This window comes from Hymenobacter aquaticus (assembly GCF_004765605.1).
GTDB classification, from domain to species: Bacteria; Bacteroidota; Bacteroidia; order Cytophagales; family Hymenobacteraceae; genus Hymenobacter; species Hymenobacter aquaticus.
On the sequence record NZ_SRLC01000001.1, the window covers coordinates 2,234,848 to 2,350,190 of the forward strand.

The following is a 115,343-nucleotide window of genomic DNA, read 5'->3' on the forward strand; positions in this document are numbered from 1 at the left end:
CAGGTAGCGCACCACGGTATCCGGATTGTTCGTGACCAGCTTCTTGATGGATACCATGCCGGCCAAGGGCTTACCGGGCGGGCTTCCTTTCTCGTCGAGGTTGATTTCTCCCAAGGTTTCCAGCCCCATAAACAGGGATTCCAGGGCCGCTAGGGCCTGCGTATTCTCTTTTTCAATGGCCTTCCGGTTATCGTCGACCTTGTTCAGGGCTTTCTGAAAGCCTTCCCGCATCCGCAGCCGCTTATGCTGCAGATCCTGGGCCGTCCCACTGGGGTCTTTCGGATTTTCCGTCCAGGCAAACCACGCCTGCCGGATCTTCAGCTGCTCGAAAATGTCGGCGCACTTAGCAAAGCCATTGACGTGGTCCTGGTGCTCGTGCGTGACGACCAGCAAGTCGATAACGCCTCCCTCCCACCGCTCTGGGTCGCTGGTGTTTTTACCCTCCGGCTCCGCGTCATGTTTGATCCACGTCGCCAGGTTTTCCACGTACGGGCGAAAGTCGTTGGCGTCGCCGACGCAGCTGCCGCAGTCTATCATCATGGTGAAGATGCGCTCCGGGCCGGCGTAGAATTTCAGGCCAAAACAGTCGCCGGTACCCATGCAATACATGCGAATTTCAACCCGCGTGGGCTTTTTCGGGAGCAGAATTTCTCCTTCTGCCAACTCCTGGGCCATGCGGGCGGCGGTAGCTGAATTATGAGCCATGATGCGGTACGGATTAGTGCTGGTGCAGGAAAGCAAAAGGCTCGCTGAGGCAGTGCAGCTGCTCGCCAAAGTAGAGCGAATACGCATTATGGTCGCGGCCTACCTGCCCGTATTGGTATTGATACTGGCGCACTACCCGGGCCACGTCAATTTTGAGCTCGATCTGGGGAACACGCCGGGCCATCTGGTCTTCCAGGTCCTGGCGGGCGATAAGCGGCTTCGACACGGCATACTTCAGCTTTTGCGTGTCCAGGTCGAAAATAAGGGTACAGCCGCCCCGAAACTCCATGGCCTGTATCCCGGGCGAGACATCAACCGAGGGCTTGGTCAGATCATAATAGCCCTCGATGCTGGGGGCCGCGGCCGTTCGTTGTCCGTTGCTGTCGTACGAGACCATCCGGATCAGCACCCCGCTGCGCTGGGTCAGGGAGAATACCACGTGGTTGATTTGGGTGCCGTCGGGCCCGATGCGGTTCACGAGGCGCAGGTTTTGGATCTGGAAAGACGGGCCGGTGTACCCTTCGCTGTTGGTCGTATGCACCCCCACGTCGAGGGGGTTGGCGGTGAAGACCAGGCCCGTGAGGCGGGAGAAGTGCATGGAAGCCCCAAACTTGGATTTGATGCGCGCGTGCAGGCCGGTCATCTCACTGGTTTCCATCTGCTTGGAATACGCCCCGGCAATATATTTACGGGTTACGTCGTAAATGTCGCCGCGGTCTTTCACGTACTGAATCTCGTTGGCGTAGTCGCGCAGGAAGTTGTTAATCGTGGTCAGCAGCTCGTGCGTGTCTTTGTCGACCTCGAAGGTGTGCGTGTCGCCGGTGCTGTCCATCTGCACGATTTTGCTTTCACCATTTTGGTCGGGCCGCGGCTTGTCGACTCCCAAGTTCCAGAGCTTATACTGCAGGCTTTCCACGCTCAGGGTCTTGATGCCCGTGGGGTAGATGCCGCGCCGGCGAAAAGCGTCGATAAAGGCCAAGCGGTAATCTTGCTCATCGTCGCGTACCAGGTCCACGTCGGCCGTAATGATGGCGCGTAGGTACTCCCCGAAGGTAATATCCACCGGCGGACAATAGTCCAGGGCCCGGATACACATGTTCAGCACATGGTTGGCCGACTTGGCAGCCTCATTCGCCAGGCGGTTTACCAGGTCGGGGTGCAGATTGCCCTGGGGCAGCACCCCGGTGCCGCCCGAGGCAATGCGCAGCAGGTCGGCAATGCGGTTTTTGTAGATTGAGAGGAAGGCTTCGAACACCGCCGCCACCAGGATGCTGCCCCGCGCGTGCGGCTCCTGCACCAGGCGGTAGTCGTCGCCGTTGGGCTCCTTGGGCCGCCATTTGCCGGTTTCCGGGTCCCGCTCGCCAATGGCGTCGCGCAGGCTGCCGTAGCCGCCGATGGCCGAGCCAAACTGCTGCGCCAGCTCGCCCAGCAGATTCTGCGACGATAGGTCGCCGCGGGTGCGGGCAATCTGGTGCTTGAGCACTTCGGGAAAGGTAAAGTGCTGAAACAGGGCCACGATGTCGGCAAAGGCTTCGTGAAATGCCAGCACGTCGGGGTTCGAGGCCTCGTTATAGTAGTAGTGCATGCCGTCGAGCAGGGCGTGGGTCAGCTCGTGGGCAATGATGTCGTGGCTCAGGCAGGTAAACACCAGCGAATCGGGCATGAGCATGGTTTCGTCGGCCGGCGCAGACGAGAAATAGCCAAAGAGTAAGGCTTTTTTCAAGGGGCTGTAAAAGGCATTGGCGTCGCGCAGGGCGTGCGGATACACCCGCAGCCGCCGCACAAAGCCCTCGTACTGCTTGCCGCCAATGGTGCGGCGCGCACTCCAGAGCACCTTGCGGCCCAGCGCATTTTCGAAGTTCTTGATGGTTGTCATGGCCACCGCGTACACCATCTGCTGGTGAAACTGCGGGTTGCTTTCACTGGGCTCCAGCCCATCCTGGGCCACGATGTACCGGTCGCGTAGGTCTACGGGCTTGTAGAAGCGCTTTACGGTCGGGTCGTAGTCAATCACCTCCAGGTACTCGCCTACCGGGCCGGGCTCCAGGTGCTCCCAGTCGAGCTTATAGGTGATGTTGTTGATGTCGACCGTGTCCATGCGCAACGACAGGGATGGGTCGAAGCTGTAGGCCCGCAGCTTGCGGAAGGCGGGGCGCTTGGTCAGGTTGATATGGTTGGTCGACATACAATAGAGTAGTTGAGGAAGTAGTCAGGCCAGAACCGGGGCCGGGCTGGAAACTTGGAGCAAGTGCGGGCAATAGAGCTTTACCTGCAGCTCCGTGAGGTTTTCGCCCTGCCGGATCAGCCCCTCGAGCTGAGCGTCGGTTAAGGGCGTCAGGTTGGTGGGCGTGGTGCGGGCAATGTTCCAGGCCGCGTCGGTCAGGTCGCGGGCGGCCAGCTCGGCATAGCCTATTTGCTGCTCGGTGCGCTCAATCAGCCAGGCGCGGACCTGTTCGGCCTGTCCGGGCTGGCGGTAGCGCTCCAGCACTTCCTGCCACCCTTGTGAGTCGAAGCCGTGGGCTAGCAGCACCTCGGGCAGCACGTCGCCCCGCAGGCAGTTATCCACGAAGCCCGGGATGCAGTTGGCCAGCCGCCAGCCCAACGACAGGAAGGCAATCGGCCGGTCGGCCAGCTCCACGTTGCGGTAGAGGTTGACGCTCATCTGCACGTTCTTGATGCGGTTCATGAACAAATCCACGGTGCGGACCAGCACCCCGATGGTGTTGGTGTAGGCCTCGTCGTCGGGCAGTCCGGCCCCGGCGTCGGAGCTGATAACGGTGCGGCACTCGTAGCCGCTGCCGGGCTGGGTTATCTTCTGAATTCCCTGGTTATCATACACGCCGCCGTCGATGAGCTGGGGCACCACCTCGGAATTCCGCGTCGGCTGCTGGAAAAAGGTTCGGGCGATGCGTACTGGGGTAAAGGCAAACGGGACGCAGGAAGAAGCCATAACGGCCCGGGCCACCGGAAACCCGGTGGTCACGAAGCGCACCGGCGGCAGGCCATAGTGGTAAGTGTGGCTGCGCACTGCCGTGTAGGCCGAGTCGCCCATGCGCGTTTGCGAAAACGTGAAGGGCCGCCCCGTCTGCAGATTCGACGAGCCAATGGCCATCAAAGGCCGCGCGGGCAGCTGGGCCAAGGTGGCGCCCTGAAAAAAGAACTGGTCGTAGGCCCGCTCGATTTCCTGGCTGATCGGGAACAGCGCGAACTGGTAGCGGAGCAGCACGGCCACTAAGCCCGCCAGCACCAGCACCGCCCAGGGTGCGTACCGACTAAACAGCAGCCACCCCGCCGCCACCAGAAAAGCGGCGACGACGGCCAAGCCGCGGATAAACCAGGCCGAGCGTAGCACGTACCCAATCACGCTTTTCTGCCGGAGGGCGGCGTGCATCCGCGCGTGAAACGCGGGGTAATCGGTTTGGCCATTCAGGCAGTAAGCCGCCCCCGTGATGGAGCCGCCGGAAATGGTCGACAGCACCTCTACGTGCGGCAGAATGCCCAGCTCGTGCAACTTGCGGAGGGTGCCCAGGTGGAAAGCGGCCGCCCGGTAGCCGCCCCCCGACAGGGCCAGCCCCAGGGCATGAGGGTAGTTGGAGGTAGTCGTCATACGAGCGGAAATGAACCTGTGACGGAGGCTGACTTCGGACAAGATCCGGAGGCTAATTTGCGTATCCTGCTGCTAGTAAACATCAGTACTACCACTGTATTACCCGGCAAATGCCCGCCCAGAGCACGCAACGGCCACCGGGCGCGGAAAACTGGCGTTGAAACAGCAGAAAGGGTTTCCCGCTTCCGCCGGGTAGCCGTATATTTGAAGGATATAGCCTCTTGAATTTTTGCTTTTTGGCGGCAGGAGGAGCTAGTCTGTTATCCTGCTTTCTTGTTTACATCTGTGTGCTTACCCATTTCGTGACCCATTCCGTCGTCACAGCCACCGCTGCTGCTTCGCCTTTGCGTATTGCGTTTGTTAGTTCCTGCTCCGGCGAATGGGGAGGCAGTGAAGAACTGTGGTCCGGCACGGCGCTGCTGCTGGCCCGGGCAGGCCATACGGTGCGGGCCTTCAAAACCAATGTGAATGCCAACCACCCTCGCCTGGTAGCCCTGCGCGTGGCCGGCTGCCCCATTACCGACCTTACGCCGGCCGTGACGCTACGCAAGCGCATCACCAACCGGCTGCTGCCCTACCGCCGGCAGTATACCTGGCGCAAAATCAGCCAGCAGCTGCTCACGCGGGGCCTGCGCGCCCTGGAGCCCCAGCTCACCGTTATTTCGCAGGGCTCCAACTACGACGGGTTTGTGCTGGCCGACGTGTGCCGCAGCATGGGCCTGCCCTACGTGCTGTTGTCGCAGAAAGCCATTGACTTTTTTCTACCCCCCGACCTGGAACGGGGCCTGGTGCAGGAAATCTACCGGCTGGCCCAGCGGTGCTACTTCGTGTCGCGCCACAACCTGGAGCTGACGGAGCTGCAGCTGGGTATGCGGCTGCCGGAGGCGGAGGTGGTCTGGAACCCCTACAACGTACCCTTCGCGGGAGAACTGGCGTGGCCCGCTCCTACTGCTACCGAGGTGGTGCAGCTGGCATGCGTGGCCCGCCTGCACGTGCCCGACAAAGGCCAGGATCTGCTTTTGCAGGTGCTGGCGCAGCCGAAGTGGCGGCAACGGGCCGTGCACGTTACCCTGTTCGGGGATGGCCCGGATGAGGCCGCTATTCAGGAGATGATTGCCTTTCTGAACTTGCAGGACAAGGTGAGCTTCGGCGGCCATACCTCCGACGTGGCGGGCATCTGGCGCAGCCACCACGCGCTGATATTGCCCTCCCGCCACGAGGGCCTGCCCCTGGCTTTGGTCGAGGCCATGCTGTCGGGGCGGCCCACTATTGCGGCCAATGCCGGCGGCATCGCCGAGCTGCTGACCGACGAAGTAACCGGGTTTCTGGCCGCCGCCGCTACCGTGCCGGCCCTCGATGAAGCCCTGGAGCGGGCCTGGGCAGCCCGGGCAGCTTGGCCGCAGCTCGGAGCCGAGGCCGCCCGGCAGGCCCGGGCCTCTGTGCCGATAGATGCCCCGCGGCTGCTGGCGCAGAAACTGCTGAATCTGGTGGCCGTTAGCGCCAGCTAGGCCAGGCGGCTCATTACTTTGCGCACAACCAGCGAGCCGGCCCAACCAAAGAGGTACACGGTTTGCCAGAAGCGCAGACCGAATAGCAGCAGGTGCAAGGCCAGCACCCACCCATCGATGGGGTGGCGCAGGCTCAGGACCAGCACGAAGGCCAGGGGGTAGAACACCTCGTAGTACTCGCCCAGCAGGATGCGGGAATTGGGCTGGAGCACCCGGGGCGGACTGCTCCAGAGGCGCCACTTAAAGGCTTCCATGGCGGCATACACGCCCAGCAGCAGCACCGGCCAGATCTGCTGGCTCAGCACCAGCATGGTGCCAAAGGCCAGCACTTCAATTGGAAACACCACGTATTGCCCGAAACGCTGGGCAAAGCGGGTGCCACGCAAGCTCACCCAGGTACTGACGCCGGCCTGCGCATCGGCCTCCACGTCGTCGAGCTGGTGCAGCAAGATGTTCCGGATGCCGCAGGCCAGGGCCCACACGCCCACGGCGGCATACCACAGGCCCGGCAGCGGATGGCTGGTCCAGGCCGAAACCAGGGAAACGGTGAGCAGCTGGGGAAACAGGTGGGAGCCCGAGGCATCGGACAGAACCCCGGCCAGGCCCCGCTTTTTCAGCCGGATGGGGGGCAGGGAATAACAGGAAAACGCCACCCACGAGCCCAGGTACAGCATGCCACTGAGCGGGCTGGTGTGCCAGAAGTACACGCCCAGCACCAAGCCCGTGCCCAGGCAGAGCACCAGCAGCGCCATCGGGAAAACGGTGGGCTTGTTGGCCACCCGGTTGTATTTACCGCCGGCCTGGTCGTCGGCCTGGTCAGTCCAGTCGTTGATGACGCTGACGTAGGTGGCCCCCACCGTGAGACTCAGCAGCAGCAGCAGCAGCTTGGGCAGCAAAGGCCACACCGTTACGCCGGCCAGGCAGGCAGAAGCGTAAAACGTAGCCAGAACCGGCGAAAACTTGCAACTCCACCAATCCTGCACCCGGGCTATTTCAGCTAACTGACCACTGAAACCCAAGGCAGCCGGAGCTTGTACTCGTGCCATTGTACTAAATTGTAGCTAAGATAAGAATGACGGACCGTTGCCGATAAGCCGCAGCTCTTTATTTTGTACAAAGTAAAGAAATAATTTACAATTATCGGCCACAACTCGACACTCTCACTTTAATTCTTCCTAAAATAATACGTAAGATTGCGCCCTGTATTTGTAGAGCACAATACTTCTGGCAGAAGTTCAAAACGCCTTAGCCCCCTGTTTCGCCCGCCTACCGGCTAAGCTGCTTTTCTTATCTATTGTGCCTGATATCCGTCTCCGTTTTCTTAGTTCTTCCCTGCCGTATCATGCAACCTGAACCGCTTCCCTTGGCCCCCGTCGCTTCCGCGCCCTCCGACCTCAACCCGGCTATTGAGCGGGCTCTGACCTATCTGCACCGGCGCCAGCTGGCCGACGGGCAGTTTGCCGTGTATTGCGCCCTCGAGCTGCCCATGCAGGGCTGGCGCTACGCCGACAGCGCCGTGTTTCCCACGGCCCTGGTGGCGCATTGCCTGCTGCACGCCGAAAAGCAAAGCGCCCTGGCGGATGAAATGCTGAGCCAGGCCACCGAGTTTATGCGCAACCAGATGAACCACGGCGGCCTGTGGAATCATTTTACCAACCTGCACCACCTGCGCCACCTCTGCCCGCTCGACATCGACGACACGGCCTGCGTGTCGGCGGTGCTGCGGGCGCGGGGCGTTGCCTGCCCGGTCCCGACCAACGTGCCGCTGATTTTGGCCAACCGCAACGACGAGGGGCTGTTTTACTCCTGGTTTCTGCTGCGCCTGCGCTGGGTGCCCAACCGCACGTTCTGGCGGGTGGCGGCCCGCGAGCTGCTGCACCCGGTGAAAAGCCTGCTGTTCTGGCGCGGGGTGGAAGCCAGCCGCAACGACGTGGATGGCGTGGTCAACGCCAATGCCCTGTATTACCTGGGCGACATTCCCGAGACGCAGCCGGTTATTGCCTTCCTGCTGCGCATCATTGCCCAAAAGCAGGAAGGCACCTGCGACCTGTGGTACCTCGACCCGTTTTTCGTGTACTACTCGTTCACGCGCTGCTACCACGCCGGCATCACGCAGCTGGAGCCCATGCGCCAGCCCATCATCGACCGGATTCTGGCCCAGGCCAAACCCGACGGCCGCCTGGGCGAAACCCTGGCCGATACCGCCTGGGCCGTGTGCAGCCTGCTGAACCTGGGCAGCTACCCGGCCGAGCTGGTCCCGGCCGTGCGCTACATTCAGCAAACCCAGGGCGAGCATGGCGAGTGGCCCCGCTGGCTGCTCTACTACGGCGGCCCCAAGCGCCTGCTGGGCTGGGGCTCGGAGGAACTCACTACGGCCTTCTGCCTCGAAGCCCTGGTGCGCTACCAGGCGCTGGCCGGCGGAACTAACGAACCGAAATAGAGTTACGCCACCACGAATTTACCCATAGAAAAGCCCCCGCACCGAGCTGGCGCGGGGGCTTTTTTATGGAGAATAGTTGAGCCTGTCTACTCCGGGAAGTCCGCTGAGTCGCCGATGCTGGCGACGCTTTCCAGCTCTTTTACCAGGGCGGCAAATTTCTCGCGGGCGCCTTTCACGGCGGCTTTGCCCAGGGGCAAATGCAGGGGCGGATTTTCCTGGCGCACCACGTCGTACATAATCTGAGCGGCGCGCTGCGGGTCGCCGGGCTGGCGGCCACTGTAGCCCTGAATGCCCTTCAGGTTTTCGCCCACGGTGCTGCGGTAGTCCTCGATGCTGGTGTCGGCGTAGGTGGCCGAGCTGCCGGCCCACTCGGTGCGGAAGCCGCTGGGCTCAATGTTCGTCACCTTGATGCCGAGCGGCGCCACCTGCTGGGCCAGGCTTTCGCCAATGGCTTCGAGGGCAAACTTGCTGGCGTTGTAAACGCCCACGCCGGGGAAGGTTTTCAGGCCCCCGATGCTGGTGATGTTGAGCACGTGGCCGCTGCGCCGCTCGCGCAGGTGGGGCAGCACGGCCCGCAGCACGTGTAGTGGCCCGAATACGTTCACCTCGAACTGGCGCTGCACCTCGGCCGCGTCGATTTCCTCGATGCTGCCCAGTGAGCCGTAGCCCGCGTTGTTGACGATAACGTCGAGGTGGCCGAAGTGCTGGATGGCATCGGCAATTCCCTGCTTCACCTGAGCCTCGTCGGTTACTTCCACCACGAAGCCGCGGCCGTTAGCGCCGGCTTTTTGGGTGAAGGCCTCGGCCTGCTCCGGCTTGCGGAAGGTAGCCGCTACTTTGTCGCCTTTCTCGAGCAGCAACTCGGCCAGCGCCGCACCGAAGCCAGTGCTGACGCCGGTAATAAACCAGTGTTTGGGGGTAGTAGCCATGTCGGAAGGATATGGGGAGAATAGAAAGTCATGCCGGCTGGTGCCGGCTGGCTGTTTCAACCGGCAGCCGGCCCCGCAGGTTTGCCCCCGGCCGAAATTACTTAGCAGAATCAGCGCCTGACGCGCCGGCGAATTATTATCAACCCCTGATTTACAATACTTTCACCTTCATGCCAGGAATTTCTTTTCCGTCTCGGTTTCCCGGTGAAAGCCCAAACGAAAGCAGCCGCCCTGGTCGGGGCGGCTGCCAAAAAATCCAGCGCTGCGGGCTACACCCGGAAGGTGAGCACCGGGGGCGCGGCGTGCACGGCCACGTTTTCGGCCACGTTGTGGTGCAGGTAGTGGCTCAGGCCGGTGTGGGCGTGGGTCGGCATCACGACCAGGTCGGCGTGGGCCTGCTGGGCAAACAGCGGAATGCCCACGCTGACGTCGGCCGCGTCGATAACCTCCGCCTCGCAGTGCGCCAGGTGGTGGCGCTCGGCAAACGACTGGATGCGGGCCATAGCCTCCGAGTACTGGTCGATGTCGGGCACGACTTTGAGCAGGTGCAGGGTGGCATCGGGGAAAACCGCCTGAATGCGCTGCAAATCGGGTACGGCCCGGTCGGCTTCGGCCGAGAAGTCGGACGGAAACACGATGTGCTGCACGTTGAACTGCATTTCCGGGTGCTTCACGGTGAGCACCGGGCAGGGTGCCGTGCGCACCAGCCGCTCGGTGTTGGAGCCGGCAAAAAAGTGCTGCCAGGCGCTGTGCTTCTGTGCCCCCATCACCACCAGGTCGATGTTGCGCTCGGCAATGACGTCGAGCACCGACTGCACCAGCGTCGAGGTCCGCAGCACGTCCTGCACGGGCACTTCGGGTACCAGGCGCTGGCCCTCGGCCATGAGCTCGTGCATCTGGTGCTTGATCTTTTGCAGCAGCTTAATCATGAACACGTCTTCGATGGTGCTGCCGCCAATGCGCCCGCCCGACGAGCTGAAGCGGGGCGTGTCGTGCTGCTCTTCCACGTGCAGCAGCGTGATGCTGCCGCCCGTGCGCTGCGCCAGCCGCAACGCCACTTCGAAGGCATTGTGGGCGGCGGGGGAAAAATCGGTGGGTACCAGGAGGTTTTTCATACGAATGGAACCTGAGTGAGCAACTGGGTTTGGGAACAGCGCCTCGAAAGGCCGGCCATCCTGCCCCGCGCACGGGTATCTGGCAGCGTCGGTGGGTGATAAGCTGGGCTTTCAACCTGGATAATATATTCATTATTTATGATTATTACAAGCAAACCCTCTTGACATTTACCTGGCCTCGTATGGGTTGCGGCTTTTTACCCCGGATACCTTCCGAAGCGCGCTACCGAGGCTTCGCCACCGGTGAGCGGGCCGCACCACTCGTAGTATTGTTTCCCGGTATCTTCACGCCCCGGCTGGCCGTGCTATGCGGCCGGTTATTGTCCTCCCTAAAGCATCGGTTTCGGCCAGCCCGACGGGCTGGGACTGCTGCTGTGCTCTGCCATGAAAAAACTCACCTCCAACCTCACCTTTCAGGTCCTGACGGCCATTGCCCTGGGCATCGTGGTCGGGGCGCTGTTTCCCGCGTTCGGGGCGGCCCTCAAGCCCATCGGCGACACGTTCATCAACCTGATTAAGATGCTCATCGCGCCCATCATTTTCCTGACGGTGGTGCTGGGCATCGGGGGCATGGGCGACCTGAAAAAAGTGGGCCGCGTGGGCGGCAAGGCGCTGCTGTACTTCGAAATCGTGACGACCCTGGCCCTGATTATCGGCATCACGGCAGCCAACCTGAGCAAGCCCGGCGTGGGCATCGACGCCCGGGCCTCGGTGGCCACCCAGACGGCCGCGCAAGCCGCCGAAGCCTCCAAATACACGGCCCAGGCCGGAGAAATGAACTGGGTGGAGTTTTTTACCCACGTGGTGCCGCACAGCGTGGTGGGCGCCTTTGCCGAGGGCGACGTGCTACAGGTTCTGCTCTTCGCGGTGCTGTTTGGCATGGCGCTGGGCCGCATTTCGCCCACCTACAGCCAGCCCCTGATTGCCACGTTTGAGCGGTTGTCGCACGCCATGTTTGCCGTGCTGGGGCTGGTCATGAAGCTGGCCCCGCTGGGCGCGTTTGGGGGCATGGCCTTCACCATCGGCAAGTACGGCCTGGCCACGCTGCTGCCGCTGGGCCAGCTGATGCTGGTGGTGTACGCCACCATGTTTCTGTTCATTTTCGGGGTGCTGAACGCCATTATGCGCTACTACGGCCTGAGCTTGTGGCGCTTCCTGGGCTTTATCAAGGAAGAAATCCTGCTGGTGCTGGGCACGTCCTCGTCCGAGTCGGCGCTGCCACGCATGATCGACAAGCTGGAACGCTACGGCTGCTCCCGCTCGGTGGCCGGCCTGGTCATCCCGACGGGCTACTCCTTCAACCTCGACGGCACCTCTATTTACCTCAGTATTGCCGCTATTTTCCTGGCCCAGGCCTTCGGCATCGAGCTTTCCTTAACCCAGGAGCTGACGCTCATCGGGATTCTGATGCTGACCAGCAAAGGCGCGGCCGGCGTCACGGGCTCGGGCTTCATCGTGCTGGCTTCCACGCTGGCCGCCACCAAAATTATTCCGGTGGAAGGCGTGGCCCTGCTGCTGGGCGTCGACCGGTTTATGAGCGAGGCCCGGGCCATTACCAACGTCATCGGCAACGGCGTGGCCACGCTGGTCATTGCCAAGAGCGAGGGCGAGTTTGACGAAGCCCGGCACCAGCTGGCCCTGGCCGGCGTAGTTTCCGCCGCCGAGTCGGATGAGGTGAACGTATAGCCGGCAGCCGGGGGCCGCCAGAAAAACCCTTTCGCCGGTTAAAAACCCTATTTTTGTCTTTCCGCCCCGCCTTCACCCAGCGGACCTTTCTGCTTATGCCCCACCCTTGGCTCCGAGCCGGCCTGCTGCACCTGGGCGTGCTCGGCGCGCTGCTGTCTGCCCCCGGCCACGCCCAATCCCAGTCGCCCGCCGCGGCCCCGACCACGATTCTGTTCGTGGGCAACAGCTTTTTCCACGGCCGCTACGAGCCGGCGTTCAGCTACAACGCGGCCACCATCACGGTGGAGAAAGTCGGGCAGCAGAAAATCGGGCCCTGGGGCGGCATCCCGGCTATTTTCAAAACCCTGACCGAACAGGCCGGCCTGCGCTACGACGTTCATTTTGAGTGCATCAACGGCGAGTCGCTGAAGATGCACTACGACAGCGCCCGGGCCATTATCGGGCAGCCGCGCTGGAACACGGTGGTGCTGCAGGAGCACAGCCTGTGGCCCCTGCCCGCCCGGCGCAGCGGCCGGCCCGAGGTATTCCGCGACTACGCCACCCGGCTGGAGCAAGTGGTGCACAAGGCCAACCCCCAGGCCCGGCTGTACTTCTACCAGACCTGGGCCCGCGCCGACCAGACCTACGCGCCCGACAAAGCATATTCCGGGCTGCCCATCGACTCGATGACCCTGGACTTGCACCGCGGCTACTACCTGGCCGCCCGGCAAAACGGCCATTTCGCGGGCGTGGCCCCGGCCGGCGACGCCTGGCTGCGCGCCATGCGGGCCGGCGTGGCCGTGCGCAACCCCTTCGCCCCGGAAGCCGGCCAGCTGAACCTGTGGGGCGAGGACAACTACCATCCCAGCCAGTGGGGCGCCTACCTGAATGCCTGCGTGCTGCTGGCCGAAATTACGGGCTACGACCCGCGCCGGCTGGGCGCGCAGGAGGCGGCGGCGGCGGCGCTGGGCATCACGCCGGCCCAGGCCGTGAGCCTGCAGCGCATTGCCGCCGAGCAGGTGCTGGCGGCCCGCCCCGGCGCTTTTACGCCGGGCGCGGCTGCGAAGTCGGCCCCGAAAAGCAGCCCCCGCCAGGTCAAACTCAAGGCAGCGGCCCCGGGGAAATAGCGCCGGACTGCTGGTCGACTGCTGCCCGCCGGAACCTCCGGCGGGCTTTGTTGTTTACAGAGCATCCGGCGGCACCAGCGGCAGCTGGCCGGGTGAGGCTGCCAGCCGGTGGATTTGTAACTATCCACTTTGCGGCCTTACCTTCGCCGGGTCAATTCTTTCTGACCAAAGGATTGTTTTTATACAGAGGCGTGGAGAGACAGGCTCGACGAAACGCCGGCAACCACCCGCAGCAGCGGAACGGTGCCAATTCCTGCCCATATAAAAACAAGTTGCCGTGGACGCTGCCAACAACTTTTTCGCCCTTTCCGCTGCTTTCGTAGCCCAGCCCCAGTCTGCCCCGGTTGCAGGCTGTTGTTGGCCGCTGGCTGCGGCTGGCTGTTGTTGCTAGTCCCCTTCCTCCTTCCTGCCGGTATCCGCTGACCGCCCTGCATTTCCTGCCGGGCCGGGTTGGCTTTGCGGCGGCGTATGGCCCGGCCGCGCCCCTGCCCGTCTGATGTTAACTCCCTAAACAGCTCCCCGCTGCGGCGGGGTGCGTCTGCGGGCTTCGGCCAGGGTTTTGCGCGCTTTCCAGCCCCGCGCGGCAGCTTCGTTTCCTGCTTCCTGCTTTTTCTCCGGCCCCTGCGTTGCCGCAGTTGGCTGCTGTCGTTTGTCCCCTTTCCTTCTTCATTTATTCTAGTCTCATGGCCCAGCCTCAGAAGCCGATTGGCATTTATTACGAACACCCCGAATGGTTTAAGCCCCTGTTTGCCGAGCTGGACCGCCGGGGCCTGCCCTACGAAAAGATTGACGCCGCCCACCACCTCTTCGACCCGGCCGAAACCGAGAGCCGCTACTCCCTGGTGGTAAACCGGATGAGCTCCTCGGCTTACCTGCGCGGCCACGGCCAGGGCATTTTCCACACCGCCGGCTTTGCTACCCACCTGGAGCGCATCGGCACCCGCATCATCAACGGCTCGGCGGCCACCAGCATCGAAACCAACAAGGCCCGGCAACTCTCGCTGTTTGCCTCCTTGGGCTTGAAATACCCGAAGTCCTTCGTGGTCAACCACGCCTCGCGCATTGCCGACGCGGCCCGGCAGCTCCAATTCCCGATTGTGGTGAAAGTCAACATCGGCGGAAGCGGGGCGGGCATCATCCGCTTCGACACGCTGGAGGGCGTGGAGGCCGCCGTAGCCGCCAATCAGATTGATCTGGGCATCGACCAGACGGCCCTGGTGCAGGAATACGTGACGCCCCGCGGCGGCAACATTCACCGGGTGGAAACCCTCGACGGCAAGTTTCTCTACGCCATGAAGGTGTTTACGACCGGGGAAAGCTTCAACCTCTGCCCGGCCGAAATCTGCCAGATACCGGAGGAGCCGGCGGCCGAGTTCTGCCTGACCGAAGCGCCCAAGAAAGGCATTCAGGTGGAAGCCTTTACGCCCCCGGCCGAGGTGATTGAAGCCGTGGAGCGCATCGTGGCCGCCGCCAAAATCGACGTGGGCGGCATCGAGTACCTGATTGACGACCAAACCGGCGACGTTCTCTTCTACGACGTCAACGCCCTGTCCAACTTCGTGGCCGATGCCGTGAACGTCGTCGGTTTCGACCCCTACGCCCGCTTCGTGGACTACCTCGAAAGCCAGCTGCCCGCCCCGGCAGCCGCCAAGGCACCTGTCGCCGAAGCCGCAGTAGCCTCAGTCACGGAGTAGCTGAGTGAGTGCGCGAGTAATGATTTAGCACATTATTCACATTCGCCACATCAGCACATTAATCTCACATTCACCACATTAGCACATTAAGAAAATGCGTTACGGATATTGGATGCCCGTTTTTGGCGGGTGGCTGCGCAACGTCGAAGACGAGAACATGCGCGCCGACTGGGACTACGTCAAAACGCTGGCCCAGCGCAGTGAGGAGCTGGGCTACGACCTCTCGCTCATTGCCGAGCTGAACCTGAACGACATCAAGGGCGAGGAAGCTCCCAGCCTGGATGCCTGGAGCACAGCCGCCGCCCTGGCCGCCGTGACCAAGAAAATCGAGCTGATGGTGGCCGTGCGGCCCACGTTTCACTCCCCGGCCCTGCTGGCCAAGCAGGCCGCCAACATCGACCACATCAGCGGCGGCCGGTTGTCCTTGAACGTGGTGTCGTCGTGGTGGCAGGACGAGGCCAAGAAGTACGGGGTGCACTTCGAGCAGCACGACGACCGCTACGCCCGCACCGCCGAGTGGCTGCACGTGGTGGATAATATGTGGAAGCAGGACCACTTCACCTTCGAGGGCAAGTTCTACCAGGTCACCGACTCGATTCTGCAGCCCAAGCCCGTGTCGCGCCCCCGGCCGTTTCTCTATGCCGGCGGCGAGTCGGAGGCGGCCAAAAACCTCATTGCCGCCCAGTGCGACGGCTACGTGATGCACGGCGACGACCCGGCGGCCATCGGCCGCCGCATTCAGGATCTGAGCCAGCGCCGCGACAAGCTGGGCTTGCCGCCCATGAAGTTTGGGGTGGCGGCTTACTCGGTGGTGCGCAACACTGAAGCCGAGGTAAAAAAGGAGCTGGCGCGCATTACCAACGTGCAGGGCTCGGCGGCGGGCTACAAAAACTACCAGCAGTGGCTGGCCGGCACCCAGCTCGAAAACCAGGTTTCGTTGCAGGACTACTCGGTATCGAACCGCGGCCTGCGCTCGGGCCTCACCGGCACGCCCGACCAGGTAGCCGAGCAAGTGGCCGCCTTCGAGGCCGTGGGCGTAGATTTGTTCCTGCTCCAGTGCAGCCCCCAGCTGGAGGAAATGGAGCGGTTCTCGGAAGCCGTTATTCAGGTGCTGGCCTAGGCTGGGTTTCCGGAGCGGTTTACAGCACGGTCACCCCAGAACGTCATGTCGAGCAGCGCGAGACATCTCGCGTGCAATGGTAATTTGATTACTGTTGCGGGAGAGATGCTTCGGCTGTGCTCGGCATGACGTTCTGTTTTGTGTAGTTCTGGCCCCAACAACGACCGCACGCGAGATGTCTCGCGCTGCTCGACATGACGTTCTGATTTACCCCCTTCTATGAAGCTCGATATTCTGATGATTGCGGCCCACCCCGACGACGCGGAAGTCGGCTGCGCGGGCACCTTGATGAAGCACATTGCCAAGGGCCGCCGCGTGGGCGTGGTCGACCTCACGCGCGGGGAGCTGGGCACGCGGGGCTCGGCCGAGCTGCGCGGCCAGGAAGCCGCCGACGCGGCCCGCATCCTGGGGCTGCACGTGCGCGAAAACCTGGGCATGCGCGACGGGTTCTTTCTCAACGACGAAGCCCATCAGCTGCGGGTAATCGAGGTGATTCGCCGCTTCCGGCCGTCTATTATTCTGACCAACCCCAACGTGGACCGCCACCCCGACCACGGCCGGGCCGCCAACCTGGTGCACGACGCGGCGTTTCTGGCGGGCTTGCCCAAAATCGAAACCCGGTACCAGGGCCAGGCGCAGCCCGCCTGGCGGCCCGACCTGATGCTGCAAGTCATCCACAACACCTACGTCAAGCCCGACATCGTGGTGGATATCAGCGAGTACTGGGAGCGGAAGCTGGCGGCCGTAACGGCGTTCAAAAGCCAGTTTTACCACCCCGACTACGAAGACCCGACCTCGACCTACATTTCCTCGCCCGACTTTCTGAAGATTCTCGAAGGCCAGGCCCGCGACTGTGGCAAGTACATCAACGTGCCCTTTGCCGAGGGCTTTACCTGCCGCCGCCTGCTGGGCGTCGACGACTTATTTCAGCTGCGGTAGTTGGGCATGTGGGCGGGCCTGCGTATGTTTGAAACTGTCGCGCTACCACTTTTAGGCCTGATAGTTACTGAATGCAGCTGTATACTCCCGGGCTTCACATCCTGGCCACGTTCCGCGCGCCGGCCGCCCGCCTGACCGATGCCACCGCCTGCCGGGCCTTTTTCGATGAGCAAATCAGCCGGCTGGGGCTGGTGAAGGTGGGTCAGGTGTACCACTCGTTTCCCAACCAGAGCTTCACGGCGGTGGTGGGCCTGACCGAGTCGCACCTGAGCATTCACACCTGGCCCGAGTTCGGGCAGGCCACCTTCGACGTGTTTTTGTCGAACTATCAGCGCGACAACTCGGCCACGGTGCGCCGGCTCTACGCCGAAACCCTGCGCTTTTTCGAGGCCACGGAGCTGTCCAAAACCGAGGTAGCCCGATGAGCGAGCTGGCAACGACCCTGGAAGCCCACCTCAGCTGCCCTTCCTGCGCCAAGCTGCTGACCTACTACGACGCGGTAAACAGCACCCATTTCGCCTGCCCGCAGTGCCACACCTTGTTTGCCCAAACCGCGAAGGGCGCCACCGAGAAAGTCCGGCAGTTTCAGGATGTGCCGCGCCTGGCGCCCTGCCTGCCGCTGGGCAGCATCGGCACCCTGCCCGACGGCCTGCTCTACCGCGTGACGGGCTACATGCTGCGCAAGGAAAAAAGCACGCCGGCCCGCTGGCAGGAGTTTATGCTCTTCAACCCCACGGCCGGCTACGCCCAGCTTTCCCTCTACGAAGGCCACTGGATGTTTATCCGGCCGACCCAGGAAGAATACAAGGGCCTGTCGGGCCGCTCGGGCAACCACCGCGTGGTGTTGGACGGCGACACCACGTTTTCTATCTACAACAAGTACCAGCCCCAGATTCTGTACGCCACCGGCGAGTTCGACTGGAACATCCTGGACGACGAGCGGCTCACCATCACCGAGTTTGTGGCCCCGCCCCGGATGCTGATTGAGGAAAAAGCCAAGGGCCGGGCCGTGGAGTGGTACCGGGCCGAGCACATCGAGCCCGGCGCGGTGGCCCGGGCGTTTGCCGTGCCCATGTCGCGCATCCCGTTCCGCACGGGCGTGGGCGCGGTGCAGCCGGCCCCCGGCGGCGACTCCTGGCCGGCCCTCAAGCAGTTCACCATTTTGCTGCTGCTGCTGGTGCTGGTCACGGAAATGGTGTTTGGTATGATCCGGCCCCACCGGCAGCTGCTGCGCGAGAGTTTCGCCAGCGGCCCCACCCAGTCGCTGGTTTTGCCCGCGCCGGCCGCGGCGGCGGCCACTGCCACGACCGAGAAGGTGCTGGTGTCGATGCCGTTTGAGGTGCCCGACAGCACTACCAGTCTGCAAGTCGAGGTGCGGGCCGACCTCGACAACAGCTGGCTGGAGCTGCCGGTGAGCCTGGTGAACGAGCAAACCGGCCGGGGCTTCGAGTTTACCAAGAACATCGAGTACTACCACGGCTACGAAAGCGGGGAAAGCTGGTCGGAAGGCAGCGTGGAGGCCGACGCCCTGCTGACCCGCATTCCCGCCGGCCGCTACCACCTGAACCTGTACCCGGCCTCGGAAAACAACCGCCCCGTGAGCTTTACCGTCACGGTGACGGAAAATCCCTGGCTGCCGTCCAACCTGCTGCTGCTCGTGCTGGGCCTGCTGCTCTACCCCGGCATTCTGATCTATCGGCGCCAACAGCACGAGCAGAGCCGCTGGGAGCAAAGTGACTATACACCCTAATTCCCCACTCCCACGCGCTATGGAATTGCCCGACCTATCTAAGATAAAAGTGTACGCCGCGCTGGCCCTGCTGGCCTACGGCAGCTACGTGTGGGCCTCGCTGCACGGCATCCGCCTCCTGGGCGACGACAACGAAACCACCGAAAACATCAACGGCACCGGCAGCCACTCCAGCGGCCACGCCGGCCGCTCCAGCTTCTACCACAAATAGGTGAGATGGTGAATGAGTGAATGAGCTGTTCTGCTCCTATCCGCTCAACCCTACTACTTCACTCATTCACTCATTCACTCATTCACTACCTCACCGCATGGAATACCTCAACTTCAAGCTCATTACCGCCTCCGTCGTTTACTCGGTTATCGGTATTCTGATTCTGGTCGTCAGCTTCGTTATCATCGACAAGCTCACGCCCAAGACGCTCTGGAAGGAAATCGTGGACGAGCACAACACGGCCCTGGCCATCGTGGCGGCCGCCTTTATGCTGTCGGTGGCCCTGATTATCAGCGCGGCAATTCATGGCTAACGGCCCCGTGCTGAGTCCGCCCGCCTTGGGCCGCCGGGCCCCGGCCGCCGACCACCTGCCGGCCCTGCTGCTGGGCTCGGTGTTCGTCATTGCCACCTGCGGCCTGATCTACGAGCTGATTGCCGGCACGCTGGCCAGCTACCTGCTCGGCGACTCGGTCACGCAGTTTTCCACCATCATCGGGGCCTACCTGTTTTCGATGGGCATCGGCTCGTGGCTGTCGCGCTACCTCGACGGGGCCCTGCTGAAGTGGTTTATCCGCCTCGAAATCCTGGTGGGGCTGGTGGGGGGCTTTTCCGCGCCGCTGCTGTTCGTGCTCTTCGAATACGTGGCCTCCTTCCGCCTGATTCTCTACTCGCTGGTCGGCCTCACCGGCATTCTGGTCGGGCTGGAAATTCCGCTGCTGATGCGGATTCTGGAGAACCGCTACGAGTTCAAGGACCTGGTTTCGCGCGTGTTCACCTTCGACTACATCGGGGCCCTGCTGGCGTCGCTCATCTTCCCGCTGGTGCTGGTGCCCCAGCTCGGCCTGATTCGCACGTCCCTGTTTTTTGGGGCCCTGAACGTGGTGGTGGCCGCCGTGGCCCTGTACCGCTTCCCCGAAACCCGCCCCTACCGCCGCAGCTTCACGGGCCTCATGGCCGGGGCGCTGCTGCTGCTGGCCCTGGGCTTTGGCTACGCCGAGCGCATCATGACCTACACCGAAACCCTGGCGTTTCAGGACCAGGTTATCTACAGCAAAAGCACGGTCTACCAGCGCATTGTGCTCACGCGCAACAACCGGGAGCTGCGCCTGTTCCTCAACGGCAACCTGCAATTCAGCTCGGCCGACGAGTACCGCTACCACGAAGCCCTGGTGCACCCGGCCATGCAGGCCCTGCCCCGGGCCCGGCGGGTGCTGGTGCTGGGCGGCGGCGACGGGCTGGCCGTGCGCGAGCTGCTGAAGTACCCCCAGCTCCAGCATATCCGCCTCGTCGACCTCGACGCGGGCATGACGGAGCTTTTTCAGCACAACCCGCTGCTGCTGGCCCTCAACCAGGGCGCCCTGAACAACCCGAAAGTGCAGGTCGTCAACGGCGACGCCTACCAGTGGGTGCGCCACGACACCACCCGCTACGACCTGCTGGTCATCGACTTTCCTGACCCGTCCAACTACTCCATCGGCAAGCTGTACAGCACCTCCTTCTACGCCGAGCTGCACAAGCTGCTGGCCCCCGGCGGGCTGATGGTGGTGCAAAGCACCTCGCCCTACGTGGCCCGGCAGTCGTTTTGGTGCATCAGCCACACCCTGCAGGCGGCCGGCTTCCACACCATTCCCTACCACACCTACGTGCCGTCGTTCGGCGAGTGGGGCTACGTGCTGGCCGGCCGCAACGGCCACTGGCGCGGCGACGGGAAGCTGCCCGCCGGCCTGCGCTACCTCACGCCCGGCACCCTGAAAGAAATGCTGCACTTCCCCCCCGACATGGCCGAAGTGCCCACCGACGTCAACCAGCTCAACAACCAGGTGCTCGTGCGCTACTTCGAAGACGACTGGGCCCCTTACACCCACTAGCGGCCGTAGCACCGGCCGCCCGGCTCGCCCGAAGCGCCGGCAAGGATGATTGAAGCACTAAAAAGAACGGCCGAAGCACCGGCAAGAACATCCGAAGCGCTGGCAAGGCAGCCTGAAGCTTTGGAAAGAATGACCGAAGCCCCGGCAAGGACGGTCGAAGGCTTGAAAAGAACGACCGAAGCAATAAAAAGAGCTATTTCCACTTCTTAGGTCGTCCTTTCTAACGCGGGCCGCCCTCTTTCCGCCTTTTCTTTCCCTCTCTTATGCCCTCTCCCAATGCTTCCCAGTGCCCCTTCCTGCCCGGCCGCCGCGAGTTTCTCGGCCGCACGGGGCTGGGTCTGGCCGGGCTGCTGCTGAGCCCCGCGCTGCTGCACTCCTGCGCGCCCGGCTCGGAGCGGGCCCACATCCGGGGCACGCTGCGCGGGGCCAACCACGCCACGGGCCACCGGCTGCGGCAGCCAAACCAGCTGCCCGCGCCCAGCCGCACGCTGCGCACCGACGTGGTTATCATCGGCGGCGGGGTGGCGGGCCTCTCGGCCAAGCGCTGGCTGCACCGCCACGGCCAGCCGGAAGTGCTGCTGCTGGAGCTCGACGCGCAGGTGGGCGGCAACTCGGCCGCGGGCCACAATGCCACCTCGGCCTATCCCTGGGGGGCGCACTACCTGCCCCTGCCCGACCCGCGCAACCATGAGCTGCTGGCGTTTCTGCGCGAGGCGGGCACCATCACCGGCTTTGCCCCCGGCGGCCTGCCCATCTACAACGAGTACCACCTCTGCCACGACCCCGAGGAGCGCCTGCACGTGCAGGGCCACTGGCAAACCGGCCTGGTGCCCGAGCTGGGCGTGCCCGCCCCCGACCGCGCCCAAACCGCCCGTTTCTTCGCCCTGATTGAGGAACTGCGCCGGGCCAAAGGCCAGGACGGGCGCGACGCCTTCGCCATTCCGCTGGATCAGTCGTCGGCCGATGCGCGGTTCCGGCAGCTCGACACCGTTTCCTTTGCCGACTACCTCACCCGCCAGGGCTTCACGGCCCCGGCCCTGCGCTGGTACCTCGACTACTGCTGCAAAGACGACTACGGCACCACGGCGGCTTACACCTCGGCCTGGGCCGGCCTGCACTACTTCGCCTCCCGCAAGGGCCAGGCCCACAATGCTACCAGCGCCGACGTGCTGACCTGGCCCCAGGGCAACGGCTTTCTGGTGGAGGCGCTCCGCCAACAGGCCCCCGCCGGCATCGTCCCCCAGACGCTGGCCTACGCCGTGGAGGAAACCGCCACCGGCGTGCAAGTGCTGGCCTACGACGCGGCCCGGCACGAAACCATCCGGGTGGAGGCCCGGCAGGCCTTGCTGGCGACGCCCCAGTTCGTCACCCAGCGCCTGCTCCGGGGCTTTGCGGGCGCGCCCCCACCCCGGCCGCCGCTGCACCGCGCCCCCTGGGTGGTGGCCAACCTGACCGTGGACGGCCTGCCCCAGGGCCCCGGCGCGCCCCTGAGCTGGGACAACGTGCTCTACGGCAGCGCCTCGGTGGGCTACGTGAATGCCAACCAGCAGGACCTGGCCCTGGGCACCCAGCAGAAAGTCATTACCTACTACTGGCCCCTGACCGACGAAGCCCCCGACGCGGCCCGCCGCCGGGCCTACGCCACCACCTACGACCAGTGGCTGCAACCCATTCTGGCCGACCTGGAAAAAGCCCACACCGGCATTACGGCCCGCGTGCGGCAGGCCGATATCTGGGTGTGGGGCCACGGCATGGTAGCCCCCACGCCCGGCGCGCTGTGGCACGCGGGGCGGCAAGAAGCGGCCCGGCCCCTGCGCGGCAAGCTGTTCTTTGCCCACACCGACCTGAGCGGCATGTCGATTTTTGAGGAAGGCTTTTACCAGGGCATCCGGGCGGCCCGCGAAATGCTGGGCAGCGCATGAGCCAGCCTACGCCCCAACCCTGGATTCGCTCGGCCTGGTTTGATGGCCTGTGGCTGCTGGCGCCGCCGTTTCTGGCGCTGCTGGTCGTGCTGGCCCTGCCCGCCGAGTTTCGGGCCTCCACCCACATGCCGCTACTGGGCTGGGTGGTGCTGGTGGTTTTTATCGATGTAGCTCACGTATACAGCACGCTGTTCCGCACCTACTTCGATGCCCCGCGCCGCCGACAGCACCGGCAGCTGCTGTGGGTTGCGCCGCTGGGCTGCTACGCGGTGGGCGTGGCCCTGCACCAAGTGGGCGGCCTCGTGTTCTGGCGGGTGCTGGCTTATCTGGCGGTGTTCCACTTTATCCGGCAGCAATACGGCTTTCTGCGCCTCTACGCCCGGCACGAGCCCGCCTCGGCCCCCAGCCGCCGCCTCGATACCGCCCTAGTGTATTACGCTACCCTCTACCCGCTGCTGTACTGGCACTTTTCCCCCGGCCGCAACTTCACCTGGTTCGTGGAAGGCGACTTCCTGCAACTCGACTGGCCCGCCGGGCGCTACGCGGCCACGGTGCTGTACGTGGCCTTGCTGGGACTCTACGGGGCCAAAGAGCTGCGCCAGTGGCTGTTTTACCGCACCTTCAACCTGCCCCGCAACCTGCTGCTGCTGGGCACGCTGCTGTCCTGGTACTTCGGCATCGTGTACTTCAACGGCGACCTGGCCTTTACCCTGCTCAACGTCGTGTCGCACGGCATTCCCTACCTGGCCCTGGTCTGGATTAGTCGGGAGCCGGCCGGGCCGCCCGTGGCCGGGCAGCGGCCCGGCTGGTGGCAGAATTATGCCGTGCTGGGCTTCCTGGGGTTTCTGCTGGCGCTGGCCTATCTGGAAGAAGGTATTTGGGATGGGCTGGTATGGCGGGAGCACGCCTCGGTGTTTGGCTGGTTTCAACAGCTGCCCGCCGTACAAAACCCGGCGCTGCTGGCCTGGCTGGTGCCGCTGCTGGCCTTGCCGCAGGCTACGCACTACGTGCTGGATGGCTTTATCTGGCGCCGCCCGAAAAAGGCCCGGGCCTGATGAGCACCTAATGCTACTTCGGCGACCAGCTGGTGCACGGCCGTGCGCGAAGAGCGGGGCAAGTGTATCCGGGGCCGCAACGGCTCAATGCTGGTGGTGTTTACCACCGGCCGGGCCATACCGGGCAGCTCCGCAAAACGCCGCCGGAATCCGGCCATCTTCTGTACGTTGCTTACGCTAAGCCTAGCTAAGATTCAGCTCTACTACTACGGCCGTGGAGCCACCCGCGTCGTCGTCCGTTACCAGCAGGGCTTCGTAGCGGGCGGCACTCAGGGCGCGGCGCACGACCACACTTTCCACTTTGCCCCGGTAAGGCCGGCCATCGGGCAGCACCAGGTGGGCCATTCGCAGCGGAGCCTGCTGCTCGGCCGGCAAAAGCCCCACGAAGCTGCCCAGCACCTCCCCATCGGCCACGGCATCCATAGTATCCTCTACTGAAGCGGTGATAAACACGGTGTTGTCGAAGGTGCAGGCGCCGGAGAAGCCCGCGGGCTTGCCCTGTAGCGTGGGCAGTTCGTAGTGCTGCTGCCGCACGGCCGGCACCGGACCCTGGTGGCGCAGGCAATTCAGGGCCGGCAGCAGCGGCAGCCGGTACACGATGTTGCCGGCCGTGGCGCCCACGGTCCGCTGAAACAGCAGCAGCTCGGTGGCCGTAGCCGCCGCCGCTTCCAGGTTCAGCACGATACCAGCCGGCAGCGTCTGCCGCAACGTGGCGTACAGGCGGCTCAGCGACACGGGCTGCACCGTGGCCGAGCCCGGCCCGGCGGGCAGCGCCACCCAGAAACCCTGCTCCCGGGCCGCCGTGGCCCCCGAGCCCAGCACCAGCAGGCCGGTTTCGCCCCCGGCATCGGTAATGGCCGTCAGGCTTTCCAGGTCGGGCTTGCGGTCCTTCGGAATGCGGCCGGAGCTGAAGTGGGCCGTTTCGAACAGCATCAGACTGTGGCCCGCCACCAACGACTGCGCCGCGAAGCTGTACAGGTACGGCGAGTCGTCGCCGATGATGTAGGCCGTGTCGCCGACTATTTCAATTCCCGAGGCCGAGGGTAGCTTGGGCAGGTCAATCTGGCGGAGAATGGTAGCTTTCATAGCAGAAGAAGGGCAAAGCCGGGCCGCGCGGGCAAGCATCCGACAACCAAATACTAGCCTCTATTCGCAGCGGGCTACTGTTTGGTTATCGTAAACTCGACCCGGCGGTTCAGCTTGCGGGTTTCTTCCTTGGCGTTGCTGGCCCGGGGCTTGCTGCCGCCGTAGCCAATGGTGCTGATGCGGGCCTCACTGATGCCCCGCGTCACCAGGTAGCGCTTCACCTCCTGCACGCGGTCCTCGGAGAGCTGCTGGTTTAGGTCGGCCCGGCCCTGGTTGTCGGTGTGGCCCTCCAGCCGAATGGCCACGGTGGGGTTGTCGGTCAGGGTGCGGGCCAGCCGGTTCAGCTCGGCGTAAGACGCCGGCAGCAGGGTGTATTTGCCCTGCGCAAAAATCAGGGTGGGCAACTCGAGCTTGGCCCCGACCTCGGCCGGCACCACCAGCAGCTCCCGGGTAAGGGCGGCCGTCATGCGCACGGTGTCGGTGCTGGCCAGGAAGCCCGGGCTGGCCGCCGACAGCCGGTAGCGCCCGGCCGGCAGCGAAAACTGAAATACCCCGCTGGCATCGGTGCGCAGCGTGGCGTTGAAGGCAATGTCGTTGTCCAGCCGGATGGCTTTCACCTCGGCCTTTACCGGCGTGCGAGTCTTGGCATCCAGCACTTTGCCGGTCAGCATCATGCGCTGTGCCACAGTGGGGGCGGCCGTCCGCACGGTGTCGGCGGGCGCTACCCCGCTGGCCGCCGTCCGAAACAGGTCGGCCGGACCGTTGGGGGTGCGCGACGAGGCATAGTAGGCCTGCTTGCCGTCGGCACTGAGCATGAAGTAAGCGTCGAAGCCCGGGCCGTTGAGGGTGGGCCCCAGGTTGCGGGGCTCACTCCACTTGCTCCAGCTGTCATCCAGGCGGGTACTCACGAAAATATCGGCGCTGCCGTAGCCGGCATGCCCATACGAGGCAAAGTAGAGGGTGCGGCCATCGGGCGCCAGCCAGGGCGCAAACTCAAAGCCGGGCGAGTTGAGCACTCCGCCCAGGCTCTGTGGTTCGCTCCACGAGCCATCGGTCAGCGCCCGGCTCACGTAAATATCATTGCCCCCGAACGAGTCGCCGCGCTCCAGCGACAGCAGCAGCAGCTTCTGGTCGGCCGACATGAAAAAGGTCGTCGCCGCGCCGGCCGAGTAGTAGTTCGCAATGTCCAGCACGGCGGGCCGGGTGGCTTTGGCCTTCATACCTCCGTCGCGGGGCACCAGCGAGGCGCCCTCATCCAGAAAGCTGCCGTCGCGCCCGTAGCTGCCCCGCACCAGCAGCAGGTCGCCCTGCGGCCCCACCACCGACATTACGCCGTTGTTTTGCCGCGTGTTCAGGGCATCCAGCCGTACGGCCGGGGCCCAGCTTTGCCCGTCGGCCGACTGGCTTACCCAGATATCTCCCGAGTCGGTGTTGCCTTCCAGGTTGCCCGCGTACTTGGTGCGGGCCAGGTACAGGGTTTTGCCGTCCGGCGTCAATACCGGGTGCAGCTCGTTGCCCGGCGTGTTCAGGCTGGTCAGGGGCTGGGCGGCGCCAAACCCGGGCTGGCTGGGGTCCAGGTTGAGGCGGAGCTTAAACAGCCGCCATTGCTGCGTGGCCCGGTTAGCCGAGCGCTGCGCGACAATGGGCGTGCCGTTAAACTTATCGGAGGAAGCAACCGCCGCGCATTTGTCATTGCCCCGGCTCACGAGCTCATAGCTCCCGATGGGCCCGGCCGGCACGAGCTTCCACTGCTGATAAAAGCTGCCCGACCAGGGCCGTTGGACCAGAGCCGCGTTTTCATCGGGCTTCTCGACGGTCAGGCACTTAGTGCTGTGCTTGGCTTCCAGCCGGAAATACTCGCCGCCCGGCGTGATGCGCACAAACCGCCACTGCTGGCTAGAGGCGTGCGTAAATTCCCATTGCACTACTCCGGCCCCGGCCTCCGTCGATGCCCCGGCAATATCCAGGGAGCGGCCACTACCGCGGGCTACTACGCCGTACCAGGCGTTTTCATCGGGAACAAAAGCGGCTGACTGCGCCACCGTTCCGGTAGCATGCAGCAGCAAGGGCAAGAGGAAAAAGCTAAACAGGAAACGACGCATGCACGCAAAACGGATGGACTGGCGCGCAAGTTAGGGTTAAATCTGAGCGGGCGGGGCTCCTGGGCCAAGCCAGCCGGCAGCAGTAGCAACCGGCCGGCTTGGCCCGGAAGGAGCAAACGGGCCACCCGGCACAGCCCTAATCGTTGTGGATGTACTTGAAGCGTACAAACCGCTCGTTTTCGTAGATGGCGGTAAAATGTCCACCCGACCCCTGCGTCTCCGACTTACGTTCGGCAGCCGCCCGGCTAGGCTTGGCGGGCATGGCGGAGGAGGTGGGAAATGCGCCGGGCATCATTGCGGGCACGTGGCAAATAAAGGATAGAATTTTGGACGCCATGATGTGTTGTGTTAGGTGGTAAGAAAAAAGAGAAGTTCAACTACTTACAAGGAAACCAAGTGAAAGAAAATATTTGAATAGTTCACTTACATCCCTTCCTAACAAATATAAAGATATTATTATTCGATTGAATGATGCTAAGGTATATTTTTTATTAAAATAATCTACTCCGTAGCAACCCGCAATTATTTCTCCGTACCAGTACGGATGTAGCGGTCCACATTCGCTGTTTGCGGGTCATGAGGCCGCTTTTCCTGCCGGCTTACGGAATGAGCTTGTTGCGTAGCGCGTACCGGATCAAGCCAATCACCGACTTCGACTTGGTTTTGGTTAGCATGTTTTTGCGGTGCGACTCCACGGTTCTTTCGCTGATGAAGAGCTGCTCGGCAATATGCTGGTTGGAATGCTCCTGCGCGATGAGTTGCAGGATTTCAGCCTCGCGGCTCGTCAGCTCCACGACGGGCGGTGAGCTTCGGGTGGCATGACTGGCCTGAATCTCCATATTCTGCACCATAGTGGCCGTTACTTCCTGCCCAAAATAGCGCTGCCCGGCCGCCACCGCCCGAATGGCGGCGCTTAGCTCCTGCGGGCTGGTACTTTTCAGCAGGTACCCCGAGCCGCCGGCTTCCAGCACGTCGGCCACGGAAGCATGATCCTGAAACGTGCTCAGAATCAGAATCTGCACCTGGGAATAACGCTGGCGAACGGCCCGAATAAGCTCCACGCCGCTCATGTGCGGCATGTTCAGATCGAGCAGGGCCACGGTGATTTCGGGGTGTTGCGCCAGCAGCGCCAGGGCCTCACTGCCGCTGTTAGCCACCGCCGCAATCCGGATATCCTCTTCCTTCCGCAACAGCGTGCTGATACCAGCAACGACCAGTGGATGGTCGTCTACGACCAGCACTGCGATATTGGAAACGTCGGTACTTAATTTCTCCATGACCAGAAGCTTCACTCACAACAGGCACTCAATCTGGCAGCCGCGCCTACCCTTCAACCTCTTCACTTTCCGCGCTTGATCAGCTGTTATCCCAACTGCGGATCAATCGTAAGTGAAACTTAGGCAAATACTTACAACTTTCCAAAAATCATTCTTATTGGCATATTACATTTTATAACTACTTAATTTACATATAAATACCCCTATATACACCCCTAAAAGCGGGGCACTTAAACGTTTTATAGGCTACTGAAGAACCGCTAAATGCCAATAAGTTGTACGTTAGGCCCAAAGGCCTGCCAGCCCCGGTCCGGACGTAAAAAAGCCCCTGCTTGGGGTAAGCAGGGGCTTTCGTTGGGATGAGCAGGCAACTAGTTCTTCATGCCGTACTTGGCCCGAAACTTCTGGTTCAGGTAGGTTTGCTTGTTGGTCATGCTGAACGCGCGGCCGTCGATAAAGGCGTGGGTCACGTTGTTGGTGCGCATGTCCAGCAAGTCGCCGCTGCTGACCACGAGCGTGGCACTTTTCCCGGCTTCGAGGCTGCCGTAGTCCTTATCGAGACCCATGATGCGGGCCGGGCTGAGCGTCACGGCCGTCAGGGCCTGCTCCTTGGTGAGGCCGTGGCCGGCGGCGGTGCCAGCAATAAAGGCCAGATTGCGCGAGCCGGCCGTTTCCTGGTCGCCCTCGTAGTCGAGGCAGAACCGCACGCCGGCTTGCTGCAACAGGCTGGGTAGCTTGTAGGGCAGGTCGTAATCGTCGCCGGCCCGGCGGGGCAGGGCGTGAATGCGGGACAGAATTACGGCCACGTCGTTCTGCTTCAGGAAGTCGAGCATCATCCAGGCGTCGCGGGCCCCGATGACGGTGACTTTCTGCACGCCCAGGCGCTTGGCAAACCGCACGCCCTCAATGATTTCCTTACCGTAGTCGGCGTGAATAAACAGGGTTTTAGAACCGTCGAAGAGGCCGGCCAGGGACGAGAGGCGCAGGTTTTCCCGGCGGCCGGCGGGCAGGGCGCGGTAGGCCGAGGCTTCGGAGAGCAGTTGCTCCAGGTCGCGGAGCTGCTGTTGCCGGGCCTTGTCGCGCTTTTCCACGGCCATCGGGTCTTCGGTCGGGTTGAGCTTGATGACCATCGGCGGCCAGTTCAGGTGCAGACCGTCGTCGGCTTTTACGGCCGCGTCCTGCCAGTTCCAGGCGTCGAGCTGCACCACGCTGCTCTGGCCCGAGAGCATGCCGCCGCGGGGCGTCACCTGGGCCAGCAGCACGCCGTTGGTGCGCACCGTCGGGATGATGTCGGAATCGGTGTTGTAGGCAATCAGGGCCCGCACGTTGGGGTTGAGCAGGCCCACTTCCCGCTCGTCGACGGTGGCCCGGATGGCTTCTACTTCGGTCAGGCCCAGAGTCGTATTGGGCAGAATCAGGCCGGGGTAGATTTCCTGGCCTTTCACGTCGACTACCTCGTAGACCGCTTTGTCCTGGCTGAAGCCCGCCTGGGTTCCGGCGTAGAGGATGCGGCCCTTGTCGAAGGCCACGGCGGCGTCGGGCACTACGGTGCCGTTGCCCACGTGCAGGGTGCCGCCCACGAGCAGCACGGGCTTGCTCTGGGCGGGCGCCGGGGCGGGCACCTGGGCCAGCAGCGGCGCGGCCGTGAGCAGGGTTAGGGAAAGAAATAATGCGGAAAAACGCATGAGAGTGCAGTTATGTAAGGTTAAAGCAGCTGGCTTTTCTTGGGAGAAAATGGTGGCCGGCTTAGTTGTCCAGTTCCTTGTCTTCGCCCATCGTGTCGCAGTGGAAGTGCTTGTTGGCCTTGGCCGTGGCCCCCTGCGTGGGCGCGCCGGCTTTCTTGGCGTCCAGCATTTTCTGCACGATGCGCAGCCGCTCCTTTTCCACTTCCTGGCGCATCCGGGCGTCCGATTCCACGTCGAACATCTGGCGGCCATCCACGAAAGTGCGCTCGGGGTGGGCGTAGATACTCAGCGGGTGGTCGGTCCAGAGCACCACGTCGGCGTCCTTACCTTCCTTGATGCTACCCATGTTCTTGTCCAAGTGCAGCATTTTGGCCGGGTTGATGGTCACCAGCTTCAGGGCTTCCTCTTCCGAGAGGCCGCCGTACTTCACCGTTTTGGCCGCTTCCTGGTTGAGGCGGCGGCTCATTTCGGCGTCGTCCGAGTTGATGGCCACGTTCAGGCCCGCGTCGTGCATGATGGCCGCGTTGTAGGGAATTGCGTCGCGCACCTCGTTTTTGTAGGCCCACCAGTCGGAGAAGGTACTGGCATTCACGCCGTGGGCCTTCATCTTGTCGGCCACCTTGTAGCCTTCCAGAATGTGGGTCAGGGTGTTGACCTTGAAGCCCATCCGGTCGGCCACGTTCAGCAGCATGTTGATTTCGCTCTGCACGTAGCTGTGGCAGGTGATGAAGCGCTGCTGGTTGAGGATTTCAACCAGGGCTTCGAGTTCCAGGTCGCGGCGCGGAGCCTCCCCTTTCTTCTGCTTGCCCTTGCCGAGCTTGTTCCAGGCTTTCCACTCCTGCTCGTACTCCTTGGCCCGGGTGAAAGCATCCACGAACACCTGCTCCACGCCCATGCGGGTCTGGGGGAAGCGCAGCACGTTCATCTCGCCCCAGTTGCTTTGCTTCACGTTTTCGCCCAGGGCAAACTTGATGAAGCCCGGCGCGCCCTCGATTTTCATCTGCTCGGCCGTCATGCCCCAGCGCATCTTGATCAGGGCCGACTGCCCGCCGATGGGGTTGGCCGAGCCGTGCAGCAGCTGGGCAGCCACCACGCCGCCGGCCAGGTCGCGGTACACGTCCACGTCCTCGGCATCGACCACGTCGCCGATGCGTACTTCGCTGGTCACGGCCTGGGTGCCTTCGTTCACGCCCTCACTGATGGCCAGGTGGGAGTGCTCGTCGATGATGCCGGGCGTGAGGTGCTTGCCGGTCCCGTCGATGCTGCGGCCCCCGCTGGGCACGCTCAGGTTTTTGCCGATCTTCTGGATTTTGCCGTTTTGCAGCAGCACGTCGGTGTTTTCGAGCTTGCCGGCGGCCTCACTGGTCCACACGGTGGCATTCTTGATGAGCACCGTTTCCTGCTGGGGCACCTGGGCGCGGCCGAAAGCCACAAAGGGAAACAACGCCTGCCCGATCTGCACGGGCTCGGGCGCTTTGATCGAGTCGCGGCGGGCGGCGCGGGTGGCTTCCTCCTGGCGCTGGGCGCTCCACTTCACGCTTGTGGCGTCGGCGAGCTGCCCGTCGCCCTGAAACAGGCGGGTTTCGGGCGTGTAGAAGCCACTCAGGCGCACGGCCGCGCCCTTGGTTTTGGGCGTGGGGTTATACACAATCGTGGCCAGCTCCCCATTCACCGACAGCGCGCCGCGCACGGTGTCCTTGGGGGCCAGCACGAGGCGCATTTCGGGGGCGTCGGGCTTGCCGGCCACCAGCATTTTCAGCTCGGGCTGGCTGCCGATTTTAAGCGTGTACACGCCGCGGTAGTCGCTGGGCACGGTGCTGAGCTGGTAGCGCTGGCCCTGCACCCAGTTGTCGAGCAGCACGTTGTCGTCGGCAAAGAGGCGGTTAGAGCACACCAGGAAGTTGGCCACCATGCCCGCTTTAAGGCTGCCCACCTGGTTCTGCAGTTGAAGCAGCTCGGCTGGCGTGGCGGTAAGGGCGCGCAGGGCCTGCTCCTCGGTCAGGCCGTACTGAATGGCCTTGCGCAGGTTGGGCAAGAACTTCTTCTTGTCCTTCAAGTCGGCGGCCGACAGGGCAAAAGGCACGCCCGCTTTGGCCAGCATGGCCGCGTTGGCCGGGGCCATTTCCCAGTGCTTGAGCTCCTCCAGGGAAATGCGCGACGCGTCGTAGAGGTCATCTACATTATAGGCGTCGGGGAAGTTGAGGCTGACGATGAGCGGGGCCTTGGTAGCCTGCACGTCGGAGAGGCGCTGGTACTCGTCGCCGCGGCCTTTGAGAATGTACTGCACCCCAAACTCGTCACCGACCTTATCGGCCCGCAACGCCGACTGCTTGTCGCGCACGTCGAAAATCTGCGGGAGCTGGCGCTGCTGGTTGAAGGCCCTGAGCGACAGGTTTTGCTCCTTGGCCGGGTTGCGCTGGTTCCAGTCGGCGTCGAGGTAAGTTTGGCGCAGCAGGGCGATGCTGCCCATCAGGGAGCTGGGGTAGTCCTGGGTGCTGGTGCCTTTGTCAAAGGAAAAGGCGGCGGCGGCGCGGTCGGCCAGCACTACTTCCTGCTCCTTGCGGTTGGTATTGAGCGTGACCAGGGCGGCGGTACCGCGGGCTATGCCGTCGGCCTGCTGGGTGAGCACCGCCCCGAAGCCCAGACGGCGGTAAGCGTCGGCCTGGTCGTCGTTGACTTTGAACAGCTCGGCGGCGCTGGTTTCGGGATGAATGGCCTGATTCCAGTCGTAGGCCCCGGCTTTCTGGCTTTCAAACTGCGGCCCACTGCGGCGGCCCTGGCGCTCGGGCGCCTTCACCTCGGGCAGGCCGTAGCTGGCGTACAGATCCACGAAGCCGGGGTAGATGTAGCGGCCTTTGAGGTCGGTAACTACCGCGCCGGCCGGAATCTTCACGCCCGTTCCCACTGCCTCTACCCTACCATCCCGGATAACGAGCGTGGCGTCGGTGAGGCGGGTTTTGTAGTCGGTGAAGATGGTGGCGTGGGTAAAGGCGTAGAGCCCGGGCCGCTGGTCGTACACGCCGTTGCGCGGGTAGGTGCTGGGCTGGGCCTGGGCGGCCACCGCCGTGCTGAGCAGCAGGCCGCCCGCCAGACCTAGCTGGCGTAGAAATAGGGACATGGAAAAACGGTGGAAGGTGATGGATAAGGCATCGGACTGGAAAGGTAGCGGCACCGTTGCACTTTCCGGCCGTTTTTCCGGAAAAATCCGCACTACCACCGGCTTTTATAGCATCCGTCAACCTTTCCGGTTCATCAATAGTAGTTACCGTATTATCTGCTCCAAACCCTATCCCACCATGCGCAAAGGCACCCAAGTAAGCTGGAAATACGGCACCGGCACGGCCACCGGCAAAATCGAAGAAACCCACAAAGAGTCCGTCACCCGCAAGCTGCAGGGCGCCGAAATTACCCGCCACGGCACCCCCGATAACCCCGCATTCGTCATCGTGCAGGAAAACGGCGACCGGGTGCTCAAGCTCCAAAGCGAAGTGAAGGCACGCCTCACCCCCGGCCCCTCTCCCAAGGAGAGGAGAGCCTGACGACGCAGAATCGTCGGCTTTCGCCTCCGGTTCTGCCCCCGCCGGTTTATTAAGCCGCTAAATTCAGAAGTCGTTAAACGCAACTGCCTCCGCTGAAAAGCGGAGGCAGTTGTTCGTTGGCACCGTCAGGCTCCCCTCTCCTCGGGAGAGGGGCCGGGGGTGAGGTTTAGCGGTTGTGTACGTCGGGCTCGATGAAGGCCTGCTCTTCCATTTCGGTGGGCACCACCACGATGCCCTTCTGGAGCATGGAGTTGCGCTTGCCGTAGAGGAAGTACACGATGAAGCCCAGCAGCATCCAGCCCATAGCCACCTTCAGGGTGAAGGCATCCAGGGCCAGAATCATCAGCGTGCACACCAGAATGCCCATAATAGGCACGAAGGGGAACGAGGGCGACGACAGCGGCGCGCGGAACGGGCGGTGCTGCCCGGGGTCGGAGCGGCGCATGATCCAGACGCCGGCCGATACCAGCACGAAGGCCAGCAGCGTCCCGAACGAGGTCAGGTCGCCGGCCAGGGAGCCGGGCACGAAGGCGGCAAACGCGCCCACAAACACCAGCAGGGCCAGGTTCGACTTATAAGGCGTGCCGAAGCGGGGATGCAGCTCGGAAAAGGCTTTAGGCATCAGGCCGTCTTTGGCCATCGAGAAAAACACGCGGCTCTGTCCCATCAGCATCACCAGGATTACCGACGAGAAACCCAGCAGAATAGCCATGGTCACGGCCGTACCGAGCCACTCGTAGCCGGGCATGTGCGCCTTGATGGCGTAGGTTACGGAAGCCTCGCCGCCCAAAGCCGGGTCGGCAAATTCGCGCCAGCTGGCAACGCCCGTCAGCACGTGGCCAAACAGGATGTAGAGCACGGTGCACACGGCCAGCGAGCCGAGGATACCGATGGGCATGTCGCGCTTGGGGTTCTTGGCTTCCTGGGCCGCAGTGCTCACGGCATCGAACCCGATGAAGGCGAAGAACACAATGGCCGCACCGCCCAGGATACCGCCCCAGCCGTGCTTGTTCCACTCCGTGTACTCGCGCACGACGGTGCCGGCCGCGTTTTTCACGGGCTCCGCGTTTTCGGGAATCAGGTAGGGCGTGTGGTTGGCGGGGTTGATGAACTGCCAGCCCACGGCAATGAATACCAGCACGATGGCCACTTTCAGGAACACCACCACGGCGTTGAACAGCGCCGATTCCTGGGTGCCTTTAATCAGCAGCAGGCTCAGGGCCACGATAATCAGCAGGGCGGGCAGGTTGATAATGCCGCTGTGCATCACCCCGTTGATGGCGGCGCTTTCGAAGGGTGAGTGGCTAAGCTCATAGGATATCGGCGCCATATGAAACGCCTCCAAGAGCTTGTTCAGGTATTCGCTCCAGGCAATAGACACCGTGGCGGCCCCCAGGGCGTATTCCATAATCAGGGCCCAGCCGATAATCCAGGCCACAAACTCGCCCATCGTGGTGTAGGCGTAGGTGTAGGCCGAGCCGGCAATGGGAATCATGGCGGCAAACTCGGCGTAGCACAGGCCCGCGAATACGCAGCCGATGGCCGCTACCACAAACGCCAGCGTCACGCCCGGACCCGAGGCCTGGGCCGCGGCGGCGGCCGTGCGCACAAACAGGCCCGCGCCAATAATGGCGCCCACGCCCAGCGCGACCAGGTTGCCGGCGCCCAGCGTGCGCTTCAGCGTGCCATGCCCGGTGGAGTTAGCCTCGCCCAGTAGCTGAGCCAGTGGTTTTTTGGCGAAAATGTTTGCCATACAATCGAAAAGAGAGAAGAAGAAAGGTGAGAAAGGATAGAGAATGAGGTGCGAATTGGCTTCGCCTGGCCCGAATATAGGCGATAATCAGCACTCTTCCGGCAAAGAGCGACGCTCCACGCATTAGTTGCACCGACGGCAAAACCACCGGTCTGGAGCCAGTCAGCCCCAATCTTGGCTGGTCGGCAACCCGGCCCCGAAAACAAACTCAACCTTTCGGGGACGACTCCGCCATATGGTCGTACTTCCTTTACCTCATATTCTTTCTTGGCACTATTTTGAATAATACCTTAAAATAATATAACAAAACATCTTCCAGACTACTCCTCTTTTCGTTTAATAGTCACTTAAACCCTGGCCGCCTGGGCCGCTACTTTCGCACTAAACACCGCTCCTTCTTAAGCCGCCGTATCGGCCGCTACCGCGTTTGTGCAGGGCGAGCGGACTCCCACTAAAGAGGCTTCGGCCATCGTAACGCGCTTCGAGCAGGCCTTCGGTGGCCTCAACAACGGCCAGCGCGACGCTATCCGCCAGGGTGCCGAAACCTACGTGCGCGACCGTACCACGGCCCAGCAAACCAACAACGCGCAGCTATTGGCCGGCGCTATCGCTCAGTTCGACAATCTGGTAAAGCAGCAGCTCACGGCCGAGCAGTTTGCTACCTACCAGAACAACCGCGACTTCTACCTCAATGGGCGCGGTGGTGGCCAGGGCCGCTTGGTGAAGCCCGGTATGCGCCGGGGCCAGCGGTAAGCTTTCCGTAGCAATACGCACCACTAAAAAAGGGCAGCCCGCGGGCTGCCCTTTTTTAGTGGTGCGGGCATGGCTTTGCACCGTTCGTTGCGCCGGCGGATTAAACTTTTGCCGGCTTTGGGCCTCTAACCTTGGTACTCACACTTCCCTGTTCAATGAAAACGTTCTTCCTGCTTCTGACTGCTTTCTCGCTTTCGGCTGGTGTAGCCAGCGCCCAAACCCAGCCCGCGCAACGGCCCGGGGGCCGCATGGCCCAGACCACGCCCGAGCAGCGCGCCGAGATGATGACCAAGCGCTTAACCCAGCAGCTTAGCCTCACGGCCGAGCAAACCGAGAAAGTACGGCAACTGGCCCTACAGGAAACCCAGCAACTGGAAGCGGTACGCGCCAAATACGCCGGAGCCAACGACCGCAAAGGTATGGGCCAGGAGCTGAAAGCCCTCAAAGCCCAGAACGACACCCAGCTTCAGCAAATCCTGACGGCCGAGCAGTTCAGCAAGTACGGCCAGCTGCAGGCTGACCGCCAAGAGCAGCGCAAAGCCCGCATGGGCAACCGCAGAACCGCCGGTGATTTGTAGCCCGCAACATCTTCTTGGTCCAATGAACGAGCCCCGGGCCCACGGCCCGGGGCTTTTTATTTGCATAGAGGCCGGCAGGGCTGGTTGCGGCTTATCTTCCGGCCGCCAACTGAATTGATACCGGACCGGAGTGAGCCCGACAACTATTTACCGGTGACCGAACCCATGTTTCCCGGCACCGTTTGTTATATTTGACCTATCCGCCTGCTTTCCGAAGGCCGGCGCCCACCAACTATACACCCCATGAGTCCGCTTCCCAGTAGTACCGCGTCGGTACAGATTCAGCAATTCTACGACAAGGGCCTGGCCCACGCCAGCTACGCCATCCGCTGCGGCCGGCAGGTGGCCATCATCGACCCGGCCCGCGACCCGCAGCAGTACTACGATTTCGCCGACGAGCACGAGGCCGACATCGTAGCCGTTATCGAGACGCACCCGCACGCTGACTTTGTGTCGTCGCACCTGGAAATAGCACAGGAAACCGACGCTGTTATCTATTGCAGCAAGCTGGTGAAGGCCAGCTACCCCCACCGCCCGTTCGACGACGGCGACCGTATCACGCTGGGCAGCGTGGAGCTGCACGCCCTCAACACGCCCGGCCACTCCCCCGACAGCATCTCCATCCTGCTCATCGACGACCTGGCCCAGACCCGGGCCGTGTTCACCGGCGACACGCTGTTTGTGGGTGACGTCGGCCGCCCCGACCTGCGCGAGAGTGAGCTGGTTGGCGGCCACAAGCGCGAGGAGCTGGCCGCCCAGATGTACCACAGCACCCGCACCAAGCTGATGACTTTGCCCGCCACCACGCGGGTATACCCGGCCCACGGCCCCGGCAGCCTCTGCGGCAAAACCACCAGCACCGACCTGGACAGCACCATCGGCAAGGAGCTGAAAACCAACTACGCCCTGCAGCCCATGAGCGAGCAGGAATTCGTGAAAGTGCTGCTGGAAGACCAGCCCTTCGTGCCCAAGTATTTCGGCCACGACGTGCAGCTCAACAAAGCCGGCGCCCTGCCCTTCGAAGACAGCATCCGGGCCGTGCCGCGCGTGCAGCCCGACGCGGCCCTGCAAAACGGCGTGGTTATCATCGACACCCGCCCCCAGGCCGATTTCAAGCGGGGCCACCTGCCCGGCGCTATCAACCTGCAGGACGGCGGCAAGTTTGAAACCTGGCTGGGCTCGGTGGTGGGCCCCAACGAGCCGTTCTACCTCATTGCCGACTCCCAGATTGCCCTGGATACGGTGATTCGCAAAACGGCCAAAATCGGCTACGAAAGCAACATCAAAGGGGCCCTGCTGACGCCCTCGGTGCTGCCCGCCACCAGCCCCGTGGCCGACGTGGAGCACGTGCGCGAGCATCCCGAGGACTTTACCATCGTCGACATCCGCAACTATACCGAGGCCAAGCAGCCCGTCTTTGCCGACGCCCTGGTGATTCCCTTGCCCGAGCTGCGGGAGCGGGCCCACGAGGTGCCAACCGATAAGCCGATTATGGTGCACTGCGCGGGCGGCTACCGCTCGGCCGCGGGCAGCAGCATCCTGGAAGCGGCCCTGCCCGGCGCCCAGATTTATGATCTGAGCGACGCAATATCACAGATGACGCCGATTTTACACTGATTTCGCTGATTCCAATGGTAGCTGCTTTGTAGGCTTTTGGAGTTACCTTATAGTAAGAATACGGTGGTGCCCGTGCGCCACCGTATTTTTTATTTATACCTTATCCTACCTTAATTACTTAGTATATAGACTATCAGAACCATGACCCAATCTTATAAATTTCAAGAACTTACTCATACAATTATTGGCTGCGCCATGCGGGTACATAGCACGTTGGGCAGTGGGTTTCCGGAAGTCATTTATCAGCGCAGCTTGGCTCAAGAATTATCGAAAGCCGGCGTTGCTTTTCAACGCGAAGTTAGTCTTCCCATTTACTACGAGCAGGAAATAGTAGGCCACCGGCGGGTTGATTTTCTGGCGGCAGAACAAGTATTGGTTGAGTTAAAAGCAACATCCGAGCTTACGAATATTCATTTCAACCAAATTCTCAACTACTTAACTGCTTACCGGCTTGAAATAGGTTTACTGATTAATTTTGGTGAACCAAGCCTCCGATTTCGGCGGTTTATCAAGACAAAAAGGCAGCCTTAGCTTCACTCTCAGGGAGCAAAAACTTTGGTAGAAGCTTGCGTCAACGTCGCCTGAATCTGCGTCATCTGCCCAAAATCAGCGTAAATCTGTGATAGTACTACACACCGCCGACTGGCACCTGGGCCAGCGTTTTATCAGCGGCCACGAACGGACCGATGAGCACCGCTACTTCCTGGAGTGGCTGGTGGCGGTAGTGCGCGCGCAGCGGGTGGAAGTGCTGATCATTGCCGGCGACGTTTTTGATACCGGCTCGCCGTCCAATCAGGCCCTGGAGCTGTATTACTCCTTTCTGCTGAACATGCGCGGCACCGGCTGCCGCGACATTGTGGTGGTGGGCGGCAACCATGACTCCCCGGCCACGCTCAACGCCCCGGCCCGGCTGCTGCGCCACCTGCGCGTGCACGTGGTAGGCTGCGTGCCCGAGTGTTTCGACGACCAGGTGCTGGTGCTCGACGATGCTGACGGCAAACCCGGCCTGGTGGTGTGCGCCGTGCCGTTTCTGCGCGACCGGGACGTGCGCCTCTCGGTGCCGGGCGAGTCGGCGGAGGAGCGCGAGGCCCGCATCAAGCAGGGCATTGCCGACCACTACGCCCGGGTTGCGGAAATCGAGCGGGTGTGGCAGCTCAAGGATCTGGGGCTGCCGGTGCTGGCTACCGGCCACCTCTACGCCGCCGGGGCCGCCCCTTCCGACTCGGAGCGCACCATTCACGTGGGCAACCTGGGCCAGGTCACGGCCGACCATTTCCCCACCATTTTCGACTACGTGGCCCTGGGGCATTTGCACCGGCCGCAGCGCGTGGGCGGGCGGGAGCATATCCGCTACAGCGGCTCGCCCATTCCGCTGTCGTTTTCCGAAGTCGACCATCCCAAGGAAATCCTGCTGCTCGACTTTGCCGCCGGCAAGCTCCACGGCATTGAGGCGCTGCCCGTGCCCGGCACGCGCCGGCTGGCCCGCTTTCATGGGGCGCTGGACGAAGTGCTGGCCAGCCTGACGAGCTACGACAACGCGGGCTTTCTGCTGCCCGCCTGGGTGGATGTGGAGGTGCGCTCGGAGCTGACCCAGCTGGAAGTAGCCGAGCAGCTGCTCAAAACCATCGAGCAGCTCGACCGCCAGCACATTGAGGTGCTGGCCCGCCGCCACTTCCGGCTCGTGACGCTGCGGGCCCTGGGCGAAGAGGCCACCGACGAGCCGCTTACCCCCAGCCTCGACGATTTCACGGAGCGGGAAGTGTTTGAGCGCCGCCTGGCGGACGAGCCCGAAGCCAGCCGCCCGGAGCTGCTGGGCGCCTTCGACGAGCTGCTGGAGTGGATGCGCGACGAGCGTTCCTGACTTCCCTACTCCTGATTCCGCTTTATCTTTACTAGCCCGCGGGCCGGTAGCATTCTTAAGAACAGCGCCTTACCGGCCTGTCAGAGGTATTTTGGCATGAAGATTCTCCGCGTCCGTTTTTACAACCTGAACTCCCTGCGCGGGCAGCACGAAGTCGACTTTGCGGCCTCTCCCCTGTCCGATGCGGGCTTGTTTGCCATTACCGGCCCCACCGGCGCGGGCAAAACCACCATTCTGGACGCCATTACGCTGGCCCTCTACGGCCAGGTGCCCCGCCACGACGGTAGCGGCCCCGAGCAGGTGATGAGCCACGGCACCGGGGAAAGCTGGGCCGAAGTCGAGTTTCAGGTCAACGACAAGCACTACCGCTCGAAGTGGGGCCAGTACCGGGCACGCAAGCAGCCGGGCGGCAATCTGCAACCCCCCAAAATGGAGCTGAGCGAGCGGCAGATAGCCGCCGACGGCCAGGAAACGTGGCCGTTTCTGGAAACCTACAAGATGAAGGTGCCGGTGCGCGTAGCCGAGCTCAGCGGCCTGGAATACCGGCAGTTTCTGCGCTCGGTGCTGCTGGCCCAGGGCGAGTTTACCCGGTTTTTGAAGTCGAGCCCCGGGGAGCGGGCCCAGCTGCTGGAGAAGATTACCGACACGCGCAAGTATTCCGACATCTCGAAAGCGGCCTTCGAGAAAGCCAAGCAGGAAGCCCAGCAGGTCGACGTACTGCGGGCCGGCCTGGCGGGCGTCACGCTGCTCAGCGCTGAGGAAGTAGCGTTTCTGGAAGCCGAAGCAGCCGACTACCAGCGCCAGATTACGACGGCCACGGCCGAGCAGCAGCGCCTGAGTGAGGCCCAAACCTGGCTGCTGCGCCTGCAGGAGCTCACCGCCCGGCAGCAGCACGGCCAGCAGCGGCTCTTGTCATTGGCCCAGGAAGCGGAGGCATTATCGCCGGTTCGGCGGCGCGTGAGTCAGCACGAGCAGGCCCTGCCCTTCCGCACGCCCTGGGCTTTGTTGCAGCAGGCCGACCGGCAACTGCACGCCTTACATCAGGAAGCCGATATGTTGCGCCAGCGGCTGCCGGGGCTCCAGCAGCAGCGGGCCGGCGCGAAGGTGGCCCAAGCTGCCGCCCACCAGGCATACGAAACGGCCGCCGTGGCCCGGGAAACCCGGGAGCCTCAGCTTCGGGCCGCCGAGCAACTCGACCAAGCCATTGCCCAGCACACCCAGCAGCTCGAGGAGAAGCGCCACGCTTACGAGCAGCAAAACAGTGAGTGTAAGCGCCTGACCGAGGAGTTGCGCACCACGGAAGACCGCACCCGGCAGGCTCGCGAAGTGCTTGCCACTACCACTAAATGGTTGCAGCAAAACGCGCACCGGGCCGAGATGGTAGACGTATTCGCCGCTTTCACGGGTTTGGTGCAGGACTGGGACCGGCTGCATACGGAAAAGGGTGAAGCGGATAGACGGGTGGCGCTGCTAGCCCAGCGCCTGACCACGCTGCAGCAGGAAGAGCAGCAGGCCGCCGATGCGGCCCACACCGCTCGCCAGCAGCAAGCCTCCTGGCAACAGCAGCTGCAGCTGGCCGCCGCCGCCCGCGACGAGCGACTGCGCCAGCTCCACCATCATGTCCAGAACTTACGCCGGGAGCTGGCCGAGAAGGAAACCCACCGCGAAACTCAGCGCCAGCTGGTACAGGCCCAACAGCTGATTCTGAGCCACGAAGAGGCCCGCCAACAGTTGCGCCCCCACGAGCCCTGCCCACTCTGCGGGGCCTTGGAACATCCGTATGCGGTTGGGGTACTAGGCTTTACAAACGAAGGCCTGGCCCGGGAACAAGCCAAAGCTGAGTTTCTTACGCAAGAGGCCCATGCCCTGAATGCCCGCGTGAATCATCTCAACACCTTCCTCAACCTGCTCGAAAATGCCGGTGGCAATCTGCTCCAATCAGCGCCCGAGGCTCCGCTTCACCTGCTGACCCCGGCGCTGGAAGAAGCCATTCCAGCGGAAAGCCGCAGCCTGGTGCGCCAGCTGAAGGAGCTGGAGCAGCAGCAGGCCGCCGGCGAAAAGCAGCTGGCCCAGGCCGTGGCTGAGCAGCAGGCAGCGGTGAAGGCCCAGGTCACCGTACGTCACGATTTGCGGGAGGCCCAGCTGCAGCTCAAAGATGTACACGAGCAGCTGCCAACTGTAGAAAGCCAGCTAAAAAGCCTGTTGAGCAACTTTGAGCTGACTTTTACAGGGGAAAACGGCGCTGCTATGCAAGCCCAGCTGCGCCAACTGGAAACTGAGTATAAAACGCGGCAGGCGGAATTCAACAAAGCCAGCGAACAGGTCGAAGTGGGCCTGGCGCTGGTGGCAAAGCTGACTCAGAACGAGCAAGCAGTGCGGGCCTGGCTTAAAGAAAACAAGCAGGACGTCATCGACCGTTACCAAGCCATTGAGCGGCAGAAAGCCGAGCGGCAGGCTTTGCTGCAGGATTCTGAGGTGGCCGCGGTGCGGCGGCAGCTGGAGCAGGCCACGCGCGCGGCCGACCAGCTTCGCCAGCAGGCCGATCAGCATTTTCTGGCCTCCGAAACGGCGTTGCAGGTAGCCACCGAGAGCCTGCGCAAGAGCGAGCAGGAAGCCGCCCGCCAGCGCCGGGAGCACGAGCAGCAGCACGCGGCCCTGATTGCCGACCTGCAAACCGCCGGCCTGGCTCCCGACCCCGCCGCCCTGGCCAGCCTGCTGCTGCCCGATACGGAAGTGCGCCGCCTCGCCGACCAGCTCCAGGCCCACGAGCAGGCCGTGGCCATTACCCAGCAGAACCTGGCCGAAGCCGCCCAGCAGTTTCAGCAGGAGCAAACCCGCAACCTGACCACCGAGCCGGCCGAAACGGTGGGCTTTCAGCTGCGCGCTACCAACGAGCTGCTGGCCCAGCTCAACCAGCAGCTCGGGCAGCGGCAGCAGCGCCTGCTCGACCACCACCAGGGCCTGGAGCGCCACGCCACCCTGGCCCAGCAGCTGGAAAAGCAGCAGCAGCAGGCCCGGCGCTGGCGGCAGTTGGCCGACCTTATCGGCTCGGCCGACGGCAAGAAGTTCAGCGAGTTTGCCCAGGGCCTTACTCTGGCCCGGCTCGTGGAGCTGGCCAACCGTCACCTGCACCGCCTCACCGACCGGTACCGCATCACGCGCAACCCCGATGAGCACCTGGAGCTGCTGATTGTGGACGAGTACCAGGCCGGCAACAGCCGCACGATGAACTCCCTGTCGGGCGGGGAAAGCTTCCTGGTGAGCCTGGCCCTAGCCCTGGGCCTGTCGGAGCTGGCGGGCCGCAAAACCCAGATTGACACGCTCTTTATCGACGAGGGCTTCGGCACGCTCGACCCCGACACGCTCGAAGTGGCGCTGTCGGCGCTGGAAACGCTGCAGGGCACGGGCAAAACCATCGGCATTATCTCCCACGTCGAGGCCCTAAAGGAGCGCGTCACGACCCAGATCAACGTGCGCAAGGGCGCCGGTGGCGTCAGTTCGTTGCGCGTCGTGGGGTTTGGCACCGAGGTGGAGTAGCGGCTTAGCGCGTGGGTAGCAACTGCCCGGCGGCCTTTATTTCGGGCCACGTCCAGTAGCGGCGGGGCTGCATGGCGGCGTAGCCCTGCTCAAAGAATTGCACGACGGTCTGCTCCAACACTTCGGGCGAGATGCTGGAGGCGTGGATGGGCCGCTGGTCGGGGTCGGCGTAGCGCTGCGGCTTGGTCAGGCGTTTGCCCTCCAGGCGCAGCAGCGGCCCGGTGTCGGTGATGCCGTCGAACGTCCAGCGGCGCGGGCTGTGCTCCTGGGCGTTCAGCCGGGCGGCCAATGCATTCAGGGGCAGGCGCGGCAGCGTGGGCCGCGACTCCAGGTCAATCCAGGTGGTGTATTTGTATTCCAGCTCGTAGCGCTGCCCGTCGTAGATGCTCAGCACGATGTCGGACCCGGTGGTGGGGCCAAACAGCGCGTAATACGGCAGCGGCTCGGGCGTGCGCACCACCACGAGGCCAATTTCGGGGTAGCGCGTGAGCGTAGTGGCCGGGCTTCGCATCACGGCCGTGGCCTGCCGCACCCGTGCGTATTCCGGTTCCCAGGCCGCCTTTCCGCTTTCGGGCCGCCGCACCACGTCGGCGAAGCGGGGCAGAAACCAGTCGAACTTCTCCGCGCTGGCCTCGTCCTCGCGGCGGCGCAGCACCGGGGCTCCGAAGGGTGGGTAAAACAGCTCCTTTTCCTTGGCGTTCAGCCAGCAGACCAGTTGCAGCGCCTGTTCGGCCAGCGGATCAGCCCAGGGCAGCTCCCGAAAGTCGCCGAGCAGGGCCGTGAGCCGCAGCAGGGCCTCGTGGTGCAGAGCCAGCGCGGGGTGCAGCAAACTCCAGACGCCCACGAAGCCGTCGACATCGAAGTGATTGGCCGTCACGGCCCGGGCGGCCAGGCCGGGCGTGGCCGGCGCGTGCAGCGCCCGCAACACCGAGCCGGCGCTGGTATCGTCGCGGAGCGGGGCGGGCGTGGGCGCCCCGCGCCAGTGGGCCAGCACCAGGGCGGCCCCATTGGCGGTACTGTCGACCACGATAGTAGGCTGCTGGCGCAGCTGCTGAAACGGCACGAACTGGTAGGACATACGGCGGCGGGCAAGAAAAATAAAACGGACGATGCCCGGCAAAGCTAGCAGCCGGCCGCTCTAGTCCCGGCGCCGCCGATTGGAAATACGCTCGACGCGGCTGCGCCGCACCCAGTGCAGATACTTCTGCAGCTCGGGGGCCGCCTGCAGGGCCTCAACCGTGGAATAGCGGCGGGCCAGCTCCCGGTTGGAAAACATCAGGTGCACGGTGCTGTGGCAAGGCTGGCACAACGCCACCGTGGGGCCGTACCGGCCGCCTTCTTCCCGGGGTACCAAATGGTGGCGCGATACCGACCCTACCTCCCGCAGGCACAGCTCACAGCAGGGTTCCGCCGGTTTTTTTTCTGGCCCGGGGCCGGGTAGCACTAGCCGCCGGTTACGCCGCCGCGCCATAATACAAAGAAAGGCAATACGTTGGAGGGCAAATCTCTGGCACGCTTTTTATAAACGGACAACGACGAGAAATAAAAAAAGATGTTGCATCTGCATTCAATTTAATTCTATATTTGATTGCGGGTATGGAGTAAATACCCTTCAGCGCTGACATTTACTCGCTTTAAGGACTTCTACGGCAAGGGGTGCTTTTCCGCCTTTTATCGTTAAAGTCCTATTCAAGACCTTTTTCGTTCTGCACATTAACCCTTTTTCCATACACACATGCGTGACTTTACTCCCAGTTCTTCACTTCGCCTTTCGCACCTGCTGCGCGCCGCCGGCCTGGTGTTAGCCTTGTTGGTACTGACGCCAACGACTTCGCGCGCCCAAACCTGGCTGGTTTCAACCGACGGCTACATCAAGATGGGCGTTATGGATAAGTTCGGCCAGTTGGGAGCGTACACCGCGCGCTTCGTGGTGACGAGCCAGACGACCGGCAAGGCCTATATCCTGGTCAAGCAGATTGCCAAAGGCCAGAACGGCATCGACGTGGTATTCCCCTCCGAGCCTTCCGACCCGGATTATTTCCAGACCGAATCGGGGGAAGCCGCCAAGGGCACGCCCGGGCGCTACACCTGGGAATGCCAGGTAGCCGGCAAGAAAGTAGTGGGGGGGCGGTTCAACTTCCCCGAAGTAGGCAACGACGTAACCGTGGTGGACAAGCGGTAAAGCGCTTGACCAGTTCCGAGTTTTCTGCAAAGCCCGCCCTGCTACCCGCAGCGGCGGGCTTTTTCTTGTCTGGCAGCCGCGCCCTTGCCACCCGGCTTTGCGTATACTGGCTACCGACCGGGCCCAGCCGGGCTCCCCGCCTTCCTTTTCCTCACTGCTTAACCCGTAGCAGCCATGCCTAAGAAATCATTCAGCGAGCTTATCAACAGTCCGGGCATGCCGGTGCTGGTCGACTTTTACGCCGACTGGTGCGGGCCCTGCAAAACCATGGCCCCGATTCTGGAGCAGGTGGCTTCCCAGCACCAGGGCAAGCTCAAAGTCATTAAGATTGACGTGGACAAGAACCCGGCCGTGGCCCAGCAGTTTCGGGTGCAGGGCATTCCCACCCTGATTCTGTTCCACAAGGGCCAGCCGGTGTGGCGGCAGTCGGGGGTGGTGCCGGCCCAGCAGCTCAGCCAAACGGTGCAGACTTACCTGTAGCAGGCAACCTTTCCCGCCTTCTCCGACTCTATTCCGGAGTGCCGCTTCTAGCCCGCTGCCCCAGCGGGGCCGGGCCGGGTGCGGTAATTCACTCATCAACAGGTAGTAGTCGTAAACTATCCGCTTTTAATCGGGGTTGGGCAGGCTAAGCTGACTACCTTTGTGTTAGCTCGTTCTGTTTGCCCCAATGCGTTTATACTTTACGTCTCTCCGATTTGGCTTATTCCTTTTACTCAGCAGTTTGCCCCTGGGCCTGCACGCCCAGCAGCGTTATACCCTAACCGGCTACGTCCGCTCCGGGGCCGACCGGAGCGTGCTGCCGGGCGCTTCGGTGGCCGTGCCTTCCCTGGGAACGGGCGTTACGGCCGATGCGGAGGGCTTCTATACCCTGACCCTGCCCGAGGGCCGCTACCAGCTGGTGATTTCCTTTATCGGCTACCAGACCCAGACCCGCGACCTGAACGTGAACCGCTCGGCCCGCTTGTCGTTCAGCTTGCCCGAAGCCAGCAACCAGCTGGGCGAAGTCGTCATCGAGGGCACGGGCACGCTGGAGCAGAAGCTGCAAACCACCCAGATGAGCGTGGAACACCTCAACGCCCGCGACGCCAAGCTGCTGCCGGCCCTGTTCGGGGAAGTGGATTTGCTCAAAACCCTGCAACTCAAGCCGGGCGTGCAAAACGGCGGCGAAGGCACCAGCGGCCTGTTTGTGCGCGGCGGCTCGGCCGACCAAAACCTGTTTCTGCTCGACGACGCGGTGGTGTACAACCCCTCGCACCTGTTCGGCCTGTTTTCGGTGTTCAACGCCGACGCCGTGCAGAGCGTGGACCTGTACAAAGGTGGCTTCCCGGCCCAGTACGGCGGGCGGTTGTCGTCGGTGGTGGATGTGAAGACGCGGGAAGGCAACCCGGAAAAGTATAGCGTGAGCGGGGGTCTGGGCCTGATTTCGTCGCGCCTGACGGTGGAAGGCCCCATCGTGAAAGACAAGGGCGCGTTTTCCCTGTCGGGGCGGCGCACCTACTTCGACGTGTTTACGCGCCAGATCAACAAGCTCAACAAGAACAAGGAAGACTACAGCCCCATTCCGGACTACTATTTCTACGACTTCAACGCCAAAGCCAACTACAAGCTCGGCGAGAAGGACCAGATTTTCCTGACCGGCTACTACGGGCGCGACGTGTTCGGCTTCAACAGCACCGGGGGCTTCAACTTCGACTTCACCTGGGGCAATACCGTGGGCGTGGCGCGCTGGAACCACGTGTTTACGCCCAAACTGTTTCTGAATACCTCGTTCTCGCGCACGTCCTACCAGTACCAGATTGCCAACCGCCTCGACCAGTTCGGCTTCAGCCTGTCGTCGGAAATCCAGGACTACGCCGTGCGCTCCGACCTCGATTATATCGCCAACGACCGGCACACGCTCAAGCTGGGCCTGAGCGCCACGGCGCACCGCTTCAACGTGGGCCGGCTCTCGGCCAGCAGCACCGACGGCAGCCTGAACATTGGCTCCGAAACCGGGTACCGGGGCCAGGAAGCCTCGGTGTATGGCTCCGACAACTTCAAGGCCAGCGACAAACTCCAGCTCGATTACGGCCTGCGCCTGACCGGCTTCCAGAGCGGCACCGACCGGTTTGCGGCCCTTGAGCCCCGGGGCGCGGCACGCTACTCGCTCACGCCCAAAACCTCGCTCAAGGCCAGCTACGCCATGATGTACCAGTACGTGCACCTGGTCAGCAACTCGGGCGCCTCGCTGCCCACCGACATCTGGTACCCCTCGCGCCTGAACGTGAAGCCCCAACGCTCCCAGCAGGTAGCCGCCGGGGTGAGCTTCTTGCTGGGCCAGGGCAAGTACCTGCTCACCAACGAGGTGTACTACAAATGGGCCCAGAACCAGGTGGATTTCCGCGACGGAGCCCAGCTGTTTGCCAACGAAGACTTGGACGCCGAATTTCTGTTCGGTAAGGGCTGGGCCTACGGCAACGAGCTGTATCTGGAAAAGAAAACCGGCCGCACCACGGGCTGGGTGGGCTACTCCCTGGCCTGGACCAAGCGGCAGTTTCCGGCCCAGCGCGGCACCAGCGGCATCAACAACGGCAAGGTGTTTTACCCCACCTACGACCGGCGCCACAACCTGACGGTGGTGGTACTGCACCAGCTCAACGAGCGGATCAACCTCACCGGCTCGTTCGTGTTTACCTCGGGGGCGCCCACTACCCTGCCCCAGGGCCGGTTTCTGCTCCAGGATATTTTCGGCGACGACGTGACGGCCGTGCCGATTTACCCCGACCGCAACACCTACCGCATGGCCCCCTACAACCGCCTCGACCTGGGCATGGTGTACAAGCTGCGGCCCAAGCGCGGCGAGTCGGACCTGACGTTTTCGGTGTACAACGCCTACAACCGGCGCAACCCCTACTTCATCTACTTCGAGCAGGTGCGCAACAAGGAAACCGGCGACGTAACCAACTTCCGCGCCCGGCAGGTGTCCCTGTTCCCGGTTATCCCGTCGGTGACGTATAACTTCAAATTCTAAGCAATACCGTTAGCTCCGCGCTGTTTGTAGCTGTATCCAACTCAATGACTTCTTTCCTTCGCCTGCTTCATCCATCTTTGTTTACCCGCGCCGGGCAGCACCTGCGGCGGAGCGTAGCGGCCCTCGGGGTGGCGCTGGCCGTTGCCGGCTGCAACCTGCAGAAGGACATTGACGTGGACATACCGGCCGGCCCCTCCCAGCTGGTGGTGGAGTGCTACCTGGAGCCGGGCGTGGTGCCCCGCCTCACCGTCAGCGAAACGGTGCCCTACCTGAGCAGCCCCACGCCCACCCTGCTCACCGACGTAGCGGTGGTGCTCACCCATCCCTCGGGCCAGAAAGAGGCGTTTCGCTTCACGCCCGGCCTCGACACACTCACGCAGAAGCTGTTCACCCACAAGGGCAAAAACCCCTTAATAGCCCGGCCCGGCGACACGTTTAAGCTGGAAGTGTACGACACCCAGGGCCGGCGCGTGACGGCCACGGCCACCATGCCCGCGCGCGTCCCCCTCGACACGGTGCAGTGGAAATTCAACGATAAGTCGGCCGAGGAGCGCCGGGCCTACCTGCTGGTGAAGTTCCGGGACCCGGGGGCCACGGCCGACTTCTACCGCCTGCAGATCCACAAGGACAGCATTTCCAACGACCCCAACCGCGACTTTGAGCTGGATGACCGCCTGACCAACGGCCAGCTCGTGACGCTGGGCACCAGCTACCGATACTCGACCAACGACACGCTGCTGGTCACGCTCTACCACATCGACCAGCCCTACTACCGCTTCCTGCAGTCGGTGCGCGATGCGCAGAATGCCAACGGCAACCCCTTCGCCCAGCCCGCCGCCGTGCGCTCCACGGTCGAAGGCGGCGTGGGCATCTTCACCATTCTGAGCTACGACCGGCGCCGGGTGATTGTGCGGTAGGTTATTCGGTCGTTGTTCGTTGTTAGGACTGTCATCCTGAGCTTGCGAAGGACCTTCCTCACCTGCCCCACTGACGTTTCTGCAACGTGAAAAAGCCCTTTACCACCGGCGTGGTAAAGGGCTTTTTCACGTTGAATCAGGCTTGTCACTTATCAGAGGAAGGTCCTTCGCAAGCTCAGGATGACAGCCCTAACAACCAACAACTGACAACGACCAACGAACAACTAACAACCAGCCAGCACCGCTTTGAGCAGGGCCGTCAGGCGGGGCTCGGCGTCGGCGGCTACGCGCAGGATGTCGGCCAGCTCGACGCGCTTGAGCTTGCCGGGGGAGCACAGGTCGGTGATGACGGACACGGCCAGCACGGGCAGGCCCATGTGCACGGCGGCAATAACCTCGGGCACGGTGCTCATGCCCACCGCGTCGGCCCCGATGGTGCGCAGGTAGCGGTACTCGGCCGGGGTTTCGAGCATGGGGCCGGGCAGGCTGGCGTACACGCCGCGCCGCACCTTCTCGCCGAAGCCCAGCTGCTGGGCCGCATCCCGGGCCTGGGTCAGCAGGGCGTGGTCGTAGGGCTCCAGCATGTCGGGGAAGCGGGCACCCAGCTCGTCGAGGTTGCGGCCCACCAGCGGGTTGGTCGGCTGCAGGTTGATGTGGTCCTCGATGAGCATCAGGTCGCCGTAGTTGTAGTCGGGGTTGAGGCCGCCGCTGGCGTTGCTCACAAACAGCTTCCGGATGCCCAGCAGCTTCATTACCCGCACCGGAAACACCACCTGCGGCATCGAGTAGCCTTCGTAGTAGTGGAAGCGCCCCTGCATAACCAGCACCCGGCGGCCGGCCAGCGTACCGGCCAGCAGGTTGCCCGAGTGGCTTTCCACCGTCGAAACCGGGAAGTGCGGCAGGCGGGCGTAGGGCAGCGTGAAGGCAATGTCGATATCGTGCACCAAGGCCCCCAGCCCGGTGCCGAGGATGATGCCAAATTCGGGTTGAAAGTCGCCAATCTGCTGGCGGATGTAGTCGGCGGCTTCGCGCAAGTCTTGCATAAAAGGTCGGTGGTTGGGGAGGCAAGGTACAACGCTGACGGCGACGCGCATAACGTAGCCAACGAAAGGGGGGTACACTTTTGCCTGTAACAGTTTAAAGTGTTACAGGCAAAAGTGTACCCCCCTTTCAAAAGCGGCCAGCAGGTTGCCCGTAGGGTACCCCGCCGGGGTTGCTGTCTGCGCTGCGCTACTGAATGTTCAGCTCGAAGGGCAGGCGGGCCTGCACGCCGGTCATGGTCGAGAGCTTCTTGTACTGCTCGTACATGGGGTACAGCGGGCCCATTTCCTGCTGCACCAGCTTCAGGCGGATTTCCTCGCTGGTGGTGCTGAACATGGTTTCCACCATGTTTTTCTGGCGGGGCAGGCGCTGAATGCGGTAGTCGTTTTCCTTCAGGTTGGCGCGGCGGGCGGCAATGCGCATGGCGTCCTCGAACGAGCCCAGCACGTCGACCAGCCCGCGGGCCTTGGCTTCGGTGCCCGACCACACCCGGCCCGAGGCCAGGCGGCGCAGACGCTCCACGGGCATGTGGCGGCCCTGGGCGGCCTTGGTGGTGAAGTCGGCGTAGATGCGGTTTACTTCCTGTTGCAGCTGCTGCTGCTCAAACGCGGTGAGCGGGCGGGTGATGGTGGGCAAATCCGAGAACTTGCCGGTCGTGACCCGGTCGGTGGTGATGCCGAGCTTGTCGCGCAGCAGGGGCTGAATGTTGGGCAGCACCCCAAACACGCCGATGCTGCCGGTAATGGTGTTGGGGTGGGCCACGATGGTGTCGCAGGCCATGGCAATGAAGTAGCCGCCCGAAGCCGCCACGTCCGACATCGAGCAGACGATGGGCTTCACTTTTTTGGTCAGGATAACTTCGCGGTAGATGATGTCGGAAGCCAGCGAGGAGCCGCCGGGCGAGTTCACGCGCAGCACCACGGCCTTCACGTTGTCGTCGAGGCGGGCCTTGCGGATGGCTTCGGCGAAGCGGGTGCTGCCGATGTTGTCGTTGCCGCCCTTGCCGGTCACGATGTCGCCGTCGGCGTAAATCACGGCAATGCGGTTGCCGCTGGTGCTGCCTTCGTCGTCCTTGTCGTCGGCGTCCTGGTAGTCGCCGAGGCTGATGAGGCTGAGCTTTTTCTTCTGCTCCAGCCCGATTTTACCCTTCATGTAGTCCAGGGCCTGGTCGTAGTAGCCCAGGTTGGTCACCAGCCCGAGGCGCTTGGCGTCGTCGGCGTTGTGCACCAGCATGGAGTCAGAAATCAGCTTGAGGCGCGAAGTTTCGATGCCGCGGGCCTTGGCCACGTTCTGCAGCATGAAGTCGTTGATGGAGTTCAGGAACGAGGACGTCTGCAACCGGGCCGAATCCGACATGGAGTCGCGGAAGAACGGCTCCACGGCGCTCTTGAACGAGCCCACCCGGAAGATGTAGGGCTCGATGCCGGCCTTGGCGAACAGGTTTTTGTAGTAGTAAGTCTCCGAGCTCAGGCCGTTGAATTCGAGCGTGCCCTGGGGGTTGAGGTAGAGCTTATCGGCCACCGAGGTCAGGTAGTAGCTTTTCTCGGAGGCAATGTCGTTGTAGGCCACGATGAACTTGCCCGACTTCTTGAAGTCCAGCAGCTCGTTGCGGATTTCCTCCAGCGAGGCCATGCCGGCCTGCACCAGCTCCACGTTCAGGAAAATACCCTTGATGTCGTCGTCCTTTTTGGCCCGCCGGATGGCCAGCTTGAGCTGCTCCAGCCCGATGTTATCGGCCTGGGAGCTAAACAAAGCGGCAAACGACTCCCGGCTTTCGCGCTCGGCCACCGGGCGGTCCAGCTTCAGCTCCAGCACCGAGTCCTGGGCCACCGTCACGGAGCCCTCGCCGCTGACGGCCGAGAAGATCAGGCCCAGGCCGATGAGAAAGGCCACCAGCCCAAACAGCGCCAGCCCGGTAAGCGTGGCCAGCACGTACTTCAAAAATTGTCTCATGGAAAAAGAAAGGAATAGCGGGTTGGTTAGTAGGCAAATGTAGAAGCCTTTCGGCACTCCTGCATAGAGACGCGAAAGTCCGGAAGCGTTGCTTCTACAGTAGGCTGACGAAAGTAGTCGGCGGATACTTTTGGGCCGCTTGGTAACATGCGGGTAGAAGAACGTCATTCCGAGCGGAGCCGAGGAATCTCGCGTGCAATGGTAATATGTCATGCTGAGCGGAGTCGAAGCATCTTTACCGCTTCGTTGCAATTCCAATCAGTCACCATTGCGGTAGAGATGCTTCAACTCCGCTCAGCATGACGTTCTTTCCCAACACCGTCAGCACGCGAGATTCCTCGGCTCCGCTCGGAATGACGTTCTTTATAATTCGTTCTAATACCCGTACTTCTCGCCCCACCACTGGCGCAGGCGCTCCTGCATCTTGTGCTCGGCGGGGTTGTGGCCGGGCTGGTAGAACACCCGGCCGCTGAGGCCGGCGGGCATGAACTCCTGGTAGGCGAAGTTGCCCGCGTAGTCGTGGGAGTACTGGTACTGGTCGCCGTAGCCCAGCTCCTTCATCAGCTTGGTGGGGGCGTTGCGCAGCGGGATGGGCACGGCCTGCACGCCCTGCTGCCGCACCAGGGCCCGGGCTTCGCGAATGGCCTTGTAGCTGGCGTTGCTCTTGGGCGAGGTGGCCAGATACACCACCGTCTGCCCCAGGATGATGTCGGACTCGGGCATGCCGATGACCGTGACGGCCTGGAAGCAGCTCTGGGCCAGCATCAGGGCGTTGGGGTTGGCGTTGCCCACGTCTTCGGAGGCCAGAATCAGCAGGCGGCGGGCAATGAACTTGGCATCCTCGCCGCCTTCCAGCATCACGGCCAGCCAGTAGAGGGCCGCGTTGGGGTCGGAGCCGCGGATGCTCTTGATAAAGGCCGAAATAACGTCGTAGTGCATTTCGCCGCCCTTGTCGTAGCGGGCCAGGTTCTGCTGGGCCAGCTGCTGCACTACCGCGTCGGTAATGACGATTTCGCCGGTTTTGGCATCGGGCCGGCTCGACTCCACCACGATTTCGAGCAGGTTGAGCAGCTTGCGCGCGTCGCCGCCCGAAATCATGAGCAGGGCTCCGTACTCGGCCACCCGCACCTTCTTCTGCTTGAGAATCTCGTCTTCGGCCAGGGCCTTATCCACCAGCTCGGTCAGCACGTCCTTGCTCAAAGGCTCCAGCACGTAGACCTGGGCCCGGCTGAGCACGGCCGGAATCACCTCGAACGACGGATTCTCGGTCGTGGCCCCGATGAGCGTGACGATGCCCTGCTCCACGGCGCCCAGCAAGGCATCCTGCTGCGACTTGCTGAAGCGGTGAATCTCGTCGATAAACAGCACCGTGCCGCGCTGCCGCCGGGCTTTCTCGATGACGTCGCGCACGTCTTTCACCCCGGCATTTACGGCGCTGAGGGCGGCAAAGGGCTGGCCCAGGGCCTCGGCCAGCAGGTGGGCCAGGGTGGTTTTGCCCACGCCGGGCGGACCCCACAAAATCAGGGAGGGCAGGCGCTTGGCCGTGAGGTAGCGCCGCAGCACGCCCTCAGGGCCCACCAGGTGCTGCTGCCCGGCGTACTCGTCGAGGGTGCGGGGGCGGCGGCGCTCGGCCAGCGGGGCATTGGCCGCCACGGGTGGGCGCACGGGGGCCGCGGAGGAAGGTTCGGAATCGAAGAGGGAGCCGGTAGCCATAGAAAAGGAATAAGCCCTAAAGGTACGGCGGCCGGCGGCGGCATGGTTACCCACGGGCCGCCGGGCGAAAACTACCGGTCGGCGGCGCGGTTGTTGGGCTTCCGAACCGCCGACCCCGGCGTACCTTTGCCGACAATGAAAAATTCTCTCCGCGTGCACGCGGCTTTATTCGTGGTGGCCGTCATCTACGCGGCCAACTATAGCTTGTCGAAAGATGTGATGCCGCACTACATGGGCCCCTTCGGCATCGTGACGCTGCGCATTCTGGGAGCGGCCCTGTTCTTTGCCCTCGTCAGCCGCCTAATAGCGCCCCACGACCGGATACAGGGCCGCGCCGACACCGTGCGGTCCATTCTGTGCGGCATTATCGGCATTGGGGGCAACCAGCTGCTGTTTTTCTCGGGCCTGAACTTCACCTCGCCCATCAACGCCTCCCTGCTGCAAACCATTGCCCCGATTGTGGTGGTCGTTGCCTCGGCCATTCTGCTCAGCGAGAAGATAACCCTGCTGCGGGTGCTGGGCATCGTGCTGGGCGGTATCGGGGCGGCCACGGTTATTCTGAGCCGGGAGGCGGGCACTGTCGTGTACCCCAACGCCACGCTGGGCAACCTGTTCATTCTGCTCAACGCCACGGCCTTTGGCGTGTACCTGGTTATCGTGACGCCCCTGATGCGCAAGTACCACCCGTTCACGGTGCTGGCCCGCATTTTCCTGGTGGGCGCTTTCGTGGCCGTGCCCTTCGGCTGGCGCGGCGTGCTTTCGGCCGACTACGGCAGCTTCCCGCTTTACATCTGGGCCGAAATCGTGTACATGATTGTCTGCCTGACCATTCTGGCGTATTTGCTCAACAACTGGGCCCTGAAGTACGCCTCCCCCGCCCTGCTGGGCGTGTACATCTACCTGCAGCCCATTCTGGCCGTGCTCATTGCCGTGGCCCTGGGCAAAGACCACTTCACCCCCGCCCGCGCCCTGCAGGCAGCGTTGATTTTCGGAGGTGTATTCCTGGTGAGCCGCAAGCCGAAAAACACGGCAGCACCAGCCCCGGACGACGCCATTCCGCTGGAGCCGGTGCAGGATTAGAGCGGTAGGGTGCGAAACTCGTCTTACTAAGTAAGAACGTCATTCCGAGCCGGCGAGGAATCTCGCGTGCTTGACGTTGCCAGAGTAATTATCTTATTTGGTTTCCTTATAGTGGCAAAAAGCAAGAACTCATCCCGCTTCCTTGGCAGAAAGTTGAGCTCAGCACCCAATCACCCTAACTCAACTACCTATGGCGGCTTACGAGTTAAAGCATTTCGATCGTGAGGATATCGAGGCTGTACTGGCCCAGGCAGAGCGGTCCTTCAACATCCGGTTCGTGAGCAATGAGCTGACTCACCTGAGCACCTTTGGTGAGCTATGCGACTATATCACCACCAAGATTCCGCTCGACCACAGCGGCAACTGTACCAGCCAACAAGCTTTCTACAAGCTACGCCAGGCGCTAGCCAATACGCTCCCCACTGCGACTAGCGTTATTGCGCCCTCTACACTTCTTACGGACCTGCTGCCCCCAAAGGGCCGCCGACAGACAGTACAGCAAATTGAACGCAGCCTGGGTTTCCAAATCAACTTGTTGAGTCCTCCGGTTTGGCTGTTAGCTATTTTATTCTTTAGCGCCTTGGCTTCCTTAGTAAGCCTTCCTTTCAGTGGGCAGGTGGGTTTGGCGGGATTTATCTTGTCCGCGCTTGGCTTCCGGCTGGCGTATCGGTTTGCCAGCAACACGCTCCAGTTGCAAACCGTAGCGCAAGTGGCCGAACAAATGACGCGGGAGCATTACCTGCATTCCAGACGAAACCCGAGCACCTTCAACCGAGCGGAGGTAACCAAGGTGCTCACCGATTTATTTGCCACCGAGCTAGAGTTGGACAAAGCTCTTCTAACCCGGGAAACGCGGTTTGTGTAAAAAAAAAGGCCCGCTGCAGTACTGCAGCGGGCCTTTTTAACATCTAAACTCCAAAAACCTTACAGGTGAATCACCTCGCCGTAAGCGGCGGCGGCGGCTTCCATCACGGCTTCGCTCATCGTGGGATGCGGGTGCACGGCCTTAATGATTTCGTGGCCGGTGGTTTCGAGCTTGCGGGCGACGACCACCTCGGCAATCATTTCCGTGACGTTGGCCCCAATCATGTGGGCACCGAGCCACTCGCCGTACTTCTTGTCGAAGATAACCTTCACGAAGCCGTCCTTGGCACCGGCGGCCGAAGCCTTGCCCGAGGCCGAGAAGGGGAACTTGCCCACCAGCACGTCGAAGCCTTTGTCGCGGGCCTCTTTCTCGGTGAGGCCGACGCTGGCAATTTCGGGCTGGGCGTAGGTGCAGCCGGGAATGTTCTGGTAGTTGAGCGGCTCGGGGTGGTGGCCGGTAATCTGCTCGACGCAGATGATGCCCTCGGCCGAGGCTACGTGGGCCAGCGCGGGGCCGGGCACGATGTCGCCGATGGCGTAGATGCCGGGCACGCTGGTCTGGTAGTAGTCGTCCACGATGACGCGGCCTTTCTCCACCTTGATGCCCAGCTCTTCCAGACCCAGGTTTTCGAGGTTGGTCACCACGCCGGCGGCGCTGAGCACGATGTCGCAGGCAATCTGCTGGTCGCCCTTGGCCGTTTTCACGGTGACGTTGCAGCCCGCGCCGCTGGTATCCACCTTCGTTACCTCGGCCGAAGTCATGACCTCAATGCCGATTTTCTTGAAGGATTTCTCCATCTGCCGGCTCACTTCCTCGTCTTCCACGGGCACGATGCGGGGCAGGTATTCCACCACCGTTACCTCGGTGCCCATCGTGCGGTAGAAGTAGGCAAACTCGACGCCGATGGCGCCCGAACCCACCACAACCATCTTCTTGGGCAGGGCGGGCAGGGTCATGGCCTGGCGGTAGCCGATGATTTTCTTGCCGTCAATCGGCAGGGCGGGCAGCTCGCGCGAGCGGGCCCCGGTGGCCAGAATGATGTGCTTGGCCTCCACGGTTTCCTTCGAGCCGTCTTCTTTGGTCACCTCCACCTTGCCGGGGGCCAGCAGCTTGCCCACGCCCGATACGGTTTCGATTTTATTCTTTTTGAACAGGAAGTTGATGCCCTTGCTCATGCCGTCGGCCACGCCGCGGCTGCGCTTGATGACGGCCTCGAAGTCGAAGCCCGTCTCCCCTACTTTCAGACCGTAGTCCTGGGCGTGCTGGAGGTACTCATACACCTGCGCCGTTTTGAGCAGGGCTTTGGTCGGGATGCAGCCCCAGTTGAGGCAGATACCGCCGAGCGACTCCCGCTCCACCACGCCTACTTTCAAGCCGAGCTGAGAAGCCCGAATAGCAGCTACGTAGCCTCCGGGGCCGCTGCCGATAACGACCAGGTCGTATTGCAATGCCATATTCATTTGGGTTTTATAAAGATTTGCTTTATCCTTACCAGGAAAACACCTCTTTGTGGTAACGAAAGAACCTGCCATCGGGCCTGCAACAGCTCGGGATGGTGCGGTAAAGATAAGGAGCGAATCCGTCTTCCCGCACTCGGCTTTGGGTTCGGGGCGGTAGGTTCGGGAAGTTGCCGCAGAATCGTTTTTTCGCCGTTTCCATCCCGACCTTCTTTCCACTAATACCCGATGAAACACTTTTCCGCGCTACTTTTTCTCGGCGCCCTGGCGCTGCCCGCCGCCCACGCCCAGCAGGCCCTGACGGCCACGGCCACCCCGGCCCCTACGGCTACTGCCCCGACCACCGCCCCGGCCCCCGCCAGGCGCCTGTCGAACGGCGAGTACAAAGCCCAGATCAAGGCGGCCGACGCCACGCTCAAAACCAAGCCCAAGGACGTGGACGCCCGCCTGAGCCGGGCCGCTGCTCACCTCGAGCTGAAAGATTATGAGGAAGCCGTGGCCGACTACACGGCCCTGCTGCGCACCCAGCCCGCCAACGCGGACTGGCTCTACCAGCGCGGCACGGCTTACCTGCGCGCCGAGAAGTTTCAGCCGGCCATCAACGACTTCTCCAAGATTCTGAAAGCCGACCCCAAGAACACGCCCAGCCTGCTGTACCGGGGTGTGGCCAAGATGAAGATGCTCAACTTCAAAGGAGCCATTCCGGACTTCGGGGCCATTATTGAGCAGGAGCCCGAAAATGCCGAGGCCCTGGAGTACCGGGGTGTGTGCTACTCGCACGCGGGCCAGGACGACCTAGCCATGCAGGACCTGGAAAAAGCCGCGGCGTTGAACCCCGCCGCCGCCAAAACCCTGAAGCGCTACCGCCCCAGCAAGTAGACAACCCCCGCGTTGGAAGCTACAGCGCCCTGGCCGGTTGGTCGGGGCGCTTTTTTTGGGCGAAACGGCAACCTCTCCCCGGTCTTCACGTCTACACGCTGGATGAGCCCGGCGGCGGGGGAAAGCTCCAGCTGAAGCCCGCCGCTGCCTCCTGCTTACTTTTGATTATCTGCCGCTTGCAACATGAAAAACGGGTTACTCTACTTGGTAGCGGGTGCCGCTACGGTTCTGCTTACCACCCAGTGCGCCTCCACCGCTGAAAACGACACGCCGGGTGCGCGGCGCGCGGTTTCGACCGAAACCTCGGCCCCGCGCCTGCCCACGGCCTCGGCCATAACCAACGCGGCGGCGGCTCCGGCTACCTCGCCCACCCCGGCCCTGACGGCCAGCACGGCCGCCACTCCCACCGTGGTGGAGCCGGCGGCCCGCAAAAACAACGCGGACTACAAAGCCGACATCCGGGCGGCCGACGCGGCGCTGAAGGCCAAGCCCAAAGACGCGGAAGCTCTGCTGCTGCGAGCCAAGGCCAAAAGCCACCTGAAAGACTACCGCGAGGCCGTGACGGACTACAACACGGTGCTGCGCCTGAAGCCCACCAACGCCGAGGCCTACTACAACCGGGGCCTGACGCGCCTCAAGCTCAAGGAATACACGCCCGCCATCAGCGACTTTTCCAAAGCCCTGAAGTACCGCCCCGACGACAAAGAGGCGTTTTTCGGGCGCGGCGCGGCCAAAATGCAGCTCTTCAACTTCAAGGCCGCCATTCCGGATTTCACCAAGGCCATCAGCCTCGACAGCGCCTACGCCGACGCCTGGGAATACCGGGGCATCAGCTACTCGTCCATCAACAAGCCCAAAGAAGCCAAAGCCGACCTGGAAAAAGCCGCGGCCATCAATCCGGAAGCCGCCAAAAGCCTACGCCGCTACGCCGGCAAGGAGTAGTTTTTTAGTTGGTAGTTGCTCGTTGTCAGCTATTAGGTCGTCTGTCATCCTGAGCAGAGCGAAGGACCTTCCTCACCTACCCCAACAGCAGTTCGTACCAACGTGACAAAGCCCTTTACCGCGCCGGTGGTAAAGGGCTTTGTCACGTCGGATCAGCTTTGTCACTCATCAGAGGAAGGTCCTTCGCTCTGCTCAGGATGACAGACGACCTAATAACGGACAACGAGCAACGAACAACTAAAAGCCTACTTTCCGCCGAACAGCAGCTTGACGTAAAAGCTGGGCTGGCGCAGCCGCTCCCGCAGATTCAAATCCAGGAACATGCTGGACAGGGTTTCGGCCAGGGTGGCATTGTTGGCGGCGCGGTTGGCCACGAAGTTGAACAAAGCCGGAAACTGGAGCAGCCGTTGCAACCAGTGGCTCAGGCGCAGCTCCTGGCCCAGCCGCCGGTACACGGCCGCATCGTACTGCCTGAGAAAAGCGGCGCTGGTATCCTGGGCGGCCAGGGCCCGCCCGGCCCAGTCGGCCGCGTGCCGCCCGCTGACCATAGCGTGGCTGATGCCTTCCCCCGTGAATGGGTCGATAAGGGAAGCCGCGTCGCCGAGCAGCAGGTAGCCGTTGCCGGAAATCGGGCGGCGCTTCGAGCCCAGCGGCAGGCCAAAGCCCCGCACCGGCCCCAGCCGCCGCGCCGCCCGGAACCGCTCCCGCAGGGCGGGGTGGGTGTCGAGCATTTCGGCCAGCTTTTCGCGCAGATTCACTTTTTGGGCCGATATGGCCTGGGTCAGCATGCCCACGCCCACGTTGGCCTGGCCGTTGGGCAAGGGAAACACCCAGAGGTAGCCGGGCAGGAAGTCTTTGATGAAGTGCAGCTCGATAAAGTTGTCGGCACTCAGGCCCTGCACTCCGTCGTAGTAGGCTCGCACGCCGGCGCAGTGGTGGGCGGGCTCCAGGGCGTGGCCCGCAACGTGGCGCGCAAAGACTGACTGCGCCCCGTTGGCCACCAGCAGGATGCGCGCCGAAACCAGGGCCTCACCCTCGGCAGTGCGCAGCAGCCAGCGGCCGTCGGCCGTGCGTTCGTGCTGGGCAACGTCCACGCCTTCCAGCAGCTCAATTTCGGGCCGCTGGCGCACCTCCCGCACCAGAAAATCGTCGAAGTCGAGGCGCTTGATAACGTGGCCGGCCGGCGCATCGGTGGCCGGGTTGTAGCGCGGCTTGAACGGCACCGACAAGCGGCGGCCGTTGGGGGCGAAAAAGTCGATGCCCCAGGAAGGCACCTGCGCGGCCGACGCCGAAAGGCGGCTGAGTACCTCGGGCCCCAGGCGCCGCAGCTCACTGATAACCTTGCCGCTGAGCCCATCACCGCAGATTTTGTCGCGGGGAAACACGGCTTTGTCAATGAGCAGTACTTTGTGGCCCGCCGCGGCCAGGTGAAGCGCGGCCGTTGCGCCGCCCGGTCCGGCTCCCAGAATACAAATATCGACGTGGCGCATTCAGTTGGTTGTTGGTTGTTAGTTGTTGGTTGCTGAACTGTTCAACGCCACCAACGAGAGACGAAGATGGGGACTTAATCCTGGTTTTAAGCGCTACCGTGCTCTGGCTCCATGCTCAACATTATGGTACCACCGGCCTGATTGGGGCAAAAACCAACAATCAACAGTCAACAACTACCAACCAGAACCCTATCTTCGCCGCATGACGAAACTGCTCGACGGAAAAGTGGCCCTTATTACGGGTGCTTCCAAAGGAATTGGCCGCGCCATTGCGGTGTATTTCGCCCAGCTTGGGGCTAATGTGGCATTTACTTACCTCTCCAGCGTGGAGAAAGGCCAGCAGCTGGAACAGGAGCTGGCGGCCCACGGCACCAAAATCAAAGGCTTCCGCTCCGACGCCTCCGACTACGCCCAGGCCGAAAAGCTGGTGGAAGACGTGGTGGCCGAGTTCGGCAAGCTCGACATTCTGGTCAACAACGCCGGTATTACGATGGACGGCCTGCTGATGCGCATGAGCGAGCAGCAGTGGGACCAGGTGCTGGCCGTGAACCTCAAGTCGGTGTTCAACCTGACCAAAGCCGCTACCAAGCCCATGATGCGCGCCAAAGCCGGCAGCATCATCAACATGACCTCGGTCGTGGGCATCAAAGGCAACGCCGGCCAGGCCAACTACGCGGCCAGCAAAGCCGGCATCATCGGCTTCACCAAGTCGGTGGCCCTGGAGCTGGGCTCGCGCAACATCCGCTGCAACGCCATTGCCCCCGGCTTCATCGAAACCGAAATGACTGGGGAGCTGGACCAGAAAGTGGTGGAAGAGTGGCGCAAAGCCATTCCGCTCAAGCGCGGCGGCACCCCCGAAGACGTGGCCAAAGCCACCGCCTTCCTGGCCTCCGACGACAGCAGCTACATCAGCGGCCAGGTGTTGCAGGTAGATGGCGGCATGCTAACCTAGTTTTTTTACAGTTTAGAATACTAGTTCCCCTCCTTAGATAAGGAGGGGTTAGGGGTGGTTGATTACGTTAGAACATCTTTTTAGAGCTAGTTCTAAAAGTCGTTCTACCGTTTCAACCACCCCTAGCCCCTCCTCATCTGAGGAGGGGAACTAGCTTTTTTAGCTTTAGCCTAACTTCTTATGAAGCTCCGCCTCCTGCTGTTGCTGCTGCCGCTGTTGCTGCTGGCATTTCTGGCCTACCCGCGGCTCTCCCGCCGCCTGAACCGCTACCAGGCCAGCCGCCACGCCGAAACGGCAGTTGCGGAGGCTGCGCCCCGGCTCCACGACGGCGACCTTATTTTCCAGACCTCCCAATCGGCGCAGAGCCGGGCCATTCAGCTGGCGACCAAGTCGGAGTACAGCCACTGTGGCATCCTGTTTCGGCGCAATGGCGAGTGGCGGGTATTCGAGGCCGTGCAGCCCGTGAGTGAAACCTCATTGGCCAAATGGGTGGCGCGGGGCAAGGAGGGCAAGTTTGTGGTCAAGCGCCTACGCGACGCGGAAACCGTACTGACGCCCGCGGCCTTGCAGCGTCTCAAAAAGGCCGGGGAGCAGTACCAGGGCAAAAACTACGACCTCTACTTCGGCTGGAGCGACGAGCGAATCTACTGCTCGGAGCTGCTCTGGAAGATGTACCAAACCGCTACCGGCCGCGAAATCGGCCAGCTCCAGACCCTGCGCGAGTTCGACCTAAGCCACCCGGCCGTGCAGGCCAAGCTGCGGGAGCGGTACGGCAAGCACATTCCGCTGGATGAGAAGGTTATTTCCCCGGTCCGGATGCTGGAGAGCGAGGAGCTGGTAACGGTGCGGTAACAGCGGCCCCGCCCTACTGTAATAGGAGCAAGCAATAAAAGTCACAGGGCTTCCCGTGCTTTTTACCGGCGCGGCCAACCGGCCCGAACTCAGTGGGGGCGTTATTCCCGAAACCAACCCAGGCTCCGGCGGCCTTGGCTTATTCTACCTTTCTATACCTGCCTTCGCCGGGTGCGGCGGCCGGCGGCTATCTTGCAAGCAACTTCCCGGCTATCTTCGGGGTTCTTAGTGCTCAATCCTTCGCTCTGCCTTTGCTGTCCACCGCTGCTTCTCCCTGGTTAATCTTGCTGTGCCTGGCCGTGGGCGCGGGTTACGCGGCTCTTCTCTACTCGGCCAAGGCTCCCTGGAGCAAGCCGGTGAACTACGCCCTGGCCGCCCTGCGCTTCGTGGTCGTCAGCTTTCTGTGCTTTCTGCTGCTTTCGCCCTTTATCAAGACCACGACCACGACCAAGGAGCAGCCCACCATCGTGTTGGCCGTGGATAACTCTCAGTCGGTGGGCCTGTTTACGCCGCCGCCGGTACTGAATCAGGCCACCACGGGTCTTACCCAGCTGGCCGCCACGCTGCGCGGCAAAGGCTTTCAGGTGGAAACCCGCACGCTCGGCACCGGAGCCCGTCCGGCCCGGCCCGATTCGTTGCGCTTCCAGGCTCCGGCCTCCGACCTCGACGGCCTGCTCTCGGGCATCGGGGAAAGCTACGACGGGCGCAACCTGGCCGGCGTGGTGCTCCTCTCCGACGGCATCGTGAACCAGGGCCGCTCCCCGGTGTACTCCGAGTTCAACTTCCCGATTTACAGCGTAGCCGTGGGCGACACCCTGCCCAAAAAGGACGTGCGCCTGGCCCAGCTGACCTACAACCGCGTGGCCTTCAGCGGCAACCGGTTCCCGATTGAGGCCGAAATCGACTACAGCGGCTTCACTGGCGGCGAGGCCTCGGTGCAGCTGCGCGAGAATGGCCGGGTGCTCGAAACCCGCCGCGTGCCGCTCACGGGCAGTCGGCGCAGCCAGAAAACGACCTTCCTGCTCACGGCCGGGGCCCCCGGCAAGCACCGCTACGAAGTACTGGTGCAGCCCCTGGCCGGCGAGTTTACCACCCTCAACAACCGCAAAAGCGCCTACCTGGAAGTGGTGAAGGGCAAGCTGCGCGTGCTGCTGGCCGGGGCCGCCCCCCACCCCGACCTGAAAGCCCTGCGCGCCGCCATTCAGCAAAACGACAATTTCGCCCTGACGACTTACCTGCCCGGCATCACGCCCCTGCCGGCCCAGAACTACGACGTGGCCATTCTGCACCAGCTACCCGCCCGGGGCGGCGTGGGGGCCGACGTGCTGGCCGCCGTCAAAAGCCGCCGGGTGCCGACGCTCTACATCGTGGGGGCTCAGTCCGATTTCAACGCCTACAACGCCTTTGGGACCGGCCTAACCATCACGCCCCGCGGCTCGCAGACCGACGAGGTAACGCCCGTGCTGAACCCGGCTTTTTCGCGCTTTACCTTCGAGGAAGATGCCCTGCGGCGCTTCGCGGCGTATCCGCCGGCGGCCGTGCCCTTCGGGGATTTGCGGGTGAACAGCGGGGCCGAAGTGGCGCTGTACCAGCAGGTGGGCCGCCTCAAAACCCAGAAGCCGCTGCTGGTGCTCGGGGGCACGCCGGCCCAGCGCCAGGCCACGCTGCTCACCGATGGCAGCTGGCAGTGGCGCCTGCAGGAAGCCGCCGACCACGCCGACCGGCCCGAAGCCTACGACCGGCTCATCGTCCGGACCTTGCAGCTGCTCACGGCCAACGCCAACAAGAAGCGCCTCGACGTGTATCCCACCCAGGATGCCTTCAGCACCGCCGACGACGTGACGTTCGGGGCCGAAACCTACAACGCCATTTTCGAGCGGATCTACGGCCAGCAGATTCGCCTGACCCTGACCGACGAGCGGAACCGCACCCGCATCTTCAGCTTTACGAACAGTGAGGATGGCGCGCCCCTGCACTTGGGGTTGCTGCCCGGCGGCCTCTATCGCTACGCGGCCACGGCCACGCTCGGCGGGCAGCCGCAGCAAGATCGGGGCGAGCTGCTGGTGCAGGAGCAGCAGCTCGAAACCCTGGAAGCCCGCGCCGACCACAACCTGCTGTATCAGCTGGCCCGGCGCAGCGGCTCCCGCCTGTATTATCCCAGCCAGTTTGCCCAGCTTGGCCAGGACATTCAGAAAGCCAACGCCAAGCCCATTCTCTACAGCCAGGAAGATTTGCAGGACCTGATCAACCTGAAGTGGCTGTTTTTCCTGCTGCTGACCCTGATTACCGCCGAGTGGGCCACCCGCAAATACTCGGGCGGCATCTAACTTCGTAACGCGCAGTTCCACCCTGCGGCCCGTTGCCCGATGGTTGTTCTGGCGACAAGTCCGACAGCAATGATTCGTGAGGGGAAACTTCGCGTCACCTCCTTCTTTTGCTTTTTCCGATGAAACACGGCTTCCTTCTTCTGCTGGCCCCTGCCCTGCTGGCCGGCTGCAACAACTCGCCCGAAAAGCGGGCCGAATCGGCGGTGGCCGAATACGTCGGCAACCGCATGGGCGACCCGGCCAGCTACCGGGCCGGCAAGTTTGACACCAGGCCCTATACCCGCCAGGATTCGGTGGCCTACGTGGCCAGCCTGGCCCGGCTGAACGCCGACAGCGCGACAAAACCGACGGTTTCACCGAAAGTAGCAAACGGCGCGGCGCGGATTGGTACCTTTGTGCGCCACGACTACCGCGAGCAAACCAAAGCCGGCGACGTGAGTCGCGACAGTGGCGAGTTTGTGGTGTACCCCAACGGCGACGTGGTACAGCTGATTCCGGGCTACCGCCGCGGGCAGCGCTAGGGCCGCCGCCTTGTTTTGATTTCCCTTACCCCAAGTTTTTTTAGCTGATGCGCTACGTTCTCGTCAACAAACCCTTCGAAGTTCTCACCCAATTCACCGATGAGAACGGCCGCGCCACGCTCAAAGACTTCGTGCCCGTGCCCGGCGTGTATCCCGTGGGCCGCCTCGACTACGACAGTGAAGGTCTGGTGCTGCTCACCGACGACAAGGGCCTGCAGCACCGCCTCTCCGAGCCGCGCTACAAAGTACCCAAAACCTACCTGGCCCAGGTAGAAGGCGTGCCAACCGAGGAAGCCCTGGCCCAGCTGCGCCGCGGCGTCGACATCAAAACCAGCTACACCGCCCCCGCCCAGGCCGAACTGCTGCCCGAGCCGCCCGCCGACCTCTGGGAGCGGAGCAAGCCCATCCGCTTCCGGGCCGCTATTCCGACGTCCTGGCTGAAAATCACGATTTCGCAGGGCATGAACCGGCAGGTGCGCAAGATGACGGCCGCCGTGGGCTTCCCCACCCTGCGCCTGATCCGCACCCAGATTGCCCACCTGCCCGTGGCCGGCCTGAAACCGGGCCAGTGGCGCGAGCTGACCGAGGCCGAAGCCGCCAAGCTGCGCTCGGCCTACTCGGCCACCAAAATGCCCGGCGAGCGGGCCGTAGCGCCGAAAAGCACACCCGGCTCGACCAACGAGGATGAGTCGGCCAAGCCGGCGGGGGCGGGCCGGACGGCCGGTGCCAAGCCCTACGCCGGCCGCCCGGCCGCCGGTGGCAAATCGGCAGGCGCGGGCGGCCGCCCGGCCGCCGCGGGCAAGCCGGGCCGCTCCACGGATTTCGATAAGCCCAAGGGCAAAGGTGGTTTCAAGCCCGGGGCGGGCGGCGCAGGCCGTAGCGCCGGCGGCCGTTCGGGCGGGGGCCGCAGCTCGGGCCGCAGCTCGGGCCGCTAGTGAAACGCCGGCTGCTGTGGGGGCTGCTGCTGGGGTTTCTGGCGCTGAATGGCGTAGCGTTTCTGCATGCCTGGCGCTTTACTCATTTCACCGCCGAGCCCGGCCGCCACACGGGGAATCCCGAGCAGCTTTCGGCCCTGGACAAAGCCTGGGTGCTGCTGACCGGCATCAAAAACCCCAAGCCCCGCAACCTCGGCACGCCGGCCTTTGCCTTCCGCACCGTGACCATCCCGAGTGCCAGTGGCCGGCTGGAAGCGTGGTACAGCCCGGTGGAAAACGCCAAAGGCCGCGTGGCCCTGTTTCACGGCTACACCAGCAACAAGTCGAAGCTGCTGACGGAGGCCGCCGTGTTTCGGCAGCTGGGCTACTCCGTGCTGCTGGTCGACTTTGCCGGCAACGGGGGCTCGGAAGGCTTACAGACCACCGTCGGCTTCCGCGAATCGGCCGACGTGGCGGCGGCTTATGCTTTCTTGCTCCGGCAGGATTCCGTGGCCCCCGTTATCCTCTACGGCGCTTCGATGGGCGCGGTGGCCATTCTGCGGGCCGAAAGTGAGCTGGGCATCAGGCCCGCGGCCAATATTGTGGAGTGTCCCTACGGCAGCATGCTGCAGACGGCCCAAAACCGCTTTAGCGCCATGCACGTCCCGGCTTTCCCGATGGCCAACCTGCTCGTATTCTGGGGCGGGGTGCAAAACGGCTTCTGGGCCTTCGACCTCGACGCCACCACGTTTGCCCGGCACGTAACGGCCCCTACCCTGCTGATGTGGGGCGAGGCCGATCCGCGCGTCACCCGCCCGGAAACCGACGCCATCTACGCCGCGCTACGGGGCCCCAAGCAGCGCCGCGACTTCCCCAAAGCCGGCCACGAGCCGTACTGGCGCAAGTACCCGCAGCAGTGGCAAACGACGATTGCGGGGTTTCTGAAGCATGTGTAGCAGCACTTCGCCCATTGGCTTGGCCTTGCCCCTGCCCAGCTGGCAGGAAATCCCGGCGGCAATTTCCCCGTAAAAGTCAGTCCGTCGTAAATCCTGCCTCGGGAGCCGGCTAAAATGACAATGTGTCACAGAAAAACCCCGTTTTGCGGGCTGGTACGCTGCTTGTCATTAGTCCGACGCGAGTAAGTCGCAACGAACAATCAGACACCCAACTCATAAAATACAACCAATCAAATGGGAAAAATAATCGGTATTGACCTCGGCACCACCAACTCGTGCGTGGCCGTTATGGAAGGCAACGAGCCGGTGGTGATTCCGAATAGCGAAGGCCGCCGCACGACTCCCTCGATTGTGGCGTTCCTCGACAACGGTAAAGGCGAGCGGAAAGTCGGTGATCCGGCTAAGCGTCAAGCCATTACCAACCCCCAGAACACGATCCAATCGATTAAGCGCTTTATGGGCCGCGGCTTCTCGGAAGTAACCGAAGAGTCGAAGCACGTATCGTACCAGCTGGTGAGCGGCTCGAACAATACGGTAGCCGTCAAAATTGGCGACCGGCAGTATACACCCCAGGAAATTTCGGCTATGGTGCTTCAGAAAATGAAGCAGACGGCTGAGGAATATCTGGGCACCACGGTAACGGAAGCCGTTATTACGGTTCCCGCCTACTTCAACGACGCCCAGCGCCAGGCTACCAAAGAAGCCGGTGCCATTGCCGGCCTCGACGTGAAACGCATCATCAACGAGCCCACGGCGGCGGCCCTGGCCTACGGCCTCGACAAGAAGCACAAAGACCAGAAAATTGCCGTGTACGACCTCGGTGGTGGTACCTTCGACATCTCGATTCTGGAGCTCGGCGACGGCGTATTCGAAGTACTGAGCACCAACGGTGACACCCACCTCGGCGGCGACGACTTCGACCAGGTAATCATCAACTTCCTGGCCGACCAGTTTGCCAGCGAAAATGAAGGCCTCGACCTGCGCAAAGACCCCATGGCCCTGCAGCGCTTGAAAGAAGCCGCTGAAAAGGCCAAGGTGGAGCTGTCGAGCTCGTCGGAAACCGAAATCAACCTGCCCTACGTTACGGCTACCGCTTCGGGCCCCAAGCACCTGGTAGTAAAGCTGAGCCGCGCCAAGTTTGAGCAGCTCGCCGACGCCCTGGTGCGCCGCTCGATGGAGCCCTGCAAAAAGGCCCTGCAAGACGCTGGCCTGAGCACCTCCGACATCGACGAGGTAATCTTGGTGGGTGGTTCGACCCGTATTCCCCGCATTCAGGAGGAAGTAGAGAAGTTCTTCGGCAAGAAGCCTTCGAAGGGTGTAAACCCCGACGAAGTAGTAGCCATCGGCGCGGCCATTCAGGGCGGCGTCCTGACCGGCGAAGTGAAGGACGTGCTGCTGCTGGACGTGACGCCCCTGAGCCTCGGTATCGAGACGATGGGCGGCGTGATGACCAAGCTCATCGAAAGCAACACGACCATCCCGACCAAAAAGTCGGAAACCTTCTCCACGGCTTCGGATTCGCAGCCTTCGGTTGAAATCCACGTGTTGCAGGGCGAGCGTCCGTTGGCTTCGCAAAACCGCACCATCGGCCGCTTCCACCTCGACTCGATTCCGCCAGCACCCCGCGGCGTACCGCAGATCGAAGTAACCTTCGACATCGACGCCAACGGCATCCTGCACGTGTCGGCCAAGGACAAAGGCACCGGCAAAGAGCAGAAAATCCGCATTGAAGCCTCGTCGGGCCTCACCGACGCCGACATCGAGCGGATGCGCAGCGAAGCTGCGGCTAACGCCGAAGCCGACAAAGCCGAAACCGAGCGTATCGTGAAGGTAAACGCCGCCGACTCAATGATTTTCCAGACGGAAAAGCAGCTGAAAGAGTACGGCGACAAGCTGAGCGCCGGCAACAAGACGGCCGTAGAAAATGCCCTTGCCGACCTGAAAAAGGCCCACGAGAGCAAAGACCTCGGCCAGATTGACACCGCTATGGAGGCTATCAACGCCGCCTGGCAGGCTGCTTCGCAGGAAATGTACGCCCAGGGTGGTGAAGGTCAGCCCCAGGGCTACCCCGGTGCCGACGGCGCGGCCCCCGGTGGCAACGGCCAGCAAGGTCAGCCCCACGACAACGTGACCGACGTAGACTACGAAGAAGTAGACGGCAGCAAGTAATTGCTGACCCCGAGTGAATAAAAAGGCCGGAAGCAGATGCTTCCGGCCTTTTTATGTTTTAGGACTTTGTTCCAAGCCAGCAAACACTTCCTTTGGAGCATGCGGGGAAGATTCGGTAACCTATACCGGCAGCTGCGCCAGCCACTGGGTGGCGTCAGCTTCGTTGTCGAAGAGCCGGTACGTCAGGGCCGACTCCTGGGCTTCACTCATCACCAAGCTCAAGGATAAGCGGGCAAAAACGTCCTGCGGCAGGATAACGGCCCCGTAGATGGTGCTGCCCGCGGCCGTGCGCGATACCCAGAAGTCCTTGATCCAGGCCCGCTCGTCGTCGGTGAAAGGCGACATCAGGTGCTGGTCGCCGAGCATTTTGCGCCACCCACGGCTCTGGAGCAGCTGACTGGCGTGGGTCAGGAAAGCCTGCATGTCGCTTAGCTTGCGGGTGCCGGCGTTGTACTCGACGATGGCATAACCAGTGGGGTGCTCGAGTAAGCGGCCCACCGGATTCTCAAAATACAGCCGGGGGGTAGTTTGTTCAGACATGTGATTTGAAAAGCAATGGCGAATAAACCAAGCGGTAATTCATACGCTGAGCTGACAGAGAAAGATGCCCGAGTTCAAAGCTCAACCACGTAATTTACGGGTTGAATGGCTTATATACGCCGTTGAATCCTTACTATTGACCTTCCTGGCGCCCCGGTGCCCACGCCCTGACCCTGTTGCAACAGCACTAGTGTTCCTATCCTATGGCTTCTTTTCTGATTATCGGCGCGGGCATCGGTGGCCTGACTACGGCGCACGCGCTGCTGCGCCAGGGCCACCTCGTGACGGTGTACGAAGCCGCGGCGCAGCTCCGGGAAGTGGGCGCCGGGGTAGTATTGGGCGCCAATGCCGTGCGCAGCTTAGCGACCCTGCACCTTGAGGCCGCCGTACAGGCCCACGGGACTCCTATTACGCGCCTGGCGTTGGCCGACCAGCGCGGCCGAATTTTGCAAACCACGGACCCGACCTATTTTGCCCGGAAAATCGGGTACGACAACCTGGGAATACACCGGGCGGCGCTGCAACGGGCGCTGCTGGCCGGGCTACCGGCCAACACCGTGCGGCTCGGGTGCCGGTTCGAGCGGTTTGAGGCTACAGCCACGGGAGTCACGGCCTATTTCACGGATGGCAGCCCGGCCCGGGCCGACGCCCTCATTGGGGCCGATGGGCTACACTCGCCGGTGCGGCGGCAGCTGCTGCCTGACAGCCAGCCACGCTACGCGGGCTACACCTGCTGGCGCGCCGTGGTGGAAGCCAGCCACCTGCAACTGCCGGTGGGCAGCTCCATGGAAATCTGGGGAGACGCCGGCCGACGCATTGGCTACGTGCCCGTGGGCCAGGGCCAGGTGTACTGGTTTGCCTGCCTGAACAGTGCCCAGCCCCGCAATCCGCAGTTCGCGGCCTTTCGCGTGGCCGACCTGCAACGCACCTTCGCCGACTTTCCGGTCCCCATTCCGGCCCTGCTGGCGGCTACCACCGACGAGCAGCTGCTGTGGAACGACATTATGGACTTGCCGCCGCTGTCGGCGCTGGCTTACGGCCGGGTACTGCTGCTCGGCGACGCGGGCCATGCCACCACGCCCAATATGGGGCAGGGTGCCGGGCAGGCCGTGGAAGATGCCACGGTGCTGGCCGAGTGTCTGGCTGCCGCCCCGGATGTGGCGGCGGCTTTTCAGGCCTTTGAGCGGCGGCGCTTGCCCCGCACCACGCGCATCGTGACGACCTCCTGGCAGCTCGGGCAACTGGCGCAGCTGGAAAACCCGTTGCTGGTACGCCTGCGCAACGTGCTGCTGCGGGCTATACCACAGGCGGTCAGCCGGCGGCAGCTGGCCTGGCTTTACGAAGTATAAAGTGCTTAGGTAGTCAGCTCTTTTTCCGGCTTCTGCCCTTGAGCTTCCTCTACTTCTTCTTCTACCTCCTCCTCAAACCCCTCTTTTATCTTTTCATTGGCCTCCTCGTGGTCTTCCACATCGGCCTGCTCGCAGTTTTCTTCCTGCTCGGCCTTGTCCTGGGGCTCGTAGCTGAGCTTGAGGTAGATGGGAAAATGGTCGGACCCCACGTAGGGCAGGCGCTGAATGTCGTCGACCTTGAAGTCGGGCGACACGAAGACGTGGTCCAGGGGCCAGCGTAGCAGCATGTATTCGGCGTGGAAGGTGGGCAGCAGGCCCCGGCCCACGCGCGGGTCGAGCAGGCCGCTGATGCGCCGGAACAGCTCGGAAGTGTGGGACCAGGCCACGTCGTTCATGTCGCCAAACACGATGGTAGGCTCCTCCCGCTCCCCGATGGCCTTGCCGACCAGCAATAGTTCGGCGTCGCGCTTGGTGCTGGTTTTCGACTCGGCGGGTGCCGGGGGCTTGGGATGCAGGCCAAAGATGCGCACCCAGGTTTTGCCGTCGGGCAGCTGCACGTGCCCGTGCAGGGAAGGCACGTCGTCGTCGAGCAGGTACTTGATTTCGCAGTTTTGCAGGGGCAGCCGCGAGAAAAACAGCAGGCCGTACGTGTTGTCGAGGGGCTCGTGGCAGGTGTAGGGGTGAGTGGCTTCCAGGGGCTTCAGCTGCTCGTACCACCACTGGTCGGTTTCGACGGCCATAATCAGGTCGGGGTCGGTTTCCTGGAGCACGGCCAGGGCCCGGGCGCCTTGCTTGTTGTATTGCAGCACGTTCATCACGGCCAGGCTCAGGTGGCGCGAGCCGTCGGCGCGGGTGCTGTCGGCAATCTGCTTGCTGGCCACCGGGGTGTAGGGCACAATGCGGAACGACTGGTAGAGCACCGCCGCCACCAGGGCGGCCAGGGCGCCCAGCCCCCAGTAGCCGGGCAGTTGGTGCCAGCCCAGCATAAAGCCCCCGCCGATGGTAATAATGGCCACGGCGACAATCTGCAGGCGCGGGAAGTCGAAGATGCGGATCCACCAGGCGGTTTCGCGCAGCAGCGGCAGCAGCGTGGCCACCAGCGCAGCTACGGTAAGCAGCAGCGTCAGGCCGTGGGCAATTAACAGCCAAAGGGGAGCGTCTAGATCAGGCACTTAGGGCGAATGAGTGAATGAGTGAATGAGTGAATGGGCAAAAGAGTGAATGAGCAAATGAGTGAATGAGTGAGTCTGATGTTTTAACTGCGCCGATAGGGTCAATTGAACGAAAATTCACTCATTCACTCATTTACTCATTCGCCTACTCATCACTGAAGCCTCCTTTGCGGAGCTCCTCAATGGTGCGCATCACTTTGTCTTTGAGAGCAGTACGGTACTTTTCCAATACGTCGGCCAGCCGGGCGTTGCTCAGGGCCAGCATCTGGGTGGCCAGCACGGCGGCGTTGGCGGCCCCGTCGATGGCCACGGTAGCCACGGGCACGCCGGCGGGCATCTGCAGCATGGAAAGTACCGAGTCGAGGCCGTGCACGGAGGTGGCCGAGTTGATGGGCACCCCGATAACGGGCAGCGTGGTAAAGGCGGCCAGCATGCCGGGCAAGTGGGCGGCCCCACCTCCACCGGCAATAATGACCCGCATGCCGCGCTTGCGGGCCGTTTCACCGTACTCGATGAGGCGGTAGGGCGTGCGGTGCGGCGACACCAGGGTGATTTCGTGCGGCACCCCAAACTGGCGCAGCAGCTCGGCGGCGGCCCGCATAACCGTCAGGTCGGACTGGCTCCCCATCACGATGCCAACGAGCGGAGTGTCGCGGTAGTCGTCGGTGGCGGGAGCGGCGGCGGAGGCAGTAGTCATACAAATAGGATGAAAAAAAGGCGGGCAGCCGGCCTTCTAAGCGCTTGTACGCGCCAGGTATGCTACGGTTGGCTTTCCAAACATACCATTTTAACCTGTTTGCTGATACCCAATCCCTCGTACCTTTACCCGCCTTCCACTTCCCTGCCTCGGTACATGGAAATACTACTCGCCACCTTCACTACCCTGTTTTCCGTCGTAAACCCCTTCGGCGCCATGCCGGTATTCCTGACCCTGACGGAGGAAGACTCGCCCAGCCACCGCGCCCAGATCGGGCTGCGGGCCTGTATTTACATGGTGGGCGTGCTGTCGGTATCGTTTTTCGCGGGGCAGTACGTGCTGAACTTCTTCGGTATCAACATTCACCACCTGCGCATTGCCGGCGGCATCCTGCTCATGCGCTCGGCCTTCGATCTGCTGACGCCGGGCGGCAACCGGGCCAAGGTTTCGGAGGCGACGCTGGAGGAAAGCATGCACAAGGAGGACATTTCGTTTACCCCGCTGGCCATGCCCATGCTGTCGGGCCCCGGCTCCATGGCCGTGTGCATCGGCCTGTTTACCAAGAAGCTTACCTACCTGGACATGGGCCTGATTTTTTTCGGCTTCGTGCTGGTAGCTTTGGCCAGCTATATTATCCTGATGTCGTCGTTGCGCCTGACGCGCTTTCTGGGCCGGCCCGGCATGGCGGCTCTGGCCCGCATCATGGGCTTTCTGACCCTGGCCATCGGCGTCAACTTCCTGGCCACGGCCATCAAGGCCCTGTTTCAGGAGTAGTGGAGCAGGTAACGGAACGTATTTTCTGAACGTCATGCAGAGCGCAGCGAAGCATCTCGCCTGGCCTCGTCCGATTAGTAAGCCAACGTCAGCACGCGAGATGCTTCGCTGCGCTCTGCATGACGTTCTTCGTAACTATTTTGCTTCTTTCTAAGCTCTCCATCTACCTCCCGTCATGGCCGTCTTCGATACTACCGAGCACTCGCACCGCCGCTACAACCCCCTGACCGGCGAATGGCTGCTGGTGTCGCCGCACCGCTCGAAGCGGCCCTGGCAGGGCCAGCAGGAAGAGCCCGAAGCCGAAACCCGCCCCGCCTACGACCCGACCTGCTACCTCTGCCCCGGCAACACCCGCGCGGGCGGGGCCGTGAACCCCAGCTACGACAGCACCTTCGTGTTCGACAACGACTTTGCCGCCTTGCAGGCCGACGTGCCCCAGGGGACGGTGAACGTGGGCGGCCTGCTGCGGGCCGAGGCCGAATCGGGGGTGGCCCGGGTTATCTGCTTTTCGCCCCGCCACGATCTGACTCTGCCCGAAATGGAGCCGGCCGCCATCCGGCGCGTGGTGGACGTGTGGGTGGAGCAGTACCAGGAGCTGGGCGCCCGCCCCGACATCAACTACGTGCAGATTTTCGAGAACAAGGGCTTCATGATGGGCTGCTCGAACCCGCACCCGCACGGGCAGATCTGGGCCCAGCGCACCGTGCCCGCCGACCCGGCCAAGGAAACGGTGCAGCAGGCCGCCTACTTCCAGGAGCACGGCCGCAGCCTCTTGCTCGACTACGTGGCGCTGGAGCTGCAAGAGCAAACCCGCCTGGTGTATCAGAACGAGCATTTCGTGACCCTGGTGCCCTACTGGGCCACCTGGCCCTTCGAAACCCTGCTGCTGCCGCGCCGCCACGTCACGTCCATCGAGCAGCTGACCGACGCCGAAAAGGACAGCTTTGCCGCCGCCCTGCACGACCTGACCATCCGCTACGACAACCTGTTCCGGATTTCCTTCCCCTACTCGGCCGGCCTGCACCAGCGCCCCACCGACGGGCAGGCGCACGAAAGCTGGCACCTGCACCTGCACTTCTACCCGCCCCTGCTGCGCTCGGCCACGGTGCGCAAGTTTATGGTGGGCTACGAAATGCTGGCCAACCCCCAGCGCGACATCACGCCCGAGTGGGCCGCCGAACGGCTGCGCGGTCTGCCCACGGTGCACTATAAGCAGGCAGCAGCAACGGAGTAGCTTTTTTCCCGCCTGTCATCCTGAGCAAAGCGAAGGACCTTCCTCACCTACCCCACCCTAGCTTCTGCCAATGCGAAAAAGCCCTTTATTCCGGTTGGAATAAAGGGCTTTTCACGTTGAAGAACGGTTGTCACTCAGGGCAGGAAGGTCCTTCACTCCGCTGCGCTGCGTTCAGGATGACAGCCGGCGCAGGACAGACGAAATAAACCCTGCTTGCAAGCATTGCTGCCCGGTAGCGCGTAACTTGCGGCCGATTTCCGGCTTCCCTGCCTTTTTCTATGCTCAAGAACGACCTCCTGCTCCGCGCCGCCCGTGGCGAAGAAACCGAACGTACTCCCGTGTGGCTCATGCGCCAGGCGGGCCGTATTTTGCCCGAATACCGTGCCCTGCGCGGCCGCCTGAGCGGCTTCAAGGAGCTGGTCGAAACGCCGGAGCTGGCGGCGGAAGTCACCATTCAGCCCGTGGACGCCCTGGACGTGGACGCGGCCATCATCTTCTCCGACATCCTGGTGGTGCCCGAGGCCATGGGCCTGACCTACGAAATGGTGGAAGCCCGCGGCCCGCTGTTTCCCGAAACCATCAAAACGGCCCAGGACGTAGCCCGCATGCGCGTGGCCGACCCCGAGGAGCACCTGGGCTACGTGCTCGAAGCCATCCGGGTGACTAAGCGCGCCCTGAACGGCCGGGTGCCGCTCATCGGCTTTGCCGGCGCGCCCTGGACGATTCTGGCCTACATGGTGGAAGGCCACGGCTCCAAGACCTTCAGTAAGGCGCGGCGCATGCTCTACACCAACCCCGCGCTGGCCCACGAGCTGCTCGACAAAATCACGCGCACGACCATTACCTACCTGCAGGCCCAAGTGGAGGCCGGGGCCAACATTGTGCAGGTGTTCGACTCGTGGGCCGGTATCCTGCCCCCCGACCACTACCGCGAGTTCTCGGCCCGCTACATTGCCGCCATCTGCGACGCCATGCCCGAGGGCGTGCCCGTGACGGTGTTTGCCAAAGGCGCCTGGTTTGCCGTGTCGGACTTCGCCCACTTCAACTGCCGCACCATCGGCCTCGACTGGAACGAGGACCCGCGCCTGGTGCGCGCCGCCATCGGCTACGACAAAACCCTGCAAGGCAACCTGGACCCCTGCGCCCTCTACGGCAGCCGGGAGCAGGTCCAGACGGCCACTATCGAGATGCTGCGCCGCTTCGGACCCCAGCGCCACATTGCCAACCTGGGCCACGGCGTCTACCCCGACACCGACCCGGACAACGTGCGCGTGTTCATCAATACCGTCAAGGAGTTCAGCACCCTGGCCCGCCAAGGCGCTATTTAGGCCCCCAGGGCATTGTGAGGCGCAACGAAGCCCTGCGTCCTCGGCGCGGTATGTAATGACCTTTACCCAGCAAGCCCTTTATTCCAGCCGGAATAAAGGGCTTGCTGCCGTAACGCGAAGTTCCACTTCGCGACGCGTTGAACGATAAGCGTGCACAGTAAACAACGACTCGCGAAGTGAAACTTCGCGTTACTTGGCTACTTGCTCGTGTGGAAAAAAGGGCATGTAGTGGACCGAGGCTGCATTAATGGCGGCGTCTCGCAAGGACACGAACATTAGCACCTCAGCACATTCCTCACATTAGCACATTAGCTGCCATAGCTTCAGCCAGCAGGCGCTGCTTCTCGATGGGCACCACGCCGACCTGCTCACAGACCAGGCCGCCGCCGAGGTTGGCCAGGGCGGCCATTACGGGCGGCTCCAGACCCAGGGCCACGCACAGGGCGGCAATGCTGATAACCGTGTCACCGGCCCCGGATACATCGGAAATCATGCGCAGGTGGGCCGGAATGTAGCTGCGGCCACTCTGCCGCGACTCGCTGAACACGCCCCGCTCCGAGAGGGTAACGAGTACGATTTCGGGCATCAGCACTTCGCGCAGGCGCTCCACGGCGGCTTCGAACTGGGGCCGGTCGGCATCGGTGTCGCCAAATTCCAGCTTCAGGCCCTCACGCAGCTCCTTTAGGTTGGGCTTGAACAGGGTGCAGTGCTGATAGGCCAGAAAGTTCTTCTTCTTGGGGTCGACGACGGTGGGAATGCCTTTCTGCCGGGCCAGCCCGATGAAGTGCGCAATGCTGCCCGCGCTGAGCACGCCCTTGTCGTAGTCTTCGAAAATCACCACGTCGGCCCGGTCGAGCAGGACTTCGTAGCGGGCTTGCAGCAGCGCGGCTTCCTCGGGATTCAGGTCAGTTTCCACCTCCGAGTCGATGCGCAGCAGGTGCTGCCCGGCGGCCAGGATGCGCTGCTTGACGGTAGTGGGCCGGTGGGCGCTGCGCACGATGCCTTGGGCCGACAGCTCCTTGTCGCGCAGCAGCTCCAGCAGCTGCGTGCCGCCGGTATCTTCCCCAATAACGGCGCACAGCAGCGGTGTCGCACCCAGGGCCTGCACGTTCAGGGCCACGTTGGCCGCCCCGCCCAGGCGCTGCTCGGTGCGGCTCACGTTTACCACCGGCACCGGCGCTTCGGGCGAGAGGCGGCCGGCTTTGCCCCACACGTAGGCGTCCATCATCACGTCGCCCACGATGAGCACGGTCAGGCGGTTGAAGGCGGCAAATACGGCGGGCAACGAAGTAAGCGGAGCGGCAGTCGACATCAGAGCGTTTCAAAGGGAAGCCGCAAAGGTAAACAGGCGCGGCGGAATGAGTTGTTGGTTGGTAGTTGGTAGTTGTTGGTTGTTGATTGTTAGAACTGTCATCCTGAGCAACGCGAAGGACCTTCCTCGCCTACCCCACTACAGCTTGTGCCAACGCACCAAGCCCTTTACTCCGGCTGGAGTAAAGGGCTTGGCGGGGAAAGCGCGTGACTACCTGCGCAGCGGACGGATTAGCTACGCTGTCCTTCGGGTGCTGCGGCGGCGCCTCGCAATGACACGAATGCCGCCTTAGCACATTCAACCACATTAGCACCTCAGCACATTAGCCTAGCTTATCCAGGCTTACTTTGATGCGGCGGAAGGCTTCGCGCAGCTTATCATCGGCGGCGGCGGTGCTGAAGCGGATGCAGTTGGGCGCGCCGAACGCCTCGCCCGTCACGGCCGCCACGTGGCCGTCGTTGAGCATGTACATGGCCAGGTCGGTAGCCGTATTGATAACCGTACCATCGGGGGCGGTGCGGCCGAAATAGGCGCTGACGTCGGGGAAGATGTAGAAGGCCCCGCTGGGGGTGGGCGTTTTGAAGCCCGCAATTTCCTTCACCTGCTCCAGTACCATGTCGCGGCGGCGGCGGTAGGCTTCCACCATCGTATCGGCCGAGGAGCGGCCCCCGAGCAGCGCGGCCAGGGCGGCGCGCTGGGCCACCGAGCAGGTGCCGGAGGTAATCTGGCTCTGCATTTTCTCGCAGGCGGCGGCAATCTGCTTGGTAGCGGCCAGGTAGCCCACGCGCCAGCCCGTCATGGCGTAGCCCTTCGAGAAGCCGTTGACAGTGATGACGCGGTCCTTGATGTCGTCGAACTGGGCCAGGCTGGCGTGCTCGCCCACGAAGTTGATGTACTCGTAAATCTCGTCGGCCAGCACGTGCACCTGGGGGTGGCGGGCCACTACCTCGGCAATAGCAGCCAGCTCCTCGCGCGAAAACACCGAGCCGGTCGGGTTGCAGGGCGACGAGTACATAATCAGCTTGGTGCGGGGCGTAATGGCGGCTTCGAGCTGGGCGGCCGTCACCTTGTAGTCGTTTTCCAGGGTACCCAGCAGCGGCCGGCTCACGCCCTCGGCCAGGCGCACCATTTCCTCGTAGCTCACCCAGTAGGGCGCAAACACGATAACCTCGTCGCCGGGGTTCACCAGGCTCATCACGGCGTTGGCCAGAGCCTGCTTGGCGCCGGTGCTCACCACGATATTCTCGGCCTGGTACTCCAGCCGGTTTTCGCGCCGGAGCTTGTCGGCAATGGCCTGGCGCAGATCCAGGTAGCCGGGCACGGGCATGTATTTGGTGTAGCCCTCGTCCATAGCCTTTTTGGCGGCCTCCCGGATGTATTCCGGCGTCTCGAAGTCCGGCTCGCCGAAGCTCAGGTTAATCACGTCGATACCCTGGGCCATCAGCTCCCGGGCCTTTTTGGCCATGGCAATGGTTTGGGATTCCTGCAACGCGCTGATACGGTCGGACAGGACAGAAGCAGGTAGTACGGTGGCGCTAGTAGCCATAGAAAACAGGTTGGGATGGGAGGGCGCAAAAGTAAGGATTTACCCACGGACTGGCAGTCCGGACCAAAACACCAAGTCTGGCAAAGGGGGTACACTTTTGTCTGTAACACTTTAAAGTGTTACAGACAAAAGTGTACCCCCTTTGCTTCGCGGCCTTTCTACCCCTGCCGGCCCAGCTCGCGCAGGCAGTGCAGCACGATGCTCACGTCGGTGGAGGGCTCGTAGTCCTTGGCGTAGAGCAGCTCCAGGCGGCGGCGGGTGGCCTCGGTCAGGGCGGCGTGGGTGTGGGCGGCGTCGGCGGGCGAGAGGATGGCGCGGGCCGAGCGGCGCGGGGGCGCGGCGTGGCGCAGGCCCACCCAGGTGCAGCGCCCGGCCAGCACCCGCAGGCAGTTGCGCACGAAGCCGGCCTTGTCTTTTTGCAGCCACACCAGCAGCGGAGCACCCAGCAGCAGCCCCAGACTCAGGAAAATATCGAGCAGGCGCTTGTTGCGGGCCTGCTGGGGCTGGTAAAGGTTCAGGGCAATGTCGAGGGCGTAGTAGTCGCCGGGCGCGTCTTTCGAAGAGCTGCCGATGATGTACTCACTGTCTTCGGGCAGGATCTTGTAGGCCACCGGGGGCTGCTGGGGCAGCTCCACCATCAGGGCAATAATCTGGCTGGCCGACAAGTCCTTACCGCAGAAAATCAGCTCGTCCAGGGCGTAGATGCGGATGATTTCGTCGAGCTGCCGCACTTCGCCCAGGGGGTCGTCTGCCGGGGTATGAGGGTGTGAGGGTATGGGGGTTTGAGGGTCGGGCGCAACTAATTCGGGGGTTACGTAGCCGATGATGCGGGCTTGCACGGCGGCGGTTTCCAGCAGCTGCCGCACCCGGCGGCTTTCCTGGGCCGAGCCCACGATGGCCACGTTTTTCTGCCGCCGCTCATTCAGGCGCAGGTCGTGGTAGCGGTAGAAGTGGAAGGCCAGGCGGCGGCCCACCAGCGCGGCCACGCTCCAGACCCCGCCCAGAATGATGAGGGCCTTGGAGAAGCGGTAGGCGTCGAAAAAGTTGGAAACGGCCGAAATCAGCACCGTGCCCAGGAAAATACCGCGCACGATGCGGGCCGTCTTGGTGGGCTGGTCGTAGGCCCCGCTGAAGTACGCCGACGTGAGCCACACCACAATGTAGGCGGGCACGGCCAGCAGCATAAACTCGGGCGGGTAGTCGGTGCGCACGTACTTGTGGTTCTGCTCCCAGTAGGTTTTCAGAAAGTACATGCCCCCGTAGATCAGGCCCGCGTCGAGCAGCACGGGCGCGGCCTGCACCAGCAGGCGCTGGCCCACCGCCAGCCCGGCCCGCAGCCAGATAGCCAGGTTGATGAGCAGGGAAAACAGGCCCGCCCGCTGGGGGGCGAAGTGCTTGCGGGCAAAAATCACCATGGCCCGGTAAAACACAAACACGTAGTTGACGCTGGTGCGCTTCGTGCTTTCGCCCTTGTAGTGAATGATGCGGGTACCGGGGAAGTAGTAGTTTTTCCAGCCGCCCCGCGTCAGGCGGTACGAGAGGTCAATGTCCTCCCCGTACATGAAGTAGTCTTCGTCGAGCAGGCCCACCTGGTCGAGGGCGGCGCGGCGCATGAGCATAAAGGCCCCGCTGAGCACCTCTATTTCGTGGGGCTGGTCTTTGTCGAGGTAGCCCAGGTGGTAGCGCCCAAACGTGCGCGACTTCGGAAACAAACTGGCCAGCCCGAAGATTTTGTAGAAGGCCACGGCCGGCGTGGGCAGGCCCCGCTTGCTTTCGGGCAGAAACTTGCCCTGCCCGTCGAGCATTTTCACGCCCAGGCCGCCGCCGTCGGGGTGAGCATCCATGAAGGCGCAGCAGCTGCGGAAGGTATCTTCCTCCACCACCGTGTCAGGGTTGAGCAGCAGCACGTACTCGCCCTGGGCCACGCGCATAGCCTGGTTGTTGGCCTTCGAAAAGCCCGGATTGTCCTTGTTTTCAATCAGGATGACTTCCGGGAAGCGGGCCCGCACCATAGCCACGGAGCCGTCCACGGAGTTGTTATCGACGACGAACACCTCGGCCGGGGCCCCGAGCTTTTCCACCGCCCGCCGCACCGACAACAGGGCCTGCTCCAGGAAATAGCAGACGTTGTAGTTGACGATAATGACGGAAAGCTTCACGGGATAGGGCCGACAAAAAGTGGCGGGAAGATAGGCAATCAGCACTACATACCTACTTCCGGGGCATTGGTAACGCCTTTGAGCCTGTGTGTACCACGGGGCCGGCACAGGGTTGGCGAAGTCATTTCTACCCTGCTTCTTTACAGCCTAAACTACCCTACTATCCATTCACTATTTCACTGATTGTATGATGCTTAAAAACATGCTAAACTCGGCCTCCCCGGCCGTACTGGGCTTGCTGCTGGGCGGCACGGCCTTGCTGGGCAGCTGCGCCAAAGAAGACCAGGCTGGTCCGGCCCCCGCCGTTTCGGCCACCAAAACCGACCACCATACCGGGGAAGAGCTCTACCGGGGCATCTTTTTCTTCGAGGGAGAAGTGGCCGCCAAGATTCCGGCTTTCGATTCGTACCGGGCCAGTATCAACAAGGGCCTGGCTCAAAACCCGGCTTTCCCGGCCGCTCGCCGCCGCAACATCGACGCCATCGTTGGCGCGGTTCGGGCCCTGGACCCCACGTACTTCGACCGGCTGCAGCAGGCCATTCAGTCCCGGGACTTTCAGCGGGTGAAGGCCGCTCTGAAGCAGGGCACCCTGCTGAACGAGGCCGTGACGCTGAGCGCCCTGCCCTCACCCGGCCAGAAGCAGGCCTACCTGCAGCGCAAGCAGGTTCTGCGGGGGCTGGACATGACGCGCTACGACTTCAGCCGGGAGCAGGACATTGCCCGCTACGTGCAGGATGCCCGCGCCGCCCTGACGGCCAGCGGCCAGCTCGCGCCTTCCGCTCAGATTCAGGACGAAGCAGCCATGATTATGGTGTACCAGAGCGGCGACTACGTGGCCTACCAAAGCGTTTCGGTTTTCATTGCCGAAGTAGCGCATGCCTTCTTTGAGAAGCTGCAGGAAGAATCTACCGCTAATCAGCTCACGTTCGACCTGGTTATCCGGCAGATTGCCCTGAACCTCTGATAGGGCCCCGGCTACACCGGTGACCTCCTTTATTTCTCACTATTCTTACCTAACACGTTATGACTTCTACTTTATTCCGCACCACCCTGGCACTGCTGACCACGGGCCTCTCGGTACTGACCAGCTGCAGCAAAGACCAGGCAATTCCTTCGGCCCCGGCCACCCCGGCCGCTACGGCTACCGCGGCAGCCAACTACAGCGGCGAGGCCCTGTTTCAGGGCATTTTCCTGCTACAGGGTCCGGCGGCAGCCGATATTCCGTATTTCGACGTGCAGCGCTCGGCAATAGCGAAAGACAACCAGCAGCACCCCCGCCACGCCCAGGAGCGGCAGGCGGCAGCGCGGCACATGACGGCGCTGGTGCGCCTCCTGGACCCGGGCTACTTCCAGGAGCTGCAAACGGCCATTGCTTCGCAGAATTTTGCCTCGATTGAAGCGGCTCTGCGCAAGGGAGCGGCCCTGCACTACTCGGCGGTTCGGCAGGTGGTACCGGCCGCAGCTCTGGTGGCTTCCGGGCAGCACCAGCAGGCCGCAGGCCAGAAGCTGGACCTGACCCGCTATGATTTCACGAAACAGACGGAGCTGGAGCGCTACATCAGCGACGCGGCCCACACCGGAAGCCGCGAGGTGGCGGCCGAGCTGGAGCAGCCCCTGTTGCTGGACGGCTACGTAATCGTGCACGCCGCCATGCAGTATCCCGGCTCCAACGTTATTGACTACTTCGTTACGGAACAGAACCGCCCCGGCGGCAGCGAGCTGGCCAAGGCCATGCGGCAGCGCGCGACCCTGGAAACCGACAAGCTGGTTCGGGACCTGGCTTTCCTGAGCCGCCGCGGGTAGTCGGCCGCCGTGCCGGGCCCCAAGCCGCCGGCCGGGGGTAGTGCCCAGCGGCCGGCCCGACACGCACTGCTGGCGTAGCCCAGAAGTACACAAACGCCCTGTTTATGTTGATAAACAGGGCGTTTGTGTAATAAAATTTCCCGGCTTCGGCGGGCCACCTACTTTTTCGCTACCACTCCTGCTTAGTCGGCTCGGCCGCGTGCTGCGCCCCGGCACCCGGTTCTTTTTCGTTTTCATCTTATTCCTCGCGCTAATTATGAAAGCCAAACGGTTTGTCTTTTACCTCACGCTCATCATCCTGGGCTTTGTGCTGGTGGCCAAGGCCGGCCAGGCCTCGGTGGGCACCAACGCCACCGAAACCTCTTTTCAGGAGCGCTATATGTTCAGCGTGTTGCTGCCCGAGGGCTGGGGTTTTTTCACTAAGAATCCGCGGGACGCCAAAACAGTGCTGTATACAGTCGGGCCCGATAAAACCCTGGCGCTGGCCACCTACAAAAACGCCGCCGCCCAGAACCTGTGCGGGTTGTCGCGCCGCAGCCGCCGCCTCAATCTCGAGTTTAGCCGGGTAATGGCTCAGGTGCAGGAAAAAGACTGGACCCGGCAGCAGGCCTACTCCCTGACCGAGCTCCTGCACGCCGATACTATTGCGGCGGTAGTTATTCCCTACTCTACCCGGCACTTTACCCAGTTGGCCAAAGGCGACTACGTGGTTAAGCGCTTCAACGTGGTGCCTTGGGCCTGGGCACAGTATCCGGAGCACTTCACTAACCCCGAGCAATACCTGAAACTCACCATTAAGTAAGTCTGGCTATGTACACGAAGATCCTCCGCGCCCTGGATTCCTACGCGGCCGTCAACCCGTTTACCTGGGTGTATGGCCTGGGCCGCAGCCTGCTGGCGCTGGGCACCATCATTACGCTGACGTTCAGCCCGCCCGACATCCTGTTCGACGCGCAGCTGTTTGGCAAGATGAGCCTGAGCCCCTCGTTCGAAAGCTTCAATATTTTCTTTCTGCTGGGCTTCGAGCAGCTACCCTACGCCTACGCTGCCAGCTTGGGGGTACTGCTGCTGGTAGTGTCCGGCGTGTTTCCGCGCTACACGGGCGTGCTGCACTGGCTGGTGACGTATGGGCTTTTTCAGTCGGCCAGCCTGGTGGAAGGCGGCGACCAGATCGGCTCCATCCTCACGATGCTGCTGGTGCCAGTGACGCTGCTGGACAACCGTCGCAACCACTGGGTGAACGAGCCCCAGGCCCAGCCCAGCTACTACCGCAACTTCGTGGCCCGCGGCGCCCTCACCCTGATTGCCCTGCAGATGGCGGTGCTCTACTTCCACGCCGGGGTCGAGAAAATGTATAAGTTGGAGGAGTGGAAAAACGGGACGGCGGTATACTACTTCTTCAACGATCCGCTGTTCGGCTACCCCGACTGGATGCAGGGCCTGCTGGCGGAGGCTCTGACTAACGCCTACGTGGTTACGACGCTGACCTGGGGCACCATTGTTTTAGAAATAGCCTTGTTTGGCGCCCTGTTTATGAGCCCGCAGCGCCGGTATCAGCTGCTGTGGCCGGCCATTGGCTTTCACCTGGGTATAGCCCTGGTGTTTGGCCTGGTCAGCTTTCTGCTGGCCATGGCCGGTGGCCTGGTACTGTATATGGTGCCGCCGCAGGCAGCCGGGCCAGGCCGAAAAAAGAGGAAGACCCTGGGGGAGTCTTCCTCTTCAACAACGGCCGCTTCGGTGTATGCCCTGGCCCAGGCGGCAGCAGCCTGAGCGCTTTACGCCTTCGCTTGGCGGGTGCGCTCCACGATGGAGCGGCCCAGGGTAATTTCGTCGGCGTACTCCAGCTCGCCGCCCATCGGGATGCCGCGGGCAATGGTGCTGATGTGCACGTCGGGAAACTCGCGCAGCTTGCGCGAGAGGAAAAACGCGGTGGTGTCGCCTTCCATCGTGGGGCTGATGGCCAGGATAATTTCCTTGATTTCCGACTCTGGAATGCGGGTCAGCAGCGTGTCGATGTGCAGATCGGAAGGGCCGATGCCCTCGATGGGCGAAATCACGCCGCCCAGCACGTGGTAGACGCCCTGGTACTGGCCGGTGTTTTCAATGGCAATAACGTCGCGGATGTCGGACACGACGCAGACCATGCTATGGTCGCGCAGCTTGTTGGCGCAGATGCTGCACTCCTCCGTGTCGGAGATGTTGTGGCAAGTCTGGCAGTAGGTAATTTCGAAGCGCATCTTGGCCAGGGCCTCGGCCAGGGCGCTGGTGGCTTCGGTTTCGGCCTTGAGCAGGTGCAGCGTGAGGCGCAGCGCGGTTTTGCGGCCGATGCCCGGCAGCTTCGCCAACTCCCCTACTGCGTTTTCTATAAGCTTGGAAGGAAACTCCATTCAGGTTAATGTGCTAATGATTAATGTGCTGAGGTGCTAATGGAAAGTAATATGCTTAGAAGCCAAGGTGCGGAATGCGCGAATGGTCGAATAAGCTACCGGAGCACACTCTGGACTCGCACTTCAACTCATTTACCACATCCAGAACACATTAGCACCTCAGCACATTAATCATTAGCACATTAGAATTAGAGTACGTCGGCGGAGATGCCCCGGTCGTGGATGGCGGTGCACATGTCGGCCAGCTCCTCGTAGGCCCCGTGCTTGACGGTGCACTGCCCTTTGTGGTGAATCAGCAGAGTGCACTGCTCGGCTTGTTCCGGCTCGTGGCCGCACACGTCGATCAGGGTTCGGATGACGTGCTCGAAGGTGTTCACGTCGTCGTTGTACACGATTAGGTCGCGCACTTCGGTGGTTTCCTCCAGCAGCAGTACATCCTCGTCGTAGTCGATTTGCGGTTTGGTGTTCATGGCACAAAAGTACGGAAAATCGAGTAGAAAAGCGTATTTACCGGGCCTTGCCGGCGTAGTATAACCAGCTTACTGCCAGAATCGTTTCCCGGCTTCCCGACAATAATCAGGGCGCGCTACGGCCCCGGCCGCGGGCAAAAACAACGGGGCCGGGCTGCGGGGTTCTTCGCAAATCCGGCGTAATTTCCAGCTTTCAATTTCTCGCCCATTTCCCGCTTTATGCATTATCTACCGTCGCGCCTGGCTTTGCTGTTCGTGCTGGCGCTGGTGGGGCAGCTGCCGGCCCGTGCCCAGCAGAAGCTGCTCACCATGGAAGACGCCTTCCTCAACCGCAGCCTGCAACCCCAGAACCTGCGGCAGCTCACCTGGATTCCGGGCTCAAACGATGAATACAGCTACGTGCGCGCCACCGGCGGCCAGGACGAGTTGGTACGCGGCGCCGCTACCACCAGTCAGCCCACCGCCGTGGTGCCGCTGACCAGGCTCAGCGCGGCCCTACAGGCGGCCGGCGGTGCCGAAGTCAAGGCCTTTCCGGCCGTGCAGTGGCTGAATGGCGCGGCCTTCGTGCTGACCAGCAACGGCCAGGTGTACCGCTACGACGTGGGCAGCGGGCAGGCCAGCAAGCTGGTGCGCTACGCCGCCGACGCGGAAAACGTGGACGCCGACGCCTCCCGCACCCGCGTGGCTTATACCAAAGACCAGAACCTGTTTGTTTCCCTGACGGGCCGCGAAAATGAGGCCGTTACCCAGGAATCCAACCCGGCCATCGTGAACGGGCAGGCGGCCCACCGCTCGGAGTTCGGCATCACCAAAGGCACGTTCTGGAGCCCCCAGGGCCAGAAGCTGGCCTTCTACCGCATGGATCAGACGATGGTGACGGACTACCCCATCGTGACGGTGCTGCCCACCCCGGCCCAGGCCGTGCCCATCAAGTACCCGATGGCCGGCGACAAAAGCCACGAGGTAACGGTGGGCGTGTACGACGTGGCTTCGCGCAAAACCGTGTTTCTGCAAACCGGGGAGACCCGGGAGCAGTACCTGACCAACCTGAGCTGGAGCCCCGACGAGAAGTTTATCTACGTGGCCGTGCTCAACCGCGCCCAGAACCACATGCAGCTCAAGCAGTTCGATGCTGCTTCGGGGGCTTTCGTCAACACGCTGTTCGAGGAAAAAGACGAGAAGTACGTGGAGCCCCAGCACCCGCTGCTGTTCGTGCCCGGCCACCCCGACCAGTTCGTCTGGCAGAGTCAGCGCGACGGGTACAACCACCTCTACCTCTACTCCACCAGCGGCAAGCTGCTGCGCCAACTCACCAAGGGCGCTTTTGTGGTAACCGACGTGCTGGGCTTTGATGCCAAGGGCAAAGAGCTGCTGTTCACGGCCACGGCCCACGACGGGCTGGACCGCCAGGTGCAGGCCGTGAGTTTGAGCGGCAAGCTGCGCCGCATTTCCCAGGCCGCCGGCACCCACGCGGGCACGCTCAGCCCCTCGGGCAAGTACGTGCTCGACAACTTCAGCAGCGCCACCACGCCCCGCCTGATTCAGACCCTGCGCGTGGCCGACGGCCAGGTGGGCGCCACCTTGCTGACCGCGCCCAACCCGGTGGAAGGCTACGCCCTGGGCCAAACCAAGCTGGTGACGGTGCAGGCCGCCGACGGGCAGACCACGCTGAATGCCCGCCTGATTACGCCGCCCAACTTCGACCCCGCCAAGAAATATCCGACGGTAGTGTACCTCTACGGCGGCCCCCACGTGCAGCTGGTCACCAACAGCTGGCTCGGCGGCGCCAACCTCTGGATGCAGCTCATGGCCCAGAAAGGCTACGTGGTGTTTACCATCGACTCGCGGGGCTCGGGCAACCGGGGCCGGGCCTTTGAGCAGGCCACTTTCCGCCAGCTCGGCACCCAGGAAATGCAGGACCAGCTCCGGGGCGTGGAATATCTGAAAAGCCTGCCCTACGTGGACGCCGCCCGCATCGGCATTCACGGCTGGAGCTTCGGCGGCTTTATGACGACGACCATGATGACGCGCAGCCCCGGCACGTTCAAGGTCGGCATCGGCGGCGGGCCGGTTATCGACTGGCGCCTGTACGAGGTGATGTACACGGAGCGCTACATGGACACGCCCCAGGAAAACCCCGAGGGCTACGCCAAAGCCAACCTGCTCAACTACGTGGACCAGCTGCGGGGCCGGCTGCTGCTCATCCACGGCACCGTGGACGACGTGGTGGTGTGGCAGCACAGCCTCGACTACCTGAAAACGGCCGTGGATAAGGGCATGCAGCTCGACTACTTCGTGTACCCCGGCCACCCGCACAACGTGGGCGGCAAAGACCGGGTGCACCTCTACCACAAGATTACCCAGTACTTCGACGAGCACCTGTAGCCCCGCGGCCCCTCGGTCTGGCTTTCTGTTCTGCCCTTCTCCCGAACTCCTCCACCCCGCATGAAACTCCCGCTTCTCTCCGGCCTGCTGCTGGGCCTGCTCCCGGCGGCGCTGTGCCAGGCCCAGACCGCGCCCCGGCCCGATACGGTGCCCATCAGCCGCTTCGACAGCCGCACCAAGGCCGTAACGACGGTGGAGGTTGATTCGCTGGACTTTATCAAGGCCACTGCCATCAACGAGGCTATTTTCAAGAACTTCGGGGGGCAGGTTTTCTTCGGCCTGGGCTATGCCCGGGCCAACTACGACGGGCTGAACGGCGTGCTGCGCCAGGCCGGCTACCCCGTCGTGGATGAGGGGCAGTTTGCCTACGGCGGCGGGGGCAGCTTCCGGTTTCGGCATGTGGTGCTGGGTTTAGAGGCCGTAGCCTATGAGTTCAAGAAGGAAGACCAGGACCGCAAAACCCTGCTGACTTCCTCCAACGTGACCAACTACCTGGGCTACGCCTGGCTGAATGCCAACCAGAGTCAGTGCTTCACCCCCACGCTGGGCGTCACCTACGGCGCGGCCGACATCACCCTCACCGACCAGAGCCTGAGCGGCAGCACCACGGCCCTGGGGCTGCTCACCAGTCCGGCCTACAGCCGCACGCTGCACTACCGCAGCACGGCCCTGGCCCTGGGCGCCCACTACGAGTTTTACCCCTTCGACGCGGCCGTGCTCAAGCGCTGCGTGGTGGGTTTGCACGTTACTTACTCGGCCCGCCTCGGCCGGGGCCGCTACTACGCCGACGACTACAAGCAGAAAATCGAGGGGCCCGACCTGAACCCGGCGTGGCTCTCGGCCCGTGCCGTGTTTGGGTTTGTGCTGTAGTACTCGCCCGAGCCCGTTTTATGGCCGCGCATGGCAACATCCGCGGCTAATCCGTATGCCAAGGCACGTTTTGCGCCACCAGCCTTTTTTGCCCCTATGCCCGTTCCGTCCTCCGAGTTCAAGAAAGCCCTCAAACGCCTGCCCGATGCCGACAAGGAAAAGCTGCTGCTGAGGGCCGTGCGCCGCGACGCGGAGCTCTACGAAACCCTGGTCTTTGAGCTGCTGCCCGACGTGACGACCGAGCAGGTGTATGAGCAAACCGCCGACCGGATTCACGAGCTGTTCAACGTGGCCGTGACGGGCCGCCTGCTCAACCGCAGCCTGAACAAGGCCCTGGGCAAAGCCGTGAAGGAAAGCGCCCGGGCCCGCCGCATCACCAAGGATAAGCGCCTGGAAATCGACCTGAACCTGTACGCGCTCCGCCTGATTTTCGACAACTACACCGGGCAGTTCGACTCGCCCTACAACGGCTTCTACGTCAGCACGGCCCGCCTCACGGCCCGTACCGCCCAGCTGATTCTGGCCAACCTGCACGAAGACCTGTGGCTGGAATACAAGCCCGAGCTCGACGACTTCCTGCAGCAGCTGCACGGCCGCAGCAAAAGCCGCAACCTGCGCTTCGAGCTGCCCCGGGAGCTGGTGCTGCCGGATTAGCCGACGCCCGCCCGATTCGCACAAAAAAGCCCCGCCACATTCTTTGTGGCGGGGCTTTTTCATTGCTTCCAGGCAGCACGGCAGGCAAAATGCGCCCTGCTACGCCGGATTATTGCTTGGCAATAACGTTGAAGCTCAGGGTGAAGTCGTTGTCAATGGCTTTGTCGCCGATGCTTTCGAAGAACGACTTCGAGCCGTATTTGATGTCGAACTGGGTCCGGTCGATGGTGGCGGTGCCGGAAGCGGCAGCTACCCCGTTTTTCACGCCGATTTTAGCGGGGAAGCTAATCGGCTTGGTGATGCCCTTGATGGTCAGGTTGCCGGTTACGGTAGCGTTGTTGGCATCGGCCGCCGCGCCTTTGATGGGCGTAATCTTGGTGATTTTGAAGGTCGAAGTCGGGTTCTTCTCGATGCTGAAGAAGTCGTCGGAGCGCAGGTGGCCCACCAGTTTGCCGGCGTACTCGGCATCCTTCAGGTCTTCCACTTTCAGCGAGTTCATGTCGATTAGGAAAGTGCCGCCGGTGATTTGGTTGCCTTTCACTTCCACGTCGCCGCTCTTGAACTGAATGGTGCCGTTGTGCTGGCCCGTAACTTTTTTACCGACCCAGCCCAGGGTGCTGAGCTGCGGCTGCACTTTGTACACTGCGGCGGCTTTGGTGCTGGTAGCAGCCTTCGGAGCCGAGGGGTCTTTGGCTACGGCCGGCGCGGCCAGGATAGAAGCAACGAACAGGGCGGAAAGAGCGAATTTTTTCATGACTGAGGTAGAATGAAGGAAAAACGAAGGGAATGACTGAAAAACGTCAGTCGCGGATTTTATCGAGTAGGCGGTTGAACTGCGCGGCCTCGTCGGCCGTCAGGTTTTGCAGGCCGTGGTGCTGCTTCATCACGCCCTCGTCCATGCGGTGCAGCAGGTCGAGGCCGGTGTCGGTGATGCGGATGTCGACGGCCCGGCGGTTGCTGGGGCACACGGTGCGCGTCACCAGATGCTTGGCTTCGAGCTTGTCGACGATGCGCGAGGCGTTGCTGGTTTTGTCCAGCATCCGCTCGATGAGCAGGTTCACGGTAGCGGGCTTGGGGTGCTGGCCCCGCAGAATGCGCAGAATGTTGAATTGCGGCAGCGTGATGTCAAATTCGCGAAAGGCGCAGGCCTGCTGCTGCTGCAGCCAGCCGGCCGTGTACACCAGATTGATGTAGCCTTTCTGGTAGTCGTCCTTGAACACCGGCTGCTTGATTTCGTCTTCAATTCTCATAGTCTGCATTCAGCGGGGCTGGATTACGTTGCAAATATATGTACATACATTTAATGTCGCAACACAGTTCCGTAATTTCTTTTTTATTTCCGGACGAAGCCGGGTAAAACTGAATCGGGGCAAACCCGTACGTTCAGCTACCAACCAAACTCCACGCCATGATTCGCGCCCTCTCCTCCGCCGTTCTTTTTTTGGCTTTGGCGGCCCCCCTCAGCACCCAGGCCCAGACCAAGCCCGCCCGCCCCGCCGGCGCGGTAGAAGCCAGCGGCACCGACCAGTTTCTGATGCGCGACGGGGAAGTAGTATTGCGCCAGGGCAGCACCACCAAGCCCCTGACCCAGAACGTGGTACTCAGCAACGGCACGAAAGTAAACTACAAGAGCGGCATCGTGGAGCTGCCCGGCGGCAAGAAAACCACCCTGAAGGAAGGCGACTACGTGACCATGCAGGGCGACATTGTGTTTGCCACGCCCGGCAGCGCGGCGGCCTCGCGTGGCACCACGGCCCCGGCCAGCGGCCAGTTTGAGCAGTACGTGGACCGCAACTCGGCGCCCACTACCGCCGACATGGAAACCCGCCTGAGCAGCCTCAACAGCCGCATTACGCTCATGGCCCAGAAAATCCAGCTGCTCAACGACAAAATCAGCCTGCTGAGCGCCGGCACCCAGCGCCCCGCCGACACCAGCCAGCTCGATCAGCAGATTAAAGCCCTGGACGAGCAGCTGCGCCAGGTAAAGTAGCCGCATTTCTCTAGCCGGGCGGTGCTTTAGCTTACCACTGGCCGCAGGTGGTTCCAGCACACGGGCAGGGCGGTCAGCAGGCCGTGCTGCTCGCGCACCAGGCCGAAGGGCTCGTCGCGCAGAATCAGCAGGCCGTCGAGGTCGCACACGTCGGCCAGGTGGCTGATCTGCAGGGCCGACCAGATGCCCAGGGAGGTTTCGACCATGCAGCCCAGCATTGTTTGCAGGCCGTGGGCGCGGGTTTGCTGCAAGATCCGGATGCCGTTGAGGTAGCCGCCGGCCTTCATCAGCTTCATATTCACGCCGTGGAACTGCTGGGCAATGTCCCGGAAATCCGCCTTGTCCGTCACCGACTCGTCGGCAAAAACCGGCCAGGGCGAGCGGCTGCGCAGGTAGCGGTAGTCGGTGGGGCAGCTGGCGGGCATGGGCTGCTCCAGCAGGCGCACCCGCAGGCCGGGCAGGGCGCGGGCCTTTTCCAGAAAGCCCAGCAGCGCGTCGGCATCGGTCCAGGCTTCGTTGCCGTCGATAATCAGCTCCCGGCCCGGCAGCACTTGGGTCAGGGCGCGCAGCAGGTCGTAGCCGCCTTCCTGGTTGACTTTGATTTTGAGCAGGGAAAAGCGGCTCATTTGCTGCGCGGCCACGAAACCGGCCACTTCGCCGGGCTCCATGATGGGCAGCGTGAAGGCCGTGGGCACCTGACTGCCCGGGGCGGGCACGCCCAGCCACCCCGACACCGACTGGCCCACCAACGCCGCTTCCCGGTGCACGAAGGCCGATTCGAGGGCGAAACGCAGGGCGTGGGACGGGCCGAAAGCAGCCAGCAGCTCTTCCAGCTCGTGCAGCCGGGTAATTTCGCCGAGCCCCACCCGCAGCAGGGCCTCAAATTCGGTCGTGAGCTTTTCCGGCGTTTCGCCGTAGCGCACGTTGGGCGCCGCCTCGCCCCAGCCCGTGGCCCCGCTGCCGCCTACCCGCACCACGAGGTTGGTTTTGACTACGGAAGCATTGCGGGAGATTTTCCAGGTGTAGCGCAGGGGCAGCTCGTGAGCGGCCAAAGTCCAGGTAAGGGGCACGGGCTGAATCAGCTAAAGGGAATACGCTACAGAGATACGCAAAACAAGATTGAAACGAGCAATCCGCGACGAAACGCAAAAACCTATCTTTGCTGAGTTTCCCGCCGATTATCCTCTCCGTTTTTTTCTCTGCATGAAGTTCTCCCGCCTCGTCCCCGTGGTGCTGCTGCTGTTTGTGGTAGCCGTGGTTCTCACCGTTTTGCACGCCTACAACCTCGGCGGCCTGCCCGACGCGGTGCCCACCGCGGCCCGCTGGCTGGCCCTGGCCGCCATGACGGCCTACGCCACGCAGCGCCGCTCCCTCACCTTCTGGATTGTGGTGAGCATGTTCGTGGGAGCCGAGGCCGGCGCTGATTTCCCCGAGGAGGCCCAGAGCCTGAAGGTGCTCAGTGACGTGTTTCTGCGCCTGGTCAAAACCATCATTGCCCCGCTGGTATTCGCCACGCTGGTAGTGGGCATTGCCGGCCACGCCGACCTGAAAAAAGTGGGCCGCATGGGCGTCAAGGCCCTGGTGTACTTCGAAATCGTCACCACGTTTGCCCTCTTCATCGGGCTGGCGGCCATCAACCTGACCAAGGCTGGCAAGCTCGACCCGGCCGTGCTGGCCGCCGCCCAGGCCAGCAACAACGTGCAGGAAACCATTGCGGCGGCCCCCAAGCAAAGCGCGGCCGACATCATCACCCACATTTTTCCCGAAAACATTGCCAAGTCGATTGCCGAAGGGCAGGTGCTGCAGGTGGTGGTGTTTGCCATCATCTTCGCCATTGGCCTGGCGATGGTGCACGCCAAGCACCGCCGCCCGATGGTGGAGTGGGCCGAAAGCCTGTCGGAGGTGATGTTTAAGTTTACCAACGTGGTTATGTTTTTCGCCCCGCTGGGCGTGGGCGGCGCCATTGCCTACACCGTGGGCAAGATGGGCTTCGGGCCGCTGGTGAATGCCGTGCAGCTGCTGCTGACCCTGTACGCGGCCCTGATTGCCTTTATCATTCTGGTGCTGGTGCCGGTGGCGCTTATTGCGCGCATTCCCATCAAACGATTCGTGCAGGCCATTGCCGAGCCCGTCAGCATTGCCTTTGCTACCACCAGCTCGGAAGCGGCCCTGCCCCGGGCCATGGAAGCTATGGAAAGCATTGGGGTGCCGCGCCGGGTGGTGGCCTTCGTGATGCCGACCGGCTACTCCTTCAACCTCGACGGCACCACGCTCTACCTGTCGTTGGCGGCCATCTTCGTGGCCCAGGCGGCCGGCGTCGAGCTGACTTTCGGCCAGCAGCTGGTGATGGTGTTTACCCTGATGCTGACCAGCAAGGGCGTGGCCGGCGTGCCCCGGGCGTCCCTGGTAATCCTGCTGGCCACGGTGGCCTCGTTCAACCTGCCGACCTGGCCGGTGTTCATCATCCTGGGTATCGACGCGCTGATGGACATGGCCCGCACCGCCGTCAACGTTATCGGCAACTGCCTGGCCTCGGCCGTGGTGGCCCGCTGGGAAGGCGAGTTTATCGACAACTACGTGGCCCCGCCCCTCGACGAGCTGGCCGAAGCCGACAGCAGCCTGGCCCACCAGGTGCACTAAGCTGCCGCTGTTTTCCGTTTTTATTCCTCATCGGCAGGCCCTCGCAGCCTGCCGGTGCTGTTTTGAACCGTGACAACAGAAAGTAGTACGCATAGAATAGCCGCGCAGCCAAAGCAAACGTCTGCGCGTAATTCGCGTTGGAAGCGGCTAAGCCGCCGGCGCATTATCACTTAATCTCATCTGCATGAAGCGTTTCGCACTGATTTCCCTGTTCAGCGTCTTGCTCGTCACGCTGGACGGCTGCCGCTCGCTCGACAAAGCCCTGTTTACCGTGCCCACGGCCGCGCTCAATACCCGCCTACCGGTGCTGGAAACCAACGTGGAGGCCAGCGCCTTGAGCCGCTCCACGGGTGCCACCGCCGACGACGCCCAGAAGCTGTTCCGCCTGGAGCTGGACCGCAACCTGATGGACGACAAGGACACGACGACTTACGGCACCATCCGGCTCAACGTCAGCAAGGTAGCTACCCAGCGCACGGGCCGCGGCCTGCACATTTTCCAGCTGGCCACGCTGCTCACGCCTTCTTTGCTGGGCATTCCCATCGAGTGGTTTGAAACCCAGCTCCAGGCCGAAGTGCAGGTGGTGGACGTGAAAGACAACGTGCTGGCCACCTACAAGGGCAAGGGCAGCTCCAAAATCCGGGTGGCGGCCTACCACGGCTACTCCCAGAAAGGCGCGCCCCGCCTGGCCGACGTGGAAGCCCTGCGCCAGGCCCTGAACGAAATCCGGCCGAAGCTGGCCGCCGACGCTAAGTACCTGCGCGAGCAGCTGATTCTGGCCAAAACCGCCGGCGTGGTTACCATCAGCGACGTGCCCGGCTTCAGCACCGGCGAGCCGGCCGACTCCACGGCGCAGCCCGCCCCGGCCGGCTCCAAGCCCGAGTAACCCGGCAACCCTTATCTATTACCGGCGGCCCGGCGGCTCCCTTGCGGGGGCCGCCGGGCTTTGTTTTGGGGCCTGGCAGGTCAGAATTCGATACGGGAATTTCCGGGCGAATGTGCAACCTTTAACCCGGCAACCCTTCCTTTGGCGCGTGACGCGCCCGGGGGCGCGGTCCACTCATATCAACCTCCTTTCACCCCGTATGAAACACTCTGTACAGGCCTGGCTGCTGGCGGCGGGCCTTCTGGTGGCACCCGTGGCCCAGGCGCAAAAAAAAGCCCCAGCCACGGCGGCTACGCCCGCCTCGGCCCAGGCTTTCCCCTACCCCATTCAGCAGAAGCAGCTGGCCAACGGCCTGAACGTCGTGACCGTGCCCTTCGACTCGCCGGGCCTGGCCTCGTTCTTTTTGGTGGTGCGCGCCGGCTCGCGCGACGAAGTGGAGCCCGGCCATACCGGCTTTGCCCACTTCTTTGAGCACGTGATGTTCCGGGGCACGGAAAAATATTCGAAAGACCAGTACAACGAAGTGCTGAAAAGCCTGGGAGCCTCGGCTAACGCCAACACCTCCCTCGACCGGACCGTGTACCACATGACCGGCAACGCGACGATGCTGGAGAAGATGTTTGAGGTGGAAGCCGACCGGTTTCAGCACCTGAAATACCCTGAGCACGACTTCAAGGCCGAAGCCGGGGCCGTGAAGGGCGAGTACACTAAGAACTCGGCCTCGCTCTACACCCAGCTCAACGAGAAGGTAGCCGACGCGGCCTTCGACAAGCACACGTACGAGCACACCACCATGGGCTTTTTCAAGGACGTGGTAGACATGCCCAACCAGTACCAGTACTCCCTGCAGTTCTTCGACCGGTTTTACCGCCCCGAGTACACCACCCTGCTGGTGGTCGGCGACGTGAAGCCCGAGCAGGTAAACCAGCTGGCCGACAAGTACTTCAGCACGTGGCAGCGCGGCAGCTACAAGCCCACCATTGCCCCCGAGCCCGAGCAGACGGCCCCGCGCTACGTGCACATCCAGAACGCCAACTTCCCGCCCCTGGTGAGCCTTAGCTACCGCGGCCCGGCCTTCTCCGACCAGAACAAGGACCTGCCCGCCCTGGATATTCTGACCACGATGCTGTTTTCCGACAACTCACCGCTGTACGAGAAGCTGGTGGTGAAAGAGCAGAAAGTGCGCTTCGTGGGCGGCGCGCCCAACTACACCCGCGACCCGTACCTGACCTCCATCCGGGCTTCGGTGGTGAAGGCGGCCGACATGGCCTACGTGAAAGACGAAATTACCAAGGCCCTGGAAGAGCTGAAAACCAAGCCCGTGGACGCCAAGCGCCTGGCCGATACCAAGTCGGCGCTGAAGTACGGCTTCCTGATGGGCCTCGACTCGCCCGACCAGATTGCCAACGGCGTGGCCGAGTTTATCTGGCTGACCGGCAACCCGCAGAGCCTCAACAACTACTACGCCCTCTACGACCAGGTAACGCCGGCCGACATCCAGGCTGCGGCCCAGAAATACTTCGTGCCCGAGCACCTCACCGTGGGCACCATCGGGCCCAACACCACGGGCGGCGTGCAGTAGCGTTTTCTTGTTGATTGTTGATTGATAGTTGTTGATTGTTGTCAGGTCATTTTCTATGAATAACAATCAACTATTAACAATCAACAACCACCCAACCCTTCCCTCGATTCTTCTCTAATGAAACATACTTTTTCCCGCTTGCTGCTGGCGGCGGCCCTGCTGGGCCCGGCCGGTGCTTTTTCTACGCAGGCCGCCGACGTGGTGGAGCTGCGCCAGCCCAACTCCTCGAAAGTGGTGGTGAAGCTGCAGTTCCGCAACGGCTCCTCCTCCGACCCCGTGGGCAAGGAAGGCTTGACTTTCCTGACGAGCCAGCTCGTGACCGAAGGCGGCACCAAGGCCATGACGGCCGCCCAGCTCAAGGACTTCCTCTACCCGATGGCCACGCGCTACTACGCCACCACCGACAAGGAAGTCACGACCTTTACCTTCGAGTTTCACCGCGACTTTATCGACAAGTTTTACCCCGTGCTGCAAGGCCTAGTGCTGACCCCGACCTTCACGGAGGAAGACTTCGGCCGGGTGAAGTCCAACCTGCAGAACTACGTGGAGCAGGTAATCCGGGCCTCCTCGGATGAGGACTACAGCAAGTTTGCCCTCGAAGACCAGCTTTTCCGCGGCACCCGCTTCCAGCACATGACGCGCGGCACGGCCGCCGGGGTCAAGAATATCACCCTGGACGACGTAAAAAAGCACTACGCCGCCGCCTTCGGCAAAGACAACCTGACCATCGGCATTGCCGGCAACTACCCCGAGTCGTTTGCCAAAAAGCTGCAGGCCGACCTCGACAAGCTGCCCAAGAGCACCGCTAAAGCCGTGGTACCCACCGTGGCGGCTCCCAAAGGCATCCACGTCGAAATCATCAGCAAGACCGACGCCCTAGGCTCGGCCATCTATGCCGGCTTCCCCATCCAGACCACCCGCGCCAACGACGACTTCGCGGCCCTGATGGTGGCCAACTCGTACCTGGGTGAGCACCGCAAAAGCTACGGCAAGCTCTACGACAAGATCCGGACGACCCGCTCGATGAACTACGGCGACTACAGCTACATCGAGTGGTACGAAAACGGCGGCCAGAACATGCTGCCCGTGCCCGGCGTGCCCCGCCACGCCAACTACGCCAGCCTGTGGCTGCGCCCCGTGCAGATTGCCGAGGGCCTGCGCAAGCAGTATCCTACCGAGCTGGGCGGCCTCACCGTGGGCCACGCCCCGTTTGCCCTGCGCATGGCCGTGCGCGAAATGGACAACATCGTGAAGAACGGCCTGAGCAAAGCCGACTTCGAGCTGACGCGCACCTTCCTGCGCTCCTACGTGAAGCTCTACGGCACCACGCCGTCCAAGCAGCTGGGCTTTTTGCTCGACTCGAAGTTTTACGGCCGCAAGGATTATCTCAAGGAGCTGGACGGGCAGCTGGCCAAGCTGACCCTGGACGACGTGAACAAGGCCATCCGCAAGCACTGGCAGACCCAAAACATGTACGTGACCATCGTCACGGACGACAGCGAGGCCCAGCCCCTGGCCGACGTGCTGAAGCAGAACACGCCCTCGCCCATGAGCTACGCCAAAGTGGTGAGCGAAGGGTTGCCGAAGGACGTAGTGGCCGAAGACGCGCAGGTAGCCACCTACAAGCTGAACGTGACGGAAGTGAAAGTAATTGACACGAAAGACACGTTTAAGTAAGCAGAATACCAGGTTCTGAATATAGTAAAACCGCTTCAGCATACGCTGGAGCGGTTTTTTTTCGTTTGCCGATTAAACGTTGCCGCCCTTCGCGCCTCTATGGCCCGAAGATTCGCAACAACTCCTGCCTCTACCTGCCTTAGCCTTATGAAAGCAACCCTGCTCAAAACCATTATTCTGCTGCTGGCCGTGCTGCTGAGCGCCCCCGCCACCTTCGCTAAGGGCCGCCGCGACGAAAAGCCCGGCCGCCGGGAAGTGAAAGCCTATTACGAGGCCAACGTGCTGCCCGTAGTGCGGCAGCAGCGCCTGAAGCTGGACGCCCAGCTCTCGGCCGACGACAAAGCCCAGCTGGCCACGTACCGCCAACAGCTCCAGCAGCTGCGCCAGCGCGGCAAAAGTCTGCTCGAAACCCTGCCGCCCGGCGCCGCCCGCCCCGCCCTGACCGACGCCCAGCAGCAGCAGGTGCAGCAGCTGCGCTCCGAAAGCCGGGAAATCATGGTGAAAGTGGGCTTGCTGGCCAAGAAGTACGAGGCCCCGATGACGCAGCTCAGCCAGGAAATCCAGCCCCAGAAGGAGAAGTGGAGCACGGATCTGAAAGCCCTTACGGCCAAGTACGCCACGCCCGGGCAGCTGGAAAAGCGCCGGGATTCTGGCCACGCCGCCGGTAAGCTCAACCACTTCTTCCGCCCCGCCCGCTTTCTGCTGCTCGACCCCGCCGCCCCGGCTCCCCAGCCCGCCGCCGGCCCGGCAACTGGCCTGAGCGTGTACCCCAACCCCGCGGTGGGCAGCAACCAGCTGGAATACGCGGTGAAGAAAGCCGGGCCCGTCACGATTGAAATCCTGGATGGCCGCGGCAACACCCTGCGCCCCCTGGTGCAGAACCAGCCGCAGGAAAAAGGCAGCCACACGCTCAGCACCGACCTCTCGGATTTGCCCGGCGGCACCTACTTCTACAAAATCACAACCCGCACCGGCACCGAAACCAAGCGCTTCGTCAAGCAATAAGCACCCCGGTTCCTACGTATACAAAGCCAGCCCCCGGGGGCTGGCTTTTTTGTTTTTGCGCCGATTTGCCGCTCCGCCGCCGCCCGATACCGGAATCCTGCGGCCGGGGCGCTACCTTTACCCCTGTTATGCTACGCTCCCTGCTCACCTGGTTTCTTCTGCTCGGCTCGGCCCTGGCTATTTCGGCCTGCTGCGTCAACAATACCTGCCTTTGCCAGGACGCCTACGACGACGACGTGTTTCTGCGCTTCAACCTCGACGTGGCCAACGGGGGCTTCAAGCCCACCGAGGTCGATACCCTGGTGCTGGTGCGGCGGATTAAAGACCCCAAAAGCTCGACCCGGCCCGATACCGTCGTCATTGGCCGGGCCCTGGCCAACGTGGCCCAGCCGTTTTCCATTGGCCCCAGCCGCCCCTTCACCCGGTCGGGAGTGCGCTTCACGCAGTTTATCTATACCGTGGCGCTGCTGCACTCCGAGCGCCGCTTCGTGGTCGACCCCATCGAGGTGGAAAGCCGCTTCGTGGATGAAAGCGCCTGCTGCACCTGCTCCCGCAACCGGAAAAAAACCGTGGTGGTCAACAACGTGCAGTACGACGCCCACGACCCGACGGACCAGGATCAGCCGGTGTACATCACGCTCAGCAAGCAGTAGGCCGGGGCCGCGCGGGCAGTTTCTTTGCCGGCGGCAAGCCAGAGGGCCAGCTCGTCCGTATAGGATAAAAACCAGGCCTTGGCGGGAGTGAATCAATCTGCGGGGCCTCGCTGTTATACCGGCACTTATGCTACGAGAACCCACCGCCCGCCCTGTTGCTACCTCCCCGGCTTTTCCGTTCAAGACGACGCTGAGCCTGGAGCCGATTATTGCCTACTGGCGGGCCCGCGAAACCGACCCCAACCCCGGCGTGGCCCTGCTGGCCCGCTCCATCGGCGAGCAGGTAGCCGAGGCGCCCTGGTGCCGCGGCACCATTACCGACCTGAGCGTGCTCGACTGCAGCTGCGACCTGGTCGAGACGCTGATGATGGCCGTGTTTCCGCCCGCCTCCTTCGCCACCGACATCAGCGGGGCCGTGCCGCCGTTTCAGCGGCTGAGCTTCTACCACACGCCCCGGTTTGCCGACGTGCTGCTGAACGCCAACAAAACGGTGAAGCAGCCCCTGAACTTCGACACCCGCACCATGGACATCTACATGGCCCGCATGGTGTACCAGCTGATTCTGGACAAGGTGTACGGCGTGTACCTGCCCCTGCAAGGCACGATTATCTTCACCGTCCCGGACTATAACATCGGCTCCTACCGGCACTACGGCGTGGGTTACAACTCCACCTTCGTGGATGTGCGCGTGGTGGGCGAAAAACCCGAATTGACGCCCGAGCAGATTGAGCACCTGAGCCACAACCTGCACCGCGCCGACCTCTGGCACGAGCTGCTGCCGCCCGAGCGGTTCGAGCTGGAAGGCTTCAACATCCTGCACCTGGTCGACGTGACCGAGCAGGAAATTCTTTCTGAGCTGAAATACGACCTGCTGGAGCGTGACGTGCTCCAGGCCTCCGACCGGCTCGAACAGATTCAGGAGAAGCTGCGCGTGCTCTTTGGCCGGCCGTTTCTGCAGCTCGGCATTGCGGCCTACGACGAGAAAAAGCAGGCTTTCGTGGACTTTGGCCGCAAAATCAACCATAGCTTCCTCACCAAGCAGCTCAACAATCAGGACGCCAGCTCGGGCTTCCGCCGCATCTACAACCAGCTCTTGCAGGACCGCCAGCCGCTGGTGCTCCAGAACGTAGAGCAGGCCGATATTCCCGAAGATCTGCGCCAGCAGATTCTGGGCATCGGCATCAAGAGCACCATCCTGGCTTTGCTGCCCTACGGCGACGATACGGTGGGGCTGCTGGAGCTGGGCTCGCCCAACATCGGCGACCTGGACGAGTTCTGCATCGAGCAGGTCACGCAGTTCGTGCCCTTGTTTGCGGTGGCCGTCAAGCGCAATTCCGAGGAAATCCAGACCCGGGTGCAGGCCATTATCAAGGAGAAGTTCACGGCCATTCACCCCACGATGGAGTGGCGCTTTACCGATGCGGCCCTGAACCTGCTCAACAAGATTGAGGACGGCAACAAAAACGCCGAAATGGAGGACATCGTCTTCCACGAGGTCTACCCGCTGCACGGCGCCAGCGACATTCGCGGCAGCAGCACGGCCCGCAACGAAGCCATTCAGGGCGACCTGATTGAGCACCTGACCCTGGCCAACAAGGTCCTGAAAAAAGCCTCCGACTTCCAGCAGCTCCCGATTCTGGACGAGTTGAAGTTCTACGTCAACAAAAACCTGCGCCGCCTGCGCCAGGGCATCCTCACGGGCGACGAGGTCAGCATTTTCGAGTCGCTGAAGACGGAAGTGGAGCCGCTGTTCGAATATCTGGCTACCAATACGCCCGAGCTGCGGCCCGTTATTGCGCAGTACTGGAACAACATGGACCCCGAGCTGGGCATCCTCTACAAGCGCCGCAAGGACTTCGAGCAGAGCGTGACCCTGCTCAACGACACGGTGAGCGACTACCTCGACGAGGAAGAAGCCAAGGCCCAGGAGATGTTTCCGCACTACTTCCAGCGCTTCAAAACCGACGGCGTGGAGCACAACATCTACGTGGGCGCGTCGCTGGTCGAAAACAAGCCGTTTGACCTGGTATTCCTGAAAAACCTGCGCCTCTGGCAATTGCTGGTGACGGTGGAAATCACGCGCCGCACCGCCGCCCTCAAGGCTAAGCTGGCCGTGCCCCTGGAAACCACCCAGCTCATCCTGATTCACGGCCAGCCCCTGAGCATCCGCTTCCGCCAGGACGAGCGGCAGTTCGACGTGGACGGGGCCTACAACATCCGCTACGAAATCATCAAGAAGCGCGTGGACAAGGCCACCGTGCTGGGCACCGGCGAGCGGCTCACCCAGCCCGGTAAAATAGCCTTGGTTTACGCCCAGCTTCGCGAAGCCGCCGAGTACATGGAGTACATCGACTACCTGCAAGACCGCGGCCTGCTCACACCCGAAGTAGAAGAGCTGGAGCTGGAAGAGCTGCAAGGCGTAAAAGGCCTGCTGGCCCTGCGGGTCACGGTGAAAATTTAATGTGCTCAGGTGCTAATGTGGGAAATGTGCTAAGGCCAACCTCGTGTCATTACGAGCAACGCGAAGCAATCCGAAGGACAGCGTAGCTAATCCGTCCTCTGCAAGTGATAAACACTCTTTTACCAGAAAGCCCTTTATTCCAGTGGGAATAAAGGGCTTTTCACGTTAGAAGGCTGAGCACATTTCAGAGGACGGGTTAGCTAGGCTGTCCTTCGGATTGCTTCGGCTTGTGCCTCGCAATGACACGTCTTTTCATTTTGCACATTCTACCACATTAGCACATCAGCACATTTTCCACATTAGCACATTAGCGTCTCCACCAGAGCTGTAGGCCGGAGCGCAACAGAACCAGCCAGCCCAGGCCGGCGGCGAAGCCGGCCAGCACGTCGGTAGCGTAGTGCACGTGCAGGTAGATGCGCGTCAGGCCGATGAGTACGGCCCAAAGCACCAAGCCCAGGCCCAGCAGCGGGTGCCGGCCGTGGCGCCAGAGCAGCCAGGCCACGCAGCCGTAGAGCGCCGTGCCAATCATGGCGTGGCCGCTGGGGAAGCTCAGGCCCACTTGCGGAAACAGGGCCGTATCGGGGCGCAGGCGGTGAAAGTGGGTTTTGAACAGCTGGTTGAGCAGGGCGCTGCCCGCCACGGCCAGAAAAACTTCCAGGGCCTCGCGCCGCCGCTTGCGCCACGCCAGCCCCAGCGGAACTATCACGCCGGCCGCTACCAGAAACGGTGCCGAGGCAAAGAAGGTAACGCCTACCACCCAGGGCGTGAGGGCCGGGGCGGCGGCCCGCAGCTGGTCTACGTAGTCGAAAGCCGCTTGGTCCAGCAGCATGGAGCGCTGCTCGAACACGACCCGGGTGAGGTAGTAAAAGGCGGTCAGCGTCGTCAGAAACACCAGCAGCAGCACGCCTACTTCCACGGCCAGAAAGGTCAGCAGGGTAAGCAGGCGGGTATAAAGCTTTTGCATGGCAGCCGGGAAGCGGGGAATGAACCAGGAAAAGAAACAACCGGAACGGGCCGAAAACAAAAAAGCCGACCCTTTCGGATCGGCTTTTCGTGGTGCGCTCGGAGAGACTCGAACTCTCACACCTTGCGGAACTGCCGCCTGAAGACAGCGCGTCTACCAATTTCGCCACAAGCGCATCTTGGTGTTAATCAACTGGCCGCCCTACCGGGGGTGTCTTTCAACGATGCAAAGATACAGCGGCCCGATTCATTTTATCAAGCCTTGAGCAAAAAAAATCGTGAAAAATCTTTGTCTAAATGCTATTCAGGCTGTTTTTCAGCTAATTGCGGTGCGTATTTAAATCGATTTTTTACTGTTTTCTCGATTTGCTGGAGCAGCGGAATGGCAATCAGCAGCCAAACCAGGCCGGCGGCGAAGCCCGCCAGCACGTCGGAGGCGTAGTGCACCCGCAGATACACGCGCGTCAGGCCAATGAGCAGAATCAGCGCGGCTAACAGGGCCACCAGCACCCGGCGCAGCACCGGGTGTCGGCGCACGTGCGTTAGCACCAGGTAAATCAGCAGGCCGTAGAACGAGGCGCTGATCATGGCGTGGCCGCTGGGAAAGCTCAGCCCCGAGGCCGACACCAGCGGCAGCAGGGGCCGGGGCCGCTGGTAGGTGTTTTTCAGCAGCAGGTTCAACGAGATGCTGCCCAGGGCCACGACCGGCACCAGCAGGGTGTACCAGCGGTGCCGCCGCACGAACAGAAAGTAGCCGATCAGCAGCAGCGCCAGGGCCGTAATGAAGTTGCGCGAGGCCAGAAACGTTATTTCCTCTACCCACCCGCTCTGGTTGTCGCCGAGCAGGTGCCGGGTCCAGTGAAACGCCCGGGCGTCGAAAACGGCGGCATCCTGATTCAGCACCTGGCGGCCCAGCGCCAGAAACCCGGCCACGCCCAGCACCCCGATCAGCAGGGTCAGGGCAAACTCGGCCGTGAACAGCATAAAGCCCGCGAGCAGCCGGCGGAAGTAGTTGGTCATTGCGGCGTATAAAAAGTACGACTAGCTTGCATACGACGGCGGCGGGCTTGCGGCTGCTGTTATTGCCTTGCTTCGGCGGCCGGCCCCAGCTGACCGCGCTATTTTTCCGTGTGTAATGTCTCTCGCCGATGCCGGTTTCGACCGGGTAGCTGCTTTCTACGATCCGCTGGCCCGCCTCGTGTTTGGCGACGCCCTGCGGCGCGCCCAGCAGTGGGCCCTGCAAGCTCTGCCGGCCGGCCGGCCCCGGGTGCTCATTATCGGGGGCGGCACGGGCTGGGTGCTGGGCGAAGTGCTGCAACGCCAGCCCGAGGCCCGGGTGCTGTACCTGGAAGCCTCGGCCGTGATGCTGGCCAAGTCGCGCGAGACGCTGCTGCGCCAGCACCCGCAGCGGGCCGGGCAGGTCGAGTTCCGGCTGGGCACCGAGCAGGCTTTGCAGGCCACCGAGTCGTTCGACGCCATCATCACCTTCTTTTTCCTGGATCTGTTTGCCCCCGAGCGGCTACGGGCCATCCTGAGCCGGCTCAACCAGGCGCGGCGGCCCGCCGCGCCCTGGCTGGTCGCCGATTTCCGACCGGCCCGCCCCCTCTGGCAACGGGGGCTGCTGGCGGCCATGTACGGCTTTTTTCGCCTTACCACCGGCATCAGCGGCCGGCAGATGCCCGACCTGGGGCGGGAACTGGCCGCTTTTGGGTTACGGCGGCAGCAACAGCAGCTGTTTTTCCGGGGCATGGTCGAAGGCGCGGTATTCGGCTGAATCGGCCCGCGGCCGGGGGTATTCTGCGCTGGATGCGGAAAATCTATTGGGCCGTAGGCGCCTAACTAGCCCCAGCCGCCCTATTTTTAGGCATCCATCCTTGCTTACTCCTTCCTGAATCTATGCGGAAATCTGCCGCCACTCTCCTGCTGGCCCTGGCTTTGCCCGTCGCGGCCCTGGCCCAGGCCCCCGTTCACTACAGCGTCGCGTTTCCAAATGCGGTACACCACGAAGCCCAGGTAACGGTCGTGTTTTCGGAGCTGCCCAGTGGCCCCTTGCAGGTGCGCATGGCCCGCAGCTCGCCGGGCCGCTACGCCCTGCACGAGTTTGCCAAAAACGTGTACGACGTGAAAGCCACCGACTCGAAAGGCAAAGCCCTGGCCATCAGCCGGCCCGACCCCTACGGCTGGGACGTGAGCGGCCACGACGGCACCGTGCGCTTCACCTACACCCTGTTTGGCGACCGGACCGACGGCACCTACGCCGGCATCGACCAGGTGCACGCCCACCTGAACATGCCCGCCACGCTGGCCTACGGCAAAGGCCAGGAACAGCGGCCGGCGGAGGTGAAGTTTGAGCTGCCGGCCGGCTGGCAGGCCGCCACCCAGCTGCGCCCCGATGCCGCCAAGGGTACCTACTACGCGCCCAACATGCAGTACCTGATGGACAGCCCGACCTCGCTGGGGCCGCAGAAAGTGCGCACCTGGCAGCAGCAGGGCCGCACCATCGAAATGGCGGTGCTGCACGAGGGCACCGATGCCGAGCTGGACGCCTACGTGGAGCAAACCAAGAAAATCGTGCGGGAGGCCGCCGCCGTCTTCGGCGAGCTGCCCGCCTACGACTTCGGCCGCTACACCTTCGTGGCCAACTACCTGCCCCAAACCAGCGGCGACGGGATGGAACACCGCAACTCGACCTCGCTGACCAGCAACCGCCCCCTGCGCGGCCCCGGCGCGCTGGACAACCTGGGCACCGTGTCGCACGAGTTTTTCCACGCCTGGAACGTGGAGCGCATCCGCCCCCGCGACCTGGAGCCCTTCGACTTCGACCGGGCCAACATGAGCAACTCGCTCTGGTTTGCCGAGGGCTTCACCCAGTACTACGGCGAGCTGCTGCTGCGCCGGGCTGGCATCTACTCCGACGAGCAGTACTGCCAGGAGGCGCTGTCGGGGCTGGTTAGCGCCCTGCTGACCGCGCCGGGAGCCGCCCGCTACTCGCCGGTGCAGATGAGCCAGCAGGCCCCCTTCGTGGATGCCGCCGCCGCCATCGACCCCAACAACCGCAGCAACACGTATCTGTCGTACTATTACATCGGCGGGGCCAATGCCCTGGCTTTGGACCTGCTGCTGCGCCAGAACCACAAAACCACGCTCGATGCCTACATGCGGGCCATGTGGGAGCAGCACGGCAAGGAGCAGCAGAACTACGCCCCGGCCAAGCCCTACACCCTGGCCGATTTGCAGCGGGTGCTGGGCCAGGTAAGCAAGGACACGGCCTTCGCCGGGCAGTTTTTCCGCCAGCACATCCTGGGCCACGAGCTGCCGAAGTTTGACGAGCTGCTGGCCCCGGCCGGCCTGCTAGTGCGCCGCGCCCGCGCCGGGCAGGTGGCATTGGGCAGCCGCCTGAGCTTCAACTCCGCCGACAGCACCGCCTCCATCGGCACGCCGTTTCTGGGCAGCCCCCTCTACCAGGCCGGACTCGACCGGGAAGACGTGCTGCGCACAATCGACGGGCAGCGCCTGAGCAGCCCCAAAGCCGTGCAGGAGCTGCTGGCGGCCCGCAAGCCCGGCGACGTGGTGGCCGTGGAATACCGCACCCGGGGCGGCCTGCGCACCGCTCAGCTCACCCTGACCGAGGACCCGACCTTGGAAGTAGTACCCTACGAAACGGTGCAGCGGCCCGTAACCAAAGCCATGAAGAAGTTCCGGGCCGACTGGCTGAACGGCAAAGCCAGGTAGCCGCTGCTTAGCCTGAAGAAGGGACGCCAGATGCTGGCGTCCCTTCTTTATTAGCGTATTTGCTCTCCGGGCTTCCGCCTGCCTGTACGATTTTCCCGTTTTCGTCCCCCACTCCATGCCCCGCGACTCCCGCCTGCGGCTGCTCTACGCCATTATCCTGCTGGATGTCATTGTGGGAGCGGCCATTGGGCCGATTATGCCGGAGTTTGTGCGCGGACTGCCCCAACCGCAGCTGTGGCTGTCGGTGGGCACGGCGCTGTTTCTGGGCGTGCAGCTGTTTTCGGCCCCGGTGCTGGGCAAGCTCTCCGACGGCTTTGGGCGGCGGCCCATTCTGATTGTGGCGGCCCTGGGCACATTGCTGGCCAACTGCCTGCTGCTGCCGGTGCGGGCCGGGCTTTACTTCACTAACCGCCTGAGCGACGGACTCACCAACGGCATGTACGCCACCGTCCGCTCGGCCATTACCGACGTTTCGGCCAAGGAGGACCTGTTCAAAAACCTGGGCATCGAGGGCGCCATTATTTCCCTGGGCTTCGTGCTGGGCCCGATGGCGGCCGGCGTGCTGCTTACCACGCTGGCCGTGCCCCCGGGCCGGCAGGCCAGCGTCGTGGTAGGGTTGGCCGTGGCCCTGGCCGCCCTGAACGTGCTGCTCAGTCTGGCCCTGCGCGAAACCCACACGCAGCGCACCGGTGTGCGCGGGGCCGAGCTGCGCGCCGAGCTGAGCCGCTCAGTCAACGTGCTGACCATCTGGAGCCGCCTGCAGGCCAAGGACACGTCCGGCCGGGGCCTGCGGGCCATTGTATGGATGCAGGTGGCTCTGACGATGAGCACGGGCTATTATTTCTACTTCGTACCCTTTGCCAGCCTGGGGCCGCAGCGCATGGACGCGCAGGCGCTGTCGTACTTTTTCATGTTTTTCGGTAGCCTCAGCATTGCCATCAACTACATCTTCTACACGTATTTCGCCGACCGGATCAACCAGCGCAAAGCCATTTTCCGGCTGGCCCTGGTGAGCGTACCGGTGCTGGCGGCCTACGGGCTGGTAGGCGCTTCCCGGCCCCTGCTCTACCTCATTATCACCCTCGACTGCCTGACGCTGTCCTTGATTCAGGGCTTGCTGGAGGGGCTGCTGGCCCAGCGCACTACGGAGGAAGACCGGGGCGAGATTTTCGGGCTGAACCAGGCGGTGCAGGGCCTGGCCAGCTTTGCTACTATTCTGGTGTGCGGCGGGCTGTCGGTGGTGCGCCTGGAGCTGCCCTTTGCCTGGTTTGCCGCCTGCATGGCCGCCGTAGCCTGGCAGGCGTGGCGCAGCCTGCGGCCGGCGGCTTAGTCGGGAAAGTAAATCCGGAAGCAGATCAGCACCAGCACCATAATAGCGCCCAGGACCATGATGCGCAGGCCGTGGGCCCGGTCGGGGGCGGTGAAGGCGTGGACCTTGCGGCCGTCGGGCAGGGTTTTGCGGTGCGTGTGCAGGTGCCAGCCGATGAAGAAGGCAAACAGCCCACCCAGCAGGGCCGTGACGTAGCCCCAGGCAATCCAGGCTTTCTGCGACGGTTCGGGCCGGGCCAGGTCGGCGTTGCGCTGCTGGCGCAGCAGCCGGGCCGCTTCCGGGCTGATGACGTTGCCCCGCTCCTGCAGAATCTGGCGGGCCAGCGTCACGTCGAAGCTGTTCCACTCGTCGGGCTTGAGCAGCACGTCCATCAGCTCGGCGTCGGTGAAGGCGAACAGGTAGTGGTCGGGGGCCACCTGGGCGGTGAGCTGCTGGTTCTGGGCCTCCTCCAGGGCCCGGGCCTGCTCAAAATCCCCGGGATGCAACTTTACCACGAAATGGGTGCTCGTAGCGTTGTTGGCGAAGCTGGGGTCGAAGGCGGGCCGGTCGAAGCTGGTTTCGAATGCCACCGCGTGCTGCCGCAGCAGCTCGAGCAGCGGGGCGGCAACTTCCGGGTTGGGAAACTGTTGGTAGAAAACGAATTCGGTCATGCGCAGCCAAATGGAAAGGGTGCTAGATACCGTAATTTTGCCAGCCGGCCCACGCCGGGCATTCTTTTTCCTGCGCCGGGGTTTCGTATCTTGGTCAGCCGCTTATTTGTTACTTCCTCATTGCTTTTCCGCTATGCTCCGTTCTACGCTCCCTGTTCTGGCCCTGCTAACCTTCCCGGCCGGCGCGGCCCGGGCCCAAACTACCGCGCTGCCCACCACGCCCGTACCCGTGTCGGCAGAAGCCCCCAAGCTGGGCCTGACGGGGCCGCGCACGTCGTATAGCCTGAACGCGGGCTTTATTACGGCGGGCCGGTTTGGCTCGGCCTCCTACCTCACGCCCCTGGCTTCTTACCAGCTGACCAAGCGGTTTTCGGTGTTTGCGGGCCTGACCTACATGCACATCGTGCCGGGCATCGGCATGCTGACGCCCGAAGGCTCGCGCACCATCGGGCTGGCCGGCCTGAACCGCTACGTGGTGCAGGGCGGCGGCGCTTACGCCCTTTCGCCGCGCGTTACGTTGGTAGGCTCGGCCTGGAAAGACCTGACGCCGGCCACGCTGGGCCGCGGCGTAAACCCCTACGCGGGCTTCAATAACATGGGCTCGGGCGTAAACATGCGGGCCGACTTCAAAATCACGGAACACATGACCGTCTCGGGCGGGGTGCGGGTTTCCAACGGCGCGGCCCCCGGCTACTCGCCCTACTCGGTCGGCCCGTTCGGGTACTAATTCCAGCTTTTTCACGCGCAGCATACGCCGGCCCCGGGAAGTTTCCGGGGCTTTGCTGTTTCTTTGGCTCCCGATTTTTCCTTCCTGACCACTGCCCGCATGGCCGCCCGTATTACGTATCTGCGCAACGAGACGCTGCGCACCGTCAAGCCCGACTACCCCGGCAACAAGCTGTTCGGCAGCCAGTTTGCCAACGGCGAGGCACTATACACGCCGCAGTTCAGCAACGTGTTCCGCTGGAAATTCCTGACCGAAAACCCGCAGAAAGAGGAGAAGAAAGCCGATACCTGGACCCCGGACGTAGTGAACTGCTCGGAGTTTCTGGCCGGCCAGGACGACGGGCTCGTGTGGCTGGGCCACGCCACCTTCGTGCTGCGTACGGAGAACACCACCCTGCTCTTCGACCCACTGCTCTTCGATTCCGCGTTTCTGAAGCGCCGCCACCCCCTGCCCTGCCGTCCCGAGGAGCTTACCAACATCGACCTGCTGCTGCTCAGCCACGGCCACCGCGACCATCTGGATGAGGCCTCGATTAAGCTCGTGGCCCGGCAGAACCCTGGGCTACAGGTGCTGACCTCGTTGCGCATGACCCCGCTGCTGCGCGGCATGGCCGCCGGGCTGCAAGTGCAGGAGGCGGGCTGGTGGCAGCAGTACGACCTGGGCCCCGAAGCTCCCCTGGAAATCTACTACCTGCCCGCCGCCCACTGGCACCGCCGCGGCCTGAACGACTTGAACCAGGTGCTCTGGGGCAGCTTTCTGATCCGGACCCAGGACAAGCTGATTTACTTCGGCGGCGACTCGGCCTACGCCGACCACTTCGAGGACATCGAGCGGCAGTTCGGGCCCATCGACATCTGCCTGCTGGGCATCGGGGCCTACAAGCCGGCCTTTATGATGCAGCTCAGCCACACCAACCCCCACGAGGCGGCCAAGGCGGCCAACGTGCTGCGCGCCGGCCACCTGGTGCCCATGCACCACGGCACCTTCGACCTGAGCGACGAGCCGGCCTCCGAGCCCCTGCGCACCCTGCAGGACGTGGCCACGGGCGGCATGCTGCGCGCCGAGCTGCACGCGCCCCAAGTAGGCGAAGTGCTGCCCTGGACGACGTGGGAATAGCATTGCGCCTTCCAGCAAAAAGGCCCGCTCAAATTGTTTGAGCGGGCCTTTTCGGCATCAGAGCCTGAAGTAGCGGCTTACTGGCGCACGACTTTCTTCACCACCAGGCCCGCGGCGGTGCCGATGCGCACGGTGTACACCCCGGCCGACAAGGCACTCAGATCCAGCGCGGCCTGGCCCTGGCGGGGCAGCAGCACCTGGCGCTGCACTACCTGGCCCAGGCTGTTCACGACTTCCACCGCCGCCGCTCCCTGACCAACCTGGGCTGGCAACGCTACCGTCAGGCGGCCCGTGGTGGGGTTGGGGTAGAGCTGCGTGGCGGCGGCCAACTCGGCGCTGGGCCGGGTGCCCAGCGTGATGCTCTGGAAGTCGCTGTACGTGAATTTGACACCGTTGACGTAGGTCTTCGTGTTGGTGTCGTAGTTCTGCCGCACCCGAGCCAGCAGGTCGTGGGCGGCGTTGTAGCGCAGCAGGTAGCGGTATGCTTCCTGAATAGTCCAGGCGTTATTGGTGAACGTCTCCGACACATTCTCCACTTCGGTGCCCCACTGGTCGTAGATGTGCGCGTAACGGTAGAGGGGCACCCAGGCATTGCTCTGCCGCCGCTCAAACGAACCCAGGGTGCTGCCATTATCCAGATAGGTGGTCGTGAAACGGCTGTTGAGCTGCCAGGCCCCGTTCAGCCACAGCTCACTTTCCGACGTCAGCACGCGGCCCTGCGAGTCGCGCACCGCGTTGTTTACCCGTTGCTGATTCACGTAGGCTCCGTTTTCCCAGTGCTGCGAGGTCTGCCCGTTTGGCAGCAGCGCCGTGGCGCTGGCGTAGCTATAGACGTGCCGCAGGTTGGGCTGGTACGTGCCCGTAGCCGTGTTCAGCAGATCCTCGGTTTCCTCCACCACCGCGCCGGCCGCATTATACGTCACCGTCGCGCGGCCGCCGTAGGTAGCTACCCAGGCATTGTTCCGCCAATCTTCGTTGCTCCAGGCTACGTAGTGGTTGCGCGCGTCGTACTGCACCGTCGCCCGGAATACGTTCTGCCAGGCGCCGTTCACCCATTTCTGCTCCAGGTGCTCGGTCAGGCTGCTGGCACTGTTGTACGAGTCTAGGCTGAGCGTCTGGTTTTGCCAGGCTGTGCCGTTCCAGTTCTCAATCAGGTTCCGGGTCTGCTGGCCGGCGGCATTGTAGGCCCAGCTGTAGCGGGTGCTGGGCCGCTGCGTCACCGAGTCCCGCTCCACCACCTGCGTTACCTGCCCGCTGGCGTCGTAGGTGTTCAGCTCCACCATCGGCGTGGCCGACCACTGCGTGAGCGGACTCCACTGGTAGATGGTGGTTTTACCGGGCTTGCGCACCGTAGTGCTGCGCGCGGCAGCCGTGGGCTGCGCAACGCCCCGCTGGGCCAGCTCCTGCCGGAGTTCTTTGGGTAATTCGAACGGCTCCCGCAGCTTCATTTCCGGCCGCTGCTGGGCCATTGCCCCGGCACCCGCCAATAGCCCGCAGGCCACGATAAGTAGTTGTTTTTTCATAGAAAAAGCTGATGTGTAAACGTAACCAGCTACAAAGCTACGCACGGGGCTTCTCTCTGCCCTTATCCAAGGCCTAAAATCATAGCCGCTACCCGGTTAGCCATTCCCTGGCTCGCCCCACCGACAGTCTCGGCCGCGGCAGCGCCTCTTCCGGCTATAGTGCTAAAACCCTCTTCACGTCTGTTCACGGCCTACCCTACCCAAAGTCTATACCTAGTCTATATCTACCCGCCACCTTCCCCGGCAACTCCCGGCGCGGCCCTCCTTGGTTTTATCCTACAATCGGGCCGACAGTTAACTTTTCCCGCCAGTCCGGCGCGGGGCTGTATCTTTACCGGCCCATTCCGATTCGTATGTCTCCTACCCTGGTTCTGAGCCTGATTGCCGGCTACTTCACCATTCTGATCGTCATTGCCCTGCTCACCTCGCGCAAGGCTACCAGCGCCAGCTTCTTCGTGGCCAACCGCAACGTGCCCTGGTACATGGTGGCCTTCGCCATGATTGGCACCTCCCTCTCGGGCGTCTCCTTTATATCGGTGCCCGGCATGGTTAAGGCCCAGGCCTGGAGCTATATGGCCGTGGTCATGGGCTATCTGGTAGGCTACCTGGTCATTGGCACCGTGCTGCTGCCGCTCTACTATAAGCTCAATCTGGTGTCCATTTACACCTACCTGGAGCAGCGCTTCGGTTTCTGGAGCTACAAGACCGGGGCTGCGCTGTTCCTGATTTCCCGGGCCATCGGGGCGGCCCTGCGCCTCTACGTGGTGGCCGGCGTGCTGCAAGTGGCCGTATTCGACGAGCTGGGCGTGCCCTTCGCCGTCACGGTGGCCGTGAGCATCCTGCTGATCTACCTCTACACCTTCCGGGGCGGCCTGAAAACCATTCTCTGGACCGATACCTTCCAGACCCTGGCCATGCTGACCTCGGTGGGCATCTCGGTGTATTTGATTTCGGACGAGCTGAACCTGGGCTTTAAGCAGGTGATTACCACGGTGCGGGAGTCGGAGATGTCGCGCATCTTTTTCTGGGAGTGGACCGACTCGCGCAAGTTCTGGACCCAGTTCATTTCCGGCATGTTCATCACCATCGTCATGACCGGCCTCGACCAGGACCTGATGCAGAAAAACCTGAGCTGCCGCTCCCTGAAGGACGCCCAGAAAAACATGTTCTGGTTTGCCCTGATTCTGGTGCCGGTCAACATGCTGTTTCTCTCGCTCGGGGTGCTGCTCTACCAGTACGCCGCCGCCAAGGGCATTGCGCTGCCGGTGAATGCCGCCGGCAAGGTTATCGGCGACGACGTGTTTCCGCTGCTGGCCACTGAGCACTTCTCCCTGTTTGCCGGCATCGTCTTCATCCTGGGCATCATTGCCGTTACCTACTCCTCCGCCGACTCGGCCCTGACGGCCCTGACTACCTCCTTCTGCGTCGACTTCCTGACCATCAGCAAGTACCCCGAGGCGCGGCAGAGCGTGCTGCGCCAGCGCACCCACCTGATGTTTACGGTGGTGCTGGTCATCATCATCCTGATTTTCCGCCTGCTCAACGACCAGAGCCTGATTTCGGCCGTGTTCAAGGCCGCCGGCTACACCTACGGGCCGCTGCTGGGCCTCTTCAGCTTCGGCATCTTCACCCGGCGCATGCTCCACGACAGCTACGTGCCCTGGATGTGCGCCTGGCCGCCGGTGTTCTGCTACGTGCTCAACGCCAACTCCAAAGCCTGGTTGGGCGGCTACGAGTTTGGCTTCGAGATTCTGCTCGTCAACGGCCTGCTGACCTTCCTGGGGCTGCTGGCCATTTCGCGCCCGCCCGCCGCCGAATTGAACCCTGCCTAGCGCAGGTTGTTTAAGCAGAAGCCGTTGGCTTGGCTTTTCCGTACGTACCTTTGCGGGGCACGAAAGCCAGAGCGGCTCCGGACTATTCCGGCGGCTTTTACGCGCGTTGCTTCCATGAAACATCTTTTCTTCATTTTGCTGGCCGTAGCTTCGGCGCTGCGCGCCCAGGCCCAGCAGCCGGCCCAGCCCCCCGTGGTGCTGAAGCCCGGCCACATGCAGGCCCAGGCCCGCCC

At 62.6% G+C, this 115,343-nt stretch carries 97 protein-coding genes, 1 tRNA gene and 1 riboswitch (2 of these 99 only partly in view); of the genes, 62 read left to right on the forward strand and 36 right to left on the reverse strand.

Annotated elements, in window-relative coordinates; genetic code table 11:
• The 3 genes in view from E5K00_RS09200 to E5K00_RS09210 are tightly spaced (at most 24 nt apart) and all read right to left on the reverse strand, a layout consistent with a single transcriptional unit that may run on beyond the window.
• Positions 1–705, reverse strand: the beginning of a protein-coding gene (locus E5K00_RS09200; protein ID WP_135462924.1) for a hypothetical protein. Its footprint begins 927 nt before the window's first position; only the first 705 of its 1,632 coding nucleotides appear in the window; the start codon lies at positions 703–705; the stop codon falls past the left edge of the window.
• Positions 706–718: 13 nt separating this feature from the next.
• Entirely contained in the window at positions 719–2,890 is a 2,172-nt protein-coding gene (locus tag E5K00_RS09205) for a gluzincin family metallopeptidase (protein ID WP_135462925.1), read from the reverse strand.
• 24 nt (positions 2,891–2,914) lie between these two features.
• Positions 2,915–4,312, reverse strand: coding sequence for a patatin-like phospholipase family protein (locus E5K00_RS09210; RefSeq protein ID WP_135462926.1), 1,398 nt, complete (start codon positions 4,310–4,312; stop codon positions 2,915–2,917).
• Between the two features lie 302 nt (positions 4,313–4,614).
• On the opposite strand from E5K00_RS09210, the gene E5K00_RS09215 reads away from it, so the two are divergent.
• The gene (locus tag E5K00_RS09215) at positions 4,615–5,820 is read left to right on the forward strand and encodes a glycosyltransferase family 4 protein (protein WP_167856817.1); all 1,206 of its coding nucleotides are present in this window, start codon (positions 4,615–4,617) and stop codon (positions 5,818–5,820) included.
• On the opposite strand, the gene E5K00_RS09220 is transcribed toward E5K00_RS09215, so the two are convergent.
• Complete coding sequence (locus E5K00_RS09220; protein WP_135462928.1) at positions 5,817–6,866, reverse strand: UbiA family prenyltransferase; 1,050 nt, start codon at positions 6,864–6,866, stop codon at positions 5,817–5,819. The two genes, E5K00_RS09215 and E5K00_RS09220, sit on opposite strands and share 4 nt — an antisense overlap.
• Positions 6,867–7,162: 296 nt before the next feature.
• Here E5K00_RS09220 and E5K00_RS09225 point away from each other — a divergent pair, with 296 nt between their 5' ends.
• On the forward strand, positions 7,163–8,260 hold the full coding sequence (locus E5K00_RS09225) for a prenyltransferase/squalene oxidase repeat-containing protein (RefSeq protein ID WP_135462929.1): 1,098 nt from the start codon (positions 7,163–7,165) through the stop codon (positions 8,258–8,260).
• 86 nt (positions 8,261–8,346) lie between these two features.
• Here the strand turns inward: E5K00_RS09225 and E5K00_RS09230 are convergent, their stop codons facing one another.
• Positions 8,347–9,189, reverse strand: coding sequence for an oxidoreductase (locus E5K00_RS09230; protein WP_135462930.1), 843 nt, complete (start codon positions 9,187–9,189; stop codon positions 8,347–8,349).
• A gap of 269 nt (positions 9,190–9,458) precedes the next feature.
• Positions 9,459–10,304, reverse strand: a complete 846-nt coding sequence (locus E5K00_RS09235; protein WP_135462931.1) for a universal stress protein — start codon at positions 10,302–10,304, stop codon at positions 9,459–9,461.
• 384 nt (positions 10,305–10,688) lie between these two features.
• Between E5K00_RS09235 and E5K00_RS09240 the strand changes: the two genes are divergently transcribed.
• From E5K00_RS09240 to E5K00_RS09295, 12 genes are all read left to right on the forward strand, one after another.
• Positions 10,689–11,990: a dicarboxylate/amino acid:cation symporter gene (locus tag E5K00_RS09240; protein ID WP_135462932.1), complete on the forward strand. Its 1,302-nt coding sequence runs from the start codon at positions 10,689–10,691 to the stop codon at positions 11,988–11,990.
• A gap of 95 nt (positions 11,991–12,085) precedes the next feature.
• On the forward strand, positions 12,086–13,096 hold the full coding sequence (locus E5K00_RS09245; protein WP_135462933.1) for a DUF4886 domain-containing protein: 1,011 nt from the start codon (positions 12,086–12,088) through the stop codon (positions 13,094–13,096).
• A gap of 176 nt (positions 13,097–13,272) precedes the next feature.
• Positions 13,273–13,364, forward strand: a riboswitch (SAM riboswitch).
• Between the two features lie 415 nt (positions 13,365–13,779).
• Entirely contained in the window at positions 13,780–14,790 is a 1,011-nt protein-coding gene (locus E5K00_RS09250; protein WP_135462934.1) for an ATP-grasp domain-containing protein, read from the forward strand.
• 94 nt (positions 14,791–14,884) lie between these two features.
• Positions 14,885–15,910 (forward strand): LLM class flavin-dependent oxidoreductase, encoded by a 1,026-nt coding sequence (locus E5K00_RS09255; protein WP_135462935.1) that lies wholly within the window; start codon positions 14,885–14,887, stop codon positions 15,908–15,910.
• Positions 15,911–16,129: 219 nt separating this feature from the next.
• Positions 16,130–16,849: a bacillithiol biosynthesis deacetylase BshB1 gene (gene bshB1, locus E5K00_RS09260; protein WP_135462936.1), complete on the forward strand. Its 720-nt coding sequence runs from the start codon at positions 16,130–16,132 to the stop codon at positions 16,847–16,849.
• Positions 16,850–16,920: 71 nt separating this feature from the next.
• Positions 16,921–17,274 (forward strand): S-adenosylmethionine decarboxylase family protein, encoded by a 354-nt coding sequence (locus tag E5K00_RS09265; RefSeq protein ID WP_135462937.1) that lies wholly within the window; start codon positions 16,921–16,923, stop codon positions 17,272–17,274.
• Positions 17,271–18,599 carry a DUF4178 domain-containing protein gene (locus E5K00_RS09270; protein WP_135462938.1) on the forward strand — a complete coding sequence of 443 codons (1,329 nt, stop codon included), beginning with the start codon at positions 17,271–17,273 and terminating at the stop codon, positions 18,597–18,599. Before E5K00_RS09265 ends, E5K00_RS09270 begins: the two co-directional genes overlap by 4 nt.
• A gap of 19 nt (positions 18,600–18,618) precedes the next feature.
• Complete coding sequence (locus E5K00_RS09275) at positions 18,619–18,810, forward strand: hypothetical protein (RefSeq protein ID WP_135462939.1); 192 nt, start codon at positions 18,619–18,621, stop codon at positions 18,808–18,810.
• Positions 18,811–18,907: 97 nt separating this feature from the next.
• Positions 18,908–19,123 carry a DUF350 domain-containing protein gene (locus E5K00_RS09280; RefSeq protein ID WP_135462940.1) on the forward strand — a complete coding sequence of 72 codons (216 nt, stop codon included), beginning with the start codon at positions 18,908–18,910 and terminating at the stop codon, positions 19,121–19,123.
• Entirely contained in the window at positions 19,116–20,678 is a 1,563-nt protein-coding gene (locus tag E5K00_RS09285; RefSeq protein WP_135462941.1) for a polyamine aminopropyltransferase, read from the forward strand. Before E5K00_RS09280 ends, E5K00_RS09285 begins: the two co-directional genes overlap by 8 nt.
• A 263-nt stretch (positions 20,679–20,941) precedes the next feature.
• Positions 20,942–22,600, forward strand: a complete 1,659-nt coding sequence (locus E5K00_RS09290; protein WP_135462942.1) for an FAD-dependent oxidoreductase — start codon at positions 20,942–20,944, stop codon at positions 22,598–22,600.
• Positions 22,597–23,655 (forward strand): hypothetical protein, encoded by a 1,059-nt coding sequence (locus E5K00_RS09295; RefSeq protein WP_135462943.1) that lies wholly within the window; start codon positions 22,597–22,599, stop codon positions 23,653–23,655. The genes E5K00_RS09290 and E5K00_RS09295 overlap by 4 nt, the downstream gene beginning before the upstream one ends.
• A 183-nt stretch (positions 23,656–23,838) precedes the next feature.
• On the opposite strand, the gene E5K00_RS09300 is transcribed toward E5K00_RS09295, so the two are convergent.
• The 6 genes from E5K00_RS09300 to E5K00_RS09325 form a co-directional block, all read right to left on the reverse strand.
• A complete protein-coding gene (locus E5K00_RS09300; RefSeq protein ID WP_135462944.1) occupies positions 23,839–24,741 on the reverse strand; it encodes a DUF6929 family protein in 903 nt (300 codons plus the stop codon).
• Between the two features lie 74 nt (positions 24,742–24,815).
• Positions 24,816–26,843: an RICIN domain-containing protein gene (locus E5K00_RS09305; protein ID WP_135462945.1), complete on the reverse strand. Its 2,028-nt coding sequence runs from the start codon at positions 26,841–26,843 to the stop codon at positions 24,816–24,818.
• A 136-nt stretch (positions 26,844–26,979) separates the two neighbouring features.
• Positions 26,980–27,180, reverse strand: coding sequence for a hypothetical protein (locus tag E5K00_RS09310; RefSeq protein ID WP_135462946.1), 201 nt, complete (start codon positions 27,178–27,180; stop codon positions 26,980–26,982).
• 262 nt (positions 27,181–27,442) lie between these two features.
• Positions 27,443–28,120 (reverse strand): response regulator, encoded by a 678-nt coding sequence (locus E5K00_RS09315; RefSeq protein WP_135462947.1) that lies wholly within the window; start codon positions 28,118–28,120, stop codon positions 27,443–27,445.
• Positions 28,121–28,491: 371 nt separating this feature from the next.
• The gene (locus tag E5K00_RS09320; RefSeq protein ID WP_135462948.1) at positions 28,492–29,805 is read right to left on the reverse strand and encodes an amidohydrolase family protein; all 1,314 of its coding nucleotides are present in this window, start codon (positions 29,803–29,805) and stop codon (positions 28,492–28,494) included.
• Positions 29,806–29,866: 61 nt separating this feature from the next.
• Complete coding sequence (locus E5K00_RS09325; RefSeq protein WP_135462949.1) at positions 29,867–32,923, reverse strand: amidohydrolase family protein; 3,057 nt, start codon at positions 32,921–32,923, stop codon at positions 29,867–29,869.
• Positions 32,924–33,101: 178 nt separating this feature from the next.
• On the opposite strand from E5K00_RS09325, the gene E5K00_RS09330 reads away from it, so the two are divergent.
• Positions 33,102–33,344 (forward strand): hypervirulence associated TUDOR domain-containing protein, encoded by a 243-nt coding sequence (locus E5K00_RS09330; protein WP_135462950.1) that lies wholly within the window; start codon positions 33,102–33,104, stop codon positions 33,342–33,344.
• 166 nt (positions 33,345–33,510) lie between these two features.
• Here E5K00_RS09330 and E5K00_RS09335 read toward each other — a convergent pair whose 3' ends face one another.
• Positions 33,511–35,097: an amino acid permease gene (locus E5K00_RS09335; protein WP_135462951.1), complete on the reverse strand. Its 1,587-nt coding sequence runs from the start codon at positions 35,095–35,097 to the stop codon at positions 33,511–33,513.
• A gap of 429 nt (positions 35,098–35,526) precedes the next feature.
• Between E5K00_RS09335 and E5K00_RS09340 the strand changes: the two genes are divergently transcribed.
• From E5K00_RS09340 to E5K00_RS09365, 6 genes are all read left to right on the forward strand, one after another.
• Positions 35,527–35,850, forward strand: a complete 324-nt coding sequence (locus E5K00_RS09340) for a hypothetical protein (RefSeq protein WP_135462952.1) — start codon at positions 35,527–35,529, stop codon at positions 35,848–35,850.
• Positions 35,851–36,005: 155 nt separating this feature from the next.
• A complete protein-coding gene (locus E5K00_RS09345) occupies positions 36,006–36,428 on the forward strand; it encodes a hypothetical protein (RefSeq protein WP_135462953.1) in 423 nt (140 codons plus the stop codon).
• 243 nt (positions 36,429–36,671) lie between these two features.
• Complete coding sequence (locus E5K00_RS09350; RefSeq protein ID WP_135462954.1) at positions 36,672–38,045, forward strand: MBL fold metallo-hydrolase; 1,374 nt, start codon at positions 36,672–36,674, stop codon at positions 38,043–38,045.
• A gap of 141 nt (positions 38,046–38,186) precedes the next feature.
• Positions 38,187–38,576 carry a GxxExxY protein gene (locus tag E5K00_RS09355; protein WP_135462955.1) on the forward strand — a complete coding sequence of 130 codons (390 nt, stop codon included), beginning with the start codon at positions 38,187–38,189 and terminating at the stop codon, positions 38,574–38,576.
• Positions 38,577–38,664: 88 nt separating this feature from the next.
• Positions 38,665–39,906, forward strand: coding sequence for an exonuclease subunit SbcD (gene sbcD, locus E5K00_RS09360; protein ID WP_135462956.1), 1,242 nt, complete (start codon positions 38,665–38,667; stop codon positions 39,904–39,906).
• Between the two features lie 96 nt (positions 39,907–40,002).
• On the forward strand, positions 40,003–43,443 hold the full coding sequence (locus E5K00_RS09365; RefSeq protein ID WP_135462957.1) for an AAA family ATPase: 3,441 nt from the start codon (positions 40,003–40,005) through the stop codon (positions 43,441–43,443).
• 4 nt (positions 43,444–43,447) lie between these two features.
• On the opposite strand, the gene E5K00_RS09370 is transcribed toward E5K00_RS09365, so the two are convergent.
• The gene (locus E5K00_RS09370; protein ID WP_135462958.1) at positions 43,448–44,521 is read right to left on the reverse strand and encodes a DUF6687 family protein; all 1,074 of its coding nucleotides are present in this window, start codon (positions 44,519–44,521) and stop codon (positions 43,448–43,450) included.
• Positions 44,522–44,581: 60 nt separating this feature from the next.
• Positions 44,582–44,797 carry an HNH endonuclease gene (locus tag E5K00_RS09375; RefSeq protein WP_245328248.1) on the reverse strand — a complete coding sequence of 72 codons (216 nt, stop codon included), beginning with the start codon at positions 44,795–44,797 and terminating at the stop codon, positions 44,582–44,584.
• Positions 44,798–45,178: 381 nt separating this feature from the next.
• Here E5K00_RS09375 and E5K00_RS09380 point away from each other — a divergent pair, with 381 nt between their 5' ends.
• The 4 genes from E5K00_RS09380 to E5K00_RS09395 all read left to right on the forward strand — a co-directional run bounded on the left by E5K00_RS09380 (position 45,179) and on the right by E5K00_RS09395 (position 49,552).
• Positions 45,179–45,625: a hypothetical protein gene (locus E5K00_RS09380; protein ID WP_135462960.1), complete on the forward strand. Its 447-nt coding sequence runs from the start codon at positions 45,179–45,181 to the stop codon at positions 45,623–45,625.
• 174 nt (positions 45,626–45,799) lie between these two features.
• Positions 45,800–46,105, forward strand: coding sequence for a thioredoxin (gene trxA, locus E5K00_RS09385; protein WP_135462961.1), 306 nt, complete (start codon positions 45,800–45,802; stop codon positions 46,103–46,105).
• Positions 46,106–46,346: 241 nt separating this feature from the next.
• Positions 46,347–48,635 carry a TonB-dependent receptor gene (locus E5K00_RS09390; protein WP_245328249.1) on the forward strand — a complete coding sequence of 763 codons (2,289 nt, stop codon included), beginning with the start codon at positions 46,347–46,349 and terminating at the stop codon, positions 48,633–48,635.
• A gap of 44 nt (positions 48,636–48,679) precedes the next feature.
• Positions 48,680–49,552, forward strand: coding sequence for a DUF4249 domain-containing protein (locus tag E5K00_RS09395; RefSeq protein WP_135462963.1), 873 nt, complete (start codon positions 48,680–48,682; stop codon positions 49,550–49,552).
• A gap of 224 nt (positions 49,553–49,776) precedes the next feature.
• Here the strand turns inward: E5K00_RS09395 and E5K00_RS09400 are convergent, their stop codons facing one another.
• The 3 genes from E5K00_RS09400 to E5K00_RS09410 all read right to left on the reverse strand — a co-directional run bounded on the left by E5K00_RS09400 (position 49,777) and on the right by E5K00_RS09410 (position 54,259).
• Entirely contained in the window at positions 49,777–50,595 is an 819-nt protein-coding gene (locus E5K00_RS09400; RefSeq protein WP_135462964.1) for a purine-nucleoside phosphorylase, read from the reverse strand.
• 187 nt (positions 50,596–50,782) lie between these two features.
• Positions 50,783–52,546 (reverse strand): signal peptide peptidase SppA, encoded by a 1,764-nt coding sequence (gene sppA, locus E5K00_RS09405; protein ID WP_135462965.1) that lies wholly within the window; start codon positions 52,544–52,546, stop codon positions 50,783–50,785.
• Between the two features lie 375 nt (positions 52,547–52,921).
• Positions 52,922–54,259 carry a replication-associated recombination protein A gene (locus tag E5K00_RS09410; RefSeq protein ID WP_135462966.1) on the reverse strand — a complete coding sequence of 446 codons (1,338 nt, stop codon included), beginning with the start codon at positions 54,257–54,259 and terminating at the stop codon, positions 52,922–52,924.
• 135 nt (positions 54,260–54,394) lie between these two features.
• Here E5K00_RS09410 and E5K00_RS09415 point away from each other — a divergent pair, with 135 nt between their 5' ends.
• Positions 54,395–55,339, forward strand: coding sequence for a DMT family transporter (locus E5K00_RS09415; RefSeq protein WP_135462967.1), 945 nt, complete (start codon positions 54,395–54,397; stop codon positions 55,337–55,339).
• A gap of 190 nt (positions 55,340–55,529) precedes the next feature.
• Positions 55,530–56,204, forward strand: coding sequence for a hypothetical protein (locus E5K00_RS09420; RefSeq protein ID WP_135462968.1), 675 nt, complete (start codon positions 55,530–55,532; stop codon positions 56,202–56,204).
• Between the two features lie 59 nt (positions 56,205–56,263).
• Here E5K00_RS09420 and lpdA read toward each other — a convergent pair whose 3' ends face one another.
• Positions 56,264–57,658 carry a dihydrolipoyl dehydrogenase gene (gene lpdA, locus E5K00_RS09425; protein WP_135462969.1) on the reverse strand — a complete coding sequence of 465 codons (1,395 nt, stop codon included), beginning with the start codon at positions 57,656–57,658 and terminating at the stop codon, positions 56,264–56,266.
• A gap of 231 nt (positions 57,659–57,889) precedes the next feature.
• Here lpdA and E5K00_RS09430 point away from each other — a divergent pair, with 231 nt between their 5' ends.
• Together E5K00_RS09430 and E5K00_RS09435 are read left to right on the forward strand one after the other, a co-directional pair.
• Positions 57,890–58,540 carry a tetratricopeptide repeat protein gene (locus E5K00_RS09430; protein WP_135462970.1) on the forward strand — a complete coding sequence of 217 codons (651 nt, stop codon included), beginning with the start codon at positions 57,890–57,892 and terminating at the stop codon, positions 58,538–58,540.
• A 183-nt stretch (positions 58,541–58,723) separates the two neighbouring features.
• Positions 58,724–59,482 (forward strand): tetratricopeptide repeat protein, encoded by a 759-nt coding sequence (locus tag E5K00_RS09435; RefSeq protein WP_135462971.1) that lies wholly within the window; start codon positions 58,724–58,726, stop codon positions 59,480–59,482.
• Between the two features lie 245 nt (positions 59,483–59,727).
• Here the strand turns inward: E5K00_RS09435 and E5K00_RS09440 are convergent, their stop codons facing one another.
• A complete protein-coding gene (locus tag E5K00_RS09440; RefSeq protein WP_135462972.1) occupies positions 59,728–60,972 on the reverse strand; it encodes an NAD(P)/FAD-dependent oxidoreductase in 1,245 nt (414 codons plus the stop codon).
• A gap of 202 nt (positions 60,973–61,174) precedes the next feature.
• Here E5K00_RS09440 and fabG point away from each other — a divergent pair, with 202 nt between their 5' ends.
• From fabG to dnaK, 7 genes are all read left to right on the forward strand, one after another.
• Positions 61,175–61,924 carry a 3-oxoacyl-[acyl-carrier-protein] reductase gene (fabG, locus tag E5K00_RS09445; protein ID WP_135462973.1) on the forward strand — a complete coding sequence of 250 codons (750 nt, stop codon included), beginning with the start codon at positions 61,175–61,177 and terminating at the stop codon, positions 61,922–61,924.
• Positions 61,925–62,104: 180 nt separating this feature from the next.
• Positions 62,105–62,776 (forward strand): YiiX family permuted papain-like enzyme, encoded by a 672-nt coding sequence (locus E5K00_RS09450; RefSeq protein ID WP_135462974.1) that lies wholly within the window; start codon positions 62,105–62,107, stop codon positions 62,774–62,776.
• Between the two features lie 251 nt (positions 62,777–63,027).
• Positions 63,028–65,103, forward strand: coding sequence for a VWA domain-containing protein (locus E5K00_RS09455; RefSeq protein ID WP_245328250.1), 2,076 nt, complete (start codon positions 63,028–63,030; stop codon positions 65,101–65,103).
• 119 nt (positions 65,104–65,222) lie between these two features.
• On the forward strand, positions 65,223–65,624 hold the full coding sequence (locus E5K00_RS09460) for a hypothetical protein (RefSeq protein ID WP_135462975.1): 402 nt from the start codon (positions 65,223–65,225) through the stop codon (positions 65,622–65,624).
• Between the two features lie 47 nt (positions 65,625–65,671).
• Complete coding sequence (locus E5K00_RS09465; protein WP_135462976.1) at positions 65,672–66,559, forward strand: pseudouridine synthase; 888 nt, start codon at positions 65,672–65,674, stop codon at positions 66,557–66,559.
• Positions 66,559–67,494: an alpha/beta hydrolase gene (locus E5K00_RS09470; RefSeq protein ID WP_135462977.1), complete on the forward strand. Its 936-nt coding sequence runs from the start codon at positions 66,559–66,561 to the stop codon at positions 67,492–67,494. Before E5K00_RS09465 ends, E5K00_RS09470 begins: the two co-directional genes overlap by 1 nt.
• A 234-nt stretch (positions 67,495–67,728) precedes the next feature.
• A complete protein-coding gene (gene dnaK / locus E5K00_RS09475; protein WP_135462978.1) occupies positions 67,729–69,663 on the forward strand; it encodes a molecular chaperone DnaK in 1,935 nt (644 codons plus the stop codon).
• A gap of 120 nt (positions 69,664–69,783) precedes the next feature.
• Here dnaK and E5K00_RS09480 read toward each other — a convergent pair whose 3' ends face one another.
• Positions 69,784–70,203, reverse strand: coding sequence for a hypothetical protein (locus E5K00_RS09480; protein WP_135462979.1), 420 nt, complete (start codon positions 70,201–70,203; stop codon positions 69,784–69,786).
• A 203-nt stretch (positions 70,204–70,406) separates the two neighbouring features.
• On the opposite strand from E5K00_RS09480, the gene E5K00_RS09485 reads away from it, so the two are divergent.
• Positions 70,407–71,552, forward strand: a complete 1,146-nt coding sequence (locus tag E5K00_RS09485) for an FAD-dependent monooxygenase (RefSeq protein WP_135462980.1) — start codon at positions 70,407–70,409, stop codon at positions 71,550–71,552.
• 5 nt (positions 71,553–71,557) lie between these two features.
• Here E5K00_RS09485 and E5K00_RS09490 read toward each other — a convergent pair whose 3' ends face one another.
• Complete coding sequence (locus E5K00_RS09490; RefSeq protein WP_135462981.1) at positions 71,558–72,724, reverse strand: endonuclease/exonuclease/phosphatase family protein; 1,167 nt, start codon at positions 72,722–72,724, stop codon at positions 71,558–71,560.
• 145 nt (positions 72,725–72,869) lie between these two features.
• Entirely contained in the window at positions 72,870–73,421 is a 552-nt protein-coding gene (purE, locus tag E5K00_RS09495; RefSeq protein ID WP_135462982.1) for a 5-(carboxyamino)imidazole ribonucleotide mutase, read from the reverse strand.
• A 156-nt stretch (positions 73,422–73,577) separates the two neighbouring features.
• Between purE and E5K00_RS09500 the strand changes: the two genes are divergently transcribed.
• The 3 genes from E5K00_RS09500 to hemE all read left to right on the forward strand — a co-directional run bounded on the left by E5K00_RS09500 (position 73,578) and on the right by hemE (position 76,757).
• Positions 73,578–74,195, forward strand: coding sequence for a MarC family protein (locus E5K00_RS09500; RefSeq protein WP_135462983.1), 618 nt, complete (start codon positions 73,578–73,580; stop codon positions 74,193–74,195).
• 175 nt (positions 74,196–74,370) lie between these two features.
• Positions 74,371–75,429 carry a UDP-glucose--hexose-1-phosphate uridylyltransferase gene (locus tag E5K00_RS09505; RefSeq protein WP_135462984.1) on the forward strand — a complete coding sequence of 353 codons (1,059 nt, stop codon included), beginning with the start codon at positions 74,371–74,373 and terminating at the stop codon, positions 75,427–75,429.
• A 278-nt stretch (positions 75,430–75,707) separates the two neighbouring features.
• Positions 75,708–76,757 carry a uroporphyrinogen decarboxylase gene (hemE, locus tag E5K00_RS09510; RefSeq protein ID WP_135462985.1) on the forward strand — a complete coding sequence of 350 codons (1,050 nt, stop codon included), beginning with the start codon at positions 75,708–75,710 and terminating at the stop codon, positions 76,755–76,757.
• Positions 76,758–77,052: 295 nt separating this feature from the next.
• On the opposite strand, the gene E5K00_RS09515 is transcribed toward hemE, so the two are convergent.
• The 3 genes from E5K00_RS09515 to E5K00_RS09525 all read right to left on the reverse strand — a co-directional run bounded on the left by E5K00_RS09515 (position 77,053) and on the right by E5K00_RS09525 (position 81,774).
• Positions 77,053–78,069 carry a bifunctional heptose 7-phosphate kinase/heptose 1-phosphate adenyltransferase gene (locus tag E5K00_RS09515; RefSeq protein WP_135462986.1) on the reverse strand — a complete coding sequence of 339 codons (1,017 nt, stop codon included), beginning with the start codon at positions 78,067–78,069 and terminating at the stop codon, positions 77,053–77,055.
• A 322-nt stretch (positions 78,070–78,391) separates the two neighbouring features.
• Positions 78,392–79,615, reverse strand: coding sequence for a pyridoxal phosphate-dependent aminotransferase (locus E5K00_RS09520; RefSeq protein WP_135462987.1), 1,224 nt, complete (start codon positions 79,613–79,615; stop codon positions 78,392–78,394).
• Between the two features lie 158 nt (positions 79,616–79,773).
• Complete coding sequence (locus tag E5K00_RS09525) at positions 79,774–81,774, reverse strand: glycosyltransferase family 2 protein (RefSeq protein WP_135462988.1); 2,001 nt, start codon at positions 81,772–81,774, stop codon at positions 79,774–79,776.
• 187 nt (positions 81,775–81,961) lie between these two features.
• On the opposite strand from E5K00_RS09525, the gene E5K00_RS09530 reads away from it, so the two are divergent.
• The 4 genes from E5K00_RS09530 to E5K00_RS09545 all read left to right on the forward strand — a co-directional run bounded on the left by E5K00_RS09530 (position 81,962) and on the right by E5K00_RS09545 (position 85,347).
• Positions 81,962–82,738: a hypothetical protein gene (locus tag E5K00_RS09530; protein WP_135462989.1), complete on the forward strand. Its 777-nt coding sequence runs from the start codon at positions 81,962–81,964 to the stop codon at positions 82,736–82,738.
• Between the two features lie 59 nt (positions 82,739–82,797).
• Complete coding sequence (locus E5K00_RS09535; RefSeq protein ID WP_135462990.1) at positions 82,798–83,577, forward strand: hypothetical protein; 780 nt, start codon at positions 82,798–82,800, stop codon at positions 83,575–83,577.
• A gap of 256 nt (positions 83,578–83,833) precedes the next feature.
• Positions 83,834–84,379: an SdpA family antimicrobial peptide system protein gene (locus tag E5K00_RS09540; RefSeq protein WP_135462991.1), complete on the forward strand. Its 546-nt coding sequence runs from the start codon at positions 83,834–83,836 to the stop codon at positions 84,377–84,379.
• An 8-nt stretch (positions 84,380–84,387) separates the two neighbouring features.
• Positions 84,388–85,347: a sporulation-delaying protein SdpB family protein gene (locus E5K00_RS09545; protein WP_135462992.1), complete on the forward strand. Its 960-nt coding sequence runs from the start codon at positions 84,388–84,390 to the stop codon at positions 85,345–85,347.
• A gap of 5 nt (positions 85,348–85,352) precedes the next feature.
• Here the strand turns inward: E5K00_RS09545 and recR are convergent, their stop codons facing one another.
• Positions 85,353–85,964, reverse strand: a complete 612-nt coding sequence (recR, locus tag E5K00_RS09550; RefSeq protein WP_135462993.1) for a recombination mediator RecR — start codon at positions 85,962–85,964, stop codon at positions 85,353–85,355.
• Positions 85,965–86,152: 188 nt separating this feature from the next.
• On the reverse strand, positions 86,153–86,434 hold the full coding sequence (locus E5K00_RS09555) for an ATP-dependent Clp protease adaptor ClpS (protein ID WP_135462994.1): 282 nt from the start codon (positions 86,432–86,434) through the stop codon (positions 86,153–86,155).
• A gap of 219 nt (positions 86,435–86,653) precedes the next feature.
• Here E5K00_RS09555 and E5K00_RS09560 point away from each other — a divergent pair, with 219 nt between their 5' ends.
• The 3 genes from E5K00_RS09560 to E5K00_RS09570 all read left to right on the forward strand — a co-directional run bounded on the left by E5K00_RS09560 (position 86,654) and on the right by E5K00_RS09570 (position 90,343).
• The gene (locus tag E5K00_RS09560) at positions 86,654–88,819 is read left to right on the forward strand and encodes a S9 family peptidase (RefSeq protein WP_135462995.1); all 2,166 of its coding nucleotides are present in this window, start codon (positions 86,654–86,656) and stop codon (positions 88,817–88,819) included.
• A 60-nt stretch (positions 88,820–88,879) separates the two neighbouring features.
• On the forward strand, positions 88,880–89,689 hold the full coding sequence (locus E5K00_RS09565) for a hypothetical protein (RefSeq protein ID WP_135462996.1): 810 nt from the start codon (positions 88,880–88,882) through the stop codon (positions 89,687–89,689).
• A 96-nt stretch (positions 89,690–89,785) separates the two neighbouring features.
• Positions 89,786–90,343 carry a hypothetical protein gene (locus tag E5K00_RS09570; protein WP_135462997.1) on the forward strand — a complete coding sequence of 186 codons (558 nt, stop codon included), beginning with the start codon at positions 89,786–89,788 and terminating at the stop codon, positions 90,341–90,343.
• A 109-nt stretch (positions 90,344–90,452) separates the two neighbouring features.
• Here the strand turns inward: E5K00_RS09570 and E5K00_RS09575 are convergent, their stop codons facing one another.
• Positions 90,453–91,097, reverse strand: coding sequence for a YceI family protein (locus tag E5K00_RS09575; protein WP_135462998.1), 645 nt, complete (start codon positions 91,095–91,097; stop codon positions 90,453–90,455).
• Between the two features lie 46 nt (positions 91,098–91,143).
• Complete coding sequence (locus tag E5K00_RS09580; RefSeq protein ID WP_135462999.1) at positions 91,144–91,593, reverse strand: MarR family winged helix-turn-helix transcriptional regulator; 450 nt, start codon at positions 91,591–91,593, stop codon at positions 91,144–91,146.
• Between the two features lie 158 nt (positions 91,594–91,751).
• Here E5K00_RS09580 and E5K00_RS09585 point away from each other — a divergent pair, with 158 nt between their 5' ends.
• Positions 91,752–92,333 (forward strand): DUF6799 domain-containing protein, encoded by a 582-nt coding sequence (locus tag E5K00_RS09585; protein ID WP_135463000.1) that lies wholly within the window; start codon positions 91,752–91,754, stop codon positions 92,331–92,333.
• 26 nt (positions 92,334–92,359) lie between these two features.
• On the opposite strand, the gene E5K00_RS09590 is transcribed toward E5K00_RS09585, so the two are convergent.
• Positions 92,360–93,385 carry a dipeptide epimerase gene (locus tag E5K00_RS09590; protein ID WP_167856818.1) on the reverse strand — a complete coding sequence of 342 codons (1,026 nt, stop codon included), beginning with the start codon at positions 93,383–93,385 and terminating at the stop codon, positions 92,360–92,362.
• A 151-nt stretch (positions 93,386–93,536) separates the two neighbouring features.
• Between E5K00_RS09590 and E5K00_RS09595 the strand changes: the two genes are divergently transcribed.
• The 7 genes from E5K00_RS09595 (at position 93,537) to E5K00_RS09625 (ending at position 103,237) form a co-directional block, all read left to right on the forward strand.
• Positions 93,537–94,973, forward strand: coding sequence for a dicarboxylate/amino acid:cation symporter (locus tag E5K00_RS09595; RefSeq protein WP_135463002.1), 1,437 nt, complete (start codon positions 93,537–93,539; stop codon positions 94,971–94,973).
• Positions 94,974–95,157: 184 nt separating this feature from the next.
• Entirely contained in the window at positions 95,158–95,859 is a 702-nt protein-coding gene (locus tag E5K00_RS09600; RefSeq protein ID WP_135463003.1) for a hypothetical protein, read from the forward strand.
• Between the two features lie 199 nt (positions 95,860–96,058).
• Positions 96,059–97,441, forward strand: a complete 1,383-nt coding sequence (locus E5K00_RS09605; RefSeq protein WP_135463004.1) for a M16 family metallopeptidase — start codon at positions 96,059–96,061, stop codon at positions 97,439–97,441.
• Between the two features lie 117 nt (positions 97,442–97,558).
• Positions 97,559–99,118, forward strand: a complete 1,560-nt coding sequence (locus E5K00_RS09610) for a M16 family metallopeptidase (protein WP_135463005.1) — start codon at positions 97,559–97,561, stop codon at positions 99,116–99,118.
• Positions 99,119–99,265: 147 nt separating this feature from the next.
• Positions 99,266–100,123 carry a T9SS type A sorting domain-containing protein gene (locus E5K00_RS09615; RefSeq protein ID WP_167856819.1) on the forward strand — a complete coding sequence of 286 codons (858 nt, stop codon included), beginning with the start codon at positions 99,266–99,268 and terminating at the stop codon, positions 100,121–100,123.
• 128 nt (positions 100,124–100,251) lie between these two features.
• The gene (locus tag E5K00_RS09620; protein ID WP_135463007.1) at positions 100,252–100,776 is read left to right on the forward strand and encodes a hypothetical protein; all 525 of its coding nucleotides are present in this window, start codon (positions 100,252–100,254) and stop codon (positions 100,774–100,776) included.
• 127 nt (positions 100,777–100,903) lie between these two features.
• Positions 100,904–103,237 carry a GAF domain-containing protein gene (locus E5K00_RS09625; RefSeq protein WP_135463008.1) on the forward strand — a complete coding sequence of 778 codons (2,334 nt, stop codon included), beginning with the start codon at positions 100,904–100,906 and terminating at the stop codon, positions 103,235–103,237.
• A 307-nt stretch (positions 103,238–103,544) separates the two neighbouring features.
• On the opposite strand, the gene E5K00_RS09630 is transcribed toward E5K00_RS09625, so the two are convergent.
• From E5K00_RS09630 to E5K00_RS09640, 3 genes are all read right to left on the reverse strand, one after another.
• Positions 103,545–104,201 carry a phosphatase PAP2 family protein gene (locus tag E5K00_RS09630; RefSeq protein ID WP_135463009.1) on the reverse strand — a complete coding sequence of 219 codons (657 nt, stop codon included), beginning with the start codon at positions 104,199–104,201 and terminating at the stop codon, positions 103,545–103,547.
• Positions 104,202–104,291: 90 nt separating this feature from the next.
• Positions 104,292–104,376 (reverse strand) — tRNA-Leu (locus E5K00_RS09635).
• Positions 104,377–104,500: 124 nt separating this feature from the next.
• A complete protein-coding gene (locus E5K00_RS09640; RefSeq protein WP_135463010.1) occupies positions 104,501–105,220 on the reverse strand; it encodes a phosphatase PAP2 family protein in 720 nt (239 codons plus the stop codon).
• A gap of 115 nt (positions 105,221–105,335) precedes the next feature.
• On the opposite strand from E5K00_RS09640, the gene E5K00_RS09645 reads away from it, so the two are divergent.
• The 3 genes from E5K00_RS09645 to E5K00_RS09655 all read left to right on the forward strand — a co-directional run bounded on the left by E5K00_RS09645 (position 105,336) and on the right by E5K00_RS09655 (position 109,262).
• Entirely contained in the window at positions 105,336–105,974 is a 639-nt protein-coding gene (locus E5K00_RS09645) for a class I SAM-dependent methyltransferase (protein ID WP_135463011.1), read from the forward strand.
• Between the two features lie 122 nt (positions 105,975–106,096).
• The gene (locus E5K00_RS09650) at positions 106,097–107,932 is read left to right on the forward strand and encodes a M61 family metallopeptidase (protein ID WP_135463012.1); all 1,836 of its coding nucleotides are present in this window, start codon (positions 106,097–106,099) and stop codon (positions 107,930–107,932) included.
• A gap of 115 nt (positions 107,933–108,047) precedes the next feature.
• Positions 108,048–109,262 carry an MFS transporter gene (locus E5K00_RS09655; protein WP_135463013.1) on the forward strand — a complete coding sequence of 405 codons (1,215 nt, stop codon included), beginning with the start codon at positions 108,048–108,050 and terminating at the stop codon, positions 109,260–109,262.
• Here E5K00_RS09655 and E5K00_RS09660 read toward each other — a convergent pair.
• The gene (locus tag E5K00_RS09660; protein ID WP_135463014.1) at positions 109,259–109,912 is read right to left on the reverse strand and encodes a hypothetical protein; all 654 of its coding nucleotides are present in this window, start codon (positions 109,910–109,912) and stop codon (positions 109,259–109,261) included. The genes E5K00_RS09655 and E5K00_RS09660 overlap by 4 nt on opposite strands.
• Positions 109,913–110,045: 133 nt before the next feature.
• Between E5K00_RS09660 and E5K00_RS09665 the strand changes: the two genes are divergently transcribed.
• Together E5K00_RS09665 and E5K00_RS09670 are read left to right on the forward strand one after the other, a co-directional pair.
• Complete coding sequence (locus E5K00_RS09665; RefSeq protein WP_135463015.1) at positions 110,046–110,639, forward strand: hypothetical protein; 594 nt, start codon at positions 110,046–110,048, stop codon at positions 110,637–110,639.
• A 63-nt stretch (positions 110,640–110,702) separates the two neighbouring features.
• A complete protein-coding gene (locus E5K00_RS09670; protein WP_245328251.1) occupies positions 110,703–111,755 on the forward strand; it encodes an MBL fold metallo-hydrolase in 1,053 nt (350 codons plus the stop codon).
• A gap of 77 nt (positions 111,756–111,832) precedes the next feature.
• Here E5K00_RS09670 and E5K00_RS09675 read toward each other — a convergent pair whose 3' ends face one another.
• Positions 111,833–113,278 carry a T9SS type A sorting domain-containing protein gene (locus E5K00_RS09675; protein ID WP_135463017.1) on the reverse strand — a complete coding sequence of 482 codons (1,446 nt, stop codon included), beginning with the start codon at positions 113,276–113,278 and terminating at the stop codon, positions 111,833–111,835.
• 353 nt (positions 113,279–113,631) lie between these two features.
• On the opposite strand from E5K00_RS09675, the gene E5K00_RS09680 reads away from it, so the two are divergent.
• Entirely contained in the window at positions 113,632–115,110 is a 1,479-nt protein-coding gene (locus E5K00_RS09680) for a sodium:solute symporter (protein ID WP_135463018.1), read from the forward strand.
• A 114-nt stretch (positions 115,111–115,224) separates the two neighbouring features.
• A protein-coding gene (locus E5K00_RS09685; protein ID WP_135463019.1) for an energy transducer TonB crosses the window boundary here: on the forward strand, positions 115,225–115,343 show its beginning. 352 nt of this gene lie beyond the right edge of the window; the window shows 119 of its 471 coding nt (coding positions 1–119); the start codon lies at positions 115,225–115,227; its stop codon lies beyond the right edge, outside the window.

Coding starts and splice junctions, on each gene's coding strand:
- E5K00_RS09205 (WP_135462925.1), bottom strand. CDS start 2,890: ATGTCGACCAACCATATCAACCTGACCAAGCGCCCCGCCTTCCGCAAG.
- E5K00_RS09210 (WP_135462926.1), bottom strand. CDS start 4,312: ATGACGACTACCTCCAACTACCCTCATGCCCTGGGGCTGGCCCTGTCG.
- E5K00_RS09220 (WP_135462928.1), bottom strand. CDS start 6,866: ATGGCACGAGTACAAGCTCCGGCTGCCTTGGGTTTCAGTGGTCAGTTA.
- E5K00_RS09225 (WP_135462929.1), top strand. CDS start 7,163: ATGCAACCTGAACCGCTTCCCTTGGCCCCCGTCGCTTCCGCGCCCTCC.
- E5K00_RS09230 (WP_135462930.1), bottom strand. CDS start 9,189: ATGGCTACTACCCCCAAACACTGGTTTATTACCGGCGTCAGCACTGGC.
- E5K00_RS09235 (WP_135462931.1), bottom strand. CDS start 10,304: ATGAAAAACCTCCTGGTACCCACCGATTTTTCCCCCGCCGCCCACAAT.
- E5K00_RS09240 (WP_135462932.1), top strand. CDS start 10,689: ATGAAAAAACTCACCTCCAACCTCACCTTTCAGGTCCTGACGGCCATT.
- E5K00_RS09245 (WP_135462933.1), top strand. CDS start 12,086: ATGCCCCACCCTTGGCTCCGAGCCGGCCTGCTGCACCTGGGCGTGCTC.
- E5K00_RS09250 (WP_135462934.1), top strand. CDS start 13,780: ATGGCCCAGCCTCAGAAGCCGATTGGCATTTATTACGAACACCCCGAA.
- E5K00_RS09255 (WP_135462935.1), top strand. CDS start 14,885: ATGCGTTACGGATATTGGATGCCCGTTTTTGGCGGGTGGCTGCGCAAC.
- bshB1 (WP_135462936.1), top strand. CDS start 16,130: ATGAAGCTCGATATTCTGATGATTGCGGCCCACCCCGACGACGCGGAA.
- E5K00_RS09265 (WP_135462937.1), top strand. CDS start 16,921: ATGCAGCTGTATACTCCCGGGCTTCACATCCTGGCCACGTTCCGCGCG.
- E5K00_RS09270 (WP_135462938.1), top strand. CDS start 17,271: ATGAGCGAGCTGGCAACGACCCTGGAAGCCCACCTCAGCTGCCCTTCC.
- E5K00_RS09275 (WP_135462939.1), top strand. CDS start 18,619: ATGGAATTGCCCGACCTATCTAAGATAAAAGTGTACGCCGCGCTGGCC.
- E5K00_RS09280 (WP_135462940.1), top strand. CDS start 18,908: ATGGAATACCTCAACTTCAAGCTCATTACCGCCTCCGTCGTTTACTCG.
- E5K00_RS09285 (WP_135462941.1), top strand. CDS start 19,116: ATGGCTAACGGCCCCGTGCTGAGTCCGCCCGCCTTGGGCCGCCGGGCC.
- E5K00_RS09290 (WP_135462942.1), top strand. CDS start 20,942: ATGCCCTCTCCCAATGCTTCCCAGTGCCCCTTCCTGCCCGGCCGCCGC.
- E5K00_RS09295 (WP_135462943.1), top strand. CDS start 22,597: ATGAGCCAGCCTACGCCCCAACCCTGGATTCGCTCGGCCTGGTTTGAT.
- E5K00_RS09300 (WP_135462944.1), bottom strand. CDS start 24,741: ATGAAAGCTACCATTCTCCGCCAGATTGACCTGCCCAAGCTACCCTCG.
- E5K00_RS09305 (WP_135462945.1), bottom strand. CDS start 26,843: ATGCGTCGTTTCCTGTTTAGCTTTTTCCTCTTGCCCTTGCTGCTGCAT.
- E5K00_RS09310 (WP_135462946.1), bottom strand. CDS start 27,180: ATGGCGTCCAAAATTCTATCCTTTATTTGCCACGTGCCCGCAATGATG.
- E5K00_RS09315 (WP_135462947.1), bottom strand. CDS start 28,120: ATGGAGAAATTAAGTACCGACGTTTCCAATATCGCAGTGCTGGTCGTA.
- E5K00_RS09320 (WP_135462948.1), bottom strand. CDS start 29,805: ATGCGTTTTTCCGCATTATTTCTTTCCCTAACCCTGCTCACGGCCGCG.
- E5K00_RS09325 (WP_135462949.1), bottom strand. CDS start 32,923: ATGTCCCTATTTCTACGCCAGCTAGGTCTGGCGGGCGGCCTGCTGCTC.
- E5K00_RS09330 (WP_135462950.1), top strand. CDS start 33,102: ATGCGCAAAGGCACCCAAGTAAGCTGGAAATACGGCACCGGCACGGCC.
- E5K00_RS09335 (WP_135462951.1), bottom strand. CDS start 35,097: ATGGCAAACATTTTCGCCAAAAAACCACTGGCTCAGCTACTGGGCGAG.
- E5K00_RS09345 (WP_135462953.1), top strand. CDS start 36,006: ATGAAAACGTTCTTCCTGCTTCTGACTGCTTTCTCGCTTTCGGCTGGT.
- E5K00_RS09350 (WP_135462954.1), top strand. CDS start 36,672: ATGAGTCCGCTTCCCAGTAGTACCGCGTCGGTACAGATTCAGCAATTC.
- E5K00_RS09355 (WP_135462955.1), top strand. CDS start 38,187: ATGACCCAATCTTATAAATTTCAAGAACTTACTCATACAATTATTGGC.
- E5K00_RS09365 (WP_135462957.1), top strand. CDS start 40,003: ATGAAGATTCTCCGCGTCCGTTTTTACAACCTGAACTCCCTGCGCGGG.
- E5K00_RS09370 (WP_135462958.1), bottom strand. CDS start 44,521: ATGTCCTACCAGTTCGTGCCGTTTCAGCAGCTGCGCCAGCAGCCTACT.
- E5K00_RS09380 (WP_135462960.1), top strand. CDS start 45,179: ATGCGTGACTTTACTCCCAGTTCTTCACTTCGCCTTTCGCACCTGCTG.
- trxA (WP_135462961.1), top strand. CDS start 45,800: ATGCCTAAGAAATCATTCAGCGAGCTTATCAACAGTCCGGGCATGCCG.
- E5K00_RS09395 (WP_135462963.1), top strand. CDS start 48,680: ATGACTTCTTTCCTTCGCCTGCTTCATCCATCTTTGTTTACCCGCGCC.
- E5K00_RS09400 (WP_135462964.1), bottom strand. CDS start 50,595: ATGCAAGACTTGCGCGAAGCCGCCGACTACATCCGCCAGCAGATTGGC.
- sppA (WP_135462965.1), bottom strand. CDS start 52,546: ATGAGACAATTTTTGAAGTACGTGCTGGCCACGCTTACCGGGCTGGCG.
- E5K00_RS09410 (WP_135462966.1), bottom strand. CDS start 54,259: ATGGCTACCGGCTCCCTCTTCGATTCCGAACCTTCCTCCGCGGCCCCC.
- E5K00_RS09415 (WP_135462967.1), top strand. CDS start 54,395: ATGAAAAATTCTCTCCGCGTGCACGCGGCTTTATTCGTGGTGGCCGTC.
- E5K00_RS09420 (WP_135462968.1), top strand. CDS start 55,530: ATGGCGGCTTACGAGTTAAAGCATTTCGATCGTGAGGATATCGAGGCT.
- lpdA (WP_135462969.1), bottom strand. CDS start 57,658: ATGGCATTGCAATACGACCTGGTCGTTATCGGCAGCGGCCCCGGAGGC.
- E5K00_RS09430 (WP_135462970.1), top strand. CDS start 57,890: ATGAAACACTTTTCCGCGCTACTTTTTCTCGGCGCCCTGGCGCTGCCC.
- E5K00_RS09435 (WP_135462971.1), top strand. CDS start 58,724: ATGAAAAACGGGTTACTCTACTTGGTAGCGGGTGCCGCTACGGTTCTG.
- E5K00_RS09440 (WP_135462972.1), bottom strand. CDS start 60,972: ATGCGCCACGTCGATATTTGTATTCTGGGAGCCGGACCGGGCGGCGCA.
- fabG (WP_135462973.1), top strand. CDS start 61,175: ATGACGAAACTGCTCGACGGAAAAGTGGCCCTTATTACGGGTGCTTCC.
- E5K00_RS09450 (WP_135462974.1), top strand. CDS start 62,105: ATGAAGCTCCGCCTCCTGCTGTTGCTGCTGCCGCTGTTGCTGCTGGCA.
- E5K00_RS09460 (WP_135462975.1), top strand. CDS start 65,223: ATGAAACACGGCTTCCTTCTTCTGCTGGCCCCTGCCCTGCTGGCCGGC.
- E5K00_RS09465 (WP_135462976.1), top strand. CDS start 65,672: ATGCGCTACGTTCTCGTCAACAAACCCTTCGAAGTTCTCACCCAATTC.
- dnaK (WP_135462978.1), top strand. CDS start 67,729: ATGGGAAAAATAATCGGTATTGACCTCGGCACCACCAACTCGTGCGTG.
- E5K00_RS09480 (WP_135462979.1), bottom strand. CDS start 70,203: ATGTCTGAACAAACTACCCCCCGGCTGTATTTTGAGAATCCGGTGGGC.
- E5K00_RS09485 (WP_135462980.1), top strand. CDS start 70,407: ATGGCTTCTTTTCTGATTATCGGCGCGGGCATCGGTGGCCTGACTACG.
- purE (WP_135462982.1), bottom strand. CDS start 73,421: ATGACTACTGCCTCCGCCGCCGCTCCCGCCACCGACGACTACCGCGAC.
- E5K00_RS09500 (WP_135462983.1), top strand. CDS start 73,578: ATGGAAATACTACTCGCCACCTTCACTACCCTGTTTTCCGTCGTAAAC.
- E5K00_RS09505 (WP_135462984.1), top strand. CDS start 74,371: ATGGCCGTCTTCGATACTACCGAGCACTCGCACCGCCGCTACAACCCC.
- hemE (WP_135462985.1), top strand. CDS start 75,708: ATGCTCAAGAACGACCTCCTGCTCCGCGCCGCCCGTGGCGAAGAAACC.
- E5K00_RS09515 (WP_135462986.1), bottom strand. CDS start 78,069: ATGTCGACTGCCGCTCCGCTTACTTCGTTGCCCGCCGTATTTGCCGCC.
- E5K00_RS09520 (WP_135462987.1), bottom strand. CDS start 79,615: ATGGCTACTAGCGCCACCGTACTACCTGCTTCTGTCCTGTCCGACCGT.
- E5K00_RS09530 (WP_135462989.1), top strand. CDS start 81,962: ATGATGCTTAAAAACATGCTAAACTCGGCCTCCCCGGCCGTACTGGGC.
- E5K00_RS09535 (WP_135462990.1), top strand. CDS start 82,798: ATGACTTCTACTTTATTCCGCACCACCCTGGCACTGCTGACCACGGGC.
- E5K00_RS09540 (WP_135462991.1), top strand. CDS start 83,834: ATGAAAGCCAAACGGTTTGTCTTTTACCTCACGCTCATCATCCTGGGC.
- E5K00_RS09545 (WP_135462992.1), top strand. CDS start 84,388: ATGTACACGAAGATCCTCCGCGCCCTGGATTCCTACGCGGCCGTCAAC.
- recR (WP_135462993.1), bottom strand. CDS start 85,964: ATGGAGTTTCCTTCCAAGCTTATAGAAAACGCAGTAGGGGAGTTGGCG.
- E5K00_RS09555 (WP_135462994.1), bottom strand. CDS start 86,434: ATGAACACCAAACCGCAAATCGACTACGACGAGGATGTACTGCTGCTG.
- E5K00_RS09560 (WP_135462995.1), top strand. CDS start 86,654: ATGCATTATCTACCGTCGCGCCTGGCTTTGCTGTTCGTGCTGGCGCTG.
- E5K00_RS09565 (WP_135462996.1), top strand. CDS start 88,880: ATGAAACTCCCGCTTCTCTCCGGCCTGCTGCTGGGCCTGCTCCCGGCG.
- E5K00_RS09570 (WP_135462997.1), top strand. CDS start 89,786: ATGCCCGTTCCGTCCTCCGAGTTCAAGAAAGCCCTCAAACGCCTGCCC.
- E5K00_RS09575 (WP_135462998.1), bottom strand. CDS start 91,097: ATGAAAAAATTCGCTCTTTCCGCCCTGTTCGTTGCTTCTATCCTGGCC.
- E5K00_RS09580 (WP_135462999.1), bottom strand. CDS start 91,593: ATGAGAATTGAAGACGAAATCAAGCAGCCGGTGTTCAAGGACGACTAC.
- E5K00_RS09585 (WP_135463000.1), top strand. CDS start 91,752: ATGATTCGCGCCCTCTCCTCCGCCGTTCTTTTTTTGGCTTTGGCGGCC.
- E5K00_RS09595 (WP_135463002.1), top strand. CDS start 93,537: ATGAAGTTCTCCCGCCTCGTCCCCGTGGTGCTGCTGCTGTTTGTGGTA.
- E5K00_RS09600 (WP_135463003.1), top strand. CDS start 95,158: ATGAAGCGTTTCGCACTGATTTCCCTGTTCAGCGTCTTGCTCGTCACG.
- E5K00_RS09605 (WP_135463004.1), top strand. CDS start 96,059: ATGAAACACTCTGTACAGGCCTGGCTGCTGGCGGCGGGCCTTCTGGTG.
- E5K00_RS09610 (WP_135463005.1), top strand. CDS start 97,559: ATGAAACATACTTTTTCCCGCTTGCTGCTGGCGGCGGCCCTGCTGGGC.
- E5K00_RS09615 (WP_167856819.1), top strand. CDS start 99,266: ATGAAAGCAACCCTGCTCAAAACCATTATTCTGCTGCTGGCCGTGCTG.
- E5K00_RS09620 (WP_135463007.1), top strand. CDS start 100,252: ATGCTACGCTCCCTGCTCACCTGGTTTCTTCTGCTCGGCTCGGCCCTG.
- E5K00_RS09625 (WP_135463008.1), top strand. CDS start 100,904: ATGCTACGAGAACCCACCGCCCGCCCTGTTGCTACCTCCCCGGCTTTT.
- E5K00_RS09630 (WP_135463009.1), bottom strand. CDS start 104,201: ATGCAAAAGCTTTATACCCGCCTGCTTACCCTGCTGACCTTTCTGGCC.
- E5K00_RS09640 (WP_135463010.1), bottom strand. CDS start 105,220: ATGACCAACTACTTCCGCCGGCTGCTCGCGGGCTTTATGCTGTTCACG.
- E5K00_RS09645 (WP_135463011.1), top strand. CDS start 105,336: ATGTCTCTCGCCGATGCCGGTTTCGACCGGGTAGCTGCTTTCTACGAT.
- E5K00_RS09650 (WP_135463012.1), top strand. CDS start 106,097: ATGCGGAAATCTGCCGCCACTCTCCTGCTGGCCCTGGCTTTGCCCGTC.
- E5K00_RS09655 (WP_135463013.1), top strand. CDS start 108,048: ATGCCCCGCGACTCCCGCCTGCGGCTGCTCTACGCCATTATCCTGCTG.
- E5K00_RS09660 (WP_135463014.1), bottom strand. CDS start 109,912: ATGACCGAATTCGTTTTCTACCAACAGTTTCCCAACCCGGAAGTTGCC.
- E5K00_RS09665 (WP_135463015.1), top strand. CDS start 110,046: ATGCTCCGTTCTACGCTCCCTGTTCTGGCCCTGCTAACCTTCCCGGCC.
- E5K00_RS09675 (WP_135463017.1), bottom strand. CDS start 113,278: ATGAAAAAACAACTACTTATCGTGGCCTGCGGGCTATTGGCGGGTGCC.
- E5K00_RS09680 (WP_135463018.1), top strand. CDS start 113,632: ATGTCTCCTACCCTGGTTCTGAGCCTGATTGCCGGCTACTTCACCATT.